At 66.9% G+C, this 113156-nt stretch carries 101 protein-coding genes (1 of these 101 only partly in view); 52 read left to right on the top strand and 49 right to left on the bottom strand.

Going from position 1 to position 113156, the window contains the following annotated elements:
• The first annotated feature begins 76 nt into the window (after positions 1 to 76).
• Both ACVWZ7_RS01245 and ACVWZ7_RS01240 read left to right on the top strand, forming a co-directional pair.
• Positions 77 to 1315, top strand: a complete 1239-nt coding sequence (locus ACVWZ7_RS01245) for a saccharopine dehydrogenase family protein (RefSeq protein WP_456506659.1) — start codon at positions 77 to 79, stop codon at positions 1313 to 1315.
• Complete coding sequence (locus ACVWZ7_RS01240; RefSeq protein ID WP_344367906.1) at positions 1308 to 3242, top strand: primary-amine oxidase; 1935 nt, start codon at positions 1308 to 1310, stop codon at positions 3240 to 3242. Before ACVWZ7_RS01245 ends, ACVWZ7_RS01240 begins: the two co-directional genes overlap by 8 nt.
• Positions 3243 to 3246: 4 nt before the next feature.
• Here the strand turns inward: ACVWZ7_RS01240 and ACVWZ7_RS01235 are convergent, their stop codons facing one another.
• The 3 genes from ACVWZ7_RS01235 to ACVWZ7_RS01225 all read right to left on the bottom strand — a co-directional run bounded on the left by ACVWZ7_RS01235 (position 3247) and on the right by ACVWZ7_RS01225 (position 4024).
• Positions 3247 to 3453 (bottom strand): hypothetical protein, encoded by a 207-nt coding sequence (locus tag ACVWZ7_RS01235; RefSeq protein ID WP_456506658.1) that lies wholly within the window; start codon positions 3451 to 3453, stop codon positions 3247 to 3249.
• A gap of 131 nt (positions 3454 to 3584) precedes the next feature.
• A complete protein-coding gene (locus tag ACVWZ7_RS01230; protein WP_456506657.1) occupies positions 3585 to 3785 on the bottom strand; it encodes a TetR-like C-terminal domain-containing protein in 201 nt (66 codons plus the stop codon).
• 5 nt (positions 3786 to 3790) lie between these two features.
• Positions 3791 to 4024 (bottom strand): helix-turn-helix domain-containing protein, encoded by a 234-nt coding sequence (locus tag ACVWZ7_RS01225; RefSeq protein WP_456509046.1) that lies wholly within the window; start codon positions 4022 to 4024, stop codon positions 3791 to 3793.
• Positions 4025 to 4050: 26 nt separating this feature from the next.
• Between ACVWZ7_RS01225 and ACVWZ7_RS01220 the strand changes: the two genes are divergently transcribed.
• Complete coding sequence (locus ACVWZ7_RS01220; protein ID WP_456509045.1) at positions 4051 to 5325, top strand: MFS transporter; 1275 nt, start codon at positions 4051 to 4053, stop codon at positions 5323 to 5325.
• Between the two features lie 157 nt (positions 5326 to 5482).
• Here the strand turns inward: ACVWZ7_RS01220 and ACVWZ7_RS01215 are convergent, their stop codons facing one another.
• From ACVWZ7_RS01215 to ACVWZ7_RS01180, 8 genes are all read right to left on the bottom strand, one after another.
• The gene (locus tag ACVWZ7_RS01215) at positions 5483 to 5740 is read right to left on the bottom strand and encodes a hypothetical protein (RefSeq protein WP_456506656.1); all 258 of its coding nucleotides are present in this window, start codon (positions 5738 to 5740) and stop codon (positions 5483 to 5485) included.
• A gap of 50 nt (positions 5741 to 5790) precedes the next feature.
• Entirely contained in the window at positions 5791 to 6303 is a 513-nt protein-coding gene (locus ACVWZ7_RS01210) for a hypothetical protein (protein WP_456506655.1), read from the bottom strand.
• A complete protein-coding gene (locus ACVWZ7_RS01205) occupies positions 6287 to 6730 on the bottom strand; it encodes an alpha/beta fold hydrolase (RefSeq protein ID WP_456506654.1) in 444 nt (147 codons plus the stop codon). The genes ACVWZ7_RS01210 and ACVWZ7_RS01205 overlap by 17 nt, the downstream gene beginning before the upstream one ends.
• 84 nt (positions 6731 to 6814) lie before the next feature.
• Entirely contained in the window at positions 6815 to 8404 is a 1590-nt protein-coding gene (locus tag ACVWZ7_RS01200; protein ID WP_456506653.1) for a long-chain-fatty-acid--CoA ligase, read from the bottom strand.
• Positions 8401 to 9597, bottom strand: coding sequence for an acetyl-CoA C-acetyltransferase (locus ACVWZ7_RS01195; RefSeq protein ID WP_344367901.1), 1197 nt, complete (start codon positions 9595 to 9597; stop codon positions 8401 to 8403). Before ACVWZ7_RS01195 ends, ACVWZ7_RS01200 begins: the two co-directional genes overlap by 4 nt.
• A gap of 75 nt (positions 9598 to 9672) precedes the next feature.
• On the bottom strand, positions 9673 to 10929 hold the full coding sequence (locus ACVWZ7_RS01190) for an acyl-CoA dehydrogenase family protein (RefSeq protein ID WP_344367900.1): 1257 nt from the start codon (positions 10927 to 10929) through the stop codon (positions 9673 to 9675).
• A 141-nt stretch (positions 10930 to 11070) separates the two neighbouring features.
• Positions 11071 to 11799: a TetR/AcrR family transcriptional regulator gene (locus tag ACVWZ7_RS01185; protein WP_456506652.1), complete on the bottom strand. Its 729-nt coding sequence runs from the start codon at positions 11797 to 11799 to the stop codon at positions 11071 to 11073.
• Entirely contained in the window at positions 11796 to 13556 is a 1761-nt protein-coding gene (locus tag ACVWZ7_RS01180; RefSeq protein ID WP_456506651.1) for an MFS transporter, read from the bottom strand. Before ACVWZ7_RS01180 ends, ACVWZ7_RS01185 begins: the two co-directional genes overlap by 4 nt.
• A gap of 265 nt (positions 13557 to 13821) precedes the next feature.
• Here ACVWZ7_RS01180 and ACVWZ7_RS01175 point away from each other — a divergent pair, with 265 nt between their 5' ends.
• Positions 13822 to 14409 carry a TetR/AcrR family transcriptional regulator gene (locus ACVWZ7_RS01175; protein WP_116765877.1) on the top strand — a complete coding sequence of 196 codons (588 nt, stop codon included), beginning with the start codon at positions 13822 to 13824 and terminating at the stop codon, positions 14407 to 14409.
• A gap of 27 nt (positions 14410 to 14436) precedes the next feature.
• Here the strand turns inward: ACVWZ7_RS01175 and ACVWZ7_RS01170 are convergent, their stop codons facing one another.
• The 6 genes from ACVWZ7_RS01170 to ACVWZ7_RS01145 all read right to left on the bottom strand — a co-directional run bounded on the left by ACVWZ7_RS01170 (position 14437) and on the right by ACVWZ7_RS01145 (position 21294).
• Positions 14437 to 16176 carry a CocE/NonD family hydrolase gene (locus ACVWZ7_RS01170; protein ID WP_456506650.1) on the bottom strand — a complete coding sequence of 580 codons (1740 nt, stop codon included), beginning with the start codon at positions 16174 to 16176 and terminating at the stop codon, positions 14437 to 14439.
• On the bottom strand, positions 16169 to 17137 hold the full coding sequence (locus ACVWZ7_RS01165; protein WP_456506649.1) for an MBL fold metallo-hydrolase: 969 nt from the start codon (positions 17135 to 17137) through the stop codon (positions 16169 to 16171). Before ACVWZ7_RS01165 ends, ACVWZ7_RS01170 begins: the two co-directional genes overlap by 8 nt.
• Positions 17134 to 18066: an alpha/beta hydrolase gene (locus ACVWZ7_RS01160; protein ID WP_456506648.1), complete on the bottom strand. Its 933-nt coding sequence runs from the start codon at positions 18064 to 18066 to the stop codon at positions 17134 to 17136. The genes ACVWZ7_RS01165 and ACVWZ7_RS01160 overlap by 4 nt, the downstream gene beginning before the upstream one ends.
• Before the next feature lie 4 nt (positions 18067 to 18070).
• Positions 18071 to 19198, bottom strand: coding sequence for an FAD-dependent oxidoreductase (locus ACVWZ7_RS01155; RefSeq protein WP_456506647.1), 1128 nt, complete (start codon positions 19196 to 19198; stop codon positions 18071 to 18073).
• Positions 19199 to 19277: 79 nt separating this feature from the next.
• Complete coding sequence (locus tag ACVWZ7_RS01150; RefSeq protein WP_456506646.1) at positions 19278 to 20231, bottom strand: phosphotriesterase family protein; 954 nt, start codon at positions 20229 to 20231, stop codon at positions 19278 to 19280.
• Between the two features lie 49 nt (positions 20232 to 20280).
• Positions 20281 to 21294 (bottom strand): phosphotriesterase family protein, encoded by a 1014-nt coding sequence (locus tag ACVWZ7_RS01145; RefSeq protein ID WP_456506645.1) that lies wholly within the window; start codon positions 21292 to 21294, stop codon positions 20281 to 20283.
• A gap of 338 nt (positions 21295 to 21632) precedes the next feature.
• Here ACVWZ7_RS01145 and ACVWZ7_RS01140 point away from each other — a divergent pair, with 338 nt between their 5' ends.
• From ACVWZ7_RS01140 to ACVWZ7_RS01125, 4 genes are all read left to right on the top strand, one after another.
• Positions 21633 to 22805 carry a cytochrome P450 gene (locus ACVWZ7_RS01140; protein ID WP_456506644.1) on the top strand — a complete coding sequence of 391 codons (1173 nt, stop codon included), beginning with the start codon at positions 21633 to 21635 and terminating at the stop codon, positions 22803 to 22805.
• On the top strand, positions 22802 to 22996 hold the full coding sequence (locus ACVWZ7_RS01135; protein WP_116765869.1) for a ferredoxin: 195 nt from the start codon (positions 22802 to 22804) through the stop codon (positions 22994 to 22996). The genes ACVWZ7_RS01140 and ACVWZ7_RS01135 overlap by 4 nt, the downstream gene beginning before the upstream one ends.
• Before the next feature lie 163 nt (positions 22997 to 23159).
• Positions 23160 to 23774 carry a TetR/AcrR family transcriptional regulator gene (locus tag ACVWZ7_RS01130; RefSeq protein ID WP_456506643.1) on the top strand — a complete coding sequence of 205 codons (615 nt, stop codon included), beginning with the start codon at positions 23160 to 23162 and terminating at the stop codon, positions 23772 to 23774.
• Between the two features lie 214 nt (positions 23775 to 23988).
• Positions 23989 to 24120, top strand: coding sequence for a hypothetical protein (locus ACVWZ7_RS01125; protein WP_456506642.1), 132 nt, complete (start codon positions 23989 to 23991; stop codon positions 24118 to 24120).
• Between the two features lie 348 nt (positions 24121 to 24468).
• Here ACVWZ7_RS01125 and ACVWZ7_RS01120 read toward each other — a convergent pair whose 3' ends face one another.
• The 4 genes from ACVWZ7_RS01120 to ACVWZ7_RS01105 form a co-directional block, all read right to left on the bottom strand.
• Positions 24469 to 25227, bottom strand: a complete 759-nt coding sequence (locus tag ACVWZ7_RS01120) for a maleylpyruvate isomerase family mycothiol-dependent enzyme (protein ID WP_456506641.1) — start codon at positions 25225 to 25227, stop codon at positions 24469 to 24471.
• The gene (locus ACVWZ7_RS01115; RefSeq protein ID WP_456506640.1) at positions 25227 to 26051 is read right to left on the bottom strand and encodes a fumarylacetoacetate hydrolase family protein; all 825 of its coding nucleotides are present in this window, start codon (positions 26049 to 26051) and stop codon (positions 25227 to 25229) included. Before ACVWZ7_RS01115 ends, ACVWZ7_RS01120 begins: the two co-directional genes overlap by 1 nt.
• Positions 26051 to 27205 (bottom strand): cupin domain-containing protein, encoded by a 1155-nt coding sequence (locus ACVWZ7_RS01110; protein WP_456506639.1) that lies wholly within the window; start codon positions 27203 to 27205, stop codon positions 26051 to 26053. The genes ACVWZ7_RS01115 and ACVWZ7_RS01110 overlap by 1 nt, the downstream gene beginning before the upstream one ends.
• A 164-nt stretch (positions 27206 to 27369) precedes the next feature.
• Entirely contained in the window at positions 27370 to 28191 is an 822-nt protein-coding gene (locus ACVWZ7_RS01105; RefSeq protein ID WP_456506638.1) for an IclR family transcriptional regulator, read from the bottom strand.
• Between the two features lie 48 nt (positions 28192 to 28239).
• Here ACVWZ7_RS01105 and ACVWZ7_RS01100 point away from each other — a divergent pair, with 48 nt between their 5' ends.
• Together ACVWZ7_RS01100 and ACVWZ7_RS01095 are read left to right on the top strand one after the other, a co-directional pair.
• Positions 28240 to 29592 carry an MFS transporter gene (locus ACVWZ7_RS01100; protein ID WP_456506637.1) on the top strand — a complete coding sequence of 451 codons (1353 nt, stop codon included), beginning with the start codon at positions 28240 to 28242 and terminating at the stop codon, positions 29590 to 29592.
• On the top strand, positions 29585 to 30841 hold the full coding sequence (locus ACVWZ7_RS01095) for an FAD-dependent oxidoreductase (protein WP_456506636.1): 1257 nt from the start codon (positions 29585 to 29587) through the stop codon (positions 30839 to 30841). Before ACVWZ7_RS01100 ends, ACVWZ7_RS01095 begins: the two co-directional genes overlap by 8 nt.
• An 87-nt stretch (positions 30842 to 30928) precedes the next feature.
• On the opposite strand, the gene ACVWZ7_RS01090 is transcribed toward ACVWZ7_RS01095, so the two are convergent.
• The 4 genes from ACVWZ7_RS01090 to speB all read right to left on the bottom strand — a co-directional run bounded on the left by ACVWZ7_RS01090 (position 30929) and on the right by speB (position 36497).
• Positions 30929 to 32224, bottom strand: a complete 1296-nt coding sequence (locus ACVWZ7_RS01090; protein ID WP_456506635.1) for a D-arabinono-1,4-lactone oxidase — start codon at positions 32222 to 32224, stop codon at positions 30929 to 30931.
• Between the two features lie 28 nt (positions 32225 to 32252).
• Positions 32253 to 33755, bottom strand: a complete 1503-nt coding sequence (locus tag ACVWZ7_RS01085; protein ID WP_202615775.1) for an aldehyde dehydrogenase family protein — start codon at positions 33753 to 33755, stop codon at positions 32253 to 32255.
• 81 nt (positions 33756 to 33836) lie between these two features.
• Complete coding sequence (locus tag ACVWZ7_RS01080; RefSeq protein ID WP_456506634.1) at positions 33837 to 35312, bottom strand: purine-cytosine permease family protein; 1476 nt, start codon at positions 35310 to 35312, stop codon at positions 33837 to 33839.
• A gap of 180 nt (positions 35313 to 35492) precedes the next feature.
• Positions 35493 to 36497: an agmatinase gene (gene speB, locus ACVWZ7_RS01075; protein WP_116765861.1), complete on the bottom strand. Its 1005-nt coding sequence runs from the start codon at positions 36495 to 36497 to the stop codon at positions 35493 to 35495.
• 206 nt (positions 36498 to 36703) lie between these two features.
• Between speB and ACVWZ7_RS01070 the strand changes: the two genes are divergently transcribed.
• Complete coding sequence (locus ACVWZ7_RS01070; protein ID WP_456506633.1) at positions 36704 to 38233, top strand: PucR family transcriptional regulator; 1530 nt, start codon at positions 36704 to 36706, stop codon at positions 38231 to 38233.
• A gap of 90 nt (positions 38234 to 38323) precedes the next feature.
• Here ACVWZ7_RS01070 and ACVWZ7_RS01065 read toward each other — a convergent pair whose 3' ends face one another.
• On the bottom strand, positions 38324 to 39094 hold the full coding sequence (locus ACVWZ7_RS01065; RefSeq protein ID WP_456506632.1) for a potassium channel family protein: 771 nt from the start codon (positions 39092 to 39094) through the stop codon (positions 38324 to 38326).
• Positions 39095 to 39418: 324 nt separating this feature from the next.
• Here ACVWZ7_RS01065 and ACVWZ7_RS01060 point away from each other — a divergent pair, with 324 nt between their 5' ends.
• From ACVWZ7_RS01060 to ACVWZ7_RS01040, 5 genes are all read left to right on the top strand, one after another.
• Positions 39419 to 40285: an MIP/aquaporin family protein gene (locus ACVWZ7_RS01060; RefSeq protein WP_456506631.1), complete on the top strand. Its 867-nt coding sequence runs from the start codon at positions 39419 to 39421 to the stop codon at positions 40283 to 40285.
• 123 nt (positions 40286 to 40408) lie between these two features.
• Entirely contained in the window at positions 40409 to 41611 is a 1203-nt protein-coding gene (locus ACVWZ7_RS01055) for an alanine racemase (protein WP_456506630.1), read from the top strand.
• A 145-nt stretch (positions 41612 to 41756) separates the two neighbouring features.
• Positions 41757 to 43559 carry an SLC13 family permease gene (locus ACVWZ7_RS01050; RefSeq protein ID WP_456506629.1) on the top strand — a complete coding sequence of 601 codons (1803 nt, stop codon included), beginning with the start codon at positions 41757 to 41759 and terminating at the stop codon, positions 43557 to 43559.
• Positions 43560 to 43635: 76 nt separating this feature from the next.
• Positions 43636 to 44685: a leucyl aminopeptidase family protein gene (locus ACVWZ7_RS01045; RefSeq protein WP_456506628.1), complete on the top strand. Its 1050-nt coding sequence runs from the start codon at positions 43636 to 43638 to the stop codon at positions 44683 to 44685.
• 49 nt (positions 44686 to 44734) lie between these two features.
• A complete protein-coding gene (locus tag ACVWZ7_RS01040; RefSeq protein ID WP_456506627.1) occupies positions 44735 to 45400 on the top strand; it encodes a GAP family protein in 666 nt (221 codons plus the stop codon).
• Between the two features lie 28 nt (positions 45401 to 45428).
• Here ACVWZ7_RS01040 and ACVWZ7_RS01035 read toward each other — a convergent pair whose 3' ends face one another.
• Positions 45429 to 45713, bottom strand: coding sequence for a hypothetical protein (locus tag ACVWZ7_RS01035; protein WP_456506626.1), 285 nt, complete (start codon positions 45711 to 45713; stop codon positions 45429 to 45431).
• Positions 45714 to 46285: 572 nt separating this feature from the next.
• On the opposite strand from ACVWZ7_RS01035, the gene ACVWZ7_RS01030 reads away from it, so the two are divergent.
• A complete protein-coding gene (locus ACVWZ7_RS01030) occupies positions 46286 to 46657 on the top strand; it encodes a VOC family protein (RefSeq protein ID WP_133247480.1) in 372 nt (123 codons plus the stop codon).
• Positions 46658 to 46696: 39 nt separating this feature from the next.
• Here the strand turns inward: ACVWZ7_RS01030 and ACVWZ7_RS01025 are convergent, their stop codons facing one another.
• Positions 46697 to 47362 carry an FMN-binding negative transcriptional regulator gene (locus tag ACVWZ7_RS01025; protein ID WP_456506625.1) on the bottom strand — a complete coding sequence of 222 codons (666 nt, stop codon included), beginning with the start codon at positions 47360 to 47362 and terminating at the stop codon, positions 46697 to 46699.
• Positions 47363 to 47431: 69 nt separating this feature from the next.
• Positions 47432 to 48472: a DMT family transporter gene (locus ACVWZ7_RS01020; protein ID WP_456506624.1), complete on the bottom strand. Its 1041-nt coding sequence runs from the start codon at positions 48470 to 48472 to the stop codon at positions 47432 to 47434.
• Here ACVWZ7_RS01020 and ACVWZ7_RS01015 point away from each other — a divergent pair.
• A complete protein-coding gene (locus tag ACVWZ7_RS01015; protein ID WP_456506623.1) occupies positions 48471 to 49886 on the top strand; it encodes an aminotransferase-like domain-containing protein in 1416 nt (471 codons plus the stop codon). The two genes, ACVWZ7_RS01020 and ACVWZ7_RS01015, sit on opposite strands and share 2 nt — an antisense overlap.
• 30 nt (positions 49887 to 49916) lie before the next feature.
• On the opposite strand, the gene ACVWZ7_RS01010 is transcribed toward ACVWZ7_RS01015, so the two are convergent.
• Positions 49917 to 50255 carry a YnfA family protein gene (locus ACVWZ7_RS01010; protein ID WP_456506622.1) on the bottom strand — a complete coding sequence of 113 codons (339 nt, stop codon included), beginning with the start codon at positions 50253 to 50255 and terminating at the stop codon, positions 49917 to 49919.
• Between the two features lie 229 nt (positions 50256 to 50484).
• On the opposite strand from ACVWZ7_RS01010, the gene ribA reads away from it, so the two are divergent.
• The 6 genes from ribA (at position 50485) to ACVWZ7_RS00980 (ending at position 57814) form a co-directional block, all read left to right on the top strand.
• Positions 50485 to 52392 carry a GTP cyclohydrolase II RibA gene (gene ribA / locus ACVWZ7_RS01005; RefSeq protein WP_456506621.1) on the top strand — a complete coding sequence of 636 codons (1908 nt, stop codon included), beginning with the start codon at positions 50485 to 50487 and terminating at the stop codon, positions 52390 to 52392.
• Between the two features lie 86 nt (positions 52393 to 52478).
• Positions 52479 to 53276: a dioxygenase family protein gene (locus ACVWZ7_RS01000; RefSeq protein ID WP_456506620.1), complete on the top strand. Its 798-nt coding sequence runs from the start codon at positions 52479 to 52481 to the stop codon at positions 53274 to 53276.
• Between the two features lie 192 nt (positions 53277 to 53468).
• Positions 53469 to 54326 (top strand): SDR family oxidoreductase, encoded by an 858-nt coding sequence (locus tag ACVWZ7_RS00995; protein ID WP_456506619.1) that lies wholly within the window; start codon positions 53469 to 53471, stop codon positions 54324 to 54326.
• 234 nt (positions 54327 to 54560) lie between these two features.
• The gene (locus ACVWZ7_RS00990; RefSeq protein WP_456506618.1) at positions 54561 to 55703 is read left to right on the top strand and encodes a hypothetical protein; all 1143 of its coding nucleotides are present in this window, start codon (positions 54561 to 54563) and stop codon (positions 55701 to 55703) included.
• Positions 55704 to 55839: 136 nt separating this feature from the next.
• Positions 55840 to 57039 carry an SLC13 family permease gene (locus ACVWZ7_RS00985; protein ID WP_456506617.1) on the top strand — a complete coding sequence of 400 codons (1200 nt, stop codon included), beginning with the start codon at positions 55840 to 55842 and terminating at the stop codon, positions 57037 to 57039.
• A 133-nt stretch (positions 57040 to 57172) separates the two neighbouring features.
• A complete protein-coding gene (locus ACVWZ7_RS00980; RefSeq protein WP_456506616.1) occupies positions 57173 to 57814 on the top strand; it encodes a PRC-barrel domain-containing protein in 642 nt (213 codons plus the stop codon).
• A gap of 24 nt (positions 57815 to 57838) precedes the next feature.
• Here ACVWZ7_RS00980 and ACVWZ7_RS00975 read toward each other — a convergent pair whose 3' ends face one another.
• Positions 57839 to 59707, bottom strand: a complete 1869-nt coding sequence (locus tag ACVWZ7_RS00975; protein WP_456506615.1) for an alkyl/aryl-sulfatase — start codon at positions 59705 to 59707, stop codon at positions 57839 to 57841.
• Positions 59708 to 59893: 186 nt separating this feature from the next.
• Entirely contained in the window at positions 59894 to 60547 is a 654-nt protein-coding gene (locus tag ACVWZ7_RS00970) for a LysE family translocator (protein ID WP_456506614.1), read from the bottom strand.
• A 417-nt stretch (positions 60548 to 60964) separates the two neighbouring features.
• Between ACVWZ7_RS00970 and ACVWZ7_RS00965 the strand changes: the two genes are divergently transcribed.
• Positions 60965 to 62560: an MFS transporter gene (locus ACVWZ7_RS00965; RefSeq protein ID WP_456506613.1), complete on the top strand. Its 1596-nt coding sequence runs from the start codon at positions 60965 to 60967 to the stop codon at positions 62558 to 62560.
• A 21-nt stretch (positions 62561 to 62581) separates the two neighbouring features.
• Here ACVWZ7_RS00965 and ACVWZ7_RS00960 read toward each other — a convergent pair whose 3' ends face one another.
• The 4 genes from ACVWZ7_RS00960 to ACVWZ7_RS00945 all read right to left on the bottom strand — a co-directional run bounded on the left by ACVWZ7_RS00960 (position 62582) and on the right by ACVWZ7_RS00945 (position 65460).
• A complete protein-coding gene (locus ACVWZ7_RS00960) occupies positions 62582 to 63247 on the bottom strand; it encodes a GAP family protein (RefSeq protein WP_456506612.1) in 666 nt (221 codons plus the stop codon).
• 39 nt (positions 63248 to 63286) lie between these two features.
• Positions 63287 to 64441 carry an AI-2E family transporter gene (locus tag ACVWZ7_RS00955; protein WP_116765837.1) on the bottom strand — a complete coding sequence of 385 codons (1155 nt, stop codon included), beginning with the start codon at positions 64439 to 64441 and terminating at the stop codon, positions 63287 to 63289.
• A gap of 105 nt (positions 64442 to 64546) precedes the next feature.
• Positions 64547 to 64933 carry an SHOCT domain-containing protein gene (locus ACVWZ7_RS00950; protein ID WP_116765836.1) on the bottom strand — a complete coding sequence of 129 codons (387 nt, stop codon included), beginning with the start codon at positions 64931 to 64933 and terminating at the stop codon, positions 64547 to 64549.
• 95 nt (positions 64934 to 65028) lie between these two features.
• Entirely contained in the window at positions 65029 to 65460 is a 432-nt protein-coding gene (locus tag ACVWZ7_RS00945; protein ID WP_456506611.1) for a hypothetical protein, read from the bottom strand.
• Between the two features lie 295 nt (positions 65461 to 65755).
• On the opposite strand from ACVWZ7_RS00945, the gene ACVWZ7_RS00940 reads away from it, so the two are divergent.
• Positions 65756 to 66586 (top strand): class II glutamine amidotransferase, encoded by an 831-nt coding sequence (locus ACVWZ7_RS00940; protein ID WP_344367847.1) that lies wholly within the window; start codon positions 65756 to 65758, stop codon positions 66584 to 66586.
• Between the two features lie 110 nt (positions 66587 to 66696).
• Here the strand turns inward: ACVWZ7_RS00940 and ACVWZ7_RS00935 are convergent, their stop codons facing one another.
• Positions 66697 to 68250, bottom strand: coding sequence for a hypothetical protein (locus tag ACVWZ7_RS00935; RefSeq protein ID WP_116765833.1), 1554 nt, complete (start codon positions 68248 to 68250; stop codon positions 66697 to 66699).
• A 327-nt stretch (positions 68251 to 68577) separates the two neighbouring features.
• A complete protein-coding gene (locus ACVWZ7_RS00930; protein WP_116765832.1) occupies positions 68578 to 69138 on the bottom strand; it encodes a potassium channel family protein in 561 nt (186 codons plus the stop codon).
• Positions 69139 to 69360: 222 nt separating this feature from the next.
• Between ACVWZ7_RS00930 and ACVWZ7_RS00925 the strand changes: the two genes are divergently transcribed.
• Together ACVWZ7_RS00925 and ACVWZ7_RS00920 are read left to right on the top strand one after the other, a co-directional pair.
• Positions 69361 to 71928, top strand: coding sequence for a LuxR C-terminal-related transcriptional regulator (locus ACVWZ7_RS00925; protein WP_456506610.1), 2568 nt, complete (start codon positions 69361 to 69363; stop codon positions 71926 to 71928).
• A 252-nt stretch (positions 71929 to 72180) separates the two neighbouring features.
• The gene (locus ACVWZ7_RS00920; protein WP_116765830.1) at positions 72181 to 72645 is read left to right on the top strand and encodes a universal stress protein; all 465 of its coding nucleotides are present in this window, start codon (positions 72181 to 72183) and stop codon (positions 72643 to 72645) included.
• A gap of 44 nt (positions 72646 to 72689) precedes the next feature.
• Here the strand turns inward: ACVWZ7_RS00920 and ACVWZ7_RS00915 are convergent, their stop codons facing one another.
• The 3 genes from ACVWZ7_RS00915 to ACVWZ7_RS00905 all read right to left on the bottom strand — a co-directional run bounded on the left by ACVWZ7_RS00915 (position 72690) and on the right by ACVWZ7_RS00905 (position 75571).
• Positions 72690 to 72986 (bottom strand): hypothetical protein, encoded by a 297-nt coding sequence (locus ACVWZ7_RS00915; protein WP_116765829.1) that lies wholly within the window; start codon positions 72984 to 72986, stop codon positions 72690 to 72692.
• Between the two features lie 76 nt (positions 72987 to 73062).
• Entirely contained in the window at positions 73063 to 74631 is a 1569-nt protein-coding gene (locus tag ACVWZ7_RS00910) for a family 43 glycosylhydrolase (protein ID WP_456506609.1), read from the bottom strand.
• A gap of 94 nt (positions 74632 to 74725) precedes the next feature.
• Entirely contained in the window at positions 74726 to 75571 is an 846-nt protein-coding gene (locus tag ACVWZ7_RS00905) for an IclR family transcriptional regulator (RefSeq protein ID WP_456506608.1), read from the bottom strand.
• A 250-nt stretch (positions 75572 to 75821) separates the two neighbouring features.
• On the opposite strand from ACVWZ7_RS00905, the gene ACVWZ7_RS00900 reads away from it, so the two are divergent.
• The 13 genes from ACVWZ7_RS00900 (at position 75822) to ACVWZ7_RS00840 (ending at position 95405) form a co-directional block, all read left to right on the top strand.
• On the top strand, positions 75822 to 77375 hold the full coding sequence (locus tag ACVWZ7_RS00900; RefSeq protein WP_456506607.1) for an ABC transporter substrate-binding protein: 1554 nt from the start codon (positions 75822 to 75824) through the stop codon (positions 77373 to 77375).
• A gap of 62 nt (positions 77376 to 77437) precedes the next feature.
• On the top strand, positions 77438 to 78391 hold the full coding sequence (locus tag ACVWZ7_RS00895) for an ABC transporter permease (RefSeq protein WP_456506606.1): 954 nt from the start codon (positions 77438 to 77440) through the stop codon (positions 78389 to 78391).
• Positions 78388 to 80520, top strand: a complete 2133-nt coding sequence (locus tag ACVWZ7_RS00890; RefSeq protein WP_456506605.1) for a dipeptide/oligopeptide/nickel ABC transporter permease/ATP-binding protein — start codon at positions 78388 to 78390, stop codon at positions 80518 to 80520. The genes ACVWZ7_RS00895 and ACVWZ7_RS00890 overlap by 4 nt, the downstream gene beginning before the upstream one ends.
• Positions 80517 to 81524, top strand: coding sequence for an oligopeptide/dipeptide ABC transporter ATP-binding protein (locus tag ACVWZ7_RS00885; RefSeq protein ID WP_456506604.1), 1008 nt, complete (start codon positions 80517 to 80519; stop codon positions 81522 to 81524). The genes ACVWZ7_RS00890 and ACVWZ7_RS00885 overlap by 4 nt, the downstream gene beginning before the upstream one ends.
• An 85-nt stretch (positions 81525 to 81609) precedes the next feature.
• Complete coding sequence (locus ACVWZ7_RS00880) at positions 81610 to 83907, top strand: family 78 glycoside hydrolase catalytic domain (protein WP_456506603.1); 2298 nt, start codon at positions 81610 to 81612, stop codon at positions 83905 to 83907.
• Between the two features lie 94 nt (positions 83908 to 84001).
• A complete protein-coding gene (locus ACVWZ7_RS00875) occupies positions 84002 to 86554 on the top strand; it encodes a beta-glucosidase (protein ID WP_456506602.1) in 2553 nt (850 codons plus the stop codon).
• Positions 86555 to 86605: 51 nt separating this feature from the next.
• Positions 86606 to 87637 carry an alpha/beta hydrolase fold domain-containing protein gene (locus tag ACVWZ7_RS00870; RefSeq protein ID WP_456506601.1) on the top strand — a complete coding sequence of 344 codons (1032 nt, stop codon included), beginning with the start codon at positions 86606 to 86608 and terminating at the stop codon, positions 87635 to 87637.
• A complete protein-coding gene (locus ACVWZ7_RS00865) occupies positions 87634 to 89466 on the top strand; it encodes a glycoside hydrolase family 3 N-terminal domain-containing protein (protein ID WP_456506600.1) in 1833 nt (610 codons plus the stop codon). The genes ACVWZ7_RS00870 and ACVWZ7_RS00865 overlap by 4 nt, the downstream gene beginning before the upstream one ends.
• Positions 89463 to 90440 carry an alpha/beta hydrolase fold domain-containing protein gene (locus tag ACVWZ7_RS00860; protein WP_456506599.1) on the top strand — a complete coding sequence of 326 codons (978 nt, stop codon included), beginning with the start codon at positions 89463 to 89465 and terminating at the stop codon, positions 90438 to 90440. The genes ACVWZ7_RS00865 and ACVWZ7_RS00860 overlap by 4 nt, the downstream gene beginning before the upstream one ends.
• Before the next feature lie 97 nt (positions 90441 to 90537).
• Positions 90538 to 91404, top strand: coding sequence for an alpha/beta hydrolase fold domain-containing protein (locus ACVWZ7_RS00855; protein WP_456506598.1), 867 nt, complete (start codon positions 90538 to 90540; stop codon positions 91402 to 91404).
• 131 nt (positions 91405 to 91535) lie between these two features.
• Positions 91536 to 92402, top strand: coding sequence for a fumarylacetoacetate hydrolase family protein (locus ACVWZ7_RS00850; RefSeq protein ID WP_456506597.1), 867 nt, complete (start codon positions 91536 to 91538; stop codon positions 92400 to 92402).
• Complete coding sequence (locus tag ACVWZ7_RS00845; protein WP_456506596.1) at positions 92402 to 94150, top strand: FAD-dependent monooxygenase; 1749 nt, start codon at positions 92402 to 92404, stop codon at positions 94148 to 94150. The genes ACVWZ7_RS00850 and ACVWZ7_RS00845 overlap by 1 nt, the downstream gene beginning before the upstream one ends.
• Positions 94128 to 95405, top strand: a complete 1278-nt coding sequence (locus tag ACVWZ7_RS00840; RefSeq protein ID WP_456506595.1) for a DUF3500 domain-containing protein — start codon at positions 94128 to 94130, stop codon at positions 95403 to 95405. Before ACVWZ7_RS00845 ends, ACVWZ7_RS00840 begins: the two co-directional genes overlap by 23 nt.
• Before the next feature lie 170 nt (positions 95406 to 95575).
• On the opposite strand, the gene ACVWZ7_RS00835 is transcribed toward ACVWZ7_RS00840, so the two are convergent.
• Positions 95576 to 96643, bottom strand: coding sequence for a quercetin 2,3-dioxygenase (locus ACVWZ7_RS00835; RefSeq protein ID WP_116765814.1), 1068 nt, complete (start codon positions 96641 to 96643; stop codon positions 95576 to 95578).
• Positions 96644 to 97390: 747 nt separating this feature from the next.
• Between ACVWZ7_RS00835 and ACVWZ7_RS00830 the strand changes: the two genes are divergently transcribed.
• Positions 97391 to 97723 carry a YegP family protein gene (locus ACVWZ7_RS00830; RefSeq protein WP_456506594.1) on the top strand — a complete coding sequence of 111 codons (333 nt, stop codon included), beginning with the start codon at positions 97391 to 97393 and terminating at the stop codon, positions 97721 to 97723.
• A 59-nt stretch (positions 97724 to 97782) separates the two neighbouring features.
• Here ACVWZ7_RS00830 and ACVWZ7_RS00825 read toward each other — a convergent pair whose 3' ends face one another.
• Together ACVWZ7_RS00825 and ACVWZ7_RS00820 are read right to left on the bottom strand one after the other, a co-directional pair.
• Complete coding sequence (locus tag ACVWZ7_RS00825; protein WP_456506593.1) at positions 97783 to 98049, bottom strand: hypothetical protein; 267 nt, start codon at positions 98047 to 98049, stop codon at positions 97783 to 97785.
• A gap of 129 nt (positions 98050 to 98178) precedes the next feature.
• Positions 98179 to 98616 (bottom strand): hypothetical protein, encoded by a 438-nt coding sequence (locus ACVWZ7_RS00820; protein WP_456506592.1) that lies wholly within the window; start codon positions 98614 to 98616, stop codon positions 98179 to 98181.
• A gap of 760 nt (positions 98617 to 99376) precedes the next feature.
• Here ACVWZ7_RS00820 and ACVWZ7_RS00815 point away from each other — a divergent pair.
• From ACVWZ7_RS00815 to ACVWZ7_RS00800, 4 genes are all read left to right on the top strand, one after another.
• Positions 99377 to 99883, top strand: coding sequence for a sigma-70 family RNA polymerase sigma factor (locus tag ACVWZ7_RS00815; RefSeq protein WP_456506591.1), 507 nt, complete (start codon positions 99377 to 99379; stop codon positions 99881 to 99883).
• Positions 99880 to 100605 carry an anti-sigma factor family protein gene (locus ACVWZ7_RS00810; RefSeq protein ID WP_456506590.1) on the top strand — a complete coding sequence of 242 codons (726 nt, stop codon included), beginning with the start codon at positions 99880 to 99882 and terminating at the stop codon, positions 100603 to 100605. Before ACVWZ7_RS00815 ends, ACVWZ7_RS00810 begins: the two co-directional genes overlap by 4 nt.
• Before the next feature lie 108 nt (positions 100606 to 100713).
• Positions 100714 to 103365: an ATP-dependent helicase HrpB gene (hrpB, locus tag ACVWZ7_RS00805; RefSeq protein ID WP_456506589.1), complete on the top strand. Its 2652-nt coding sequence runs from the start codon at positions 100714 to 100716 to the stop codon at positions 103363 to 103365.
• A 200-nt stretch (positions 103366 to 103565) separates the two neighbouring features.
• The gene (locus ACVWZ7_RS00800; protein ID WP_456506588.1) at positions 103566 to 104789 is read left to right on the top strand and encodes a macrolide family glycosyltransferase; all 1224 of its coding nucleotides are present in this window, start codon (positions 103566 to 103568) and stop codon (positions 104787 to 104789) included.
• On the opposite strand, the gene ACVWZ7_RS00795 is transcribed toward ACVWZ7_RS00800, so the two are convergent.
• On the bottom strand, positions 104786 to 105487 hold the full coding sequence (locus tag ACVWZ7_RS00795; protein ID WP_456506587.1) for an alpha/beta hydrolase family protein: 702 nt from the start codon (positions 105485 to 105487) through the stop codon (positions 104786 to 104788). The two genes, ACVWZ7_RS00800 and ACVWZ7_RS00795, sit on opposite strands and share 4 nt — an antisense overlap.
• A 59-nt stretch (positions 105488 to 105546) precedes the next feature.
• Between ACVWZ7_RS00795 and ligD the strand changes: the two genes are divergently transcribed.
• The gene (gene ligD / locus ACVWZ7_RS00790; protein WP_456506586.1) at positions 105547 to 106569 is read left to right on the top strand and encodes a non-homologous end-joining DNA ligase; all 1023 of its coding nucleotides are present in this window, start codon (positions 105547 to 105549) and stop codon (positions 106567 to 106569) included.
• A 113-nt stretch (positions 106570 to 106682) separates the two neighbouring features.
• A complete protein-coding gene (locus ACVWZ7_RS00785) occupies positions 106683 to 106820 on the top strand; it encodes a hypothetical protein (RefSeq protein ID WP_202615773.1) in 138 nt (45 codons plus the stop codon).
• On the opposite strand, the gene ACVWZ7_RS00780 is transcribed toward ACVWZ7_RS00785, so the two are convergent.
• On the bottom strand, positions 106810 to 107175 hold the full coding sequence (locus tag ACVWZ7_RS00780; protein WP_456506585.1) for a hypothetical protein: 366 nt from the start codon (positions 107173 to 107175) through the stop codon (positions 106810 to 106812). The genes ACVWZ7_RS00785 and ACVWZ7_RS00780 overlap by 11 nt on opposite strands.
• 146 nt (positions 107176 to 107321) lie before the next feature.
• Positions 107322 to 107669: a hypothetical protein gene (locus ACVWZ7_RS00775; protein WP_116765804.1), complete on the bottom strand. Its 348-nt coding sequence runs from the start codon at positions 107667 to 107669 to the stop codon at positions 107322 to 107324.
• Between the two features lie 192 nt (positions 107670 to 107861).
• Between ACVWZ7_RS00775 and ACVWZ7_RS00770 the strand changes: the two genes are divergently transcribed.
• From ACVWZ7_RS00770 to ACVWZ7_RS00760, 3 genes are all read left to right on the top strand, one after another.
• On the top strand, positions 107862 to 109145 hold the full coding sequence (locus ACVWZ7_RS00770; RefSeq protein ID WP_344367812.1) for a cyclopropane-fatty-acyl-phospholipid synthase family protein: 1284 nt from the start codon (positions 107862 to 107864) through the stop codon (positions 109143 to 109145).
• A gap of 124 nt (positions 109146 to 109269) precedes the next feature.
• Positions 109270 to 110295, top strand: a complete 1026-nt coding sequence (locus ACVWZ7_RS00765) for a pirin family protein (protein ID WP_456506584.1) — start codon at positions 109270 to 109272, stop codon at positions 110293 to 110295.
• 50 nt (positions 110296 to 110345) lie between these two features.
• The gene (locus ACVWZ7_RS00760) at positions 110346 to 110693 is read left to right on the top strand and encodes a GNAT family N-acetyltransferase (protein WP_116765801.1); all 348 of its coding nucleotides are present in this window, start codon (positions 110346 to 110348) and stop codon (positions 110691 to 110693) included.
• Between the two features lie 43 nt (positions 110694 to 110736).
• Here the strand turns inward: ACVWZ7_RS00760 and ACVWZ7_RS00755 are convergent, their stop codons facing one another.
• Positions 110737 to 111315 carry a TMEM175 family protein gene (locus ACVWZ7_RS00755; RefSeq protein WP_456506583.1) on the bottom strand — a complete coding sequence of 193 codons (579 nt, stop codon included), beginning with the start codon at positions 111313 to 111315 and terminating at the stop codon, positions 110737 to 110739.
• A 189-nt stretch (positions 111316 to 111504) separates the two neighbouring features.
• Complete coding sequence (locus tag ACVWZ7_RS00750) at positions 111505 to 111846, bottom strand: carboxymuconolactone decarboxylase family protein (RefSeq protein WP_091248033.1); 342 nt, start codon at positions 111844 to 111846, stop codon at positions 111505 to 111507.
• 323 nt (positions 111847 to 112169) lie between these two features.
• Between ACVWZ7_RS00750 and ACVWZ7_RS00745 the strand changes: the two genes are divergently transcribed.
• Positions 112170 to 113156: the 5' portion of a DUF2252 domain-containing protein gene (locus ACVWZ7_RS00745; protein WP_344367808.1), read on the top strand. Its footprint extends 444 nt past the window's final position; only the first 987 of its 1431 coding nucleotides appear in the window; it begins with the start codon at positions 112170 to 112172; the stop codon falls past the right edge of the window.

Here is a 113156-nt window from a genome sequence, read left to right as displayed (position 1 = left end):
ATTCGCACCTGGCGATCCCGTCTGCGGTAACGCCGAAGATTCGGAAGTCCGGAGCCCAACAACCGGAAGGACATCAATGAGGATTCTATGCATAGGCGCCGGCGGTGTGGGCGGAGCCGCGGCCGGCATCGTGGCGCGCCGGAGCTTTTTCGAAGTATTTGTTGTCGCGGACTACGATCTTGCGCGGGCGGAGTCCGCAGTAAAGTCCGTTCCTCCTGAACTACGGCAACGCTTTGAGGCGGTTGCCTTGGATGCGTCCAACAAAGGGGCCGTTGCTGATGCCATCCGCCGGCACCGCATCACGCACGTCCTCAATGCCGTTGATCCCCGCTTTGTGATGCCGATCTTTGAAGGCACCGCGGAGGCCGGTGCCACATACCTCGATATGGCTATGTCGCTGTCTGCTCCCCACCCCGAGATGCCATATCAGCTCCCCGGCGTGAAACTCGGTGATCTCCAATTTGAACGGTCTGGCGAATGGGAAGCCGCTGGCCGTCTCGCTTTGGTCGGCATGGGTGTCGAACCTGGACTATCGGATGTTTTCGCCGCCTACGCCCAAGAATTCCTGTTCTCCCGGATTGATGAATTGGCAGTCCGGGACGGGGCCAACCTGGTGGTTGAAGGCTATGACTTTGCCCCGTCATTCTCGATTTGGACTACGATTGAGGAGTGCCTTAATCCGCCGGTTGTCTACTCATCCGAGCATGGCTGGACTACCACGGAACCCTTTAGCGATCCCGAATTGTTCGACTTTCCTGAGGGCATTGGGCAAGTCGAATGCGTCAATGTGGAGCACGAAGAAGTCGTTCTCATGCCACGATGGATCGAAGCCAAAGCCGTGAATTTCAAATATGGCCTCGGAAACGAGTTTATCGACGTTCTCCGGGTTCTTCACAGACTGGGTCTCGACTCCACCGAACCGGTGAACGTTAAAGGTTCGTTGGTCAGCCCTAGGGACGTTGTCGCCGCGTGCCTGCCCGACCCGGCCACTCTTGGACCCAAAATCAAGGGCAAGACCTGTGCCGGAGTCCTCGTGCGAGGCAACGATAAGGAGGGCCGCCCACGCAGTACCTACCTTTACCACGTGGTTGACAATGCGTGGACGATGGAAAACTACGGCAGCCAATGCGTTGTTTGGCAAACGGCCATAAATCCGATCATTGCACTCGAGCTACTTGCGGGCGGGACCTGGACCGGGGCAGGCGTACTTGGACCCGAAGCTTTCCCCTCCAAACCATTCCTGGATTTGATGGCCGCCCCCGAACCGGAAGGATACGGTTCGCCGTGGCACATCCGGGAGGAAGATCGTGCCTGAACAACAACTGCCGAAGGAGATCGTCGTGACGACTGCAGCCCCGTTTCATCCACTGGATCCGCTCAGCGCGGAGGAGTTCCGTGCTGCGGCAGAGTTGCTCGCCAGCACACAGGGTGTCACATTCCCGGCCTGGCGGCTGGCAGCCATAGAGCTGATCGAACCGGACAAGACCGCCATCGACGCCTTCGAAGCCGATGCCGCCGGGGCCACTCCCGATCGGATCGTCGGCGTGAACTGCTTCGAACGGTCGTCAAACATGACCTATCAGGCGCGCCTCTCGCTAACTCGCGGGGACGTGATCTCCTTCACCCATATTCCCGGCGTACAGGCGAACATGACCGTCGACGAGTGGGAAGAAGCTGACGAGGCACTCCGCCGCCACCCGCGGGTGATCGCTGCGCTTGCCAAACGCGGCATCACCGATCTGTCGCTGGTCTTCATGGACGTATGGACCTACGGCCAAACAATGATCCCGGAAAAGTACCAAGGACGCCGGATTGGCTGGTCCGACACCTGGGTCCGGGCGCGTCCCGGAGCCAACCCGTACGCAGGACCTGTCAACGGCTTCCACTGCGTCATTGACTTGGCCTCGATGGAGCTTCTCGACATCGAGGACACTTTCGTGGTCGACCCGCCGGAGATCATGGGTGAATATGTCCCCGCGCTGATCCCGGAGCGGCTCCGCAACGCAAGCACCCGCGAACCGCTGAAACCGCTGGAAATCATGCAGCCCGAGGGCGCCTCTTTCAGTCTCGACGGCAACAGGATCAGGTGGCAGAACTGGTCCATGCGAATCGGCTTCAACTATCGCGAAGGCCTAACCATTCATCGTGTCAGCTACCGCGACTATGGCCGCGAGCGGCCGATCGCGAACCGCCTGTCCTTCGCCGAAATGGCGGTTCCCTACCGCGACCCCGGTGAGGACCATTACCGTCGGACGGCGTTCGACGTCGGCGAATGGGGTTTGGGGTTTATGACGACATCGCTGGAACTGGGCTGCGACTGCCTCGGGGAAATCCGGTATTTGGATGCGGTCATGCACAATTCGGCTGGGGAGCCCTACACCATCAAGAACGCGATTTGCATCCACGAAGAGGACGCGGCGGTGTTGTGGAAGCACATCGACCACGATGGCGGCATGGAGGTGCGCCGCATGCGTCGACTCGTGGTTTCTTTCCATGTCACCGTGGCCAACTACGAGTATCTGGTCTACTGGCGCTTCTATCAGGACGGGAACATCGAGTGCGAGGTGAGAGCCACTGGAATCATGGTGGTCTCCTATTTCAGCGAGGGCGAAGACCGTCCGTGCGGAACGCTCGTGGACAACCGGACCTACGCCCCGTTCCACCAGCACTTCCTGGTGGCCCGGCTCGACCTCGACATCGACGGTAGGGCCAATACTGTTTACCGCTCGGAAACCGAGATGATCCCCATGGGTCCGGATAATCCATACGGGCTCGCCCTGCATCAGAAAAAAACTCCCATCACGACCGAGGGACACGACGACTATTGCTGGGAGACCCAGCGCTCCTGGACGGTCACGAACGACAATTCGCTTAACGGCCTCGGGACTCCGGTGTCCTACAAGCTCGTGCCCGGCGCAGCGTTCCCCTCATTCTTCGATCCGGCATCCCCGGTCTTCCAGCGCGCGGAGGTCGTGGGGCACACGGTATGGGTGACACCGAACGATGCCAAGGAACGGTGGCCGGCCGGCGAGTTCGTGAACCAAGGAGGAGCCGGGCTGGGGATGCCCGAATGGGTGCGACAGGGCCGCTCGGTGGAAGACACGGACGTCGTCCTGTGGTACGTCTTCGGCATCCACCACATCACCCGACCCGAAGAATGGCCAGTAATGCCCGTCGACACTGTGGCGTTCTGGCTCAAGCCGGTGGGCTTCTTCGACCGGAACCCGTCGCTGGACGTTTAGGGCGCTATCCTGCGCCGGCAGCGTGTTGGGCGAGCAGTTCGCAGGTGCGCATGATGGCCGCGCGCCTGCGTTCCTCGTACGGTGTTCCGGTGGTCACGAGGGCCACGTTGGGGCTCGAGACCCAGGCGTGGCATAGCGTGACGATTGTCAGCAGCAGGTCTTCCGCCGCCGCCTCGCTCAATGCCGGGAGGGCATCCCGGATCTCGGTCACCTTGTTCGCTGAGCGGAGGGCCGCTGGCCGCACTGGGGATGAGCGTGTTGGCCGGCGTGGCGCCGGCGTGGCCTCCGTTTCTGCGCGCTTTTACGCTCACGTGCCAAACGCGCGACGCGCGGGCGCTGAGGCTACTCGCGGTGACTTCCCTGTTGGGCCGCGAAAGCGGGAAGCAGAGTGGTGACGAGCCGCTTTCCGAAACCCTTGTCTATGGGGGAGCCGCTGACGAAGAACCGGTAGCAGATGCCGAGCAGTAGGTCGGCGACTATTTCGGGGTCGAGATCGGCCCTTAGTTCTCCTCGGGCGATCCTGCGTTCCACAAGGGCGCTCACGTCCGTCAGCCGGTGGCTGACCACACGTTTCTCGCGTCACCCACCATGTCCAGCAGGACCGCCAGGGCAAGATCGGTCTTGGACCGGTAACGGCGGTAGATCGTTGTCTTCGCTACTCCCGTCCGGGCCGCCACGTCTTCGACCGTCAGGTTGCCGAATCCGACCTCCCGGTACCCCTGGCGTGACGGGCCATCTGGCGCGCACCGGCGCGGGGGACGAGAATGGCCTCGTGCTTCCAGTTCGCCCTGGCGCGGGCGGCGACGGGATGACCGCTGCCGCCCGAAAGATCCAGCGCATCTTTCTCACGTTGACGCTGGGTAATACCCTTGCGGCCTCGTTCATTTGGGGGATCAACACCCTCTTCCTGTTGGATGCCGGGCTCAGCAATTTCGAGGCGTTTGCCGCGAACGCCTTCTTCACCGCCGGCATGGTGCTGTTCGAGGTGCCCACCGGGGTGGTTGCCGACGGTTGGGGGCGCCGCGTGTCGTTTCTGCTGGGCACCGTGACCCTCGCCGGATCCACGTACCTTTACTACCTGCTATGGCAGTTGTCCGCCCCGTTCTGGTCGTGGGCCGTGGTGTCGGTCCTGCTCGGCCTGGGCTTCACCTTCTTCTCCGGTGCGGTCGAAGCCTGGCTCGTCGACGCCTTGCGATTCTCCGGATATGAAGGCGGGATGGAGTCGGTGCTCGGGCGGGGGCAGATGGTCTCCGGCGTCGCGATGCTCGTCGGCTCGGTGGCCGGCGGCGTGATCGCACAGGCCACCAATCTGGGAGTACCGTTTCTGCTGCGCGTCGGCGTGCTGTTGGCCATGTTCGTCGTCGCCTTTGGGCTCATGCGCGACGTCGGATTCACCCCCGAACGCTCCACCCATCCGGTTAAGGCGACCCGTGCCGTACTGTCGGCCTCGATCGAGAACGGCCTGAAAAATCCGCCCGTACGCTACGTGATGCTGGCCGCACCCTTCAGCGCCGGCGTCGGAATCTACGTGTTTTACGCCCTGCAGCCGTACCTGCTTGAGCTGTTCGGGGACCCTCACGCGTATTCGGTGGCGGGCCTTGCGGCAGCAATCGTGGCCGGAGCACAGGTGCTCGGCGGCTGGATGGCGCCCCGCGTCCGGCGTCTCGTGGGAAAGCGCACGACGGTGTTGATTCTGAGCAGCATCCTGGACGCAATGATCCTGGCCGCGCTCGGGTTCACCCGCGTATTCTGGGTGGCTTTGGTGCTTTTGGCGATTTGGGCCCTGATTTCCTCGGCGGGCATCCCGGTGCGGCAGGCGTACCTTAACGACATGATCGCCTCAAGGCAACGGGCAACAGTGCTCAGCTTCGACTCGCTCATGGGCTCCAGCGGTGGCGTGGTGGTGCAGCCGCTGCTCGGCCGTGCGGCTGATGTGTACGGCTACCCGGCCTCGCTCGCGATCGGCGGCGCGATCGAGTTGATCGCGGTGCCCTTCCTGCTGGCGAGCCGCCGGCAGCGCCACCACGCCGATGCGGCCAACGCCCCGACCGGCACGTCGAACGCCGGACCGCAGCCGGCGTAGATGCTCATCGTCTCCACAGGGGGTTCACGCTGCATGCCGCTGTCCGCGCCGCTCGGCCGGCCCGGCAATCCTAGGTGTCACCAGGATGTGGCCTCCATTTTCGTCTTCCAGCTCAGCGAGGTATTCCAGTCGTCGCGGATGTCGTGGTCATCGAACATCATGGCGCTGGGAAAGGGTGGACAAGAGCCACCGAGTCGCGGGGTCCGACCAGGCCAGAAAGTACAGGTGAGCGTATTCCTCGTAGTCCATGATCTCCTCGCCCGGGGTGCCTTGATGTCGCGTCGGCCGCGGATGAACTCCTGCATCTGGTCGCGATCCTCGAGGGCGGGAACCCGGATGAGGGGTCGGGCCAGACCCTCGTTCCGTTGATGTCGAGGGCGTAGGACGCGACCGTTCCGGGCTCGAGTGCGTCCACCTCCGCCAAGGCGTAGTGGTGACCGTGCACTGCGTCGTCAACGCGGCGGGTTAGTCAACTGGCGTGTACCGGCCTGCCGTGCCGGTCCGGCCGGCGTCCAGGGCCTCCTTGACCGCGGCGGCCACCCGGGCCGCGCCTGAGCTTCCCATAACGATTGTGTAGTGGTTGACCTCGGGTACCACTTCGGTCCGCAGTGACCGGTGGCTGCTAGCCCAGGCGTCAACGGATTCGTGGGTGTAAAGGCCGGGGGATTCGTTGAGGAGCCCGCGAGGCGCCCACAGCAGGACGGCGGGGTGGTTCAGATCCTGAAGGGCATGCCGGACTGAGTCGCCGGCCAGGAGATCCCTCGAGTCCTCGGTCATTGCATCGACGGTGGTCGAGGGACGAAAGTACGGAGCCTCGCCGAGCAGGTCGTACCGCGCGTAGGCTTCGACGGCGTCGTTCCAGTCGTCGGCAAAGGCTGGGTGACGGCGCCAGAATTCCAGGTACGTTTCGTGGTCCGGGAAGCTCATCGACAGACGGGCCGCCGCAGGTCCGAGAATCGCATCAATCGCCTGGTCCACACTGACTCCGGGCGGCAGCGGAAGCGGAAAGTCCGCCGTCCACCAGCACGAGCGAGCTCACCCATTGCGGATAGGCGTGGGCAAAGACTTGCGCGGCGAAGGCGCCCATGGAGTGCCCGAGGACCACGATGGGGCCGGCGGAGATGGCATCCAGGAGAGCCGCCAGATCCTGGGCGTGGGCGGCCATGCCGAAGGGTCCGGGCAGCGCGTTGCTGCGCCCTCGGCCCCGCAGGTCCGGCGCGATGATCCGGACGCCGGGGAGGGCATCCGCCAGGGCCGTCCACTGCATGTGCGAGGATGTCACTCCGTGCACGGCGAGGATGGTCGGCGCCGCGGGATTCTCTTCTCCCCAGACGGCGGCGTGGAGCAGGCCGCCGCGAACGGGAACGTCGATGGTGCTGTAGTCCTTGCGGCTGGTCTCAGTCATGAGTCGGGTCCTTATCTGAGGAGCGGAATGTCGGTGGAGTCGGCGGAAATCCTGGGCATGGCCGCCGCCGACGGGGGATGGCCTTTAGGGCCCGACGGACTCGGCCGCCAGGTTGCGCTTGAGGATCTTTCCGCTGGGCCCGAGGGGGAGCTCCTCGAGCAGCCTGACGACGCGGGGATATTTGTACGCGGCGAGTTGGGCGCTCGCGAATTCCATCAGGTCTGCCTCGGTGGCCGTGGCTCCGGCGTCGAGCACGATCGCGGCGGCAATTTCCTGGCCGTGGACGTCGTGCGGAATGCCGTAGACGGCGGCACTGACGACTTCCGGGTGGGTGAGGAGGATTTCCTCTACCTCGCGGGGGTACACGTTGTAGCCATTGCGGATGATCATGTCCTTCTTGCGGTCAACGATTCTCAGGTAGCCGTCGTCGTCCTTCGTGCCAAGGTCCCCGGTGCGGAACCAGCCGTCGACGATCGCCTCGGCGGTGGCCTCCGGCCGGTTGAGGTAGCCCTTCATCAGGAGGTGTCCGCGGATGACGAGCTCGCCAAGTTCGCCGCAGGGCAGCAGTTCGATGCTTTCGACCGTTTCGGCGCGGGCAATTTCGATGTCGACGCCCCAAATCGGGACGCCGATGGTGCCGGGCCGGGGCGCTGTGCCGACGTGGTTGAATGCGGCGACGGGGGACGTCTCGGTCAGTCCGTAGCCTTCGTGGATCTCCACGCCGAAGACGTCGCGGAACTTGTCCATGACTGCCAGCGGGAGGGATGCACCGCCGGAGATGCCGTAGCGCAGGGCGGCCGGACGGACGTCGACCGTCTTGGCCGCTTCAAGGAGCGCTACATACATGGTCGGCACACCGACGAAAATGTTCACCTTGTGCCGTGCCATCAGGTTTAGGGCGCCATCGCCGCTGAAGCGGGGCATCATGACCACAGTGGCGCCCGCGCGCAGTCCCGTGTTGAGAACGACGGTCTGGCCGAACGTGTGGAACAGCGGCAGTCCGCCGAAGAGGACGTCGCCGGGCTTGAAGTCCATGACACTGGTCAGCAGGACACTGGTCTGTTCCACCAGGGCGAAATGCGTGCCGAGGGCGCCCTTTGGCTTGCCGGTGGTGCCGGAGGTGTAGAGGATCGTGGCGGTGTCGGAGGGCCGGCACGGGACGTAGCTGTCGATTGGCCGGGACGCGGCGGCCTCGTCCTCGAGCCGCGGCAGGCCGTCGTCGTCGGGCGCCATCACGGTCAGGAGGTCGGTTCCGGTGGTGGCGGCGCCCGCAGCGCCTTCCGTCAGCAGGGATGCGGCGCAGATCAACATTCTGGCGCCGCTGTCCTGGAGCACGTATTCGATTTCGCGTGCTTTGAGCAGCGCGTGCACCGGAACGACGACGGCGCCGAGGGCCAGGATTGCGTAATACACCCGGGCGAAGTCCGGGACGTTGGGGATCAAGACGGCGACGGCGTCTCCGGGGCCGATGCCCCGGGCGCGCAGCGCCCCGGCGTAGGCGCGGGTCTCACGCCAGAGGCTGGCGTAGCTGGTCTCGTCCTCGCCGACGATCAGGGCGATGCTGTCCGGCGTCCTGCGTGCGGATTCGGCCAGGATGGCTGCGACGGAGATGGTTCCAAAGCCGTCGTCGTGGTTGGTGGTTTTCATGGCCTGCTTCTTCGTTGTGATGGTCATGCCTTGAGGATCAGGGCGTCGCCCTGGCCGCCGCCGCCGCAGAGGGCGACGACGCCGATGCCTCCGCCGCGGCGCTTCAGGGCTAGCGCCTGATGCAGGACCAGGCGCGCGCCCGAGGCCCCCACCGGGTGCCCGAGAGCGATGGCGCCTCCCTCGGCGTTGACAGCGTCCGGCTCGATGCCGAGGTCCTTGGCGGATTGGAGGAGCACGGACGCGAAGGCCTCGTTGATCTCGACCAGATCAAGTTCCTGTGCCGTCAGGCCCTCGCTCTTGAGGGCGCGTTCTATTGCGCGGGCGGGCTGGGAGTGCAGGGATCCGTCCGGTCCCGCTGTCTGGCCGTGGGCACCGATTTCGGCGATCCACTCGAGCCCTGCAGCTTCGGCTGCCGCCTTGCTCGCGATCACCAGGGCCGCGGCGCCGTCGGAGAGCGGCGACGAGGATCCTGCGGTGATGGTTGCCGTTGCGGCTTTCGAAAAGGCCGGACGGAGTTGCGCCAGGGATTCGGCGGTGGTCTCGGGGCGGATACCCTCATCGTGCCGGAGCGTCAGTGCTGGCCCTTTGCGCTGGGGGACGTCGATCGGGGCGATCTCGTCGGCGTATAGGCCGGCGGCGCGCGCCGCTTCGGCCCGCTGATGGGACCGGGCTGCGACAGCGTCCTGCTCGGCCCGGGTGATGCCGCGCTCGGCGTTTCCCGCGTCGGTGGCCTCGCCCATCAGCAAGCCGCTCACCGGATCCTGCAGCCCGTCGCGGTTTAGCGAGTCGAGCATAGGAGCGTCCCCGATGACGACGCCGGCCCGGAGACCGGGCACCAGGTGGGGTGCGTTCGTCATGGATTCCTGACCGGCAGCAACGATGAAGTCTGCCTCACCGGCGCGGATCATTCGAGCCGCGTCGATCACGGCTGTCAGCCCGGAGAGGCACAGCTTGTTCACCGTCACGGTGGGCACATCCCAGCCGATCCCTGCGGCCAGGCTGGCCTGGCGTGCGGGGCCTTGGCCTGCTCCGGCCTGGATCACCTGGCCGACGATGACGGCGTCGATCTGCTCGGGGGCGACGCCGGTGCGGTCCAGCGCGGCGCGGATGGCGTGGGCGCCCAGCTCGCTTGAGGAGAAAGCCGTGAGGCCGCCGCGGAAGCGGCCGAAGGGGGTCCGGGCGCCGCCGAGGATGACAGGGATGTGGGCGTTTTGGTTCAAGAAGAGTCCTTTCGGGGTGGCAGGCACAGTGTGGGCCAGGCAAGTGGCTAAGGCAGGCGGCTCAAGGCCGGTGGGTCAGGCGAAGGCGGAGATGCCGGTGATCCCGCGCGCGATGATGAGGGCCTGCATCGTTTCGGTGCCTTCGTAGGTGTGGATGGCCTCGATGTCGGCGAGGTGCCGGGCGACGCGGTTTGCCAGCAGGATGCCGTTGCCGCCGAGGAGATCCCGGGCATTGGAGGCTATGGACCGGGCGGTGCGCGTGCACGTGTATTTGGCAAGTGATGCCTGTTCGGGGGTGAGTGCCCCTTCTTCGTCGAGGCGGCTCATCTGAACCACCATCAGCTGCATCGTGGCCAGTTCGCTGAGCATCCGGGCCAGCCGTTCCTGCACGATCTGCGAGGCGGCCAGTGGCCGGCCGAATTGCTGACGCTGCTTGGCATATTGGACCGCGGTTTCGTAGCATGCGGTGGCATGCCCGACGGCGGACCACGCGACGCCCAGCCGTGTGGCCAGCAGGACCCGTGCCGTGTCTTTGAAGGACCGTGCCCCCGGCAGCACGTTCTCGTGGGGGACAAAGACGTTTTCCAGCCGGATGTGGGCCTGCCAGATGGCCCGCAAGGCGAGCTTGCCTTCGATTGTTGTGGCGGTGTATCCGGGGGAATCCTGCGGGACCAGATAGCCGTGAACCTGGCCGTCGTCGCCGCGGGCCCAAACGACGCTCACTCCGCCGACGGAGCCGTTCCCGATCCATTTCTTCTCGCCGTTGAGAAGGAACCCGCCCGCCGTCCTGGTGGCCGTGGATTCCAGGCCCACGGCGTCCGAGCCGTGGGTGGGTTCCGTCAGCGCGAACGCGGCGAATTCCCTGCCGCCGGCGATCCCCGGAAGCCATCGCTTCTTCTGCTCGGCCGACCCGCACTCCGCGATGGACCGCAGGGCAAGACCGCCCTGCACCGCGATCATGGTTGCCACGGAGCCGTCGCCGCGGCTGATTTCCATGGTCACCAGCCCGGCCGCCATCCGGCTCATCGGCGCGAAACCGTCCACCTGAACTCCGTCGCGCAGCAGGTCCAGTTCGCCGAGGCGGCTGACCAGGTGCATCGGGTAATCGGCACGCTCCCAGTAGCCGTCAATGGCGGGAAGGACCTCGTCCTGGACGAAGTGGCGGGCGCGTTCCCAGTAGCCGCGATCGGCGCCGCTGATATCGGCAAATACGGCCGCTGGGTCGGTGCCCAGTGCCTGGGTCAGGACATAGTCCGGTTCTATGGTGCCGACGGGAAATTGGCCCGCCGGCTCTGCGGCGGTGAACCCGGTAGCGGGTGACGTCGTCGTCATCTGTTCGTCCTCTGTCTCGCGTCGGGGCCTGGGCGCCCACGTGCCGTGGTTCACACCACGTCGACTAAGGATGCATTGAAACGCAGTTCCACGTCAAGGAACTCAGTTTCAGACGATGCGTGTCAACGTCAGGACAGTGCGTCAGGACAGGGCGTCGCGGACCGCCTGCACGATCGCGTCCTTGTCTGCGCCCGCCGTCAGCACGGTGACTACAACGGCGGGGGACGCCTGGGACGCCAGTGACGCCGGAACCGGCGCGGGCGGGCCGTACAACGCCGGCCGGAAGATCCCGGAGAGAGCCCGGAGCTCGTCCGCAAGCGCAGTTGATCTCTCCCGGTCTGCCGCTGCAGTTTCCGGGGCAGTTGTTGTTGTGCGGAGCCATCGCCGGAGGAAGGCGTTGTGCACGGCGACCGCGGCTGCGGCGAAGGCAACAGCTTTGTATTCACGGTGCTCGCCGTCGGGGATCTTATCCAGCAGGTGCAGCAGGAACGCCCTCTCGTACCGGTGGGAGGTGACCAGCTCCCGGTCCCGGAGGGCCGGCACGGTCTGCATCAGCTCATACCGGGCGCGTGACGTTTCCGGGTTCCGTACGTGGTGGTTGAAGACCAGCAGCGCCGCGTCCTCGATCGCTGCGAGCGGTTCCTGCATCGATTCCGCCAGTCGTTCGGTCACCTGCCCCAGGATCCGCTCGTGGTCCGCAAAAACAACGTCCTCCTTTGATCCGAACTTCCGGAAGAAGGTGCTGCGGCTCATGCCCGCGGCGTCCGCAAGTTCGTCAACGGACGTTGCGTCATAGCCTTTCGACGCCAACAGCCCGATGGCGGCGGCTGTAGGTCCGTCGGTATCGTGGCTTGGCGGGTGCGAGATCATGCGCCGAAATTTAGCACAACTACGGGGCCCGTCCCGACGGGCGACGTCAGCGCGGCCACCCGACCGGTGCAAAGGCTCAAACGGTTCAGGGCTGGGTGGATTCCACCAGGGGGTCCACGAAGGCCTCGGCGGCGGGGTGGGTGTCGCGGACGCCGTGCAGGCCGATGAGGGTGAGCAGGGCCGCGGCGGCCGCCGCGACGGCGCAGACGATGAAGGCATCGGAGAAGCCGTTGCCCAGGGACTGCAGGGCGAGCTCGTGGGCTGCGGAGCCGGGTGCTCCCGGCGGCAGGCTGTTGAGCGCGATCGGGCCCCCGGCCTGGAAGATCGCGTTGGCCGGACCGGCCTGGTCGGCGGGGAGCGTGGAGGTCTGCAGCGAGGCGCCCAGGCTGGCGCCGGCGGTGCTCAGGGCCACGGCGCCGGCCAGCACCGGGCCGAGGGCGAAGCCGAGGTCGCGGAGCAGGTTGGTGGTGGCGCTGGCCATGCCGGCCCAGGTGCAGGGGGACAGTGTTCAGGGCGATCGCGGTCATCGGGCTTAGGGTCAGGGCGAAGCCGACGCCGAGCAGCAGGGCCGGGGCGATGAACGGGGTCATGGACATGTTCGTGACGTCCAGGCCGGAGGCCATCAGCGCGCCGGCGGCCATCAGGAGGAAGCCCGCGGTGAGCATCCAGCGGCCCGCGACGCGGGTGAGCAGGCGGGAGATCAGCGGAACCAGCACGAACGTCGGGCCCTGCAGCAGGATGAACAGCAGGCCGATGTTCATGGGGTTCTGGTGCTGGACCGGGCCGAGCCACATACTCAGCGAGAAGAGGCTTCCGAGGAACGCGAACATCCCGACGACGGCGACGATCGAGGAAATGGTGAAGCCGCGGTTGCGGAACAGCCGCAGATCCAGCAGCGGCGATTCGACGCGCGTCTCAATGAGGACGAACGCGAGCAGCAGAGCGATGCCGGCGACGAACGAGAAGATGACGTGAGGGGCGCCCCAGCCGTCTTCGGGGCCCTTGACGAGGCCGAAGAGGACAAGGATCAGGCCGAGGGCAAAGGTGATCTGGCCCCACCAGTCCGGCTTGCGGCCTTGGGCCGCCTTGTGCTCTGCCGCGACCAGCAGCGCCAGGATCACGGTCAGTACGCTAAGGACGGCAACCGTGCCGTAGGCGCCCCGCCAGGAGCCGAAGCTGGCCAAGGTGCCGCCGAGCAGCGGCGACAGCGCCGCACCGACGGACAGGAATCCCGCCCACATGGCAATTCCCCTGGCTCGCGCCCGCGCATCGTGAGTGACGGCGGCAACGAGGGCGAGGGAGGCGGGGAAGATGGCTCCCGCGCCGAGGCCGTTCAGGGCCGAACCGATCCACATCGCCTCAACGGTCGGAGCCAGGGTGCAGACCAGTGAGCCGATCGCCATGAGCAGGGAGCCGCCCATGACAAGCTTCTTGTGGCCGAGCTTGTCGCCCAACAGGCCAAAGGTCAGCTCGAACACGACGACGGGAATCATGAACGCTGCCGCGATCAGGGTCAACTGGGACCCAACGGCGTTGAAGGTCGTCTGGAACTCGCCGTTGAGCGAGCCGGGAAGCGCGTTGGCGATTTGCGCGACCATCACGGCGACGGCGGCCGTTGCCAGCGTGCCTTTTACCCGCAGCCGCGGAAGCGCCAACCGGGCGGCATCGGTGGCAGCTTCGGCAGGGGACTGCGCCGCAGGCGGTGCCTGCTGCGGCGGGTAGGTCTGGGGTGGAACGGTTCTGGGATCAGTGCTCATGGAAAACTCCTTTGTCTGATACGAGCAATCGGGTGGAGCGGGGTGAAGAACGAGGCGTCCGACGGCGGTCAGTGGTCGGGGAGGCGGCGCCGGGTCACGATGGCGGGGGCGGTGCCGCCGGAATCAAGGTCCTGAAGCACGGCACGTTGTCCTCTCTTCGCGTGGTCGCGATGGCACCCGAATGTGATGTCGGTAACAACATAGCCATTGACTATACAAAGTGTCAAGTCAAATTACATGGTGAACCTTGCATTAGTCTGGGGGAGTGGCAAGCATTCGAGAAGCTCAGAAGCAGATGACCCGCCGGCTCTTGCTCGAGAAGGGGCTGGAGCTTTTTGAGGAGAAGGGGTACGCCGCCACCACGGTGGATGACATCGCCGCTGCCGTAGGCACCACCAGGGCCACCTTTTACTCGCATTTTCCGTCCAAGGGCCAGCTCATGCGGTCGCTGGTCGAGCGCTCCAATCAGATGCTGACCGAGGCGGATGTCCCGCCGCTGCATTCAGTGGTGGAATCCGGGGACCGTGAGCTGATCCGGACCTGGCTTGCGCGCAAATTCGACCAGTGGGCGGAGATCCGCCCTTACGTGGTGGCGGCGCATCAGGCGGCGGCCAGCGAACCCGATATCCAAACGGCTCTTGATCAGTGGTTCGACTCGGCGATCGATGACATGCAGGCGGGCCTTGACCGGGCCGGGCGGTTTGACCCGATCAGCCGCCGGGTGCGGTGCGCGCTGGCCTTCGGGGAACTGGAGTTCTTTTCCCGGCGCTGGATGCGGCTCGGCTGGACGGTGGACCGCGATACTTCGCTGGAGCTGATGGTCCAGAACTGGTGCTTCCTGCTGGCTGAGTGAGCAGGAAGCACCAGATGACCGTTAGAGTCAGTTCGCCCGGTGCCCCGCCGCCTTGCCCGTGGTGAACGGCAGCACCAGCCTGGACTGGTGGGCGGCGTCGCGGTAGATCTTATGGGTCACGGGCCGGCCCACCGGCAGGTGGAAGGCATCCGGCGGCAGCAGCGAATTGTGCTCGTCGGCCAGGGGCTCGCCGTTCGAGAGTTCCACCGTCAGCTTGTGGCCGGGTTTGAACGTGTTCGCGAATGGGTAGAGGCGCAGCACATACTCCTCGACCGTTCCCGGTTCCACGGGAACGGAGCGGGTGTGCGGGTGGTACGGGTTGCCCTCGGTGGTCCGACCGTCGAGCTCGCGGTGCGAGGCCTTGAGGTAACCGCTGGTGATCAGCTGGCGTTTGCCGTTGGGGGCGTAGTCCCACAGGCGCAGGATGAAGTTGGTGTCCGGCTGGTCGATCTCCGCGAAGATGTGCGCGGCGCCGGTGCCGATCAGCTCCGTGTCCGCCTCGAACGGCTCCGTGCTCCAGCTCAGGATCTCCACCTTGTCCGTCACCGTCAGCGGCGCCTGGTAGAAACCGTCCGGGGCCGCGTACTCCGTCCCCATCGGCTCCGGCTCCCTGGACAGCTTGTGGCGCGGGCGCAAATACAGGGACGTGTATTCGATGTCCTTCGGCGGCCACTGGTCCGCGGTCACCACCTCGCGGGAGCCCTCCACGAAGACACTCACGGCGGGCTCGTCCATGACGCGGTTGTCGATGCCCTTGATCCAGTAGTCGTACCACCGGAACATCTTGTCGTGTTCCTCGATGAACGGGCGCGACTGCATCGGCGGGTAGGGACCGATGTCGAGCTTCTTCGGGCCCTTCAACTCGTTGAAAAGCTCGATGGTGCCGTCCAGGGTCCAGCCGCGGCCCTGGTCCAGCTGCAGCCACACCGGGATGTCGATGTTCGGGGCCAGCGTGATCGGGTTGCGCTCCTCATACCAGTCCCCGTCCAGCTCGTTCATGACGATGTCGAACCAGGCTTCGTGGTTCTTCGGGTAGTTCAGGACGTGGACCAGGTTCGGCCAGGCGGCGACGTCCGGGTCCTGCAGGCGCTTCTGGACGAGCTTCTTCAGCTCCTCGGGGGAGTGCTTCTCGATCATGCGGGACTTGACGTTGTCGGTGAACGCCCAGCCGGAATCGCCGCCGCGGCCCTCGCGGGCGGCGCGGGGCATGAACCACATGATGCCACCGTGGTAGGTGGTCTCGTAGAAGTCGTAGTGGCCGCCGGAGACGAAGATCGCCTTGAGGTGCGGCGGGCGCTCGGCGGCAGCGAGCACCTGCATGGAGCCGAAGTAGGAGATGCCCACCATGCCGACGTTGCCGTCGCACCACGGCTGCTCCGCGACCCACTCGATGAAGTCGTAGGCGTCCTGGCCGAGCGAGACGCCGCCGGCGTTGTAGTTGCCGATGTGCTCACCGCCGGAGTGGCCGGAGCCGCGCAGGTCACCGATGACGTGGACGTAGTCCTCCTTGACGATGCGGGCAATGTCGCCGGCCTCGATGCAGCCGTCCCACATCGGGCTGGGGCGCCGCTGTGGCGGCGTAGTGAGGGCCAACGCCTGCAGTTCCTTGCCGTACGGGCTCAGTGCCACCAGCGCCGGACGAGGCTTGTCGTCGGTGCCCTGGTAGGCGTCCGCGGCGAGCTCGACGCCGTCGCGCATCGGGACCCGGAGGTCTTTGCGAACGGCAATCTTCCCCCCGCCGGCGTTCAGTAACTGGAAGTCATCCATGAGTGCTTGTCTCCTCATCTTCGGTCAAATGGTCCGACGCCGTGCGGTAGCCGTGGAGCGTCGTGAAGAACGGGGACGGCTCCAGGGTGGGGTCCCCGGCGTAACCAAGGTCCTCGGCTACGCGGGCGAAGGGTGAGTACGGCGAGTCCGTATCCTGCAGTCCGGCAGCCAGGCAGCCGCAGGCCGCATTATTGACGCGGGCCTCGATCTCCAGGCTCCCTTGAAGCGCCTCCCGGGCCCGCCCGGCGTCGAGCTCCACGCCGTAGGGTGTGCCGTCCGCGCGGCGATACGGGTGCCCCAGGTAGAGGTGGCGCGGACGGATCTCATCGCTGAGGTACTGCAGGCTTGAGCGGTAGCCGGCCGGGTCCACGAATCCGGGGAATCCGTTGGCCGCACCGTGGACCTGTACGGAGTCGCCGACGAACACGTCGTTTTGTCCGTCGATGACATAGGCCACCGACCCGGGAGTGTGGCCCGGAATCGAGTGGACCGAGACGCTGACGTCACCGCCAAGGGAGATGGTCTCACCGCCGCGCACCACCATCGTCGGCTCCATCTCGCCGGAGATGACCGCGTTCGTGGCCTCGGTAAGTTTCGCCTCGCCGTCGGGGTCGTTCAGATACTGCCCCCGTCCGGACAGGTATTCGTCCACGTGGGCCCGGCGCGAGCGCAACAACGGTGCGTCGGCCTCGTGAATCACCACCTGCGCGCGCCGGCCGGTGAGCTCCCACAGGGCGTACGCGCCGCCGATGTGGTCGATGTGTCCGTGGGTCAGCAGAATCCAGCGGACGTCCTCGATCCGGCGGCCGATCGCCTCCAAGGCCGGCACCATGCCCTCGGCGGGCGAGGACGCGATCCCCGTGTCGATGATGGCGGGCTCCGGGGCGTCGATGTAGAAGCTGTAGAGACCGAACCGGCCCCATGGGGAGACCATGGGATGAACAGCGACTGACTTCGTCATCGCCCGGCCCTCGCGTTCAGGAATTCACCTGTCTCCTCGAATGCCCGGTAGAACTCCGGGATCCAGGAGAAGTTCTGGACGAAACCGTGGTTGGCCCCCGCGTAGCGGCTGACTGTTGCGCCGACGCCGGCCTCTTTCAGGCGCCGCCCGTAGAGTTCGCCCTCGTCCCGCAGGGGATCGTGCTCTGCCGTGATGACGAGGGCAGCAGGCAGGCCGGCGAGGTCCTCGCGTTTGATGGGGGAGACGAGGGGGTCCGCCGGATCCGCCCCGTTCCCGAGGTAGAACGAGTTGAACGGCAGCAGGCCCGCCGTCTCCAGTCCGTACCCCTCCGCATTCTCCCGCAGCGACGCATAGCGGTCGACGTCGAAGTCCAGGTCCAGGGAGGGGTAGAACAGCACCTGGTGCGTGATCGCGGAGAACCCGTCGTCGTGGGCCTGCGCGGCGACGGCGGCCACGAAGTTGCCGCCCGAGCTGTCGCCCGCGATGGCGAGGTTCATCCCGTCCCAGCCCAGGCTGTGGCCCCGCGCGGCGGCCCAGCGGACCACGCCGTAGCAGTCGTCGAGGCCGGCCGGGAAAGATGCTTCGGGGGCCAGCCGGTAGCCGACCGAGATGACCTTGTGGCCGGTTTCCTTGGCGAGTGCCCGCGCCACGTGGTCATGGGTGTCCAGGCTGCCCAGGAAGAACGCTCCGCCGTGGAAGTACACCAGCAGTCCGTAGGCGTCAGCCTCCACCGGTGTGTAGATCCGCACCGGCACGTCGCCCGAGGGCGCCACTGCCGTGGCGTCCTCGACGCAGTACAGCCGAAGGCGGTCCTCGAGTGCGGGAACCTGCGCGGCCTCGCCGGCCCGCATGGCCTGCGGATTCAGCGGCGAACCATCGGGCGCCGGCAGGGTGCTGAGGATCTTGGCAATTTTGGGATGAATCGTCATGGCATCAGACCTGTGCCTGAGCCGCGGGCTTCTGGGACGCGGGCTTCTGACCAGGGAAGACGTCGTTGACTTCTTCCTCGGACCACCCCTGACGCGAGATGCGCTGCAGCTCGTCCGTCACCGGCTTGCGGGTCGCCTGGAACAGGGCCAGCGCCTCCTTGACGGAGTCGGCCTGCGCGAGGGCGTCGGCCAGTGCTCCGGCATCCTCGATCGCCGAGTTCGCACCCTGGCCCTGGTGGTGCAGCATGGAGTGCGCCGCATCGCCCATGAGGACGACGGAGTCGGTGTGCCAGGAGTCGACTGGGTCGATGTCGTAGACGGCGCGGATGTTGACGGTGTCCATGTCGAGGTCGCGGGCGATGCCCACGATCCGCTCGTCGAAACCTTCCACAGTTTTCAGGAGTTCTTCCTTCGTGATCGTGGGTGCCCAGGTGCCGTCCGGATTCAGGGCGGTGATGTCGAAGGACATCTGGTTGCGGTGGCGCAGCGGCAGGAGGTAAACCTTGGTGCCCCTGCCCATGTACATCCGCAGGTTGTCGTCGACGGCCATCCCGTGGGCGTTGTCGGCGGAGATGACCACGCGGTAGGCGTGTTCGCCGGAGAACACGGGGCCCTTGTCGCTGAAGAGCTGCTCGCGCACCGCGGACTTGATGCCGTCGGCACCCACCACCAGGTCGGCCTCCACGGTCTCCCCGTTGGCAAAGGTCAGGACAGAGCGGTCGCCCTTGTCCTCGATGGTCTCCAGCCGGTGGCCGAGCTGCACCATGCCCTCGGGAAGCACGCCGAGAAGGGCCTCGATGAAGTCGCGGCGGTGGATGAGGTACGTCTGCTTCTCATCGCCGAACTCGGGCCAGGTGTCCTTCATGATCGGCTCACCGGTGGCCGTGAGGATCTCAAAGTAGTCGCTCGCCGAGCTCACCTTGGCGATCGCGTCAAAGATTCCCCACTGGCGGAACCGGGCCATGGTGGCCGGACGCAGGCCAATGCCGGCGCCGACCTCTCCCATCTGGGGAGCCTGCTCGTAGACCTTGACGTCTGCACCGAGCAGGCTCAGGGCCTTGGCCACCGCAGCGCCGCCGTAGCCCGCGCCGACGATGGCGATCTTGAGGTTCTTGATGTCTTCAGCCTTCATGGTTTCATCTCTTTCTTGGCTCTTTCTTGGCCCGGGCCGTGTCTGGTGGAACGGGTAAGTTGTGGTGGTCTGTCCGGGGTCAGGCGTGCAGCGACAGGAAGTCGGCCGGGTTGTCCTCGAGCAGGAGTTTGAGCGTGGCGTCGTCGATGCCGGCCGCCCGCATGTCCGGGATCATGTCCTCGAAGATGTAGTTGATGGTGTGGCCCTTCACGCCAGGCCAGCCCAGGGGGCTGCAGTTGGCGTCTGCCGAGACGAGGAGCTTGTCCGCATAGCCCTTGTTGACGAGCTTGACGAAGTGCTCCATGCGTTCGTCGCGCTTGCGGCCCCAAAACGGCGGATCCGGCAGCTCGAGGTCGTACCCGAACGTATCGAAGCCGATCCGGCCGCCCTGCTCGTAGATCCAGTCGTGCGGGGTGATCGGAGCGTTCAGGCCGTCGTCGGCGTGGCCGAAGAGCACGCGGTCGAGGGACAGGCCCTCTTCGTTGAAGATGGTCACCGCCGGCTCGGGGTCGATGGCCAGATGGGTCAGGATCGGCGCGCCGGTCACGACGGCGGCACGGGCCGCGGCCCGGTAGATGCGCTTGTCGAGGTCCGTCATTCGTCCGCCGCGGCTCACACCGACCTTGATGACGCCGGCCTTGGCGCCCGTGTTGCCGATGCCGACGGTGATCTCGTGGATGAACACTTTCGCCAGGTAGTCCACGGTGGCGCGGGAGAAGTGAGGCAGGGCGGTGTCGCCGCCGACGAAGCCGGTGCAGGCCACGATATGCACGCCCGTCTTCCGGGACAGGGATTTGTAGTAGTCGACGTCGCGCCCGTTGCAGATACCGGTGGCGTCGACAAAGGTACCGCCGCCGTATTCGCGGAATTTCCGCAGTTTCGGCACGGTTTCCTCGTAGGCCTGCTCGGGCGACTTCCACCACATGGTGTCCAGCTCGGACCCGGGCATGCCGTAGCCGATGTGTTCGTGGACCGCCACGATTTCCAGTTCTTCGGCCGGGATGGTTCCCAGCACGGTGTTGACCTTGGTCATTCGTTCACCTCAGGGGTCGAAAGCTTGTTGTGGGAGGGCCGACGCGTGCTTAGCGCACGGTCAGCAGGTTGCGCGGGTTGTCCACGAGGATGCGCCGGGCGTCTTCGTCGCTCAGGCCGTGGGTCTTGAGGTAGGGCACGAACGTGGACAGGACGTGGCTGTAAGGCAGGTTGTACTCCGGCAGCCCCTTGGCCACGCCGATCGAGTTGCCCGAAAGGATGATCTTGTCGGCATGGCCGGCCTTGACGAGCTCGAACACCAGCTCGGCGCGATCGTGGTCGGTTAGGTAGTCCGCGTGGTCGTTCAGGCCCACGTGGTCGATGCCGACGAAGGCTCCGCGGCCGGCCACCTTGATGGCGGAGCCGGCGGCCTCCTTGCGGTCCAGGTCGCCGACGAGCACCCGGTCGGCCCCGATCTGCTCGTCCAGCACGATGTCCAGATCGTGCAGGGCATCGGCGCCGAACCGAATCGAGACCGGGATGCCGGTGTTCCTGGCGGCGCGGGCGGAGCCGCGGAACAGGCTCTCCTCGGTCGGGGTCATGCCGGCGCGGTCGGCGATGGTGGCCACAATGCCGGCGGCGGCGCGGCGCTCGACCCGGGGTACCACCATCCCCTCAGTGACCTCCCTGCCGAAGAGGTCGCCGAACTTTTCGGCCGGCCAGGGGGTGGGCGGGTTGGTCTGCGGGGTCAGGAAGTATCCGCCGAGTTCTTCCTCCGGGCCCAGGCCCGTGGAGGCGACGATGTGGACGCCGGTGGAGCGGGACAGGGCCTCGTAAAGCCTCAGGTCGCGGCCGTGGAACATGCCGGTGCTGTCGACGATCGTCTGCCCGCCGTGCTCGCGGAAGTCCTTGAGCTTCGCGGCCAGTGCCTCGAAGATCTCCGCCCGGTCCATCGTGATGTCCGGGGCGTACTGCGCACCCGGGAGCACCGACAGCAGGGCCTCGTGGACCGCGACCACACCCAGTTCATGAGCGGGGACGGGGCCAAGGACCGTATGGACGGTGGCTCGATCGACGGTGCCGGCGAACGCGTCGCCGGTGTCGACGGAGGTGGGGTGAATCACTTGCTTCTCCCTTGAAGTTCGGGTGCTGAATGCAGGGGTGCCGCCGGGCCTGGCCAGACCATCGCTCCGATGCGGTGTATCTAGCGTCACATCTTTCTTTACAGTATGTCAAGTAAATAAACGCAACGTATACCCGGAGCTTCGGGGCGTTCGTGAAACCGACGACTCGTAAACTGTATTGACATCATGTAAACCTTGGCGTAAAGATGTGTGGAGCGCCACATCCGCCTCCGGCCTTGGCAGGAGCCCGGTAGAGCACCGGGGAATGCGCCGCAGCTATCGTCCAGGCTGACGGGCCTCACACCCTCGGCCCACCCCCCATCCGCAAGGAGAATACTGTGACTGCACCCGCAGAATCCGGCATCGATATCTGGGACGACGACGTCCTGGTCGACCCCTACCCCACGTACGCCGCGCTGCGCGAGCAGGCCGGCGTCGTCCACCTGCCCAAGAACGACCTTTACGCTCTGACGCGCTACGACATCATCCGCGACGTACTCGGCGATCCGGCGACGTTCTCGTCCACCACCCTTGGCTTCAACCCGATGGTCAACGAGGCGCTGCAAGGCACCTCGCTTGCCTCAGACCCGCCCTTGCACACCCAGCTGCGCGCGACGCTCTCTGAGAACCTCACGCCCCGCGCACTGCGCGGCCTGAAGATCATCATCGACGAGAAGGCGGACAAGCTCGTCGCCGACCTCGTCGCCGGCGGAAGCTTTGAAGCCATCGACTCCCTTGCGCGAGCTTTCCCGCTTGAGATCGTCGCCGACCTCATCGGCTTCAGCGGACACGTCAAGGACAACATGATGCGCTGGGGGCAGGCCGCGATGCAGGTCATCGGGCCGATGAACCAGCGCACCCAGGAGAGCTTCCCGATCGCCGGCGAACTTTACGGCTGGTGCTCGTCAGTTACCGCCGGCGACCTCGCCCCCGGCTCGATCGGCCGCGGGATCTTCGACGCTGAAACGCGTGGCGACATCCCCGAAGGCTCCGCCGGGCACATCATCCACCAGTACCTCGGGGCAGGCGTCGATACAACGATCGCCTCGATCGGAAACATCATCGCCCTGTTCGGCCGCCACCCGGAACAGCTTGAGCTTGTCCGCGAGAACCTGGACCTGGTGCCTGCAGCCTTCGCGGAAGTGCTGCGCTATTGGGCCCCCGTGCACATCTGGGGCCGCACAACCACCCGCGAGGTTGAGATCGACGGAGCCACCGTTCCTGCGGGCGCTCAACTGGGCATCCTCTTCGGCGCCGGCAACCGGGACCCGCGGCACTACGAAAACCCCGACACCTTCGACATCAGGCGCAACCCGGTGGACCACCTCTCCTTCGGCTACGGACCGCACGGCTGTGCCGGCCAAGGCCTGGCCAAGCTCGAGGCCCACGCGATCATTGACGCTCTTGCCCGTCAGGTGAAGTCACTGTCCATCGCGGACGGGATCCGGGTGCCGAGCAACATCACGCGGAGTTTCGAGAAGCTTCAGGTCGTCAAGGTGGTGGCATCGTGAGGATCGAACTCGACCGGCCACGATGCGAGGGGCACGGCCTCTGCGAGGAAGCCGCGCCCCGGCTGATGCACCTCGACGATGACGGCCAGCTGGTCATCGATGCCCCGGAGGTTGACGGGGCCGACCTCGACGCCGCGAAGGCGGCCGTGAGGGTCTGCCCGGTCGCCGCGCTCCGGCTGGAGGCTGCATAACGGGGCGCGGGCCCGGCGTCGTCGGCAACGGCATCGCCGGGCTCACGGCGGCGAGTCACTGCGCTCTGCCGGCTTCGACGGCGGGCTGACGCCGGTCCTGCCGCCCCGGGACCGGCGTCGCCCGCCCGGGCCTGACGCCGCACAACAAAGTTAGGATTGATCCATGTCGACGTTGCGAGAAGCCCAGAAAAAGCTCACCCGCGACGTGATCGTGGAGCGGGCTCTCGAGCTTTTCACCGACAAGGGGTACGCCGCGACCACTATCGATGAGATCGCCGCGGCGGCCGGCACCACCCGGGTGACTTTCTACACGCACTACCCTTCACGCAGCGATCTGATGAGGGACTTCATGGTGCGCGTCAACGCGGTGCTCGACCGTGCGGACGGCCCGGGGAGCGGCTCTACCGCGGCCGACCTCGTCGACGTGGTGCGGGTAGGCGAGCTGCCGGGCATCCTGGCATGGCTGGAGTCGCGGGCAGCGCTCTGGCCGGTCTTCCGCCCATACCTCGATGTGCTCGAGGAGGCCGCCGCCGTCGATCGCGACGTGCGCGCCTTGGTCGAGGGATGGCATGAGGAGGTCATCTCCGACCTCGTCCGCGGAATGAAGCTCGCAGGGCGCTTCTCGGAGGAGACGCACCACATTCGCGGCACTCTGGCCTTCACCTCACTCGACTACGTCGCCACGCTCTGGACCCGACGCAAGTTTGAACCAAACCGCGAACACGCGCTCGAGGTGCTTGCCGATAACTGGTACCACCTGCTCTGCGACGAAGGCTGAACCTGGGCGCTGGTGTTCCTGGCTCGCGCGCAGTACATGGTGGTTCTCGATGGCACGATCGTGAACCTGGCAGTGCCGCGGCTCCAGATCGGGATGGGCATCAGCGACTCGACGCGTTCCTGGGTGGTCACGGCCTGCGCCCTGCCCCCTTGGTGCCTTCCTGCTTCTTGGCGGACGAATCGCGGTCTTCTGGGGCCGCAAGCGGACGTTCATCGTGGCGGCCGTCGGCTTTGCCGGGGCGTCCCTGATCGGCGGCATCGCGCAGCAGGCGCGGGAACTCATCGGCGCCCGTGCCCTGCAGGGGTATTCGCTGCGCTGCCGGCCCCTGCGGCCCTTGCCCTCCTGACCGTCGACTTTCCGGGCCGAAAGGACCGCGGCACGGCGTTCGCGATCTTCGGCTCCAACACCGGGGTCGGTGCCGCCGCCGGCCTCCTGCTTCCGGTGCTGTTCTTCGCCGTCGAACGTAAAGTCCGGCACCCGCTGCTGCCGCTGCGGGTCGATCGTCCACCTGGGCTAACCCGGGCCGGCGTCGCTGCCGCGGCGGTCCGGGGGCACTTTGGCGCGGACACGCCGTCAACCAGGGCGCCGGCGTCGAACATTGCCCTGAAAGTGCCCCCGGACGGAGGCAAGCGCGCACGAAAGCGGGAGGCCCCTCGCCGAGGGGCCTCCCGCTTTAGGATTGTTTAGCCGGCTCTCAGATCCACTTCGGGGCGGGGGGAACCGTCCCGGTGGTGGCTGCAGCGCCCGGCCCGGCGGCGGTGACGCCGCTGTTGCCGCGGCCGGCGGCCCATTCGACGACGGCGGCGAGCGGTCCGGAGACCACCGTGGGGGAGTCCGACGTCGCGTCCCCGAAGGTGAGGTCGCGGTCCGTGACCTTGACGACGAGGTCTTTGTCGGTGCCGCGGGTCGTCCAGGCGCCGGTGATGTCCTTCAGGAGCCGTTCCAGGACGGGCGCCGGGATGTCGTGGAAGGCGGCGCCGTTGTCCAGGTCCACGGCGTGCATCCAGACTTCGCGGCTGCGCATCCAGACCGTTTCCGTGGCGGGCACTTCGCGGCCCTGGATGGTCCGAACTTTGTGGTGCCACGCGTCCTCGGGCAGGTCCCGCCATTCGACGTTCAGGTGCACGGCCGAGTGGTCGAACAGGTGCCGCAGCGCGATCGGACTCAGCGTGGAGCCGAAGTCGATCTCGTGGTCCCGGACGTCCGTGGAGGCATACATCGGGGTCTCGACGCCGGTGGCCGCCCACTCGATGAGCCGGGCGATGGCCCGGGCGTTGTAGCCGATGTGCGCGGTGATGTGGCGGCGGGTCCAGCCCGGCAGCAGGGAATCGCCGTCGAGCTCCGTATCGGAGAGCTCGTTGAGCTTGCGGGCGAAGAACGCCGTGCCGCGGCGTGCCTGCAGCAGGGCCGCGAGCAGCTCCGGGTCCGTCGTCTGGTCGTGGCGGGCAACCATCAGGCTTCCTTGATGACGCGGTTCTTCAGCTGTCCCAGTCCCTCGATGGTGGTGACCAGGAGCTGGCCTTCCTGCAGGTAGCGCTTGGGGTCCTGGGCGTGGCCGACGCCGCCGGGGGTGCCGGTGGCGATGACGTCGCCCGGGTTCAGCGTGATGATCGTGGAGATGTAGGACACCAGGTATTCGGGGGTGAAGACGAGGTCGCCCGTCGGGGTCTGCTGCTGGATGTCGCCGTCGACCGCGGAGGTCATCAGCGGGCCGGCGGTGAACTCGTCCTTGGTGACCAGGGCCGGTCCGAACGGGGTGGACTTTTCCCAGGTCTTGCCCTGCAGCCACTGGATGGTGCGGAACTGGTAGTCGCGCATGGACACGTCGTTCAGGACGGCGTAGCCGGCGATGTGGGCCGGGGCGTCGGCTTCGCTGATCCGGCGCCCCTTTTTGCCGATCACGACGGCGAGTTCGGCTTCCCAGTCGACGGCGTCGGATTCCTGAGGGAGGGCCAGGTCATCGTTGGGCCCGATCAGGGATTCCTGGTACTTGGCGAACAGGGTGGGGAATTCGGGGACTTCCCGGCCCATTTCCTTGATGTGGTTGCGGTAGTTGTGGCCCACGCAGATGATCTTGCCGGGGGAGGGGACGACGGCGTCGAGGTCCGCTCCCTCGAGCGGGTGCGTGGCGCCGGCCGCTGCCTTCGCGGTGGCTTCCCAGTCCGGGGTGCGGAGGAGTTCTCCGACGTCGGTGAAGCCGTCGATCTCGGTCAGGGTGTCGCCGTCCTGGCGTACAGCCTTGGTACCGTTTTCAGTGCGGAGGGTGAGGAGTCTCATTACTTGGTGCGTCCTTCGATGTAGGTGCGGTTGAAGTTCAGCCGTTCGAAAATGGGGGCGTCGCTGAAACGGAACAGGTCAAACTCCGTTTGAGAGTCAGTTTCGGCTTGCAGGTCCGCCCGAAGGGACCATTGTGCCCAGGACGGGACGACGAAGAGGTCGCCCTTGGCCAGGGTCCTGGTTTCGCCGTTGAGGACCACGGAGCCGGTCCCTTCGAAGACCTGCCAGACGCTGGAGCCGACCTCGCGGACGGTTTCGGTGGTGGCGCCGGCGCGGAGCCGGTGGAATTCGGCCCGGATGGTCGGCATGACGTCCCCGCCGGTGGTGGGGTTGGTGTAGCGGACGGCGGCGTGGCCCTGGGACACGGTGGCCGGGTGGCCCTCGTCCTCGAGGAGGAGCTGCTCGGTCAGGGCCCGGTCCGTGTATTCCCAGCGGTACGCCGCGATGGGGGAGCTCGTGGTGTCATCCAGTCCGGAGAGCGGGCGCAGGCCAGGGTGGGCCCAGAGGCGTTCGGAGCGGGAGATGTCCGGCGTGGCCTCGTCGGTGACACGCTCGGTGCCGAACTCGAAGAACCCGGCATCGGCGTAGTGCACGAATGGGATGTCCAGGCCGTCGATCCAGGCCATCGGCTCATCGGTGTCGTTGTGGTGGCCGTGGAAGTTCCAGCCCGGGGTCAACAGGAAGTCCCCGCGGGACATCCGCACCGGGTCCCCGTTCACGACCGTCCACACGCCCTCGCCCTCGACGACGAAGCGGAACGCGTTCTGTGAGTGGCGGTGTTCGGGGGCGGTCTCGCGGGCACCGAGGTACTGGATGGCCGCCCACAGCGTGGGGGTCGCGTACGGCGTACCGGCCAGACCGGGGTTCGCCAGGGCGATCGCCCGGCGTTCCCCGCCGCGGCCCACCGGGACCAGATCGCCGGCGCGGGCGGCCAGCGGGTACAGATCGCTCCACCGCCAGACGTGGGCCACCGCCTTGGGGGTCGGCACCATCGGCATCAGGTCCGCGATCTCGGTCCACAGCGGGATCAGGTTCTCCCGGTCAAAATCCCGGTAGAGCTCCTTGAGCTGGGCGGCTTCTTCGGGCGTCGGCTCCGGAGCAGTATGCCCCGCGGCCACTGATTCATGAGTCGTGTTCTCGGCGCTGATGGACACGTGGGCCTCCTCGGTAGGTCAGAACAGTTCTTTGGCGTAGTTCGACTCTACGGATGTGGAGGTGTGACCCCCAACATATTCTGCCAGTCAGAATTTATGGATTGTTGCCCCGGGTGCCCGGCGGGGTACCCCGCTGTGTGCCCTGCCGCGCACTCGGCGCGCACTCAGTCCGGCTCGGCCGGATTAGCCGCGATGTCGATTTCCAGCTGCCGGCAGGTTTCCCGCAGCGCGGGGACGAGTCCGGCGTCGAAGACCCGGCGGAAGCGGGTCGAGGGAGTGGCGACGCTGAGTGCGCCGACGACGTGCCCGTGCCGGTTGTGCAGGGCAATGCCGAGGGCGCTCACCCCCTCCTCCGTCCCCTCGAAATTGGCCGCGAAGCCGTTGCTGCGGATGGACTCAAGCTCGCGCAGGAACGCCGGGTACTCCGCGGCGGGAATGGTGTCCCCGCCAATCTCGGCATTGTTGCTGCGAAAGAGTTGGTCGATCATGTGGGGTTCCAGTTCGGCGAGCATGGCCTTGCCGCCCGACGTCTTGTTGGCGGGCATGACCGTCCCCTGCCGGTCACCAACCCGCAACACGTTGTTCCCTTCCACCGTGGCCAGGAAGCGCACTTTGGTGCCCACCCGCACCATAAGGTTGACGGTCTCGTTCAGTTGCGCAGAGAGCAGCTCCATGTGCGGCTGGGCGAGCGAGCGCAGCAGCCTGGTCCAGCTCAGGCCCGCCGGACCGACCCCCATCGCCGCCCCGGGAACATAGCGGCGGTTTTCATCCTGCACGGCAAAGCCCCGGTAGACCAGCATCGCCAGGAGCCGGTGCGCGGTGGAGGGGGCTACGCCGAGCTCGGCGGCGGCGTCCTTGAGCCGCAGCGCGCCGCCGTCGCGGAGCAGCTGCAGGAGTTGCAGCGCATTGTCCACCGCCTCGATGGAATAGGTCGGCCGCTTTTGGACGGGCTTGCGGGTGGACTTGGCTGGCGGGTTGTTCTGCACATCAGAATTGTATTGTTGTTCGCCTGCAATCTCTATGACAGTAGTGGGATGAATCACACACCTTCCGCTGCAGCGCCGGAGCGGCCGACACCGGGTCTTCCCGGCCCCGTTACCGCTGATGGGCCTGCATCACGGTTCTCCAAAGGCTCGGCAGCGGCCGTCCTCGTCTGCTGGCTCCTGGTGGTCTTCGACGGCTACGACCTCATCGTCTACGGCACCGTCCAGTCCTCACTGATTTCTGAGACCGGCTGGGGCCTGAATAAGGCCACCGCCGGAACGATCGGCTCCATGGCCTTCGTCGGCATGATGATCGGGGCGATCTTCGCCGGACGCATGGCCGACTCGTGGGGCCGCCGCCGGACCATCCTGGGCTGTGCCATCGTTTTTTCGATCTTCACGATCCTCTGCGCGTTCGCGCCTAGTGCCCCGGTCTTCGGCGTCCTACGGCTCCTCGCCGGCATCGGACTCGGCGGGCTGGTGCCCTCGGCCAATGCGCTCGTGGCCGAACTCGTCACGCCCAAATGGCGCTCCACCGTCGCCACCCTGATGATGTCCGGTGTCCCGATTGGCGGATCCATCGCCGCCCTCGTCGGCATCCAGCTGATCCCCGCGTTCGGCTGGGAGTCCATGTTCCTGGTCGCCGTGGTCGCCCTGATGGTTGTGGTGCCGCTCGGAGTGAAATACCTTCCGGAGACCCTGACACCGGCCGGCGCCGCAGGCAGGGCCGTCCGCAAGGCAGCCGGGAAGGGGCATGCGGTCAACGAGCCGTCCGGCTTCTCCTCCCTGCTCCGCGCCCCGTACCTGGGGGTGAGTGTGCTGTTCGCCCTGGCAACGATCGCCACCCTGTTCGCCTGGTACGGCCTCGGCACCTGGCTGCCCAACCTCATGCAGCTGGCCGGCTACAACCTGGGCTCCGCCCTGACCTTCGCACTCGCCCTCAACCTGGGTGCCGTGGCCGGCTCGGTCATCACGGCCTGGGCGGGCACCCGCTTCGGTCCGATCCCGACGGCGATCGCCGCGGCCGCCGTCGCTGCCGGAGCCCTCGTGGTTCTTGTGAGCGGGCCGCCCGTCGGCGTCGTCTACTTCATGCTGGTCCTCGCCGGCGTCGGCACCCACGGCACGCAGTGCCTCATCATCGCCGCCGTCGCGAGCCACTATCCCGGACACCTGCGCGGAACCGCGCTGGGCTGGGCGCTGGGGACGGGCCGTATCGGCGCCGTCGCCGCACCCCAGATCGGTGGCCTCCTGCTGGCCGCCGGGCTGGGCGTCAATTCCAATTTCCTCGCCTTCGCCGGTGCAGCCGCCATCGCCGCGGTACTGCTGGCCGCCGTCGGCCTCAAACTCAAGTCCAAACTCTCAACCTCACCCTCACTCACATCAACAGGAGCAAGCAATGTCTGAGCACGCCACGTCCACCGATGTCCTCGTCATCGGAGGGGGAATGGCCGGACTGGCCGGAGCCCTCGCGCTGCGTGAAAACGGCGCCAACGTCACTCTCGTGGAGCGGGCCCCTGAGTTTGGCGAGGTCGGCGCAGGGCTGCAGATGGCCCCGAACGCCTCCCGCGTCCTGCGCCGCTGGGGCCTGCTGGAAAAGGCGCTTGAAATCGGCGTCCAGCCCAAACACCTGGTCTTCCGCGACGCCGTCACCGGCGAGGAGCTCACCCGCCAGACCCTCGGCGGGGAATTCGAGGAACGCTACGGCGCGCCGTACGTCGTGATCCACCGCAGCGACCTGCACCGGGTCCTGCTCGAAGGCTGCGAGGCGGCGGGCGTCAAGCTCGTCAACGACGTCATGGTCGAGAGCGTTGAAACCGTCAACGGCCGCGGCGTGGCCCACACCGCAGCGGGCGTGGACTACGAGGCCGACGTCGTGATCGGCGCCGACGGACTCAAGTCCACCCTGCGTCCGCTCGTGGCCAACGATGAGCCCGTCCCCTCGGCCTACGTCGCGTACCGCGGCACCGTCCCGATCACCGAAAACACGCCCAAGGCCGACCTCGAAGACGTCATCGTCTACCTCGGACCCGACTGCCACCTTGTGCAGTACCCGCTGCGCAAGGGCGAGCTGCTGAACACCGTGGCCGTTTTCAAGTCCGCCTCGTTTGAACGAGGCGAAGAGCAGTACGGCGGTGTGGACGAGCTGGAGGCCGCGTACAAGGATTGTGTCCCGGCCGTTCAGGAAGCGCTCAAGAACCTGGCCACCGGCATCCGCTGGCCCATGTACGACCGCGATCCGATCGAAAACTGGGTCGCCGGCCGAATGGTGCTGATGGGCGACGCCGCGCACCCGATGCTCCAGTACCTCGCCCAGGGCGCCTGCCAGGCGCTCGAAGACGCCGCCGTGCTGCAGGATGCCACCAACGGCACCGTCTTCACCGCGGAAGGCGTCAACCCGGACGCCTGGGACGGCGCGATCAAGGAGTTCAATGACATCCGCGCCGGCCGCACGGCCCGGGTCCAGCGCACCGCCCGCGTCTGGGGCGAATCCTGGCACGTGTCCGGACTGGCCCGGACACTGCGCAACCTGCTCTTCAAGAGCCGGAAGGACAACGACTTCCAGTACAACGACTGGCTGTACGGCCAGGACGGCGACGGCGTCCCGGCCGTCCGTGAGGCCAGCTCCAGCCTGACGGAGCGGATTTCCGCCTGACGTTTAAGCCAGGTCAAGAGCACGAGGTGCGGACCTTGTCCGCACCTCGTGCTTTTGGCTGTGCGCGCGCGTGAACTGCTTGTGGATTTAGCCTACGAGGGCGCGGGTGTGGTCGTTGAGGAACATTCCGCGGGGGTCAAACTCCCGGCGTATCTGGATGAAGGTGTCGAGCTCCGGGTAGAGACGCTCCAAGCGGCTCCTCGTCATGAAATGGATCTTGCCCCAGTGTGCACGCGGCTCGAATTCCTGCAGCAGCGCATCTGCATCCCGGAAGAAAGGCCAGTAGTCAGTTCCAGGTTGAGTGGTCAGGGTAATGACAGTGGTGTCGCGTCCTTGGAACTGGGACATGTACCCTTCGTCGGCCTTCACCCAGCGGACCTCTACGGGGTACTTCTGGTCCGGATGCTTGGTGCGGATCAGGTCCTGGACAGCCTCGACGGCCTCCAGGCCGTGCCGGCTGGGAACGAAGTACTCGAGTTCATGGAACTGTGTGGTGAACCCGCCCGGGTAGATGCGGTAGGACCGGTCCAGCCGGGCACCCTCCGTGCGGGAAACTTCACGGTCGTCCTGGATCCGCGCGATGTTGTACCGCTTCGTGTAGCTGCGGTTCGCCATGTTCTGGTCAGGCGAACCGGGGAGGTCCAGGAGCTCACATGAATCGTTGTCCGGGCACCAGAGGAACGAGTAGTGCCTGTTCGCGTCGATGTCGGCCTGCCAGGTTGCCGCGGTCTCCGCCCACGTGGGATACGTAATCTCCTCCTGCAGGTAATAGCGGTCCTCGACCGCCAGTTCGACCTCCAGGAAGATTCCGAGGGTGCCCAAAGCGACCTGGGCGGCCCTGAGTTCGCGGAGTTGCCCTTCACCGATTTCGACGATTTCGCCGTAGCCGTTGATCAGCCTGACCCAGCGCAAGGCGGAGGAGAAACTGCCCAGGTTCTTTCCGGAGCCGTGGGTGCTGGTCGCGAGTGCGCCGGCGATCTGCTGCTTGTCGATGTCGCCCTGGTTGCCCAGTGCCAGCCCCTGTTCCCACAGCGGATCGCCGAAGGCGTTGATGGTGGTGCCGGCCAGGGCCCTGGCGCGGCGCCGCCCGTGGTCGGTTCCGGTGATGGCCGAGAGTGCGGACATGTCCATCAGGACGCCGCCGGTCTGAACCAGAGGAGAGGAGGAATGTCCTGAGCCGACCGCGCGGACGGGCAGGCCCTCGCGGATGGCGAACCGGACGGCGTCGAGCGCTTCTTGTTCATTCCGGGGCCGGACCGTGAAGGCCGGTGTGGCGCTCTGGTTTCCGCCCCAGTTGGTCCACGTGACGTCCGTCCCGAAGGGAGCGGACGGGGTCGCCGCACGTGCCGACGACACGGCCTGGGAATGATTCGTGGTGGTCATTGCTGAGCTCCGATGCTGGTATCAACGCTCACGCGCTGTGGTTGATCATGACGTGCTTGGTCCGGGAGTAATCGTCCAGGGCATAGAGTGAGAGGTCGCGGCCATAGCCGGATCCTTTGAATCCGCCCCACGGAACCTCGCAGGCCAACACCAGGTGTGAATTGACCCAGACGGTGCCGAAATCGAGTTGCTTCGGAATGCTCAGCGACAGGCTCGAATCCCGCGTCCACACCGAGGCAGAAAGGCCGTAGGGGCTCTCGTTGGCCCGGGTAATGGCCTCGTCAGTGGTGCTGAAGGACTCGATGGTGACGACGGGACCAAAGATTTCGTGGGTAGCGATATGGGCCCCGGCCGGCACGTTGCTGATCACTGTGGGTTCAATGAAGTAGCCGGTACCTTCCAGTGCCGAGCCGCCGATGGCCACCTGAAGACCCGCATCCTTTGCCTCGGCAAGTGATTCCTTCACGCGTTCGAAGTGCGGGCGCGAAATCATGGGACCGATTTCCACGTCGTCCCCGGCGCCCGGGGCGCCGACGACGAGCGTGCCGACTTCGCGCACCAGGTGCTCGGTAAACTCCTCAGCCACGGATTCGTGGACCAGCACGCGGCAGGCGGCGCCGCAGTCCTGGCCGGCATTCCAGAAGCCGGCGTTTCGCACGCCGGCGGCGGCGGCGCGGAGGTCGGCGTCGGGGAAGACCACAACAGGGGCCTTGCCGCCGAGTTCGAGGTGGACGCGCTTAACGGACTTGCCCGCGGTCTCCGCCACCGCCTGTCCGCTGACGACGCTCCCCGTCAGCGCAATGAGGGCGATATCAGGGTGTTCGGCAAGTCGCTGCCCAACGGTTCGGCCTTGACCCGTCACGACGTTGAGGATTCCATCGGGGATGCGTCCAGCCACAAGTTCCGCCAGCTTCAGTGTCGAGAGGGGAGTCTGTTCGGAGGGCTTGAGGACGATGCTGTTTCCGGCGGCCAGGATGGGCGCGATCTTCCACGCGGCCATCAGCAGCGGGTAGTTCCAAGGGGTAATGACGCCGACGACGCCGACGGGTTCCCTGAGGATGACCGAGGTGTGTCCGGTGGCGTAATCGCCGCCCGCCATAGACGTCAGCGTGCGGGAAGCTCCGGCCATGAATCGGAAGGTGTCGATGGCGCTGGAGACATCGTCCTCCGCGACGGTTCGCGGTTTTCCGGTGTTGGCGGACTCGATGAGTTCGAATGCTTCACGGTTGTCTTCAATGATGTTGGCGATCAGCGTGAGCACCTCGGACCGTTCCTTCGGCGTCGTGGCGCCCCAGGACTTCTGGGCCGCCACGGCCGCCTCGACCGCAACGTCCACATCCGCAGCCGTGCCGGCCTGTACTGACGTGATGACCTGCTCCGTGGTGGGGTCTACGACGTCGATGAGCTGAGTCGAGGAACCGGGGACAAACGTTCCACCGATGAAGTGCCCCGCGGGCGGCAAAATGCCGGCGCAGCTTTGCTCGGAGGAAGAGCGTCGGACTGTGAACTGCTTGATGTCTGTGAGTGTCATGATAATTGGCCTTTGTTTTCTGCGCCGATGTCGGCGCCGGGAGTTTGTGTGAGTGCGGGCCGCAGATGCCCGGGGTGGACGTTACGTCTGCGGCGCCTCAACCAGGTCAGTTGCGAATGCGGGCGACTGAAAGGGGACGGCAACGCCATCCGGCGTCTTCCGGAACACGCGTGCCGCAACGTAGTAGAGGGGTGCAACCACCACCAGGCCAACAATCCAGGAGAGGTCCACGCCGTTCATCGCTGCGGCGACAGGGCCCGTGAACATCGCGGTTGCCGAGAACGGAACCTGGATCAACGCGCCGGCCACATAGGCTCCGATCGCAATCCAGTTGAACCTTCCGTACACTCCGCCGTCGCGCTTGAAGAAGTCTTCAACCCTGTAGTCGCCGTGACGCAGCAGGTAGTAGTCCACCAGGTTGATGGCCGTCCACGGAACCAGGACGTACATCAGGAAGGAGAGGAAGTTCGTGTAGAAGAAGATGAAATTGTCGCGTGCGAACAGGGAGATCAGGAGGGCGAGCGTGAAGAGGAGGATCGCCGTAATGGTCCGGGTCTTGGCGCGGGGCAGCCAGGCCGGCTTGAACGTCTGCCCGATGGTGAGGCTGCACAGCACCCCGCAGTAGAGATTCATGGCGTTCGACGCCGCAACGCCGAGGCAGAAAATGCCGATGACCACCATGGTCCATGGCCCAAGGAGGGCACTGAGGCTCCCGACTATTTCGACGGCGCTGCCATCGGTGATCAGTGTCATGGCGAGCGTTCCCACCAGGGCGCCCAGGACCATCGGGAAGAGTGTTCCCAGGACGCAGCCGGAGTAGGACGCCCAGAACGCCGGGGCCGAGCCGGTGCCCTGGGGCATGTAGCGGGAGTAGTCCGAGACGTAGGGGGCGTAGGCGAGTTGCCAGAGGGCGGAGACGGAGATGGTGGCCATGAAGCCCACCCAGTTGAAGTTCCCCTGGGTCAGGAAGCTGGCCGGCAATCCGTGGACGGCCAGGATCCAGACGAAAGCCAGCACCAGCGCCAGGCCGGCCACGATGCTCAGGAAGCGCGCATAGGCGTGGATGAGCCGGTACCCGAAGATGGTGGCAACCACACTCACGACGCCAATGACAATGATGCCTCCGTCAACACTGATGCCCGGGCTGACCGCGGCCAGCGCTTCGCCTCCAAAGACGAGGTTCGCTGCAAAGAATCCGACGTACATGATCACCACGATGGCAACGATCAGCAGCGCCCCGTACGAACCGAACTGCCCGCGGGTCTGAATCATCTGCGCCACGCCCAATTGCGGGCCCTGTGCCGAATGCAGGGCCATGAAGATGCCGCCGACGAGGTTTCCAATGATGATTCCGACGATGGCGGGTACAAAGCTGAGGCCGAACACCGTGGTCGCGAGTCCACCGGTCACGATCGTCATGATCATGATGTTGGAACCGAACCAGATGGTGAAAAGGTCGCGGGCCTTGCCGTGGCGCTCGTCGGCAGGGATGGGTTGAATGGTCTTGTCTTCGAGCCGGGGCACGTCAGCCGTGGCGCGAGTGGGTCGAGCGCTCATGATGCATTCCAGGAGTACATGGGAACCTCTTTGTTCTGTCCCGGCACTTCGTCGAGCACGGGATCTGTTGTATCAATCATTCGTGACTTTTGTCACAGTGAGAATCCGGCGATTGAACAGTTGCCGTAAACCTCTTCATACATATGTACAAATCAGCCGCGACTGCCCGGCAATTGCGGCTCAAACGGTGGCCGATTCCAGCTGTTGGGCGACGTTGGCGGTGGCCTTGCTGCGGTTCACCATCAACGCCAGGAGGTCGAAGACGAGGGTCGCCGCGGCGACTGTGGTGATGTCTGCGTGGTCATAGGCCGGAGCGACCTCGACGACGTCGGCGCCCACGATGTTGATGCCGTTCAATCCGCGGAGCAGCGCCAGCAGCTCGCGGGAGTGGAGCCCGCCCATTTCCGGGGTGCCGGTGCCCGGGGCGTAGGCCGGGTCCAGAACATCGATGTCGATGGAGACGTAGACCGGGGTGTCGCCCAGCCGCTCCTTGACGCGCTGGATCGCGGCCGGAACCCCGATGACGTCCAGGTCAGAGCAGCGGATGATCTGGAAGCCGAACTCGTGGTCGCGAAGGAAATCGTTGCGGTCGTAAACCGGGCCGCGGATGCCCACATGCATCGACCTGTCCTCGACGAGCAGGCCTTCTTCGAAGGCCCGGCGGAAGATGGTTCCGTGCGTGACCGGCTGGTCGAAATAGGTGTCCCACGTGTCCAGGTGTGCATCGAAGTGGAGCAGGGCCACCGGGCCGTGGACCTTGTTCAGGGCCCGCAGCATCGGGAGCGCGATAGTGTGGTCGCCGCCGATGGAGATGAGCCTCTTGCCGGAGCCGGCGTCGCCGAGGAGCGGGAGGGCCTGCTCCTCGATCTCACGGACTGCGCGGGCGATGTCATACGGGGTGCAGGCGATGTCGCCGGCGTCGACAACCTGGGCTTCGTACACTGGCTCGACGTCGAGCTCCGGGTGGTAGCCGGGGCGCAGGAGCCGCGACGCTTCACGGACGGCTGCCGGACCGAAGCGGGCACCCGGGCGGTAGGAGGTGCCGCCGTCGAACGGGACACCGACAATCGCAATGTCGTAGTCAGGGACGCGGTCGATCTGAGGAAGCCGGGCGAAGGTGCCCAGGCCCGCGTATCGGGGGACTTTCGTTGCGTCGACGGGGCCGATTGGCTTGTGTGCGGTCATGACAGGGATCCTCCGGTTGCTTTGGTTTCCGGCAGCCCCGCAGATTTCTTCTCCGTGCCGGGCATCTGCGCGGTTGCTGCTACCTCCACTATTAGTGATCTGCGTCACGGCGTATATGCGCAGATTGACTACAAATAACCGAGGGGTTTATACATGTGTATAAGCGGCTTGGGGGCGGCCTCCGCACTCATGAACAGGAACCGCGCATGGCGATCACCGTGGCCGAACTGCTGGCCGAACCCCAGTTGGGCCTGAGCCTTCTGGCGGGGTCCGCCGGTCTGGGCAACAGGGTCACGTGGGCCCACACATCCGACCTCCCGCGGCTGTGGGAATGGGTCACCGGCGGCGAGCTCATGATGACCAACGGGCTCTCCATCCCGGCGGATCCCACGGGGCAGGTTGAGCTTGCCGAGGCACTGGTCAACGCCGGCGCGAGTGCCCTGGCGATCGGCGAGCAGATGCATGCCCCTAAACTGCTTCCCGAGTTCTTCGAAGTCTGCGACCACCTGCCGTTGCCGGTCATCAGCATCCCCTACCCGCTTCCGTTCATCGCCATCGCACGTTCGGTCGCTGAGGCTTCGTTGCTTGAGGAGTCCCGAAAACTGCGTCAGACGGCTCGTATCTATGACCTCCTTCGGCTGGCGGGGCCCTCTGACGACAACTGGTTGAGCTTGATCGCCGGTATCGAAGCCGAACTCGACGCGAGCCTCTTCGTGGTTGATCGACGGTGCCTGCATGCCTGGCATCCCGGAGGCCGGTCGTTGCCGCCGGAGCTCAGGCGTGACCTTGAACCGCTGACGAGCAAGTCACCGGTGGCCAGCAAGAAGTTCCAGTGGCACCGCGTGGGGGACCGTCACCTTCTGATGATGGATATTCCGACGCACGCCAATGCGCTTCTGGTGGTGCTGCCGAAATCCGAGCCGCTCCCGGATGCGGTGGTGCTGCTTCATGCCGCCACAGTCCTTGGGCTGGAGCTATCGCGGACGGTTCTGTCGCTCGAGAACCAGCGCCGGCTGGGTGCCGAGTTCCTTGTGCAGGCCTTTGATGGACGCCTGGGCATAGCCGAGATTGAAAGCCGGCTGCCTGAATTCGGGATTACTTCACGGGAATTCCTCATCATGTCCATATCCAGCGACGACGGTGAGGCGCTGACGGGGATTCACGTCGATTTATGGCGACACGGCTATCCGACGGCGTGCCAGCGCAGGTTCAATACTTTGCATCTGGCTGTCGCCTCAGACTGCACCGACGATCTCCTGCGGCACGTCGTTCCCTTGAATGTGAAGATCGGGATCAGCCGGCCTTCCGCGGCCGCCGGTGCGCAGAGGGCCCTTCAGGAATCGATGTGGGCGCTTGGGACCGCATCAAGCACCGGCGAGCGGCTGGTCCGCTATGCCGAGGGACCCTCCTGGCTAGGACTCACCAGCTTTGAGGAAGGCAACGCACTGGTACAGCGGCTCCTCGGACCCATTTTCCAGTATGAACAGGGAGAAAATGGGGACCTCATCGTCACGCTGAAGACCTTTCTTGACACGCAACGGTCCTGGCAGAAAACCGCGGCTGCCCTGTTCGCGCATCGCCAGACCATCATTTATCGCATCCGGAAGATCAGTGAGCTGACAGGCCTTGATATGACCGAAACCTCCACGCTGGCGCAATTGTGGTTTGCCCTGCAGATCCACGAAGCCATGGATCTCCAAGGCAATCCGCGGCAGAAGAGGCCGGCCGGCTTCTGAAACGCAACGGCACCGACCGGATGCCGCGCCAGGAGACGGCAGGGAGACGGTCGTGATGTGGACGGCCGGTGGGGCGTTGGCTCGCGGCCATTAACCTGGTTCCCTGCGTGGTTTGCCGTCGCCCTGGTCACTGTTGGTTTCATTCAGGCTCCGGGCCAGCTGGTCATTGAGCCTATTGACCTGGGCAGTGAGGCGGGCAAGCTCGTCGTTGCCGGAGACTTGGTCGGCTTTCGTCCGTGAAGCGGTTGCGGCGGTCACACTTTCAACCAGCCAGGAGGACACGGCTGCCGTGACCATGCTCAGGACTGCAAACCCGCCGACCATCAGTGCGGCCGCAGCCCACCGGCCAGGAACGGTGACGGGGTAATAGTCGCCATAACCGATCGTTGTGATGGTGACCACCGCCCACCACAGGGAGTCGCCCATCGTGGTGATATTCGCGTTCGGAGCGCCCTTTTCGAAACTGAGGACGCTCAGGGCAACGGTGTAGATCAGAAGGACGGCCGAGGCAATGACATAGGCCATGACGCGCGTTCGGATGGCGGTGCCCGGGGCCCGGTCCATGACTTTACGTAAGGTGAAGGGCCGCAACAGCCGCAATGGCCGCGCTACCGGAAGCACCACCATGAGCAGGTCCATAGGGTGGCGGATGAACCATCGGCCCCGGTGGGGCGCCAGCACCAATTTCACAATGTAATCGACGCCGAAGGCAGCCCACGTTGACCAGATGACCAGTGTCAGAAGGGTGGCGTAGGGGGGCGGCGGTTCGACAATGACCAGGATGGAGTAGGCCGCCAGGAAAAGAAAGGCCGCACCGACGAGGGGCCACTCGGAATACTTCTGCCACGTCTGAAGCGTCATGGCTGAATCGTAGGACTTTGTTCAACGGATGTCCTTACGAAATTGCCGCCCCTGTTCTTTCGGCTGTTCGCGCCTTTCGGGTGGTGGCGGGCGCCAGCCCCGTCCTTTCCCCGAACCGACTGCACCCTTACCGGCCGTGGCCCGTGACGGATGAATCTCGCTTCATTGGCCGGCCGACAACTCCTGGAGGGCCATCTGCGCAACGCTGACAACCGGCTCCGGCAGCGGTACATTGGGCTTCTCAGGTGCCGCTCCGCTCTGTGCCAACAGATTGGCAATCAGATTGGCACGGCACGATTCCATAACCGGCGGAGGCGACACGCCATGGCGGAAAATCAGGGCAAAGACGGAATCGGACGCGCGGGCGCGCGTCAAGACGAGGCGCACAATCACAACCTTGCCAGCGAGCTGGGAGTTGTCGAGCAGAACATCCTGCTGCGAATCCAGGATTTTAATGATCCGCGCCAGGAATGGCGGCGGCTGTTCTCGGAGTTTTACGGCACATTTCTCCTCGTCATTGTCGCGGCCGGGGGTGGAATGATGAGCCAGGCCTTCCCCGGTGTCATCAGCCGCACGGCGGCCGTGGTGGCCCCCGGCCTGATGGTGATGGGGATCATCCTGTTCATGGGCAAAATCTCCGGCGCGCATCTGAACCCTGCGGTCAGCTTCGCGTTCGCGCTCCGCGGTGACTTCCCGTGGCGCCGGGTGCCGGGCTACATCGTCGTTCAGCTCATCGGCGCGACGCTTGCCTGCCTGCTGCTGCAGGCCGTGATCGGTGTCTCCGCCACGTACGGTTCGAACTATCCGGCGGCGGAGTCTTCGGCGGGCGCCGCGTTCTGGATGGAGACACTGCTCACGTTGGTGCTGGTCAGCGTCATTCTGGGAACCGCCTCCGGGGCTCAGAACATCGGATTGCTCGGGGCGTTTGCAGTGGGCGCGTACATCGCGGTGGCCGGACTGTGGGGCAGTCCCATTTCCGGCACATCGATGAATCCGGCACGAACGTTCGGGCCCGATCTCGCAAGCGGCAATTTCGCCGACTACTGGGTGTACGTCGCCGGGCCACTGGCCGGCGCAGCGGCCGCCGTCGGTATCGCCTTCATTTTGCGTGGCGCGGGCGGCGGGAAGTCGGGTTCCGGGGCCGCGCAGGGAGCCCTCTTCACCGAGACCGCCAAAGAGGAGAAACCTTAACGGTCGGTGGGGGCATTTTCCCTCCGCTCCCGGTTTTGCCCTGCCATGACGCACTGCCCGTGATGCTCCAGTAGATTGTCGGAGGGAAAAGCCGCTTTTTGGAGCGAACGACAGGGGAGCAGCGTGAGCAAGTCGATCAAGAGTCCGGCCGGAGCCGATGGAGACTTCTCGGCCAAACGAGCCGCCGCCCCGGCGTATCCGCAGCTGCGGCTCAACAGCGAGGCCCTCGACAGCAATATCCGGGTCATGGCCGAGTGGTGTCGCGAGAGGGGTGTGGAGCTGGCACCGCATGTCAAGACAACGATGTCGGCACCGATCATCGAACGGCAGGTGGCTGCCGGCGCGGTCGGCGTAACTGTCGCCACCGTGGACCAGGTCGCTTCGGCACTGGAGTGGGGACATGTCCGCGTTCTCGTCGCCAACGAGATCGTCGACACCTTCGGACTACTGCGTGTCCGAACGTGGCTGGAGGAGGATCCGGCCCGGGAAATCCGTTGTTTCGTCGACTCGGCGGCTGGGGTCAAAGCAGCGGCGGCGGCGTTCGACGGCGCGACGGTCGCCCTTGAGGTGCTGATCGACGTGGGAACTCCCGGCGGACGCACCGGAGTCCGCGGCGTGGGCGAGGCCCTGCGCCTGGCCGGGCTGGTCCGTGCCACCCCGGGCCTGAAGCTGGTCGGCGTCGCCGGCTACGAAGGCGTCGTGCCCAACAGCAGGGCCGAGGATACGGTCACGGCGGTTGACCGGCACTGCCAACTGGTACGGGACACCTATCTGGAAGCCGCGACGTACTTTGAGACCGCCACGCCCATCTACTCCATGGGCGGTTCCGCGTTCCCGGACCGCGTCATCGCGTTCCTTCCTGACCTCGGCGAGGTGCCCGGAACCAGGACTATTCTCCGATCGGGGTGCTATGTGACCCACGATCACGGCACGTACGCCGCCGTCAGCCCCGTGCCGGGTCTCATTCCCGCGCTTTCGGTTCGCGCCGTCGTCCTGTCCACCCCGGAAGAGGGGATCGCGGTCGTCGGTGCGGGCAAACGGGATCTTCCGTACGACGCCGGACTGCCGAGCTTTTTGTCGGCCCGAACGGCTGACGGTGCGACGAAGACCGGCGCAACCGCAGCGGTGCGAAATCTCTTCGACCACCACGCAGTCCTTACCGGCGTGACCGGTCTGGAGGTCACGGATACCGTGGATTTCGGGATATCCCATCCCTGCTCCGCGTTTGATCGCTGGCCCGAATACGTCGTCACGGACGGGGACGGGCAGGGCCTCGACGTGTGGAGCACCGACTTCCGCCGATCCTCGCTGGCGCCGCACTCCTGACTGCGGCGGTCCTGGCTGCGGCGCTCACGCACGGAAGCGCCCTCGATACGGGAGGGCGTTGATCCGTTGCGGAACCCCTGTGCCCGAGGTGAGCCGCGAGGCGGGGGTATATCTGGAATAGGGGTTTTGGTTTAGCGTGTCCCTCATGACGGACATTGCGATCACCGTTCTTGTCCTTGTCGTCGCTGTAGCGGCGTTCGTCTGGAACCGGTTGCCGGTCGAGATTGTTGCCCTCGGTGTGGCCCTGGCCCTGCTGGGAACCGGTGTGATCAGCATGGAGGAAGCATTCTCCGGCTTCGGCAGCGCAACGGTTGTGCTGATCGCTGCGCTGTTCGTGGTGGCTGAAGCCATTGACGCCGCGGGGATCACCACATGGCTCGGGGGTCTGCTCGTCCGGTTCGCAGGCACGAGCCGGGTTCGGCTCGTCCTGCTCATGATGGGCATCACCGCCGTGTTGACGGCGTTCATTAGCGTCAACGGGGCGGTCGCCGCGCTGCTGCCGATGGTAGTGGTCCTTGCCGTCCGGCTGGGCCGCCGCCCGGCGCAGCTACTGATGCCGATGGCCTTCGCCGCCCATGCCGGGTCCTTGCTGGTGCTCACCGGTTCGCCGGTCAACATCCTGATCCTCAATGCCGCCATGGAATCAACCGGACACGGCATCGGGTTCTTTGAGTTCGGGCTCGTGGGCTTTCCCCTGCTCGTGGGTACCATGGGGCTGGCCGTCTGGCTCGGGCCCAAACTGCTGCCGGATCGCAGCCCTGATGCGCTGCCTAAGGACCTGAGTTCCCACGGGGACACGCTCCTGCAGCACTATCTGGGCGATGACCAGCTGACCAGGCTCCGGATCCCGCCGGATTCGGCCCTCATCGGCCTCCCCACGGCTGACCCCCTCGCGGAGCACCCCGCAGGGCTGCACCTGATCAGCGTGCAACGCCCCAGCGGCAAACCGGTGCGCGCGGACGAACTTTCGGCCGGGGACCAAATCATCGTGCGCGGTGATCAGCAGCTCATCAACGAATTTGCCACCGCGCATGCGTTGGAACAAACCGACGGCGCCACGTGCGGGCTGATCAGCCGATCTTACGGCGTGGCCGAAGTGGTGGTCGCGCCCCGGTCAAATCTGGTTGGCACCGTCGTGTACCCCGGTATGATCACTGCCAGCGGTGCATTGGTGGTCCTTGCTCATCAGCGTCCGGGGGACCAGCTGTCCCGGGAACGCGCCACTGTCGCTGCAGGTGACATGATGCTGCTCCAGGGAGCCTGGTCCGCGCTGGACAAACATACGGTGGACCACGATGTGATGCTGGTGGATTCTCCTGATGCGATCCGGCGACAGACTGTCCCTTTGGGGCCGGGGGCCGTTCCCGCCCTGATCGTCCTGGCCGCGATGGTCATCATGCTGTCCACCAGCATTGTTCCGGCCCCCGTTGCCGCGCTGTTGGCCGCCATGGCCATGGTGGTGCTCAAAGTGGTCACACCCGCTCAGGCGCACCGTTCGATGGCGTGGCAGACCCTGATCCTTGTGGGGGCCATGATTCCGTTGTCTTCAGCCATCACCAAGACAGGTGCCGCGAGCATGATCGCCGACGGCATGGTCGCCGTCATCGGAGGTTCCGGCCCCCTGTTGCTTCTGGCGGGCATTTTCGTGGTCACGGCGGTCCTCGGGCAGCTGATCAGCAATACCGCCACGGCGTTGATCATCATTCCGATTTCGTTGTCAGTTGCGGCCGAGGCTGCGATCAACCCCATCACGGTCCTCATGTGCGTCGCGGTCGCCTCGTCGGCCGCACTCTTGACCCCCGTATCCACACCGGCCAACATGATGATCATGCAGCCCGCCGGATACCGGTTCGGCGACTACTGGAAGTTTGGTTTGGCGGTCATGGCGCTCTATGCAGCAGTCGCGATTCTGTTGGTCCCCGTGTTCTGGCCCGCCCATGTTCTCTAACACACGGCAACATCCCCCACGACGTGGCAGGAACCGGAGGGGTCCCGGAACTGCGGGCCCGGCCCCCGGGATCTCCATGGCCGCGGCCGCCGGGGGTCTGGCGGCAGGGCGCGTCACCGCGCGGGCCGCCAACATCGCCCGCGATCTGTGCAACGCCCCGCCCAGCCACCTCACGGCGGCGGATCTCGGCGCGATTGCCAAGGACCTGGGGTCACGGTTCGGGTTCGCAGTGGAGGAGTTCGACAAACAGCAGCTGATCGACCTCAGCTGCGGCGGACTGCTTGGTGTCAATGCCGGCAGCGCCCAGGAGCCGCGCATGCTCAAGCTCACCTTCATGCCCGACGTCGAATCCACCGGGCACCTGGGAATGGTCGGCAAGGGCATCATGTATGACTCCGGCGGGGTAAGCCTGAAGCCCAGCGACCCCATGCACCTGCTTATGAAGATGGACATGGGCGGTGCCGCCGCCGTGCTCGCGACATTCACCGCGCTGCGCGAGCTCGGGGCCTCCGCCAAGGTCACCGGCTTCCTGATGTGCACCGACAACATGCCGTCCGGCTCGGCCTACAAACTCGGCGATGTCCTCACCGCCCGCAACGGCACCACCATAGAGGTCAAGAACACCGACGCGGAGGGCAGACTGGTCATGTGCGACGCGCTGACATTGGCCGTGGAGGAGGGCGCGGACGCCATCGTCGACATCGCCACGCTCACCGGAGCCTCCTTGATGGCGCTCGGGCAATTGACTGCCGCGCTCTTCGGCAATGATCAACTGCTGGTGGACAGGCTGCGGGATGCTGCCGCCCGCACCGATGAGCAGGTCTGGCAACTGCCGCTGGAGCCCCAGTACCGCAAGCAGCTTGATTCGGACATCGCGGACATTTCCAACCTCGGCGGAAAGTACGCAGGGGCCACCACCGCCGCGCTCTTCCTCGCCGAGTTCGCGGGAGACACACCCTGGGCCCACTTGGACATCGCGGGCACTATGCAGTCGGATACCGACGACGTGTGGCGTTCGAAAGGCGCCACCGGCTTCGGCACCCGCACCCTGATCGAGCTCGCCCGCAGCTTTACTCCGGTTCGGGCCGCGTCTGCTGCGGCTTCAGCTCAACCTTCAGCCGAGTAGCGGGAGACGGTTACCGTGTTCCGCGCCCGCCATGGCCCGACGGAGAAGTGTGCTTGAGCTGGTCGCGGAGCTGATGCCGCAAGCCATCGGCCTTGCGGCCAGTCCGCTCCCGCTGATCGCGGTGCTCCTGATGGTCCTGTCCCCGAACGGTCGGGGCAGGAGCATCGGCTTTGCCGTGGGCCGGGTGCTCGGGGTCCTCGCGACGGTGATTGCAGTGGCCGCCCTGTCCGAACTCGTCACACAAGGATCCGGCGGGTCACGAATCGGCGCCGTCATCCGCCTCGTGTTCGGGGTGGCGCTGGTCTTCCTGGCCCTGACCAAGGTCCGCTCACGGCCCCGGGGGTCCGCCGAACCGAAGACCCCCGGGTGGATGCAAGCCTTGGACGACATGCCGCCCGCGAAGGCTCTGAGGACCGGCTTCCTGGTGACCGTGATCAATCCGAAGGAACTGATCTTCGGCCTCGCGGCCGGTGTCGTGATCGGAAGCTCCACGCTCCCGCCCGGCGTGCTTGCCGCAGCCGTGCTCATCTACACGGCGATCGCCACGATCACCGTCGTGGTCCCGGTGGTGGCGTATCTTTTCCTCGGTGCCCGCGTGCGCGGAGTGCTGGAACCGGTCCGGACATGGCTGGTTCGCTACTACAACATCATCATCGCGGCTGTGCTCGCCATTATTGGCGTCGTGATGATCGGCAAAGGCCTCGCGGGCTTTTAGGCGGTCCCGCAGCTGCCCGCACCGCCGGTCAATCCTTGAGGTGCCGTGTGAGCACGTCAAATTCCTCGACGCCAAGGATCTGCATGTGTTGCTCGGCGCTGGTCTCCGAACGGATTCTAGCCGCAGCTTCCGCGCTGCCGGCGAGGGCTTCCTCGTCCGCCCAGAGCGTGATAGACAGCGACTTGTTGTCCTTCCCCAACAGGTAATAGATGCCAAGGCACCCCGGCAATGCCAGCACCCGGTTGACGGTGTCCTCTGTGGGTGCCCCCGAGCTGTCAGGGCCTGGCTGATAGGTGCTGACGCGAGCGAACATGTCCATCCTCCTAGATACGTGAGAGTCGGAGTGCCTGCCGCTCACGCCCTTTAACAGGGAGACGCACCTTCATGATTGGCGGTCCTGGTGAGCGCTGGCCTGTTCCCCTCCCACCAGTAAGGACCAGGCGGCCTGGATGCACAAGGGAGAAATACTTGCCGGGCGCCCGGCAGGCAGGATCCGGGGAGGGCGCCGGCAGGCGACACGGAAGGCGTGAGCTGTGTAGACAGGGCCGCTCACGCGCCGTCGCTGGCGGATCCGCTACGGAAACGGACACATGACGACGAAAAGGTCCGTCGCTACGCGGATCCGGGCAGCGCCGGACATGTTGCATGGCGGCCGTCCGAAAACATGGCGAAAACGGTGCGTGGAAGACACGGGGCCGGTTTCGCAGGGTAGGCAGACGCATCCACGACGGCGCCGCCCGGGTGCAGCGGGTACGAAGGCCCTGTCCCGTCGCCCGTGAACGGTGGGACGATCCGTAGATAAGCACCAGGACCCATTCGCCGCTTCAGGCGCGCGGCGTGACAGAACGGTCGCGCCGATTGGACGGGTCCGACGAGGAGGTTCTGATGATCACTGCCACGATGGTTGTAGCCACGATTCCGGTCACGGACCTGGAGAGGGCCAAGTCGTTCTACGGCGATATCCTCGGCCTGACATTCTTGTGGGAGACCCCTGCCGGAGTCCGGTTCCGTTGCGGAGCCGCCAGCGAGATCTCGATCTTCAAGCGCCCGCCCGTCACGACGGAGCACACCCTGGCCCATTTCGAGGTGCAAGATATCGAGGCCTTGGTCCAGGACCTGAGCGCGAAGGGCGTGGAATTCCTGGACTACACCGAAGGCCCCCTGGTGACGACGGGCCACATCGCCCAGCTCGGCCCCGCGAGGGCTGCGTGGTTCCATGATCCTGACGGCAACACCCTCGGGCTTCGCCAGGGGTAGAACCAGGGCGGCAGGCAGCACCTCCCGCCCGGTCCCGGATCAGGCCGGGGATCCATCCGAATGCGGGCACCGGGCCTGATCGCGGGCCTCGCGGGCCGCTGCGACGTCCGCGGCGCTTTGCATGTCACCGCGTGCCCGCAGCCCCGCGATGACGCCGTCAATATCGGCGTCGGGCCGGTTCTGGCTGAGCTTGTGCTTCGCCTGGATCCGGGTGATGAGCAGCTCGACGCCGACGATCGCGCGCAGCTGCCCGGCAATATAGCGCTCGGGCGCGTCATCCACGGTCCAGGGCCGCTCTGAGCGGGCTTCGTTGTGGTCGCTCAGCCGCCTGACGTGGCGGGCAAGCCAGGCCGGATCATCGTGGATGACCAGGGTGCCGTAGACGTGGGCCGTGGAGTAGTTCCACGTGGGAACGACGCGCCCGTGCTCTGCCTTGGACGCGTACCACGACGGTGAGATGTAGGCGTCCGCCCCCTGGATGATGACGAGCGATTCGCCGAGGGCGGGTTCGGACCATTGGGTGTTGTTCCGGGCGAGGTGTCCGTGCAGCGCACCATGCTCACCGGCCGCCGGGTCATAGACAAAGGGCAAAAGCGTGGCGAGCATGCCGTTCGCCGTGGAAGTGATCAGGTTGGCCGCGGCCGCCCGGGTGAGCAGGTGCTGGACTGAATCGGAGCTGGCGGCAAAATGTGCGGGGATGTACACGGGGGTTTCCCTTCGGATCGGGGGCCTGGGGTCGGGGATCGGACGCGGGGCGGGGCATGCGGGGTGCGCTCAAGGGGCCGGGGGAGACGGCTGCCGGTCAGGGGCCTGTCTTCGTGCCGCCGTCGCGGTTGCTGTTGCCGAAGCCGGCGCACCTGTTGTCGCATGCATACTGGTACTCCCTTTCACCCTCGGGGTACCGGGCCGGGAACGGACTGCCAAGCCGGCGCAAAGTATCACCGCGGCGCCGCCGATGATGGTGGTCCAGCTCAGGTTCTCGCCCAGTATGATCCCGGCCCAGCAAATGCTCAACACCGGCTGGACCAATTGGATCTGGCTGACCTGCGCCATGGGGCCGATGGCCAGGCCGTGGTACCAGGCGAAGAAGCCAAGGAACATGCTCACGATCCCAAGGTAGGCGAAGGCCGCCCACTGCGCGGGGGTGCCGGCGGGTGGTTGCCCGGCGATGGAGAGCGCCGCCAGGCACACCATGAGCGGAGAGGCGAGCACGAGCGCCCAGGACACTGTCTGCCAGGCCCCGAGTTCGCGGGCCAGCTTGCCGCCTTCGGCGTAGCCGATTGCCGCGCACGCCACGGCGCCAAAAAGAAGCAGGTCCGCCAGATGCAGCTGCCCGATGCCGCCGGATTGAGCGGAGGCGAAGACGATGGCCGCAACCGCCCCGACGCCGGTGATGACCCAGAAGATGACGGGCGGGCGTTCGTGGCCGCGAAGCACTGCCATCGTTGCGGTCGCCGCGGGGAGTAGCGCGATAACGACCGCGCCGTGGCTGGCGGGAACCGAGGTGAGGGCGAAGGAGGTCAGCAGCGGGAAGCCCGCAACCACGCCGCCGGCGACCACGGCAACGCGCGCCCACTGGAAACCGCGGGGCGCCCGCTGGCGGGTCAACGCGAGGGCGCACCCGGCGAGAACGGCCGCGACGACGGCCCGCCCCGATCCGATGAACAACGGCGACAGCCCCGCTACGGCCACGCGGGTGAACGGAACTGTGAAGGAGAAGGCGGCGACGCCGAGCAATCCCCACCACAGTCCTGTGGCCGGCCGGGACGATAACGGTTGTTCAAATAGTGCAGTAGCGCTACTCTTATCTCTCATGTCCAACGATAGCACCTCAAGAATCACGGCACGCCTCCGGGAGTGGATTGCCGGTGCCGCGCCCGGCGCCAGGCTGCCCTCGACGCGGTCCCTGGTCGCCGAGTACCAGGCCAGCCCGGTCACCGTGCAGAAGGTGCTCCGCACGCTTGCCGCACAGGGGCTGATAGAGAGCCGCCCGGGCGTCGGAACCTTCGTGCGGGCCGTCCGGACGGCCCGGCCTGCGGACTACGGCTGGCAGACAGCCGCACTGGGCTCACCCCAGGCTCCGCTCCGCCCCGTCTCCACAGCGATGCGCAGCGCGCCGAACGATGTCATCGCCTTCCACTCCGGCGACCCGGACCGTGAACTCCTGCCCGAGCGACTGGTGCGGGCGGCCCTGACCCGGGCAGCCCGGGGAGACGCCGCCTTGTCCCGCCCGCCCGCCGCGGGCCTGCCCGAACTGCAGTCCTGGTTCGCACACGAACTCCGGGCCTCAACGCCGGCCGGTGTCACGCCGCCAACGGCCAGCGATGTGATCGTGCTCCCCGGCAGCCAGAGCGGGCTCAGTTCCGTGTTCCGGGCGCTGGTCGGCAGGGGACAGCCGCTGCTGGTGGAATCCCCGACGTACTGGGGAGCCATCCTGGCCGCAACGCAGGCCGGCGTCCGGGTTGTTCCCGTGCCGAGCGGTCCCGACGGCCCCGACCCGGAGGAGTTGGCCCGCGCCTTTGCCGAGACCGGTGCACGGCTGTTCTATGCGCAGCCGAACTATGCCAATCCCACCGGTGCGCAATGGGCCACGCGCGTGGGTGAGCAGGTGCTGGAGGCAGTGCGCGCCCACGGCGCGTTCCTCGTCGAGGACGACTGGGCACATGATTTCGGCATCACCACCGATGCCTCACCCCTGGCCGCCCGGGACGATTCCGGCCATGTCGTCTACCTGCGCTCGCTGACCAAGAGCGTGTCCCCGGGCATCCGCGTCGCTGCGGTGATCGCCCGCGGACCCGCGCGCGACCGCATTCTGGCCGACCGGGGTGCCGAATCGATGTACGTCAGCGGCGTGCTCCAGGCGGCCGCCCTCGACGTCGTGACGCACCCGGCGTGGCAGACCCACCTGCGCGGCCTACGCCACCAGCTCCAGGACCGCCGGGATCTGCTGCTCGGCAGCCTGCGGGAGCATGCCCCGCTGGCCCACGTTGAGCACGTGCCCAAGGGCGGGCTGAACCTGTGGGCCCGCCTGCCCGACGGGACCGACGTCGATCAGCTCGTCCGTGACTGCGAGGCCGCCGGGGTCATCATCGCCGCCGGGACCGAGTGGTTCCCGGCCGAACCGGCCGGACCGTTCATCCGGCTCAACTACGCCGGCCCCAATCCGGGCGCCTTCCGGGAAGGCACGCGCATCCTCGGCCAGGTACTCGAGCACACAACCGGCCGGTAGGGCGGGCCGGCGGAGGAGCGGCGGTCCGCGTTAGCCCGCGTCGCGGGGCGCGAACATGATGACGGCGACCCCGAGCAGGCAGACCGCCGAACCCAGGATGTCCCACCGGTCCGGCCGGAACCCGTCGACGATCATGCCCCAGGCCAGGGAGCCTGCCACGAACACGCCGCCGTACGCCGCGAGGATGCGCCCGAAGTGCGCGTCGGGCTGCAGCGTGGCCACGAAGCCGTAGATGCCCAGCGCCACGACACCCAGACCGGCCCACCACCAGTCCCGGCCTTCGCGGACGGACTGCCAGACGAGCCACGCCCCGCCGATTTCGGCTGCCGCGGCCAGGATGAAGAGCACGATGGTTCTTGCGATAGTCACGCCATCATGATGGCACCCGCCGCCGCGTCATCCGTGCGGGCACGCGCCGAGGCTTCCGCCGGACCCGTCACACGGGGTCATGGCTTGCATCGCCGGCCGCGCCTCCCTATAACTTTAAGTTTCAAGTAAAGTTCTGCCGGGAATGCCGCGGACCGCAATGTCGTATGGCCGGTCGGTCCCGCTCCGGCGCAACGTCTGCACCTTCCTGCCGAATGCCTGAGGACCTGAGATGACCCTTGTGTCAGAGACCATCGAACACGCTGCACCCGCTCCAGCGGCCGCCGTGCGCAGCCGGGTTTCCGTGCCGCTGCGGTTCGCGGACGGGTTCACCGCCGACGCCGAGGTGCTGACCTTCAGCGGACTCACCGACGGAAAGGAGCACCTGCTCCTCGCCCTGGGCGACTGGGAGCAGGCGCTGCTGGAAGCGGCGCGCGGGGGCTCGGGACCCCTGGTGCGGCTGCACAGTGAATGCCTCACCGGGGATGTGTTCGGGAGCCAGCGGTGTGACTGCGGTCCGCAGTTGCGGGAGGCTGTGGAGCGGATCGCAGCCGCCGGCGGGTTCCTGCTCTACCTCCGTCAGGAAGGCCGCGGCATCGGCCTGTATTCCAAGCTCGATGCCTATGCCCTGCAGGACGGCGGCCTGGACACCTACGAGGCCAACCTCGCCCTAGGGCACGGCGAGGACGAGCGGGACTACACGGCTGCGGCGCAGATGCTCGGCGCCCTGGGCGCCGGGACGGTGCGCCTGCTCAGCAACAACCCGGACAAGGCGGCCCAGCTGGGCGCCCTCGGCGTCGACGTTTCCGCGCAGATCGCCACGGGCGTCCACGTGTCCCCGGCCAACCTCCGGTACCTGACCGCCAAGCGCGACCACACCTCCCACACGCTCCGGCTCCCGCCCGGCCCCGGCCGTGATGAGCCGCGCAGCGGCATCCTCGCCGGGACTGCCGCCCGGCCCGCTGCCGCGGTGCCCGTCGTCGTCCCCACCCACGATGAGATGCTGGCCCGCGCTCAGGGACTCATTCCCGGCCTGCGCGAGCGGGCCGCCGAAACAGAGCAGCTTCGCCGTGTACCCGACTCCACCATGGCGGAACTCGGGTCAGCTGAAATCTTCCACGTGCTGTCCCCCAAGGCTGCCGGGGGATTCGGCATGGGACTGGAGACCTACGTCGAGGTCGTGCGCCGGCTTGCGAGGGGGTGCGCCTCCACGGCATGGAGCGTGGGCCACCTGGTCGAGCATGTCTGGATGCTCGCACGCTGGCCCCGGGAAGCGCAGGACGAAGTCTTCGCGAACGGTCCGGTACCGTTGGCAGCCGCCACCGGCGCACCGGCCGGGGTGGCGGAGAAGGTACCGGGAGGCTACTCCATCTCGGGCCGGTGGACCTTCGCCTCCGGGGTGATGCACTCCGCGTGGGCGCTCCTCGCGGCGCAGCACGGCGGGGTGCGCCTGCAATGCCTGGTGCCCCTGGCCGACGTCGAGGTTCTCGATGTGTGGCACACGGCCGGCCTGAGGGGAACCGGGAGCAACGACATCCTGGCCCGGGACCTGTTCGTCCCGGAGCATCGGGCGCTGGACTGGGAACTCCTGGCAGCCGAGGCCAATCCGGGCAGCGAACTCCATCAGGATCCGCTGGTCCACACACCCATGGGCGCGCTGCTGAATATGGTGGCCCCTGCCGCCGCCTTGGGGTCAGCCGAGTACGCGGTCGAACTGTTCCGGGAGCTGTTGATGGTGCGCAAGGTCAAGCACACCGTGGAGACGCGGCAGGCCGACTCGCCGCTCGCGCAGGTCCGCTATGCGCAGGCTTACGGCCTGGTTGCCGCGGCACGGCTGCATTGGCAGGAAGCTGTCCGGGTGGTCTCGGCCTCCCATGCGCGCAGGCCCTCAACAATGACTGACCGGGAGCGCGCTGACTACCGGCTGTCCCTCGCGCTGAGCGGTGAGGCCTCGGCCGAAGCGGTCCGCCTGGTCATGACGGGGTCCGGCGGGAGTGTTCACCGGCTATCGCACCCGCTCCAGCGGATCCAGCGCGACGTCAACGTCCTGCTGAACCACGCGGCGCTCACCAGGGATCCGGTGCTCGAGCAGGCCGGCCGCGGCCTCCTGGGCCTCGGGTTCACCGTGCCCACGTTCTGACCGGAACCCGCCGGGAGCCCGCAGGGCGCCGGCCCGGGGGCCGCAAGAAGCTTGAAGCTTCAATAAAAACAGGGTACGATGATGCCATGACTCAGACCACTGACCGCCCTCCGGTTCTCTTCCTCAGCCACGGTGCGCCACCTCTGGCCGACGACTCCACATGGACCCGCCAACTCAACGACTGGCCCGGCACCTTCGGCAAGCCCAAGGACATTCTCATGGTCTCTGCGCACTGGGAGAATGCGCCGGTGACGCTCAGCGCCACCGGGCGCGATCCTGGCCTGGTCTACGACTTCTGGGGCTTCCCCCAGAAGTACTACGATGTGGCGTATGACGCCCCGCAGGCACCTGAGCTGGCAGCCGAAGTGGAGAAGCTCGTGGCCGCCCACGGCCACCACGTGGAGCGCGATGAAAGCCGCGGCCTGGACCACGGCGCCTACGTTCCGCTGAAGGAGATGTACCCCGCAGCAGACGTGCCGGTGGTGCAGATGTCCATGCCGACGCTGGATCCGCAGGGACTGTTCGAACTCGGCATGTCGCTTGGGCCTCTGCGTGACCGGGGCACGCTGATCGTCGGATCCGGTTTCACCACGCACAACCTGCGCTGGTTCAATCCCGCCGGCGGGCCGGACACCGCCCCGCCGGCAGCATCCAGCGAATTCGACCACTGGGCCGAGGAAGCCATGGCCCGCGGCGACGTCGACTCCATCCTCGATTTCCTGAACAAGGCGCCGGCCGCCCGCGAGGCGCACCCCCGGAGCGAGCACTGGGCTCCGCTCTACGTTGCCCTCGGGGCCGCATACGGCTCGGGAGAAATCCAGGCGAAGACGGCGATCGACGGGTTCTGGTTTGGGCTGTCCAAGCGGTCGTGGACCCTGACATAGGCGTCTGGTACAACACGGTACGAGACGCGGGCCGGCGCCTGCGCCGGCGCGCGGACAGCCGAACGATGGAGGGCGTCGCACAACGTAACACCGGAATGCCCGGCGCCGGGCACCGGTTGTGATCCTCGGTGCCGGTTCGCCGGCACGGCAACGACTTGACATGAACTTCACCTCAGATTCCAGGAGCGCAACATGACGATTGCAGTAACGGGTGCCACAGGACAGCTGGGCCGATTGGTCCTCGAGGACCTGCTCAGCACCCAGGAGCCGGGTTCCCTCGTTGCGGTGGTCCGCGACGCCGCGAAAGCTGGTGATCTGGGGTCCCGGGGCGTCCAGGTGCGCGTGGCGGACTATTCCGATCCTGCCGCGCTCGAGGCCGCTCTCGCCGGCGTTGAGAAGCTCCTGCTGGTCTCCGGCAGCGAGGTAGGCTCACGGGTGGCACAGCACGCCAACGTGGTCAGCGCGGCCAAAGCGGCAGGTGTCCGTTTCATCGCCTATACGTCCGTCCTGGCCGCGGACACCACAGAGCTGATCCTGGCGCCCGAGCACAAGGCAACCGAGGAACTCATCCGCGCGTCGGGACTCGGGTTCACGCTCCTGCGCAACGGCTGGTATTCCGAAAACTACGCCCAGACCGTGGCCACGGCCCGGCAGACGGGCGCCGTCGTCGCCGCTGCCGGTGACGGCAGGGTGGCCAGCGCCGCACGGGCGGACTATGCGGCCGCCGCCGCGGCGGTGCTCACCTCTGCCGGGCACGAGGGCCGCACCTACGAGCTCTCCGGCGATTACGCGTGGGACTTCAAGGAACTGGCGACGGCGATCGCCGGGATCGCCGGACGGGACGTCGTGTACCAGCCCGTGTCCGCTCCCGAGCTGATCCAGGTCCTGACTGCTGCCGGGCTCGACCAAGGGACCGCAGGATTCCTCGCCGCCCTGGACACGGACACCAAAGCTGGTCTTCTGGCCACCGTCACGGGCGAGCTCTCCGGGCTGATCGGACGGCCCACGACGCCGCTGCTGGAGGCGCTGACGTCCGCCACCGCAAGCTAGGGGCTGCGGTCACGCCGGGCGCCATCATCGACGGTTTCATCCGTTCCGGGTGACGGCCCGCGGCCGGGCCGGACATAGCGTTGGGTTATCGCCGGCGGAGGACCGCCCGGGACCCAAAGTTCCGGAAACGGATTCGGATTTGGGACTTGGCCCAAGGCCTTTTCCTGGAGCGGAACGGGCGGCCTGTGCCGGCGGGCCAGTACCAGCCGCAACGCCAGCGAATCGAAGTGAGCGATGTTAGTCCGGAACAAGCATGCCGCCGTCACGTCCGAGGCACGCGCGCTCTTCGTCGGCAGCGTGGGCTTCGTAGTCCTCGGCGGCGTCGCACTTCTGCTCGTCGGGCGGGAACCTGTGGCGTTGTCCGGACGAGGATCGGCCGGTGACATTGCGGCGATCGGCACGGCGGTTCTTGGTGCCGCGGCGGTGGTGGCCGGTTGTCTGCAACGCCCGACGCCGGTGTCACCGCAGTTCCGCGGTGGCCGGACGCGTAGTGCGATCGACGTCGGCGCCCTCGCGCTGGCCCACGCGTGTATGTTCCTGCTCGGCTGGCTGGCGCTCTTTTGGATCTTCCAGCAAGCGTTTATCGGCGCGGTCCTCTACCCGGTGGCGGCCGCCGTCCTGGTCGGGGGTGCGGGGGCCATCAGCGCCTACGTCGCGTACCTGTCCGCGCTCGGCATGACCGCCTACCGGCTCGCCGCACTCCTCGCCGGTTTCCTCGTCACAGGTGTCCTCACGAGCATGCTGACGGCAGCGGACCCCCTCTGGTGGCAGAAGCACCTCAGCGCCCTCGGCATGAGCTCGGACGTCTCCGGGGCGACGTTCAACTTCACCTTGATCGTCGGCGGTGTCGTGGTCACCACCCTGGCGGGATATTCGACGGCGACGCTCGCTGCGAGCGCCAACACCCCGGCCGCACTTCACCGGGTAAGACTGCTCGAAGGCGGCATCGTCCTGATCGGCGTGTTCCTCGCCGGCGTGGGAGTGTTCCCGGTCGATGAGCGCTTCGGGATCCACACCCTGGTTGCCTCCGGCATGGTGGTGGTGTTCGCGTCGCTCATTGTCCGCATCCGGGCCCTCATTCCCTCCATCTCGCCCGCCTTCGCGGCGCTCGGGTGGGTGTTCCTGGCAGCCATCATTGTCGCCGCGGTGCTGTGGTTCCCGGTCGGCTATTACAACCTGACCGCGGTGGAGCTCATCGCCGGATTGTTGATCTTCTCGTGGCTCATCGTCCTGATCCGCAACCTTGCCGCCGTTGACGCCGACCGGCTCGGCGCGGACCTGTTCGAGGCCGACCGGCCGGCCGGGCCGCAGATACAACGCTCCGGATCAGGCCAGCCTGTTTCAAACGCAACGGACGGGACGGCGGCCGAACCGTGAGTGCGGCCGGGCGGTCCTGCGGCCGGCCCTTGTTCACGCGGCAACCGCCAGAAGATGCCGCGGCCATCCCATCCGTCGCAGACGGCGGGGGAGAGACTCCCTGAAGGCCGGCGGTCAGGGGGATTAGACTCCGTTCATGCGCCTGGCGATCGTTGGAGCCGTATTGCTTGTGGCCGGTGCCGTGGCGATTGTCGCCGGGGCGCTGCCTTTGGCCGACGTGGCCGCCCTCATCGACCGGGTGGCTCCAGTCCTGCTTTTCGTCGTCGCCATGACTATCGTGACGGAGCTGGCCAGCGAGGCCGGCGTCTTCCTCTGGACCGCCCGCAGGCTCCGGCACTGGGGCCGCGGGCGCAGCATTATCCTGTGGCTGTTCCTGGCCGCATTCGCGACGCTGAGCACCATCTTCCTGTCCCTGGACACAACAGCGGTGCTTCTGACGCCGGTGGTAGTCAGCGTGACCCGGCAGGCAGGCCTGCCGGCGCTGCCTTTCGCGCTGACGACTGTGTGGCTGGCCAACACGGCCAGCCTGCTGTTGCCTATTTCAAATCTGACGAACCTTTTAGCCCAGCACAGCCTGGGCGGGACCAGTCCCGCCGCCTTCGCTGCCCTGATGTGGGCCCCATCCGTTGCCGCCATCGTCGTGCCGCTGGTATTCGTCGGCATCGTCTTCCGCCGCGACCTACGCAAGCGCTATTCGAGGATACGGGTCGGGCGGATCAGGACTGATCAGCCCGCCGGCGGAGGATCCGGGGCCGCAGCGACCGACCGGGTTCTGCTCGGCGCCAGCGCACTCGTGCTGGCACTGCTCCTGCCAGCACTCGTGTCAGGAGTCCCGGTCTGGATCCCGGCGCTGGCTGCCGCCGTCGTACTGGCAGTCGTGTTCGCGCTCCGGCGGCCGCGGGTGCTCAAAGTCTCTTTGGTTCCCTGGTCTCTGCTCCTGTTCGCCTCCGGCCTCTTCCTGGTGATGGAAACCATCCGGCATCTGGGCGCTCCCGCGTTGCTGAGTCAACTGGCCGGGCAAGGCCAAGGGACACCGGACTTGCTTCGGCTGGCCGCGACGGGTGCGGTCGGTTCCAATCTGCTGAACAATTTGCCTGCCTACCTGCTGGCCGAGCCACTGGCGGAGACGCCGCAGCGCATGGCGGCGTTGCTGATCGGAGTCAATGCCGGCCCGCTCATCACCCCGTGGGCGTCGCTGGCCACCCTGCTCTGGCACGAGCGGCTGGTGCGGATGAATGTCCTCATCACGTGGAAGGGCTACGCCATCTTCGGTCTGATCGTCGCACCCCTGACAGTAGTCGCCGCAGCCTTGGCACTGGCCGCAGTCCAGCCGTGAACCGGCCGGTGCTTGGACCAGGCACCGGCCAGGTACCGGATCTGCACTTACCGGATCGGAGCAAACCGGCAAGAATGAAGTGCGGCCGCCCACGGTATCCGGGGCCTGCGCTAACGACAACGGAGGTGCCTCCATGCTCAGCCTGCAGGACATTGACAATATCGTCCTCAACGGAGGCATCGTGGTGGACGCCAACGGGGAGAAAATCGGCTCCGTGGAACAGATCTTCACCAGCGGCGATTCCGGTGATCCGGCGTTCGTCACCGTGCGGACCGGTTTGTTCGGCATGTCCGAGTCCTTCGCCCCGCTTTCCGGGGCCAGTCTCGAGGAATCCGTGATCAGGGTTGCCTTCGCCAAGGACACGATCAAGAACGGCCCGCGCATCGACAGCGACCGCGGCGTCATCACGGAGACCCAGGAACAGGAGCTCTACCGCTACTACGGGCTGGTGGGCGACACCGCTGGCGAGGGATCCGCCGTCGGAACAAGCCCGGGCGTTTCCCCGCCGTCAACCGGGGAGACCGCGGCGGCACAATCGACGGCCGACTCCGCGGCCGACGAAGGAGTGACCGATGCCGCCGGGGCGAGGCACGCGGGTCAGCTTCCCCCGCAGCCTTTGCCGCAAGGCGCCCCGCCACCGCCTCATGGTGGGCTGGCGCACCAGCCACCACCGCCTCATCTGCGAAAGCATGTGCCTCCGCACCCCATGCCGCGTCACGGGCCACCGCCACCGCCCGGCCCCCCGCCCCCGCAGGAACAGGCTCCGGTGCGATAAGCGCGGTTGTGCGGAGCTGCCCAGCTATGGGGTAACGATGTTGAACGCCGGGTCTCCGGAGTCCAGTGCCCCCAGCAGTGCCGGCAGGACGGCGCTGCTGCCACTCAGGCTGATGCCCTCCGAAGTGGTGTCCCCGCCGAGCAGGGCCAGCAGCCTGTTCTTCGTGAGCCGGATCTCGACGTCGGCAGATTCGCCGGCCAGCCGGTCGCTGATCAGTACGCCGTTGCGGAGGGTGACATGGTACGCGGCGTCGAGTTCAGTGAACGTGACATTGAGCGAGAGGTCCAGGTCCCAGGCTTTGGGGCCGTTCACCGAGATGGCGAGGGAACCGAAGAGCTGCTCGGGGGTGAGCTGGGCAACGATCGCCGGTGTCGCCGTCGCGGTGGGTGTCCCGAAGTTGCCGTCCCGGAGCTCCGTTGCGCCGGAGAGGAAGAAGTTCCGCCACGTTCCGTTCTCGGCGCCGTAACCGAGCTGTTCCAGCGTGTCCGCATACAGTTCCCGCGCCGCGGCGTGGCCGGCGTCGACGAAAATCGCGTGGTCGAGCAACGTGGCTGCCCAACGGAAGTCACCGGACTCAAAGGCAGCCCGCGCGGTGCTCACGACGTGATCCAGGCCGCCCATCGCGTCCACATAGCGGGCGGCGAGCTCCGCGGGAGGGTGCGGCCAGAGCCTGGCCGGGTTTCCGTCGAACCACCCCATGTAGCGCTGGTAGATGGCTTTCACATTGTGACTGACCGAACCGTAGTAGCCCCGGGCATGGCACGCGTTCGCTAGGGCCGGCGGCAATTCGATGATCTCGGCGATTTCGGCCCCGGTGTACCCCTGGTTGATGTATCGGACCGTCTGATCGTGGAGATAGGCATAAAGGTCGCGCTGGACTGAGAGGTAGGAAAGGATCCGGTCCGTTTCCCACGTCGGCCAGTGATGGGAGGCGAAGACGACGTCGGTCCGGATGCCAAACATCCTGATCGCCTGCGTCAGGTATGTGGACCAAACGTGAGGGTCGCGGACCAGCGCCCCGCGGAGGGTGAGCAGGTTGTGCAGCGTGTGCGTCGCATTTTCGGCCATGCACAGGGCGCGGTACCGGGGGAAGTAGAAGTGCATTTCCGCCGGGGCCTCCGTCCCGGGGGCCATCTGGAATTCGATCTCGACACCGTCCACAGTATGGCGCTCGCCGGTCTCGCTGATCTCAAGCGTCGGCACGATCAGCCCGATTTCGCCCGTCGAGGTTGTTTGGCCGAGGCCGGCTCCGACCTGGCCCTGCGGGCCGCACGCGAGTGCGGCGCCGTACATGTAGCCGGCCCGGCGTCCCATGGCCGTGCCGGCGTAAACGTTCTCCGAGACAGCGTGCTCCACAAAGCCCTCCGGGGCGATCACCGCGATGCCCCCGGCGTCGGCATCTTTCTGGGTGGCAACGCCGAAGACGCCGCCGAAGTGGTCGACGTGGCTGTGCGTGTAGATGACGGCGACAACAGCCCTCTCACCCCGGTTCGACCGGTAGAGCTTGAGCGCCGCCGCCGCTGTCTCGGTTGAGATAAGTGGATCGATCACAATGACCCCGGTGTCACCTTCCACAAAGGTGATATTCGAGAGGTCGAGGCCGCGGACCTGGTAGATTCCCTCCACCACCTCAAAGAGGCCCTGCTTCGCAACCAGCCCCGACTGCCGCCAGAGGCTCGGATTCACGGTGGTGGGGGCCGCCCCGCTAAGGAACGAATATTTGTCGTTGTCCCACACCACCCTCCCGTCGGCAGCGTGGACCACTGCGGGACTCAGGGCCGCGATGAAACCGCGTGCCGAGTCCTCGGTATCGGATGCGTCGGCGAACGGCAGCGTCTCGGAAAGCTTCTGGTGAGCGGCCACGATGGCCCGCTCGGCTGGTTTGTGGGTCAAAGGATTTCGCCATCCCCTCCGAAGGACCATGGGCGTTCATCGTGGCATACCACCGAAGCGCCGGCCATCACCCGTTTCGGGTGACCCGGTGACCGTGACCTGTGCCTGTGCCTGGGTCCGTGCCTGTGCCCGTGCCCGTGCCCGTGCGGGGGCGCGTAGACGCGCCCGTGCATGTGGGCGGTAGGGCTAAGCGGAGGCCAGCGTCTTTGTCAGGATTGTGCCGCCAACCCCCACAAGGACCGCGCCCGAACCCGCGACGATGATCCGCTTGGTCCGGGGCCGGGCCAGGAATGCAGTCACTTTCTTCAGCCCGCTGAGGAGAAGTACGTACCAGGCCAGGGCGATCAGCAGGAAAATATCCGCCATCACGGTGTGCTGGGCAAGGGACGGCAGCGGGGCGAAATTGAATTGCGGGAACAGCGACAAGTAGAAGACGGCGACTTTCGGGTTGAGCAGGTTGCTGACCATGCCCTGTACGAACGGCGAACTCCCGCGAAACCGGCGGCTGGCCCGCGGTGCCGCCGGCCGGCCGGCCCGGATGGGTGGGCTCATGTTGCTGGCAAACGCCTCCGCGAGCGCGCGGGCTCCCAGATAGAGCAGGTACGCGGCCCCGGCGATCTTGATCCCGGTCCCAAGAATCTCTGAGGCTCCCAGGAGCGCCGTGATACCGAAAACTGCCAGCAAGGCAAGAATTGTGTTGCCAACCATGATTCCGCCGGCGGCCGCTGTTGCCGAGCGAGGGCCGCAGGCCGCATTCCGGAGCACCAGCGCAAAGTCGGGACCGGGGACCAGTACGACGACGAGACAGGTCAAGACAAAGGCCGTTAACTGCTCGACCATCGCGGGTTGCCTCCTGGCGTCGGGTGGTTCAGTATTCGAGTGGATCAGTATTCGAGTGGATCAGTATTCGGGTGGTTCAGTAATCGGACTGTTCAGTGCTCGGGTAGTTCAATGGGGCGGGAAGATCTGTCCGGCAACAAAGCCCGGGCAGTCTTACACCTTAGGCCATCCCGGTGTGACTGACGTGCTTCCCTGACGAGCCCGGACCGCGAAGCCGACACCTCACCCCCAAGGCATGATTCCGTCACGCAGGCGAAAAGCTAGGTTGGCATAGACATCCCACTACGATGGCCGCTGGCAGGACACGTTCCGGCAGGACCATGACGACGGGTGCGCCAGCACCGTCATCGTTAAAGGAGGCAACATGTCCGGTTGTGAAACGACCCCAGACGCGGCGAGCCGGGGGTGTGGCCCGCGATGAGTTCTCCCCACGACGCCGTGGCCAAGCCGGTGCAGTTCAACCAGCGGCTCGCCTTGTTGCTGGCGATGGCCATGTTCGTGCTGGTCGTCGACACGTCGATCATGAACGTCTCGATCTCCGCAGTGGTCAAGGACATCAACAGCACGGTCAGCGACCTGCAAGCGGCCATCGCCCTGGAAGCGCTGGTGTCCGCAGCCTTCATCCTGATCGGCGGCAAAGTGGGCGACCTCATCGGACGCAAGCGAGCCTACGTCTTGGGTCTGTGCGGTTACGCGGTTGGCGCGGTGGCGATGACGCTGGCCCAGAGCATCACCGCGATCATCATTTTCTGGGCGGTGGTCGGCGGCCTTGGCGCTTCGCTCCTGCTCCCCGCCATGCAGTCGCTCATCCACGGCAACTTCGACGGCGAGGCCCGGAAGCGGGTCTACGCTCTTGTGGGCGCCTCGGCGGCGATCGCCGCCGCCGTCGGACCATTGCTCGGCGGGTTTATCACGACATTTCTCTCCTGGCGTGTCGCCTTCCTCTTGGAAGCGGTGATCATTGCCGTCGTCTTGTCCGGAATTAGGCTCGTTAGAGATGTCCCGTATACGGGACCCCGGGAGGTCGACGTCGTTGGATCGATCCTTTCCGTCGTCGGTATGGGTGGCGTTGTCCTTGGCATCCTGGTCTGGCAGGAGGGCGGCGAAGCTGTTGGCGCGCTCCTGATCGTCGGTGCGGCCGGACTGGTCGGGCTGTTCTATTGGCTCCTGCGGCGCGAACGGCGCAACAAACCGATGCTGCTGGACCCGGGACTCTTCCGGTCGAAAGCCTTCCGGCTCGGCGCCACGCAGCAAATGCTCCAGCAGATCGCCCTCGGTGGCACCATGATCGTGCTGCCGATCTACCTGCAGATGGTGCTCGAATACAACGCGATGCAGGCCGGTTTGTCCATTGCACCGCTCTCGCTCAGCATGTTCGGCATAGCAATGCTCGCCGGAAAGCGGTCAGGGAAGCGGCGCCCGGCAGGCATTATCCGGTGGGGCTTCATTCTCCTCCTGGCTGGGCTGCTCGCAATCCTGCCAGTCGTGCCGCGTGCGGACTCCGGCTGGTGGCTCCTGGTTCCCCTCATCATTGCCGGTTGCGGACTTGGCCTTTTGGTGTCGCAGCTGAACAATTACACCCTGTCTCCAATCTCGGACGAGCGCGTCAGCGAGGCCGCGGGCGTGAATTCAGCGGCCGGATCGTTTGGGCTGTCGTTCGGACTCGCGTTTGCCGGCGCCATCATGCTGGCATCGCTCGCGTCCGTCTTCACGGGCCTGGCGACCTCGAGCACGGTACTGCCGCCCGCGGAGCAGCAACAGGTTGCGCAGGCGCTGGAAGAGGACGCTCAGGTCCTCAGCAACACCCAGCTCGCGGGGCTCCTCGTCGGCCAGCCGGCGGAGATCCAGGCCGAAATCATCCGCATCAACACGGAGGCAAGGCCCATCGCCCTGCAGATCGGGCTGCTCATTCCGATCTTCGCCAGTGTCGCGGGCTTCGTTATTTCCTTCCGCATGATGCGGCTTCCCGATCCCAAGCCCTCCGGCACCGGCGAAGGCGCGATCCTGGATTGAGGGTCTGGGCGGCAGCAGAAGTCAGAGCAGCGAAAGGCTGTAGCCGACGATGAGCAGCCCAATCACTAGCGTTGCGATGGCTGCAATCTTGCGGCCGTTGCGCTGCAGCCAGTCGTAGAGGGCGGTGAGAGGTACTTGCGCACGCTCCGGGGACTGCAGCCAAACCACGACTGGAACGACGACGGCTGACTGGGTCACAACGGCGTAGGCGAGGACGAGCACGCTTTCCTGCAGGGTAGGCAGCTCCCGCACGCCGATCAGGGCACCGGCCGTGACGGCGAGCAGGAGTGCCTTGGGCCGCAGGTTCATGCCCAGGCCCAGGACGACGAATTCCCAGGGCCGGGCGGAGTGGAACCTCGACTTCATTTTGCCCAGCATGGCGTTGTCCCGGTTGCTCTTGCTCGCGAAGAGGTACACGGAGTAGCCAAGCAGGACGGCGCCGATCACAAAGCCAACCTGAGCCAGCCATTCGTCCTGATTTAGGCGGGGCCTGCCGGGCCATAGTTGCAGCCCGACAGCTGAAAGTCCCACCACCACGATTGATCCTGAGAGGCTGCCGATCAGGAACGGCAGGGCTCCTCGGCGGGGATCCGGGGATAGCAGAATCATGATCGTGACGCTTATGGGCACAGTGCTCATCGCTCCCGCGATGGCGAAGAGCACCAGGCTGGTGAGGGTGCTCAACATGTGGCTGTCACCTGCCCCGGGAGACACCCTGACGGCACGTCATGCCTTCGGTGCGTTGCCGGCGTCAGGGCGGCCTGGCCGCGGCCGTCCACGGCGGGCACGGATCGCCTCGTCTTCCTGTTTAAGCAGCAGTGCCACGTCTTTCTTGTCGCCCGTCAATGGCCGCCACCATGAGATGGACGGGTCCGAATCGAGCAGGATGGCGCGGGCAAAGAGGGTCAGAGGGACGGCGAGGATGGCGCCGACAGGGCCCAGGACCACGGCCCAGAAAAGGACTGAAACAAAGGTCAGGGTCTCGCTCAGCGACACTGCGTTGCCCACGTACTTCGGCTGAATGATGGACTGGATCACACTGTTGATCCCGCCATAGATGATGATGATGGCCACAACGGTCGGCCAGCCACCGGTGAGGAACCCAAAGAACAGCGGCGGGACGATCGCGATGAAGTAGCCAATGTTGGGGATGAAGCTGCAGATGAAAGACAGCAGACCCCAGAGCAGGGCTCCGGGGACCTGCAGGATGACCAGGACCAGCCAGTTGAACAGGCCCTGGGCGATCCCGAGGACCGTAGTGGCGACCATATAGCGGCGCACGCCGGTTCCGAAACCGATGAAGGCGGAGACCACTGCCGGCCGGTGGTAGGTCAAATGGGTCAGGATGGCGGGTACGCGCGAGCCGTCGACCGCCATGAGAATGAGCATCGTCAGGATGATCACGAGGCTGCCCACCAGGCTCGCTATGTTCCCCAGTAGGCCGCCGAGGAACCCGATAATGCGGCCCGGAGTGAACCCGTTGAGGACTTCCTGGACTTGCTCCGGTCCGAAACCTACAGACTCCAGCGTCGCGGCGAGGGAAGCGCCGAGCTGGGCCACCTGGGGAGCGTATTGCGGCAGCAGCGCTGAGAACTGGGCGAGGGAGGCAATGAGGATTGCGGCGAAAGCGATCAGCAACCCGAAGACGGCGGCAATCGTGGTTCCCGTGGCTATGCCCCGGGAAATTCCCCGAGCCTGCATCCAGCGGCGAATGGGATGAACACACAAAGTGAGCACGAACGCAAAAAATACCGGGGTGACGATTCCCCTCATCGCGCCAAGGCCGAACGCCACCACAGCCGCGCCAGCCAGGGCGAGCAATATGGTGACGGTGCGGGGGAGGGCTGGACGTGGGTCGGATTCCGATGATGCCGGCTCCATTGAGCCCTCCTTGGTTCAGCCTGGGCCTAGTTTAGGCGAGGGGGCGTGATGAGTAGTGAGATCATTGCGGCTTGCTCCCCGTCAGAAAGGGATCCCCCCTCTGCGTCAGGCGACTACTTTGCTCTTGATCCGCTCGAACTCGGCCGCACTGATGGTTCCCGCGTCCATGAGCGCCTTGGCTTTGGCGATCTCCTCACTCGGGCTCGCTGCGGCGACCTGGCGTATGTACGCATCAGTTGCCTCCTGGCTCTTGCGGGCCTGTGCCATTGACCGCTCCGTCATTCCCTTGCCGCGCGCAATCATGTACACCAGCAGGGACAGGAACGGTACGAAGGCAAGGAAGACGATCCATACGGCCTTCCACCAGCCACTGAGCTCGTGGTCACGGAAGAGGTCGCCGATCACCATGAACAGCGCCCACAGGAAAGCGAAAATCGCATAGACGCAGAACAACCACCAGAAAATACTCCAAAAGTTCTCGAAGAAGTTCATTTGGCTTCCTTGCTTTCAATTGGTGCGGCGTTGGCGGGAACGCGGCCGTGGGTGGGGGATATAGACGTGAGCGCAGATAACCCTGCCGGCCGGGCCTAGCATTTGACCTCATTCGTGAGGTCGCTGACGGCCGCCTGCACGTTGGCAGCTTCATCCCGGAGCGAGTTCACGGCCTGATTCAGGGTGGCGCTATCGGGAACGGCCTTCACTGCGGAAGTAAATTTGTCTTCAGCAGCTTTGACGGCATCCACCCGGTCCTTGGCGACGTCCCCGGCGGCCGTGACCAGATCGTCGAAAGTCTTTACGACCTCGTCCCGCGCCGACCGGATCTGCTCCAGCGTGGAGCCTCTCTTGAGCGTGTCCTTGAAGTTCGTCAGGGCTGTGGAGTAGGCCGCGGAGGCGGCGCACACCGGTGAAACGGTTGGCGTCGGGGTAGTGCTGGGGCTGGTGGTGCTGCAGCCGGCGAGCAAGCCGAGGGCTGCCGCGAGCGCGATGATTCGCGTGGCGACTGATGGTGGTCTCGACATTGGAGGCCCCTCTCTCCGTAGGTTCCACTCTCCATAGACTCGCGCCTGGCAGCGCAAGCACTGGCAGGTATCACCAGTGTTGGCTTCGGGCAGCGTAGACGCCTCACCCGCCGGGGGTGATCCTGAGGCCGCCTGCGTCGTCGGAACTTCCCTACGTTCGGAGGTCCCGGCTGGCGTGTTACGCAGGGCCCTCCGCTTGGGGCGGCGAAGCCTGCGACGCCGAATCACCCCAGGGTGATGATGTGCCGGCCGTGGTCCCGTGATGGACTGCTGTCCACACCAGAGGGAGGATGCCATGTGCCGTTGGCTAGCGTATTCGGGTTCACCAGTGAGGCTTGAGGAGCTTCTGTACAAACCCGCCAACTCGCTCGTGATGCAGAGCAAACACGCACGCATGGGAGTCGAAACCACCAACGGGGACGGCTTCGGCGTCGGCTGGTACGGCTCAGAGCCGTATCCCGGGTTGTTTCACAGTACAGAGCCGGCCTGGCACGACCGCAACCTTCGCGAACTGTCCGCCCAGGCATCAGCAGGCCGGGTCTTCGCGCACATCCGGGCCTCCACCGGCTCGGCGGTCCAGCAGACGAACTGCCATCCGTTCCGCCACGGCCGCTGGCTGTGGATGCACAACGGGCTCCTCAAGGACTTTCCGGCCGTGAAACGAGACCTCGCCATTGCCGTCGAGCCCTCGCTCTTTCCGCAGATCGAGGGAGCCACGGACTCGGAGCTGTTCTTCTTCCTGGCGCTCACCTTCGGCCTGGAGAAGGACCCGCCTTCGGCCGTCGCTGCCGCGGTGGGGCTCATTGAAGACGTCGGCCGGCGCCACGGCATTGAGCACCCGATTCAGATGACGGTGGCTACCACCGACGGCGACACCACGTGGGCCTTCCGCTACTCGAGCGAAGGCCGATCACGGTCGCTGTTCCACAGCACCGACGTCTCGACGCTCCGCACCCAGTACCCGGACAACCCGATGCTCCACGCACTCGCCGACGACGCGCGCCTGGTGGTCTCCGAGCCGCTGGGGGATTTGGTCGGAGCATGGCGGGAAGTCCCGGAGTCAACGTGCGTCGTGGTCCACGGCGGCGGGGAAGACCTGCTCCCGTTCTCGCCCGCAGCCGCCTGAGTCGGCCCCCTGCCTGCCCCCTGCCTGCCCCCTGCCAGGATCAGCAAGTGGCTGGCCCGCCGGGCCACGCAGGGCCGCGCACCCGTCACGCGTACGTTCCTCACCAGACGTCAGTCCTCGGGTGAGTCAGTCTTCCTGGGGATCGGAAGGGTGGGATTCAACTTTTCAGGGGGACCACCCGCAGTCACCGATCCACTGGCGGGGCCGGGTGCTGGCTCGGCACCGGAGCTAGTGGTTTCGGCACCTGATCCACTGACGGGCTGAGGGGCGGGCGCGGCTCCGGCACCGAAGCCGACGGATGCGGCGCCCGTTCCGACGACCGCTTCGGCGCCCGGAGCAACTGCGGGGCGGCACAGCAGCTCAACCAACAGAACGGCCAGGACGGCAAATACCGCCGTCCAGATGGCGACAGCCGCCGTCGGGTCCTGCCAGAAGATCAGCACCAGCACCGCTGTTCCGATGATGACCGAGTCCAGGATCCGCCGGTAACGAGCCAGCCAGAGCTGCCAAGGCCTGACCTGGTCGGCGCCGACTTTCCCGTTGATGTAGTCTCCCGCGGTCGCCAGACCGTGCCGGACAAACTCCGCGGGCCGCGAGTGGCCGGTCAGGAAGGCTGCCAATGCAATCAGGAGCCCCACGGCGAAGACCAAACGAACACTGGTCCGCAGAGGCACCAGGAGTGTTTCGACCAGGCTTTGAGCCGCCGCCGGGGAGACGGTGTCCGGCGGAATTGAGTTCAGCAGGATGCTCCGCCCGATAACAAGTCCCAGCGCCAGCAACGCCATGGCCACGGCGACGGCCAAACCGACGCCGCTGGTAGTGCTGCGCCTCCGGCCGCGCGGGGCCACCGCGATTGCACCCACGGCGCTGATGACCGTCAGCCACGCCAGTATGGGGGCCGTCTGATCCAGCGTCCTGATCGCCGTGGTGGCCCGGACCAGTTCAGGCGACTGGAACAGTGCGATCTGCGCGTCAACCTCCGGTATCCGCTCGGCGATGCCGACCCCCTGCTGGACCAGGAGGGTCTTGACCCGGGCAATGATCTCCTTGGTGGAAATCGTCACCGTCCCGTTCTGGTCAATGCTGACGGTGCCGCCTGTGTTCCCCGTGGCCAGGTTCACCAGACTCTGATGCGCCACCCGGTTCACCTGAATCCAAAGATCCTGAAACTGCGGAGTGGCCACGAACTTGGAGACGGCGGTATGGATGAGGTTCTTGGTCTGCTCCGCAATCACCGGAGCCAGCCCGGTGACCACCGCGGCCACACGCGGCGCCGTCTTGCTGAGTTCGTTCAGGGCATCCCGGGTGATGGCCTGGATGTCCACCGCGTCGGTGATCTGTTGGGTTACCTTGTCGGCGATCTCTGCCTGGATCGCGGGGTCCGAGGCTAACGGTGCCACGGTGGCCACATAGTGATCGGTATCGAGGACTTCGCTGCGCAGGTAAAGGGCCGGTACCGCGCCGATGGCGAACACGGCAGTAAGGACCACCAGTACTATGGCCACGATCCGTCGGGCCAGCCCAGGATGCGTTCGGGAAGGCTTGGGGGGAGCCGTCCTGGCGTCGTCCCGCTCGCGCTGCAACCGGGCGACCTCCGCCCGGAGCCGCAGTATTTCTTCCTGTTCCGGGCTGCTGGGGCTCGGGGACTGATCGTGGAGGGACATGACGGGCTCCGCCTCTATAGCAACTCGTCGCGCCGGCCCGTTGTCACAGCCGGTCACGGTTGGGCACTCGTGACAATTTTGATTGTCCGCTCCGCGCGCTGGCCCATCCCCACCCACACAGGGTGATCTGTCACTCCGTACGGAGGTTGGCCGCCTTTAGTTGCCGGGCGGCCGGTGGATCGTCATGGTGACCGGCGAGCCGGACCAGGCGTAGCCACAACGGCAGGGCGCCGGCTGCTGCATCAGATCCCGCGCGTATGTCCTGCAGAATGTCAGCCCAACGTCCCGGCATCATCCCTTCAGGGTGATGACGCCGGCGAAAATAAGTCAGCGGCCCAAGCGTCGGCCGGCCGCGAAGAAGGCGACTTTCGCGATTAATAGCAGAGCGCCCAGATCAGCAATCATTTGCACCGATACCACCGCCCGCGCCAGTTCAGTCGTCGGAGTAATGTCGCCGAACCCGACGGTGGCAAACGTGGAAGTGGTGAAGTACAGGGCGTCAGTTCTATTTAGGGGTTCGCTAAAGGACAAAGGGTCAGTTGTCGACATGGACGTGTAGAGCAACGCGAAGAGGCACAGGAACATCAGAACGGATTCGACAACGGCCACGGCCGCCCGGACCTGGGGGATATGTGCGGTGAGGATCATCCGCAATTGGAGGATCAGCGTCGCCAAAAAGACCACCACGATTGCAGCAAGCCGAATCCACGCGGCCGCGGGATTATCGTCGTTGAAGCCGCTGACAGGAAAAACAAAGTAGAGCGTGAGGACCACTACCGTAAATGCGACCAGACGCGCTACCGCGGAAATAATCACCTTCCTCCGACTGGCCTTATCGAGGTCGTGGAGGAAAACCGGGTCCGTCTGGCCGCCGTGCTTCGACGCCATGACTGATGATACCCCCGCCCGCACAATACGTGCCGGGCCGCACTTGGGCGGTGCTGATCGGCCTAAAGCCGCGCCCCCGGGGAAACCCACAAGGGGTCTTTGCGCCCTGTTGGGGCCCATTTGGGCCCGCCTAGCATGTGAAACGTGGGAGACATGCAAAATGCGGGATGGGTGCCTGGCCCGCAGTTCAAAATCCGACCGCCTCTGCGCGGTCTCGGAGCCTTGGAGCGTCCACGTCTGGAAAACGCGTTGTCCGCGGCCGCCGATTCTCACCGCCTGACTCTCGTCGCAGCCCCAGCCGGCTATGGCAAATCGACGTTCCTGGGCGACTGGGTCCGCAACTGCGATCTGCCGTGCGCCTGGCTGTCGCTCGACCGGTTCGATACCGAGCCCGCACGGCTGTTTCACGGCGTCGTCGGAGCGATCCAATCGGCGGCCAGCAAGATGCCATTGCCTGGCAACGACGCCCTGCTGGCTCTTGACCTGGGCCAGGCCCATGACCGGACCGCCTCCTACGATCTTCTCCTCGGAGCCCTCGAGCACCTCACTGAGCCGATCGTCCTGGTGATCGACGACGTCCACTTGGCCGGGTCGGGCCTGGCGAACGGAATTGTCGGGGTTCTTGCCGCGTCGGCACCCCCCTCATTGCGGCTGGTCCTCTCGGGGCGGGGCCATACCGCCATCCAGCTGGAAAGATTCCGATATGGAGAGGGCCTCGGTGAACTGCGCGCCGCCGAACTTGCCTTCACGCGGGAGGAAGTTGCCCAGTTTGCGCGTTCCCTAGGACAAGATGCGCCGTTTGACGCCGGATCGCTCTGGAAAGCGACTGCCGGCTGGCCGGTCGCCGTCCACGCCAGCCTTGTCTCTTTGGCGCAGTCCCGCAACGTGGCGCTCAGCCCGCCGGCCGCCACGCCCACGCACATACCCCTCGCCGATTATGTCGCGGAAGAGATCCTCGACCAGCTTGAAGCGCCCGTGGCCGAATTCATCCTGAGGGCCACCACGTGCGACTGGTTGGACCGACGCCTCGCCGTCGAACTCTACGGCCGTCCCCACGGCGGCGTTCTGCTTGAAGAATGCCTCCGCAACGGTCTCTTCATCGAGGAGCATGATTACCCCGGCGGCGAATCGGCGTACCGCTGGCACGCCCTCTTCGCGGCGCAGTGCCGCCGACTACTGGAGCGGCGGGACCCCCTCCTTGCCGAGCGCCTGCACCGCGTGGCGGCGCGGCACTACCAGGACGCCGACGTCGTCGAGTGCGTGGCCCAGGCGCTGCAAGGGCGCGCTCCCCGGCAGGCGGTCATGTCGCTAGGCGCGCACTGGCTCGAGTTCGTGCTGGGAAATGACGCCCAAACCCTCGAACGGCTATGCCGTGAACTCCCGACTCCGTGGAGCGAGGATCCCGAAATCCTGATGATCAGATCGGTCTGCCGTGCCCTCTCCGGCGACGCCACCGCCGCATCTGAACTCGCCCAACGGGCCCTGTCCAGGACCTACGTCCTGGATGCAATTCGACGGCGGCGGCTGGACAGTTGCCGTGCCCTTTTTGAGCCGTTGCCCGACGGCGGACGACCGGATCTGCGCGCCACCCTGGCGGATGGTGGCCGGCCGGCCAAAGACATTCCGGGCGGTGGACGTTCGGCCGCCGGCCCGACGGGACTCTTCTTACTGGCCCAGGCCGAGTTCCGGCTGCACCGCAGCGGCGAATTCGCTATCGCCTTGCTCCAAACGGCCGGAGGTGCCAGCAGCGCGGAGCAGCTCGACGCGATAGAAATCGGGGCCCAGGCGGACCTCGCGTTGGCGTTCGCAGCAGCCGGTGACCTGATGAGCGCCGAGAAACTGGCAACAACGGCGCTAGGGCGGGCAGACGCGCTGGGCTGGAGTTCGCACGAACGGATAGCGCCGGCGTGGCTGGCACGCGGCATCGCGTGCTATTGGAATGACGAGCTGAAAGCTGCGCGGACGTGTCTTGTGAAAGCCCAGCGATTGGGCAGCGAGCTCCACCCGTCCGGACGGCTCAGTGCCATCTATCGGGTTCTGGTTGAGTGTGCCACCGGCGATCTGACGCGACTTGCCGACTCCAGCGCGGCGCTGGAGTCCTTTCACGGACGTGGACTGTACGCGGTGTCGTGGAATGCCCTGTACTCCGTCGCCGTGGCGAAGGCTGCCGAAGCCCAGGGCGACCTGGCCGGTGCATTGGAGATGGTTCAACCCCTGGGCGCCGGAGGGCACGGGGCATTGGCTGACACCTTGCTGGCGGAATTGCTGCGTCGCGGAACGGAGTTCACCGCAGCCCAGAACTGTGCAGAGTCATTGGCTGATCGTCGAGGGAACTCATACATCGACACGCGCCTAAGCCTGACCGAGGCGCTCCTGGCCCACAGGACGGGTGATACCGCGGCCGCCCACGAGCGGCTTGAACATGCAGTCCGCCGGGCAGAGCCCGAATCAGTCCTGCGGCCATTCGCCGAGCGGCGGGAGGAACTCGCCGATCTGCTCGTGCAACACGCTGTCTGGGGTACGGCCCATGAGTCCTTCATTGCAGCGCTGATGGCACGCGACGCACAGGGTGAGACGCGCCTTCGGACACAGTCTTACTGGAACCTGACCGAGCGCGAACGCGAAGTTCTTGCCTATATGCGTTCCATCATGACCGCCGCGGAAATTGCCGATGCGCTGTACATTTCGGTCAACACGGTCAAGACCCACGAACGGTCAATCTACCGCAAACTCGGTGCCGGAAGCCGGCGCGATGCGCTGAAGACGGCCGCCAAGCGCGGCATCGTCTGAACCCCAGGGCCGGCGGTCCGGTCGTCAGGAATTTCACCCGGGCTGGATGAGGCTGCGAGTGGGTGAGGGTTTGACACTTGTTGTAGCTGTCAGAGAATGTCAGGCCGACGCTGCAGCGCAGTTCGCGTTTCGGGCCTACGTCACTGAATAGTCCGCCGTCACTGGGCGAGCAGATCAAAAGGAAAGCAGTTCTCTGACGAGACGGGCCAGAGGGCTCTAGGCGCCGTTAACCGGCGGTGAAAGTCTGGAATCATGACAAATGTAGACCGCTTTGTGATTGTGGTCGGGTTTGACGGCTCGAAACAATCACACGCCGCCCTGGAATGGGCCATTGAAGAGTGCCGGTTCCGTGATGCGGAACTGCGCATAGTGACAGTCTGGGATAAAGCACCGATGTCGTGGTATCCGGCACTGCTGGAAACAGCGGCAGGGGAAATCGTGGCCGAGGAATCTCCGCAGCAGCAGGCTGAGGCGATCAGCGCGGCGGCCGCGCAGGCCGCGGACGCCGTAAACGTGGTGACGCGGACCGTCCAGAACGACTCCGCCGCGTCGGCGATACTGGCGGCGGCGCAGGAAGCCGATCTCGTGGTGATTGGCGCCCGCGGCCACGGTGGTTTCGCGGGCCTGCACATCGGTTCGGTCTCCTCCCAGGTGGCGAACCACTGCCCGTGCCCGGTCCTGGTGGTTCGCCCGAAAGCCGCTGCACAGGCCCGTTGACCGGAGAGGAAAGGCCGCGCCTGGGGAGCCCGCGCTGCTTGGTGCTAGGGCAAGACCTTGTAGAGATCGATGACAGTCTCTTCGGGCGGCGAGGCGAAGCCGCCCTCGATGCCCGCCTGCATCCGGGGCATGAGGATCGTGTCCCGGAATTTCTCCCAGCTCTCCTTCGATTCATGGACTGCCATGATCGTCCAGCCGCCCGCGGACGAACCGCCGGCGTGGAAGATCTGGCCTTCCGGCAGGAGCCCCGCCCCGGGATGGACGGCGGCAATCGACGCCTCGTACTGCTCCTTGGTGCCTCCCGGGAAAAAGTGCACGACTCCGTAGGGCGCGGTTTCCATAGCTACTCCTAGTCTGGTGGGTGGGACTCGATAAGGCCAGTCGTAGACTTCGCCACCAGCCATGTCAAGGCATCTTTCAAAGCATCGGACGTCTCGCCGTGTAGTCGAACTGTTCGATGACGGCGCTGCCTCCAGTGACCGACAGTCCGATGACACGCCCGGTGAAACCTCCGGCGACCTCGCTGGACAAGTACCGGCCGTCCAGCCGGGCAACGGTGCTCGAGCGTCCACCCTGCCGGAAACCGAGGGAGACTTCATCGGGGCCGGTGTTCTTACCCGGCTGCCCGGCACACGGCGCGTCGTTGCAGGAAATCTCCAGCTGCAGGGGACCCGCGGACGGATCCCACTCCGCGATTCCCATCTCCTGATGCAGTGGCCCGATCCGCGCCACCGCCCGCACCCGGCGCCGGCCGGCCTCGACGGCAAACCAGTGGGAATCGTCCACCCTGAGCACGAGCCTCACCACCGCCCCCGGAGAGGGATGCACCGTGGCCCGCCCGCTCCACTCAAAGTCGCGCACCCTGGTTGCCATGAGGGGCGCCGTCGCTGTGACGGTGCCGCCGCCTGTGATGTGCACGCCGGCGGCACGTTTGGCGGTGAACGAGGCGAGGTCTGTTCCGGGTGCAATCCAGCGCATGTGGGGAAGGTCGCCGGAGAAGTCATCGGAGAACGAGGTGTCGCCGGCGGGAACCTGATAGCGGTCCTCGTCGAAACGCGGCCAGCCTTGTTCCCACACGATGCCGGACACGAACGTTTCGCGGCCCAGGACGTGGTATCCCGGAACGCTGCCGCGCGGGCGCACGCCCAGATAGACTGCCGCCCAGGCGCCGTCGACTGTCTCGACGAGGTCGGCGTGGCCCACGTTCTGGACCGTGGCTGCAGTACTGCGGTGGCTGAAGACCGGATTGTCCGGATAAGGTTCGAAGGGGCCGCCCGGTGCCTTGCTCCGGCTGACGGAGACGGCATGGCCGCGTTCCGTCCCGCCTTCGGCCAGGATCAGGTACCACCAGCCGCCCGCCTGATACAGGTGGGGACCTTCCGGATAGGCAAGGCCGGTTCCCTGCCAGAGCTTTCTGGGGCGTTCCAGGAGCCGGCCGGTTTGGGGATCCAGCAGGGCCTGGACAATGCCGGACTCGTTCTCGCCGGGACCGAAGCCGACCCAGGTGAGGTAGCAGTTGTCGGCGCTGTCCCACGCGATGTCAGGGTCGATGCCCAACGTCCCCGTGATCTGCACGGGGTCGCTCCACGGGCCGGCGGCACTTTCGGCGTGCATCAACAGATGGCCGCCGCCGAAATCGCTCATGTTGGTGGTCACGAACCAGAATTTGTTGTTGTGATGCCGGAGGGTGGATCCGAAAATTCCACCGGAAGCGCGCCCGTCGCCGGCGGCGAACTGGCTCCGACGTGTGAGGATATTGCCGATCTGGTCCCACGTGACGAGGTCCCGGCTGTGGAAGATGGGTGCCCCTGGAAAATATTCGAAGCTTGAGGTAGCCAGGAAGTAGTCCCCACCCACGCGGCAGATCGTCGGATCCGGAAAGAATCCGGGAATGACGGGGGCGGCGGCACCCGAGGAGGTCCTCGGCTGGCCCGTCCCGACTTCACTGCCAACCACCGCTGCTCCGTCCGTCGCTGAATATCTCATGCCCGGATTCCTATCGCCGGGAGTCCCTACGCTAGGGACCGCCTGGCGTGCGCCGCACCGGCACTTCCAATGGTTGGAAGGCCGGGATGTCGGTTCAGCCCTCGGACAAGGTGCGGACGTCGTCGGCCAGGGCCGTCCGGAATCCAAGGTTTCGAGATACCGCCCGGGCGGTGGCCATCACGGCCGGAGCCAGGACATTTGGCGGGGTGGTCCCGTCCGGAACCACGATGGACAGGGCGGCCACCACGGCGCCCTGGGCATCAAAGACGGGGGCGGCCACGGAAACGGTCAGCGACGGCGCGGAGCGGCGGATCATGGCAATGCCGCTCCGGTGGACGTCGGAGAGGGTGCGGCGCAGCTGGCCTTCCGGCATGGCGGCGACGCCCGGTTCGGTCTCTGCCGGCTCCTTCAGGATCTTTTCCTGGAATGCGGCGTCCGCGCCGGCCATCAACACCAGACCGACGGCGGTGGAGCGGAGGGGGAGCCGGCCGCCCACCCGGTAGGCCACTTCCGTGGCCTGCTTGGAGGAGAGCCGCTCGATCAGGACGGCCTCGTTCCTGTCCCGCACGGCCAGCAGCACATGATGCCGGGTCACGGAAAAGAGGTCCTCCAGGTAGGGCAGCGCGATTTCGCGGATGCCATGGCCCCTGGGGGAGAGGGACGCTATTTCCCACAGCCGGACGCCCACGACGTAGCGGCCGTCATCGAGCCGTTCCAAAGCGCCCCAGGCGACCAGGCGGGCGATGAGGCGCAGCGCCGTGGGGGCGGGCATGTCGGCGTAGCGCGCCAGCTCGGACAAGGTCAGCGCCCGACGGCGGTCCGTGAAGACAGCGAGCAGGCTGAGGGCCCGGTCGATCACCGGCTCGCCCTGCTTGGGGCGCTTGCCGCGCGCAGCGGCGGGTTTTTCAGCGGTCGTTAACCTGTCCGCGGGTGCCGTCATTCGTCATCGTTCCTTCTTCGTCGCCAGTGACGCTCACCACAATAGTGTTTCAACCAATGAAATTCACATGTGACGGCCTTGCTTCTGCCGACGACTCTTGATGGAGCCGGTCCACCCGAGCACATCTGACGGAACGGCCCGGAGGCACAGCCGCCGGACCGCCAACGTTGGGCGGGTCCGCACTACGCCGGGCCCCCACACCAGATGTCGACTATCCCGTTGTTTTAGAGAGAATGCGAAGGCGCACTACATGAAACTTCTGAACCCCACCGCCCGACGGAGCGCGGCCGTTCTGGCCGGTGTCCTGCTGCTCAGCTCCGTGACTGCCTGCGGCGGCACCGGCCAGGCGGCCTCCGCCGTGGACAAGAGCACCCTGACGATCGGCGTCGAGAGTGACAGCGCGTCCTTCGGTTTCGACCCGTTGCGGGTCTCCGACGCCCAGCGGCAGTTCTTTGAAGGCCTCTACGACAACCTCATGACCCTCCAAGCGGACGGCTCTGTTGGTCCGGGGCTGGCAACCGGCTTCAGCTACAGCGCCGACAACACCGTACTGACCCTGACGCTCAAGCAGGGCGTGACGTTTACGGACGGGTCCACACTGGACGCCGCGCTGGTGAAGGCCAACTTCGACCGCCGCACGGATCCCGCGCTCTCGGCGTACTCGGCCATCGCCAAGGGCGGCGCCCAGGAAGTCACGTCCGTGGACGTCGTCAGCCCCACCCAGGTGTCCCTGACGTTCGCCAAGGCGCAGCCGGGCTTCGAGAAGAACCTGGCCTCCACCCTGGGCATGATCGTCGGCAAGTCCGGGGCCGCTGACACGGCAAGCCTCGCCGCCAAGCCGGACGGCTCCGGCCCGTACACCCTGGACGCCTCCACCGTGAAGGGCAACAAATACGTCCTGCAGAAGAACGACAAGAGCGCCGACGCCGCGAAATACCCCTACAGCAAGATCGTTTTCAGCGTCATCCAGGATCCGCAGGCCCGCGCCAATGCCCTGGTCTCCGGCCAGGTGGATGTCGCCCAGCTGACCTCACCGACTGTTGACTTCGCCAAGTCCAAGGGCGTGGGTGTCTCCCAGATCGGCGGCACGGTGAACACCATGATCTCCTTCGATAAGACCGGCAAGACGTCGCCGGCCTTCGCGAGCGAAAAGGTCCGCCAGGCATTCCAATACGCCATCAACCGGCAGGCCCTCGTCGATGCCCTGCACAAGGGCGACATCGCGGCGTGGAACGCGCTGCCCAAGGATTCGGCCGGCTTCACGGCGGCGCTGAACACGCAGTTCGCGTACGACCCCGCCAAGGCCAAGAGCCTGCTGGCCGAGGCGGGCTACGCCAACGGCTTCGAATTCACCATCGTTGCGAGCGCCACCACGCAGACCGACCTCCAGGCCGTCCAGAAGGATCTTGCCGCCGTCGGCATCACCATGCAGGTCAAGATGGCGACGTCCACCGACGAGGCGTTTGCCGCCGTCGCCACCACTCCGCTGGGCTACGCGCCGCTGAGCTGGGACAACCCGGTGGGCCTGATGTACGGCGCGATCCTGAGCGGTTTCACCAACGTCCAGAAGGCCACGGACGACCAGCTCAGCGCCGCCACCGGTGAGGCTGCCGCTGCGAAGGACGACGCCGCGCAAAAGGCTGCGCTGACCAAGCTGAACACCAGGCTCGTGGAATCCGGCTGGATGATCCCGCTCTATGAGGCCCTCACCAACCAGGGCTACAACACCAAGAAGATCAAGCAGGTCGAGTTCGCCGGCACGAACGCCTACCCGCTGCTCTCGTCTTACGCACCGACCAACTGATCACCCGCCCTGCCGGACGGCCTTCACCTTGCAGGCGAAGGCCGTCCGGCGGGCCCCGACCGATGGAGGTCATGATGGCGATTTACGTCGCAAAGCGCCTGCTGATGGCGCTGGCCACCGTGCTGCTGGTTGCGGTCCTGGCGTTCCTGCTGGTGCATGCAATGCCGGGCAGCCCGGGAGCCGTGTCCCTCGGCGCCGGCGCGTCCCAGGAGGCCATTAGTCAGGTCAACGAGAAGCTCGGCTGGTCCGATCCGCTTCCGGCCCAGTTCTTTCGGTGGCTTGGCAGCGCAGCCCAGGGAGACTTCGGAGTGTCCCTGATCGACGGCCGGTCCGTGAGCGCCGACCTCGCCAACAGGCTGCCGGTGACGGCGGTCCTGGCCGCCGGAGCCACGCTCCTGAGCGCTGTGCTCGGAATCGCCCTCGGCGTGACGGCCGCCGTGCGCGGCGGGATGGTCGACCGGATCGTCGGCGCCGTCTGCGGCCTGGCCGTGGCGCTGCCGGCCTTCTGGATCGGCATCATCTTTGTGTACCTCTTCGCCGTTCAGTCCTCGGTCTTTCCGGCCACCGGTTACGTCCCCTTCGAGGTTTCACCCCAGGACTGGGCCCTGTCCCTGGCCCTTCCGGTGATCACGCTCGCCGTGGGCGGTGCGGCCTTCATCGCCCGCCAGACCAGGGCATCCATGCTGGAGGCCCTGCAGCAGGAACACATCCGGACCCTCCGGGCAACGGCCACTCCCACGTGGAAAATCCTCTACGTCCACGCCCTGCGCTACGCCAGCCTGCCGATTGTCGCCGGTATCGCCCTGCAGTTCATCGGACTGTTCGGCGGTTCCGTGATCGCCGAGCAGTTGTTCGCCATGCCGGGCCTCGGCCAGGCAGTCCAGACCTCCGTCAGCACCCACGATGCCCCGTCAGTTCAGGGTGTGGTGGTGGTCGCCACTGTTGTGGTGGTGGCCGTGAACCTGGTGCTGGAACTCGCCACCAAGTTTCTCGATCCGAAGTTGCGTGCCTCATGATCCCCTCGGTTGCCCCCGCTCCCGCCCCCGTCGCCGCAGACGCGGAAGATACAGCTACAGGCGCAGTCACCGACACCACCGCCGGAGCTCGGCCCGGGCGCCGTCCCAGGACCGCGTTCGCCGGCCTGTTTTCACGCCGCTTGTCCGCCCGCCGGTTGGTTGCCTCGCCCGGTGCCGTGGCAGGCATCACCTGGCTGGTCGCCCTCGTGGTTGCCTCCCTCACCGCCCCGTGGTGGCTGCCGTACAAGTCTGAAGACCAGGATTTCACCGCCGTCCTGTCCGGTCCCACGGCCGCCCACTGGCTGGGCACCGACGAACTCGGACGTGACCTGCTCAGCCGCATTTTCGCCGCGGCCGCCGGCACCCTGGGGACATCGCTCATCACGGTGATTGTCGGTGTCGGGCTCGGGACCATCCTGGCGATGGTGGCCGCCGCGGGAGTGCGGACGGAGGGAGTGATCAGCCGTGCCACCGAAATCATGATGTCCCTGCCCGGAACGGTCATCATCCTTGCGGTCATCGGAGCTGTGGGTACGAACATTCCTGTCATCATGGCGATCCTGGGCGTCCTCATCTCGGCAGGCATCTACCGCGTGATGCTGGGACAGGCCACCGCCCTGCAGTCCCAGCTCTATGTCGACGCCGCCAAAGTGGACGGTGTCAGCGCCCTCGGCATCAGTATGCGCCACGTGCTGCCGGGCCTGAGCAACACGATCGTGGTCCAGTCCGCCCTCATCTTCGCGGTGGGCATGCTCATCCAGGCCGGCCTGGCCTTCATCGGGTTTGGTCCGCCCATCCCGCAGCCCAGCTGGGGCGGCATGATCCAGGGCGCATCCCAGCACGTCTACGACGCCCCGTGGCTCATGGTCCCCACCGGCGCGGTCCTGGCCCTGACGGTCCTCGCGGCCAACGCGATCGGCAACGCCCTGGGCAAATCGCCGAATGCATCCGCCTCGCACCTGCCGTCGGCCGCGGAGCGCCGACGCCGGGCCGCTGAGTCCGCCGTCGCTTCACCGGAAGCCCCGGCTGTTCCGTCTCCTTCAGGCCGCCTGAGCGTCCGCGGACTCTCGGTAGGGGTCGACGGCGGCACGCCGCTGGTCACTGACGTCTCCTTCGACGTCGGGCAGGGGACCGTGCTGGGACTCGTGGGCGAATCGGGCTGCGGCAAGACGATGACGGCGTTGTCCCTGCTCGGCCTGCTGCCCTCCGGCGTAGCCGTCACCGGCGGCCAGATCCTGTGGGACGGCCGGAATCTTGCCGGCGCCCCGGAAGGCGTGATGGAGGGTGTCCGGGGGCGGGACATCGCGCTGATCTCCCAGGAGCCCATGCGGGCACTGGACCCCATGTTCACAGTGGGCTACCAGCTCGTCTCCACCGTCCGGCGCCTGCGCGGCATCGGGAAAGCCGAAGCCCGGGCCGAAGCCCTGGGCCTGCTCGAAAAGGTGGGCATCGTGGACGCCGCACGCATCCTCACGACCTACCCGCACCAGATCTCCGGGGGCATGGCGCAGCGCGTGGCCATCGCCCTGGCCCTGGCCGGGCGGCCCAGGCTGCTCGTGGCGGACGAACCCACCACCGCCCTTGACGTGACCGTGCAGGCGGAGATCCTCTCGCTGCTGCGGACCCTGGTCAAAGACACCGGCATGTCCGTGGTGATGGTGACCCACGACCTCGGCGTGGTCGCGGACATCTGTGACACCGTTGCGGTCATGTACGCAGGCCAGGTGGTGGAAAGCGGCCGGACCGCCGACATCCTCGACAACCCGCGCCACCCGTACACCCTGGCGCTGCTGGCCGCCGACCCGCACGCCAACACCGCCGCGGACATGCCCGAACGCCTCGCCACCATCAACGGCCAGGTCCCGCAGCCCAAGGACTGGCCGGGCGGCTGCCGGTTCATGGCGCGGTGCCAGTTTGCCGGATCAGCCTGCGTGGCGCCGGTTCCGCTGGTGCCCTCCGGCTCCGACGACGGCGTGGTGCGCTGCGTCAAGGCCGATGAACTGGCCGTCGAGGGCCTGGAATGGGTGGCCACCGATGTACCCGGCCACCGCGTACTGGACGTTCGTTCGCGGGACATTCCGTCGGGGGACATGCGTTCGAGGGACAATGTTGAGAGGGATAAGGCATGAGCGTCGAAACGGCAGCACGGCAGGACGAAACGGTACCGGCTCCCGGTCAGCCGCTCCTGGACGTGGAAGACCTGGTGGTCCGTTACGGCCGGGGCCGGAAGGCGGCCGCCGCGCCGGCGGCGGTGGACGGCGTGAGCTTCAGCATCCGGCCCGGGGAAACCGTGGGCCTGGTGGGGGAGTCAGGCTCCGGCAAGTCCACGATCGGCAAGGCCATTCTGGGGCTGGAGAAGTGCAGCGGGGGTTCGATCCGGTACAACGGAACAGACGTCACCCACGCCAGCGCCGCACGGCGCCGCGAACTTGGCGGGGAGCTGAGGGCCGTGTTCCAGGACCCGAACTCCTCGCTCAACCCCCGGCAGACCATCGGCGCGTCGCTTGCCGAGCCGCTGCGGATCCGTGGCGTGGCAGCCGGGGAAGCGCGGCAGCGCGCCGAGGACATGCTGGTGCGGGTGGGACTTCCCCGCGAGGCCGTGGACCGCTATCCCGGTCAGTTTTCCGGCGGCCAGCGGCAGCGGATCGCCGTCGCCCGGGCACTGATCTGCGAACCGAGGCTCGTAGTGTGCGACGAAGCGGTCAGCGCGCTAGACCTCTCAACCCAGGCCCAAGTGCTGAACCTCCTTGCCGACCTCCGGGACGAACGGGGACTGAGCTACCTCTTCATCGCGCACGATATCTCCGTGGTCCAGTTCCTCGCCCAGCGCGTCGTGGTTCTCTACCGCGGCCAGGTCATGGAAAGCGGGCCCGCTGCCGCCGTCACGGAGTCCCCCCACCACCCCTTCACCCAGGCGCTGGTGGCGGCCTCGCCCGTGCCCCGCCCGGCAGAACAGGCCGAACGACGGCAAAAACGGGAAGCGCTCGGTGTCCGGACCGCGGCAGCCGCGGCCGCCGCGTCCGGCGGCTGCCCCTTCAGCCAGCGGTGCCCGCTGGCAACGGACCTGTGCCGCACCGAACGCCCCGTCCTGCGGACGGTGGGCGCGTCCGCCGTCGCCTGCCACTACGCCTGAGCCGCCCCCGAATCCTGAGGCCGCGCCACCCGCGTCACCCCTCAGCCCCTCCCACGAAAACCAGCACAAGAACGGAAGACACCACATGACCCCGGCACCCTGGTCCGCCACGATGATCGCCGCCGATCAAGACTTCGACGGCGCACCCCTCCTGCGCAAGGAATTCCGGCTCGACGAGGGCCACGGCCCCGTGGTGAACGCGCAGCTGCGGGCAACGGCCTTCGGAATCTACGAGGCACAGATCAATGGCGTCCCGGTCGGCGATGACGTTCTCAGCCCCGGCTGGAGCTCCTATGAATGGCGCCTGCGCTACCGCAGCTACGACGTCACCGCGCTCGTGGAACCCGACACGGTGATCGGCGTTGCGCTTGGCAATGGCTGGTACCGCGGCCGCCTGGCCTGGCACGGCAAATCGGGTCTGTACGGCGATGAGCTTGGGTTCTTCGGTCAGTTGGACATCGAATTCGCCGACGGCCACGTCCAGACGATTGCCTCGGACCCGTCCTGGCAGTCGGGGCCGTCCGGGACCACGGCCAACGACCTCTACGACGGACAGGCCATTGACGCTCGGCGGCAACCGGAGGGCTGGGCCCGGCCGGGGTTCGACACCGGCGCCGCTGCGCCGGCCAGCGCGCGGGCAGGCACCTGGGTCGGGGTCCACGAGCTGGAGTTCGACGCCGACCGCCTGGCAGACCCCGTCGGGCCGCCGGTGGTGCGCAACGAGGTCCTCAAACCGGTGGAGATCTTCACCTCACCGGGCGGCAAGACACTGGTGGACTTTGGCCAGAACCTGGTGGGCTGGCTGCGCTTCACCGTCCAGGGCGAGGCCGGCACCACCATCACAGTGCGTCACGCCGAAGTACTGGAAGACGGCGAGCTGGGGACCCGGCCGTTGCGCTCGGCCGCGGCCACCGACACCTTCATCCTCTCCGGCGGCCAGGACTTCTTCGAACCGAGCAGGACCTTCCACGGGTTCCGCTACGCGGAGGTCACCGGCTGGCCCGGCGATCTGACCGCGGCATCCCTTGAGGCCGTGGCGGTGCACTCCGCGCTTGAACGCACCGGCCGTTTCGAGTGCTCCAACCCGCTGGTGAACCAGCTGCACCACAACATCGTCTGGGGCCTGAAGGGAAACTTCCTGGACCTTCCCACCGACTGCCCGCAGCGCGACGAACGGCTCGGCTGGACCGGGGATATCGCCGTATTCGCCCCGACGGCCGCCTTCCTCTACGACGTCAAGGGATTCCTGCAGGACTGGCTGCTGGACCTGGCCGCAGAACAAAAAGCCGCCGGCGGGCTCGTTCCCATCACAGTGCCGGACGCGCTGAAGTACTGCCCCCAGCCACCGGAATTCCCGGCACCGGAATCCTCGGCCATCTGGAGCGATGCGTCCGTGTGGGTGCCCTGGGCGCTGTGGGAGGCCTATGGCGACGACACCGTGCTCAAGGACCAGTATGGCTCGATGGCTTCTCACACACGCCGGGTGGAAGGCCTGCTATCGCCCGCCGGACTCTGGGATGAAGGCTTCCAGTTCGGCGACTGGCTGGACCCGGACGCCGCGCCGGACCAGCCGTGGGCCGCGAAGGCGGACACCGGCGTCGTCGCCACCGCATGCCTTTACCGCACGGCGTCCATCACGGCGGCTACGGCTGCGCTCTTGGGGCACGACGCCGACGCCGCCGCGTTCGGCCGCCTCGCCGAACGGGTCAAAGCGGCCTTCAACACCCACTACGTTGCCGCCGACGGCACCATCCGTAGCGACTGCACCACCGTCTATGCCCTGGCCATCGCCTTCGACGTACTGCAGACCAGCCAGCAGCGGGACTTTGCCGGCACCCGCCTCGCCGAACTGGTGCGGAACAACCAGTACCGCGTCTCGACTGGCTTCGCCGGAACCCCGTTTATCACCGGCGCCCTGGCCGATACCGGACACATCGAGGAGGCCTACGGGCTCCTGCTGGAACAGGAGTGCCCGTCGTGGCTGTACCCGGTGACCATGGGAGCCACCACCGTCTGGGAGCGGTGGGATTCCATGCTGCCGGACGGCACCATCAACCCCGGCGAGATGACGAGCTTCAACCACTACGCACTCGGTGCCATCGCCGATTGGCTGCACAAGTACGTGGGCGGTATCCGGCCCCTGGCCCCCGGCTACTCCAAGGTGCTGATCGCGCCCGTGCCGGGAGGCGGCATCGACTGGGCCAAGACCAGCCTACGCAGCCCGCACGGCACCATCGCTGTCGAGTGGCGGACGTCGGCGGACGGCGCGCTGGAACTCGACGCGATGATCCCTGACGGAGTGGAGGCGGAGATCCGGCTGCCGGGACAGGACTCCCGCACCGTGGGTGCCGGCGCGCACCGACTGACGTCCGCCGCGGTGTAGGCAGCGGCCGTCGTTTCGTAAGTCCGCTATCCACCCCGCCGGCGGGAAAACAGGCTGGCAATTGAAGACACCCCACGATCAGGAGCACTAAAGAATGACCTCCACGAGCTTTGACGCCGACGTCGACGACGCGATCCGCACCCTTCCGGTGGCTGAGAAGATCCGGCTCCTGAGCGGCTCCGGCCTGTGGTTCACCCAGGCCGAGCCGCGCCTCGGCCTACCGAAGATCACCGTGTCCGACGGACCCGTGGGGGTCCGGGGCCACCGCGACAACGAGGCCGCCGGCTCGGTGAACCTGCCGTCCGCCACATGCCTGGCGTCTTCCTGGGACCGGCGGCTGATGGCCCGGGTGGGCAGGCTGCTGGCCGCCGAGGCACGGCGGCAGGAGGTGGACGTGGTGCTCGGACCCACCATGAACCTGCACCGATCCCCTTTGGCCGGCCGTAACTTCGAATGCCTGTCCGAGGACCCGCTCCTCACCGGTGAACTGGCAGCCGCGTATGTCGACGGAATCCAGGGCCAGGGCATTGGTGCGTGCCCCAAGCACTTCGTCGCCAACGAGGCGGAGACCGAACGGATGACCGTCAACAACCTGATCGACGAACGGACCCTGCATGAGGTGTACCTCGCACCGTTTGAACGGGTGGTCAAACAGGCCCGCCCGTGGATGATCATGGCGGCCTACAACGGCGTCAACGGCAAGCCCATGACCGAAAATCCCCTCACAGAGAACCCGCTCAAGACCGAGTGGGGATTCGACGGCGCTGTGGTGTCCGACTGGCATGCGGTGTACTCCACCGTGGACTCGGCCCTGTCCGCCACGGACCTCGCCATGCCCGGTCCGGAAGAACTGTGGGGCGACCCGCTGGTGAAAGCTAACGCGTCCGGGCTGGTCCCCGAGGCCGTGATCGACGGGAAAGTGCGCCGGCTGCTCACGTTGGGCCGGCGCGTGGAGGAGGGCCGCCGGCAGGAACCGGCGGAACCCGAAGCCGGACCTGAAGCCGGAGCCGCCGTCGCACGCGAGGCCGCGGCGGCAGGATTCGTGCTCCTGGAAAACCACGACCGCATCCTCCCGCTCGCACCCCGGGACATCACGTCCCTCGCCGTAATCGGCCCGGCGGCCATGGACCCCCGGACCCAGGGCGGCGGCAGCGCATCGGTGTTCCCGTCCTACACGGTAGCGCCCGCCGCCGGCCTGCGTGCCCGGCTCGGCGACGGCGCTCAGCTCACCACGGTCCAGGGTGCCTGGCTCTCCGACGGCCTTCGCGAACCCCGCGACGCCGAATGTCACGCACCGGGCCGGGCGCCGGGCTCGGGGCAACGGCGCGTCCGGCTAACCTGGCGGGGAGCCGCCGGCACCCTCGCGGAGGAATACGGTCCCCGCACCACCCTCACCCGGGGCGCCGGGGCCATCCCTGACGGCGCCACCGCCGTCGACATCGAAACAATTTTCACCCCGCAGGTTTCCGGCCTTTGGAAGCTGGGTTTCAAAGCTATTGGGCACGCCACCCTGGAGGTCAACGGGGAGAGCGTGGCGGCCGCGGATTCGCGCCACCGCTATGCGGACATCGAGGCCGTGCTGATCGGCGCGCCGGAGGAAGCCGCCGACGTCGAACTGGCGGCGGGGGAACCGGTGCGGCTCACGCTGCGTTACACCTGGCATCCGGATGCCACCCTGTTCCGCGTGGGGCTGGCCGTCGACGAACCCCGCGGGCCGGCCGACCTCGAGATTGCCAAGGCCGCTGCCGCAGCAGGTGCCGCGGACGTCGCCGTCGTCATGGTGGGGACTTCCGGCGGCGTCGAAAGCGAGGGCTTCGACCGGACATCCCTTGCGCTGCCGGGCCGGCAGGATGACCTGGTCCGCGCCGTCATCGCGGCCAACCCGCGCACGGTGGTGGTGGTCAACGCCGGTGCCCCCGTCGAAATGCCCTGGCGCAACGACGCCGCCGCCGTTCTGCTGGTCTGGTTCCCGGGCATGGAATTCGGCAACGCCCTGGCCGACGTGCTGTTCGGCGACACCGAACCCGGCGGCCACCTGCCGACCACCTGGCCTGCCGCGCTGGCTGACGCTCCGGTCCGGGACACCCGCCCGCGGCACGGTCGGCTCGAGTATATGGAGGGGCTCCATGTCGGATACCGCGGCTGGGCCCGACAAGCCACGCACGCCAGTCAAACCGGGCAACCTGCCGCCCCGGCGTACTGGCTGGGCCACGGCCTCGGCTACACGACGTTCGCGGTGGACGGGTTCAGGCTGCTCGGGGCACCGGCGCCCGGGGACGACCTCCAGGCCGTGCTGACCGTCCGCAACACCGGGTCCCGGGCCGGAAAATATCTGGCCCAGATCTACGCCGACGCCCCGGAATCGGCCGTGGAACGCCCTGACTTCTGGCTGGCCGGCTTCGCGACGGCCCTCATCCCGGCCGGGGAACGCCGGGAGATCACGGTGACGCTGCCCGGGCGGTCCTTCCAGCACTGGAACGCCGGACGCGGCTGGTGCGACGAGGCGACCACTTTCAGGATCGCTCCGGCCGAGCACGCCGGGGCCGCGCCTGCCGCGCTGTCCGGACCCTTCGCCGTGTCCGTCACCCTCGCAGCATCCACTAGCCCGGCAGCGCCCGTTCCCGCCAGTGACCGTCCCCGCCCATAACTGAACACGGTTTGCAGCCGTGAACCACCCCGACCTCATCAGGAGCGCAGCATGACCACTACTGAAACCGCAGCAACCGAAATGGCAGGAAGCCCCGACGCTCCGGCACCCCCGGCCGGAGCGGCACCGCGGGCCGGAGCCGCGGGTCCCGCCTTCCCTGCCTTCGATGGCCCGGGCACGGCCGTCCAAGTGTCCGCGATCTCCGGCGTGCACCGGGAAGTCAGCTACGTCAGGACTATCGGGTTCCGTCCGCTGACCATGGACATCTGGCTTCCGCGGACCGGCCGGCACGGGGGCAAGGGTAAGAGTCCGGTGCCGCTGGTGCTCTGGGTTCACGGGGGCGCCTTCCAACTGGGCGACCGGCGTGAGCTGCCGCCCACGTTCCCCGTGAATTCGGTCTTCTCCCGGCTCAACGCGGCAGGGATCGCCTGTGCGACCGTCGACTACCGGTTGGCCCTCGAAGCAGCCTTCCCGGCCCAGTTGCATGACCTGAAAGCGGCGGTGCGCTACCTCCGCGCACATGCCCGGGAGTTGGGGATCGATCCGGACCGGATTGGCGCCTGGGGCGAATCGGCGGGCGGCCACCTGGCGGCGCTGCTGGGCCTGACCGGCGGCCGGGAAGACCTCGAAGGCGGGATCGGGGCGCAGGGGCCCTCCAGCGCGGTCTCCGCCGTCGTGGACTTCTATGGGGTATCTTCGCTGCCCCTCATGCCCCCGATACAGCTCCCGGACGGCCTCCTTGCCGGCCCCATGGTTGCCGCCGTACCGGCCGGGATGAGCCTGGAACCGGGGCCCATGCTCGTTGGCGGCTCCGGCGAACCGGAGCTGCTGGAGGCCGCCAGCCCGCTGGGCCACGTCAGCGCAGACGCGCCGCCGTTCCTGCTGATCCACGGCGACAGCGACGCTCTCGTGCCCTTGTCCCAGAGCGTGATCCTCTCGCAGGCGCTTGACGCCGCGGGCGTCCGCAACGAGGTCGTCGTCGTCGACGGCGCAGACCACTGCTTCTTCGGCGCGGAAGACCGGATCGACAGCATCCTGGACGCCGCCGTCACTTTCCTCTCCAACGAATTGAGCCAGCCATGACCCCCGCCACCACCCGCTACCCCTACCAGGACGCCGCCCTGCCCGTCGGGCAACGCGTCCAGGACCTCCTGTCCCGGCTCTCGCTCGAGGACAAGGCGGGCCTGATGTTTCACGGCGCGCTCCCGTTCGCACTCGGCACAGGCCCGGCCGAGGAGTTGATCCGCGAGCGCCGGATCAACCACTTCAACATCATTGGCGCCGCTACCCAGGCCCGGGAACTCGCCGAATGGCACAACAGCATCCAACGGATCGCCGCGGAAACCGGCTGGGGCATCCCGGTCACACTCTCCACCGACCCGCGCCACGCCTACACGGACAACCCGGGCACCGGGGCCCTGGCCGGCCCGTTCTCCCAGTGGCCCGAGGCGCTCGGCTTCGCTGCCGTCGGGGACCCCGACGCCGTGGAGGAGTTTGCCGATGTCGCCCGGCAGGAGTACCGCGCGGTCGGCATCCGGGCCGCGCTGCACCCCCAGGTTGACGTCTTCACCGAACCGCGCTGGTCCCGCGGTGCCGCCACGTTCGGCGAGAGCGCCGAGCTCGCCGCGGACCTGGTGGGCGCCTACGTCCGCGGCTTCCAAGGCGAGACGTTCGGGACGGAGTCCGTGTCCACCATGACCAAGCACTTCCCCGGGGGCGGCCCCCAGCTCAACGGGGAGGACCCGCACTTCAGCTACGGCCGCGAACAGGTCTATCCCGGCGGCAACTTGGACTACCACCTGCTGCCCTTCCGGGCAGCCGTCGACGCCGGCACGCGCCAGGTCATGCCCTACTACGGCATGCCGGTCGGGACCGAATACGAGGAAGTGGGCTTCGCCTTCAACAAGCGCATCCTCACGGAACTCCTGCGGGAAGAGCTCGGCTTCGGCGGCATCGTGTGCTCGGACTGGGGCATCCTCACCGACGGGGACATTTTCGGCAGGGTCTTCCCGGCCCGGGCATGGGGCGTGGAACATTTGACCCCCGAGGAGCGGCTGCTTAAGGCGCTGGACGCCGGTGTGGACCAGATCGGCGGCGAAAGCTGCGTTGAACTCATGACCGGCGCTGTCCGGGCAGGGAAGCTCAGCGAGGACCGGCTGGACGTCTCCGTCCGCAAGCTGCTGGAGGAGAAATTCCTCCTGGGGCTGTTCGAGAATCCCCTGGTGGACGCGGCCGCCGCCGACACCTCGGTGGGAACCCCGCAATTCCGGGCGGCCGGGCGGGCCATGCAGCGCCGCTCGTACACACTCCTCACCAACAAGGACGTCGACGGCGTCCCGACCCTGCCGCTGACCGAAGGGGCGAGGGTGTACCTCGAAGGCCTCACGGCCGGGGACCTGGGGCCGGGCTTCATCGCCGTCCCGACGCCGGAGGCCGCGGACCTCGCGATTCTCCGGCTGCGCACCCCGTTCGAAGTGCGTGGCGAGGGCTTCGAATCCTTCTTCCACTGCGGCAACCTGGCCTTCGCACCGGAGGAGATCGAGCGTGTCACCGCCATCTGCCAGGCCGTCCCCACGGTGATCGACATCAACCTCGAACGGCCCGCCGTCCTGCCCGAACTCGCCGAACACGCCGCGGCCCTGCTGGCCAACTACGGATCCGACGCCGACGCACTCGCGGACATCATCACCGGGCGTGCCGTGCCGGAGGGCCGGCTGCCCTTTGACCTCCCGCGGTCCATGGCTGCCGTGGAGGCCTCGCGGGAGGACATGCCCTTCGATACCGAAGACCCCGTCTTCCGCTACGGCCACGGACTGTCCCTGCCGGCCGCGGGAGACGCCGCCTTCGGAGACGCCGACGGCGCGCGGGTTCCGCTGCCCGGCGCTGGGCCTATGGCGGGGCGCCGGCCATGACCCTGGATCCGGACCTCGCCGGCGCGCTCCATCACCTGGCCGGCGCGGGGTCGTTCACCGAGGTCCTGGCCCAACCCGGCGGCCCGGACCGGCTCGAGGCTTTCAGCGCCGGCAGCCTGCCCTATGAGGCGCCCGACGTCCGCGTCCGGGAAGTTGAGGCCCGCGGACCAAACGGGCCCGTCCCGCTCAGGATCTACGGGGGCGCCGCGGTCCGTGCCGACGCTCCAGCACTCGTCTGGATGCACGGCGGCGGATTTGCCGGCGGCGGGCTCGACATGCGTGAAGCCGACCAGCTGGCCAGGGAAGTCGCCGCCCGGAGCGGCGGCGCGGTGATCTCGGTGGATTACCGGCTTGCCCGCGACGGCGTGCACTTCCCCGTACCGCACGAGGACGTCCTCACCGCCTGGCTCTGGACCGTGGAGCACGCCGTAAAGCTCGGCGCGGACGCCGGCCGGGTGTGCCTGGGCGGCGCCAGTGCCGGCGGCAACCTCGCCGTGGGCGCCGCGCTCTACCTCAAAGACGCCGGACTGCCGATGCCGGCCCGGCTGCTCCTCGCGTACCCGTTCCTGCACGCCGAACTGCCCGCGCCCGGTGGCATGGCCGGAGCCGACGGCACTGCGGACGTGCTCGAGGGGCTCCCGCGGCTCCTGCGGTTCACGCCGGATGACTGCCGCGCGTTGGTGGAGAACTACATCGGCGGACCCGTCGCTATGGCGTCGTCCTATGCCATGCCCGGGAACGCGGACCCCTCCGGGTTGCCGCCCGCGGCGATCATCGCCTGCGAATACGACGACCTGCGCTACTCGGCCGAAGGGTTCGCGGCCGGTCTCCGGCAGGCCGGAACCGACGTCGATTTCCGCCTCGAGGCAGGAGCCATCCATGGGTACCTGAACCACTCCGCGGGGCTCCGGATCGTGCAGGACGGCCTCGCGTTCCTGGCGACGGCACTCATACAGGCAAAGCCGTTCCAATGATTGAAATGCCTGGTGCCGGGGCAGACGGGCATCAGACACCCTTGATGAAGACGCCGGAACATCGAGAGACGCCGGCAAGCAGCAGAAGGAGCCGAAGATGACAGTAGAACAGGTCCTGAAGGGGATCGAGTTCGCCTGCCCCGAAGGTTCCGAACCTTTGCTGCTGGACGCCTACCTGCCCTCCGCAGAACAGACCGGGAAAGGCTTCCCGGCCATCGTGCACTTCCACGGCGGCGGCTGGCGGGTGGGGGAGCGGTCCTCGCTCGGCCCGGTGCTGGACGGCTTCGGCTTCAGCCCGTTCCGGCGGCTCACCGATGCGGGGTTTGTGGTGGTCTCGGCCGACTACCGGCTCAGCACGACCGCACAGTTCCCGGCGCAGCTGGAAGACGCAAAGGCCGCCGTGCACTGGCTCCGGGACCATGCGCAGGACTACAGCGTGGATCCGGGCCGGATCTACGCATGGGGCGACTCCGCTGGCGGACATCTGGCCAGCCTCGTGGGGCTCGCCCCCGGAGACGCCCCAGCAGGCGCCGACGGCGACACTCCCGGCGAGGTCGCAGCCGTGGCCGCCTGGTACGCTCCCGCGGACCTGCCCCGGATGGGCGAACAAAGCCTGCCCAACGCTGTCGCCAGCGCTGACGACCCCGGGTCCCGCGAGGAACTGCTCGTCGGTGCGGTCCTGGCCGAGGCTCCCGGCAAAGCCGCGGCCGCCAGCCCCGTGAGCTACGTGTCACCGGCGGCGCCGCCGTTCCTCCTGGTCCACGGGACCGCGGACCGCTTCGTGCCCGCGGCCCAGTCCACATCCCTCGCGGCGGCGCTGGAAGCCGCCGGCGCCGACGTCGAACTCCTCCTGATCGAGGACGCGGACCACATGTGGATCCTGCCCGATCACAGCCAGGCGGCCGCGGAGAAAGCCATGGACGCCACGGTGGACTTCTTCCTCCGCCAGTCGCACGTTCCCTGACACCACCGTTCCCGCGTCGCCGCGCTGTGCAGGCTTCGGCCCGCACCCCGCGCAGCTTTGCCGTGCCGATTTTTACAGATCACCATTTCCATCACCGCGCCCGTCCGGGCGGAACCCGAAAGGCCCTCCACATGCAGTACATAGGCATAACCCACGACGGCGCGGCATGGGTCGCTGCCCTGGCGGATTCGCGGGTCTTTCCGCTGGCTACCGTTCAGGACTTCTGGGCGGATGCCGCCGGCTGGCAGGAAAAAGCGCTCTCCTTAGCTGCTGGCGCGCTGGGGTCCGGCAGCTCGCTTGAGCGCGGCAGCGTCACCGAGGTCCCGCTGGTGCCGGCCTCAGCCAGGGTGATCTGTGTCGGCCTGAACTACAAGGCCCACGCCGCGGAAGGCAGCTACAAAGACCAGGAACTTCCTCCCTACCCCACGCTGTTCGGGCGCTGGACGGCGTCTCTTTCGGTTGGAAACGTACCGGTCCTCGTCCCCTCGGGCGAAGCCGGACTGGACTGGGAAGGCGAAGTTGCCGCCTACATCGGCCAGCGCGTGGAATCCGCCGACGAGGCCACCGCCGCGGAGGCCGTCTTCGGCTACTCCACCTTCAACGACCTCACCGCGCGCCGGGCCCAGAAGCTCACTTCGCAGTGGACTCTGGGCAAGAACGGCGACTTCAGCGGGCCCCTCGGCCCGCTGGTCAGCCGTGACGAGGCCGGAGACCTCCGCGAGGGCCTCCAGGTCCGGACCCGGGTGAACGGCGCAGAAGTCCAAAACGGCAACACCCGGGACATGATCTTTTCCGTGGCGGCCATCATCGCGCTGATCAGCCAGACGTTCACCCTGCATCCTGGAGACGTCATCGCCACCGGGACCCCGGAGGGCGTGGGCTACGTACGCACCCCGCCGTGGCTCCTGCAGCCCGGCGACACCGTTGAGGTTGAGATCGACACGCTGGGAACGCTGACTACGCCCGTGGGCGGCCCCTCACTGCGGGCACGGGCCTGATGACCGCCGTCGACAACGCGGCCCTGGCTGACCTGCCGGAGCAGACGCCTGTGCTGATCGCCGGCGGGGGACCCAGCGGGCTGTTCCTCGCCTTGGACCTGGCGCACCGTGGCATCGCGAGTGTCGTGATCGAGCCGCGGATCGGCATCGACCCCGACAGGCCGCGGGCCAAGACCACCAACGCACGGACCATGACCCACCTGCGCCGGCTCGGGCTGGCGGACAAACTCCGCAACGCCGCCCCGCTGCCCGTCGGATACGCCCAGGACGTCATCTTCTGCTCGGCCCTCACCGGTCACGAAATTACCCGGTTCCGCCAGGCGTTCCAGCTGGCCCCCGGCCGCTACGGCCCCCAGCCGGAATGCGGCCAGCAGGTCCCGCAGCCCGTGATGGAAGCCGTGCTCCGGGAAGCGGTCGCCGAATCCCCGCTCATCACGCTGCTGACCGGCCTGAGCGTTGAGGACCTCGACATCAACCAGGGCAACGGAACCCGGAATTTCGGCCCGCGGCGCTTCGGCTCGCGCGTGGCGGTGTCAGACGCGACGGGGCGGCGCAGGGCCATCGACTGCAGCTTCGTCGCCGCGGCAGACGGCGGTTCCTCCACCGTGCGCCGGCGCCTGAACATCCGCCTGGACGGCGGATCCGCCGAGCTCTCCAACATCAGTGTCCTGTTCCGCTCCGAGAACCTCGCCGCCGCGATCGCGCTCGATCCGGCGGTCCAGTACTGGGTCCTGGGCCCGGACGTGTCGGGCATGGTGGGACGATTGGACCTCGGGAGCACCTGGTGGGCGATCATCCAGGGCGTTGACGGCAGCGCATCCCCCGACGCCGGAAGCCTGGTCCGCTCCCTCGTGGGGACCGACGTCGACGTCGAGATCATCGCCACCGATCCGTGGACCGCGCGCATGCTGCTCGCCCCGGGGTACGGGCACGACGGCGTGTTCCTGGTCGGCGATGCGGCGCACCTGAACCCGCCGTGGGGCGGCCACGGCTTCAACACGTGCATCGGCGACGCCGCCAACCTGGCCTGGAAGATCGCCGCCGTCCTCGACGGTTGGGCCGGCCCCGCCCTCCCGGGCAGCTACGAGCTGGAGCGGCGTCCCGTGGCGGCCCGGACCATCCGGGACGCCGCGGCCAACGGGCAGGCGCTCGCGTACCACTTCGCGGACCCGGCCCTGGGCCTGGACGGTGCGGAGGGCGCAGCGGCCCGGCACGCGGCCAGGGACGCGCTGGCCGTCAAGCAAAGTGAGTTCGACTCACTCGGACTCGTGCTCGGCTACGGCTACGGCTCCTCGCCGTTGGTGGTTCCGGACGGCCTGCCGGTTCCCGCTGAGGACCCCGTCGCCTACGTCCCCTCCGCGAGTCCGGGAGCGCTGCTCCCGCATGCCTGGCTCGATGCGACGACATCGCTGTATGACCTGCTGGATCCGGGCTTCACCCTCCTCGTGGACCGCGAAAGCCTGGGCGGCCGCACGGCCGGGCAGGCCTACGCAGCAGTCCCGGCTGCCGCCGCGGTGCGCGGCATTCCGCTGGCCGTCGTCGCCGTCGGCCCCGACCAGCTCGGGACCGCCATGTCCACGCACTGGCAGGCCGACGCGGTGCTGGTCCGGCCGGACCAGCACATCGCCTGGCGGGGGACCGACCCGGCAGGGGCCGCCGCAGCCATTGGCGTGGCCGCGGGCTGGCCGCTGGCAACACCTTCCCACGACCCAGACAGGAGTTCGCGTGTCCGAGCCGTCCTTCCGTAACTACCTCTACCCGCCCGACCACCCGCGGGTGGCGCAGATCCGGGGCCTTGATGCCCGCGGCTATGCCGAGGCGGCGAAGACCGACTCCTTCGCCGGGCCCATGATCCGGGGCTGGGAGATCCTCTATCCGCAGCCGTTTACGGGGGTGACCAGCGACGGCGCCGTCCGTCCCGGGCTGTACCCGCTCAAGCCTGCGGCGGCGGGGGAGGAAGCGCCCGTGGCCGCGATGGTGGCGGCGGCGAGGAAGCTGCTGGAGACCCTCACGCCGGACCAGACCGGTCAGCTTTGTTATGACGTGGACGCCCACGAATGGCAAAGCTGGGCCAACCCGGAATTCATGCAGCACGACACGGGACTGCGGCTGGACGAGCTGGACCTGGACGTGCGCGAGCTGATCCTGGCGGTCCTGCAGGCGAGCCTCAGCCCGGCAGGGCTCGAGCTCGTGCGGAACCTCATGCGGATCAACGGGTTCCTCGGCGAGCTCGTGGAGCTGCCGGCGCTCATGAACGAGTACAGCTACAACTTCGCCCTGTACGGGGAACCGTCGGAGACGGCGCCGTGGGGCTGGCAGCTCTTCGGCCACCACGTGGCGCTCAACGTTCTTGTGGCAGGGACCCAGCTGGTGGTCTCGCCGGTGTTCCTTGGCGCGGAACCGGACAGCATCGACGCCGGCCCGCACCGGGGCGTGAAGGTCTTCAAGGAGCGGATCGCCCTGGCGCGGCGGCTCATGGCGTCCCTGCCCGGGCCCCTGCGGCACAAAGCCACAGTCTTCGCGGACATGCAGGACCCGGCCATGCCCGAGGGCCGCCTGCACCCCGGGGACGAACGGCACCTGGCCGGATGCTTCCAGGACAACCGCGTGATCCCCTACGAGGGCATCCCGGTCAGCGCGATGCCGGCCACGGCCCGCACGATCCTGGACGAGCTCGTGGAAGACTTCATCGCGCTCCTCCCGGATGGGCCGCGGATGGCCCGCCGACGGGAGATCGCGGCCCACTGGGACGAGACATGGTTCTGCTGGATCGGCGGCTGGGAGGCGGAGGACGCCTTCTACTTCCGACTGCAAAGCCCCGTGCTGATCATGGAACTGGACCACCACACAGGAGTCTTCCTCAGCAACGACACCCCGGCTCCGTTCCACATGCACACCGTCATGCGGACGCCGAACGGCAACGACTACGGACGCGCATTGGTCCGCCAGGCGCTGCGGGTCGCGGACCGGGCGGCTGTGCCGGAAACATCGCGCGCCCGCTGACGGAAATGTACGTTCCGGTACGGTCGTCGGCTGGCTGACGGCCAGGCTCGTGCGGCCAGCCCGCCAGATACAGCATGGCCCGGACTTCCTCAGGAAGTCCGGGCCATGCTGTATCCGGTCCGCAGCGTGAACCGCAGGCCGCCGCCGTCGTACGTTGTGATCTCCGGCGGTCAGATATCCAGCGCTGCGCGGCGCTGGGGCGGGGGACCCACCACGGTCAGGTCCATCTCGGCCTGGGCCCGTCCGAAGCCCTCCATGTCCATGTAGGGTTCGCCGCCCTCGGTGTACATGTAGTCCTCGGTGGGCTTGTTGAAGTACTCGAAGAAGCCGTTGAAGACCGACGGGGTGAGGAACCCGACCATCTGGGTGTTGTGGGAATCGAACGCGAAGGAGTGGATGGTTCCCGCCGGAGCGTGGAGGAAATCGCCCTTGGTGAGCAGGACCTCGCGACCGTTGGCGTAGATCCACATCCGGCCCTCGGTGCAGAGGAAGTTTTCCGTGTGCTGTTCGTGGAAATGCAGCGGAATATACGGAGACTTGGCGCCCTTGGTGTGGACGGCAAAATAGTTCGATCCTGTATTCGCCGGCCGGGACAGGTACGTGAACATGGTCTGGTAACTCACCATGCGCTCGCCTTCTCCGGCGCTGAGGAAGTAGGGGCTCTGGGCGGCCGGGAGTCCGGCGTCCTGCCGGAAGGACGGTGCCACCCGCTCGACGTCGGGAAACGTGATGCCGAATTCGGCGCCCACCTCGGCACACTCGCGCAGGCTGAGCCTGCGGCCGGCCGTGACCGGCGGGACGTGCGAATCAATGGGCGTGCCGACGCGTTCGTAGTATGCCTCTGCACCGCCGGGGGTCATCCAGTTCAGGAACCGGGTGTAGTGGCTGGCCATCCGGTACGCGTGCGGCGTTCCCGGCGGGATCACCACGGAGTCCCCGGGCGTCAGGATGCGGCTTTCGCCGGGCAGCCAGACGTGCAGGATTCCGTCAAAGACATACAGCGTCTTGTGCTCCACCGCGTGGCTCACAAAGGGCGATTCGGCGCCCATGCCACCGGAAATGTAGGCGGCGCTGAAGATCCCGCCGGTGTCCGCCGCGCGGGCGATGACTGTGACGAGCTGGCCGTTGATCTCATAGCGCGCGCCCTCGCCCGAGGCCATGTAATACGGCACGGCTTCCCCTGGCAGCACATTGGCCGCCGGGAGTTGCTTGTTCATTTCCTCAACGCTGAGGGACATCGCTTCCTTCTTTCCTGTCAGTGGACCGCGGTCTGTCCACAACACTGCCTCGGATTCCCTGATGGAACGACATCCAATTCCAATGGATGAAACACTTCCAGTGTCGTCGGCCGCACGGCCGGACCTCCGGGGAGGGACTTGGGATGATTCGACGCCGGATTTGAGGCGGTTTTGTGTCCGGCTGAAGCTGTCCGGTCCTGTGGCCTAGGCGTCGATTGCGTTCCCCGATACGGTCATAAGTCCCTGTTTCGGCGTCTGTCCCCGCCGATAGGGTGACGTGAGGCGCATGGCGGTCCGTAATGCGAGCCGGTGCGCCTCCAGCCAAGAAACCGGGGGGTACGTTGTCCAACGATCTAGCCATGGCCGGGTTTTCCGGCGACGCGAGCCGCGCAGCGGCAACGGAGCCGTCAGGAGGGAATGACGACGTCGTCCCGTCCTGGGACCGGGTGATCCCGCCAGCGTCGGCGGTGGCCACCCGTGTGGCCTACTGCCGTGACCATTGGCCGCCACTCTAGAGGCATTCCGCCGGCCCTGCGCCGGAGGCCGCGCGGCGCGGTTGACTCCTATTTACCTAGGATTTACGTACCCGACCTTGTGAGCGTTCCAAGGCTGCAGCGAGACTTTTAAAACGGGCTGACGTTACCTGTTCAGCCAGAAGGACCAAACCAGCGGGCAGCAGCGAAGCTTTCCCATCCGCTCTGTGGCAACGATGTCCGGAAGGGGAGCCCGCCAATCGGGAGGATCATCATGGCAGGCACATTTGAACTATTTGTTGACGTCGATGCCTGCTTCAGGTTCCGGCTCAGAGGCCCGGACGGCGCAGTGCTTGCGGTCTCCACGGCCTTTGTGGACAAACCCGCCGCCGTCGCCGGCATCACCGCAGTGCGGGAGTACGCCGGCATGGGGCTGATCAGTGACTTGTGCCCGTCCGGCGCGCCCGACGTTCCGGCAGCACCGCGGCCCAAGCCGGCCTCCACCACGGTGCCGGGTGTGGACCGGCGGGTGCACGATAACGACCTCCGTATCCGCGCCAGAGCCCTTCGACGGCCGGCGCACGGGGGCGCGATCGGCGTCGTCTGACGCGGGCGGCCGGAGCAGTCGGGGCCCCCGGGGGACTGCCCGCACGCGGGAGTCTGCCGCTACGGGGCCATTCCGGCATGGACCGGAACAAACTCGATCTTGTTCGCGGGGTGCACCGTCTTTTTCGGTGCGCGGGAGTATCCCTTGGCGTCCAGGTGGTTCTGTGCGCGGTAGACGGCCAGGGCTTCGTCATAGATGCCGTTGAGCCGGCGCCCGGAGTACACCTGCTCTGAGCCGTTATTGAACGTGATGCTGATGAGCGCCGTTTCGGGGAAATGCCGGTTCATGCGGATGAAGCCCTCAGCGTCCTGCTTGAGATTGATCATGTGGTGCCCACTTTCGCGTTCGAGATGTTCCAGTCTCGCGTGTTCGTGCTGCCTAATCCAACCAAGTGCCCCCATCGTCCGTTGAGGGGGCCATCCGGTGAGAGGGGCCGCACCCAGGCGGACGCGTGCCTACTCGGAGACATAGGCGTTCACAGCCTGCTCCAGCACGGGGCGGTAGAGGTCCCAGGAAGCAGCAGGTGCGGCAGCCACCACAACACTGCTGCCCCGGGATCCTGCAACAAGGCAGGCTATTTCCCGGTACCTATGCGCACCAACGCGTGTGACGTACGTGTCCTCGACGCATGACCCGAGGCCGCCCCGGAACGGCATTCCGGAACGGTACGATACCCGGTCTGCGGATGCGGCGTTCTCGCCTGTGAGATGGGCGAGGCGAAAATCGGGCCAGTTGGACTGTGACTCGTCGCCCTGTTGCGGCGTGGCGTTGAGATAGATCCTGAGCTCACCATTAGGCCCGGTGACCGTTGCCGATACGCTGCCGGGGTCGCCCGGCGTCGGTGTTGCAAAGGGCGGGATGGACAGGACTGCGGTTGCGTCCGGGAGTTCCATGGACTGCCACCCTTCCGGTGCCGGTCCGGCGCGGAACCAGGCGAACGGCGTTGGGCCGGACGGAGATGCAGCAGGCATCCCGTTGCCAGGCGCGGAACTGCAACCGCTGGCGACCATCACCGCCGTCGCCCCCAGCAGCCGGGCAAGGAACCGCGTCCTTGGGCGCGGGCGAAGCGGATCATTGGTGCTACCTGTTGCCGTCACCGTCGTCCGGTCCTCCGTTGTTATCAGCATCATGGTCGTTCCCGCCGGGTGTCCGGGCGGGCGGCTGAACCATGGGCCGCGGGGCCGGGGCAGCTGGCGGAACGACGCGTCGCGGCGCGGGTGCGGGCGGCCGGACCGCCGGGGCCGGGGGAGGGAGTACTGGAGCCGGCGGCGGGACGGCCGGGGCCGGGGCGGCCGGTGCAACGGCCGGAGGTGGAGCGGGATCAAGGCTTGCAGGGTCCCTGGGCAGTGGTGATGCGCTCCCGGTCGCAGGCACTGGTGCGACCGTGGCGGGGGCGGGGGCGGGTGCCGGCGATGCCGTGTGTCCGGCGAAGCAGGCGCCGAGCAACAGGGTCATGCCCAGCGCGGCGGCGGCATACGCCGGGCGGGAAAACTTCATGGTGCACTCCTGGGGGAAGGCCGGCCGTGTTCAGCCGGGCTGTCCCTAGAACGGGCCCGGCAGCCCGGGGGTTCAACGCGGCCCGGATTTTCAGGCAAAATCGGGGCCGGTGAACCGTTAGCGCGCCGGCGTCGTAGTACATGCCAGGAGGCCGAAATGTCCGATCAGGAGGCCGAGTTGCTGCGTACGCTGCACGAGGCGTACGGCCCGGCGCTGTGGCGATTCGTCATGCGAATGACCAGCGACAGCACGCTGGCCGACGACGTCGTGCAGGAGACGCTGATACGCGCCTGGCAACACCCGGCGATCCTGCAACGCCCGGAGGCGGCGGTGCGGGCGTGGCTCTACACGGTCGCCCGAAATCTTGTCATCGATGACCGGCGCAGCGCCCGCAGACGCCACGAAGCCCGAACCGACCAGCTTCCGGACATTCCAGAAGCGGACAAGGTCGACAGGATCCTGGATGGGTGGCTCGTGGCGGATGCCCTGGCCGGACTGTCCCCCGAGCACCGGGCCGTCATCATCCACTCCTACTATCGACGCGAGACAACAGCCGAAATCGCGCAAAGCCTCCAACTGGCGGAGGGAACCGTGAAGTCGCGGTTGCATTACGCATTAAAGGCGTTGCGGCTGGCGCTGCAGGAGGGAGGCGTGACTCGATGAACCACAGTGGCATTGATGAGTACCGCAGCTGGGATGCCGCGTATGTGCTGGGATCCTTGGTGCCCTCGGAGCGTCATGAGTTCGAGGAACACCTGTCCGGTTGCGCGGGATGCCGGGCCGCCGTGGCCGAACTCGCCGGACTGCCGTCGCTTCTGGCTGCTCTGTCACCCGAAGAGGCACAAGCCCTCGGACAGACCGACGGCGAAAAGCCGGCTCAGGGATTCCTCCCCGCGCTGGCGAAAAGGACGCAGCAAGGGCGCCGTCGCGCGCGACTTGCCGTTGCCGGACTAGTGCTGGGCGCCGCTGCCGCGTCGGGGGCGGTCACAGTTGCGGTTACCGCCCCGGCGCCGCCGGCAGTGCAGACGCAGGCGGCATCGGCAACAGCCCTCAACTTCACCCCCGTAGCCGAGAGCACGCTGGTTGCGAAGGGAACCCTCACCGGACAGCCGTGGGGAACGCGGATCGACTGGGAGTGCACGTACACGCCTTCCCCGGCGGACGTCGCCTCGCAGGCGGGACCCGGCGGTCCCCGCGCCCGGGAGGAGTACGGATTGGTGGTTGTCGACGCCAGGGGTGTTATCACGCAGGTGGCCACCTGGACGGCAACGCCAGGGACACCGGCCACGCCGACGGCTACCACCGCTGTCCGGGTCGCCGACATCCGCCGCGTCGAAATCCGCGCCGTCTCCAGCGGGCTGACACTCCTCAGCGCGAGCTTGTGACTTCGGGGCAGGCCCGGCCGGGTGACGGAAAGGACTCCCGCATGCGGATGCAGGCGGCGGGAGGATCAACCGGCGCGGGCGGGGCTGAATAGCGGTGAGAATGGAGGAGTGACTTCCGCGACCCCGCCACTGGACCCGGCCCGCTCCACCGGCCTCTTTGACCTCGGCTTCATCGGGGCGGGACTGACCTTTGCCGAATCGCTGGGGGATCTCGCTTCGGCGCTCCAAGGCGGGGGTGCCGGGGCCTCCGCCGTTGTGCAGGCCCCTCCAGGCACGGGCAAGACGACGCTGGTCCCGCCGCTGCTCGCCAACATCGCGGCCGACGGGAAAAGAGGCCGGGGCGGGCGTCCGAGGATTGTCGTCACCCAGCCGCGCCGCGTCGCCGTCCGTTCGGCCGCACGGCGCCTGGCCTCCCTCGACGGCACCCGGCTCGGTGACCGTGTGGGTTACACCGTCCGCGGCGAACGCCAGACCGGTCCCGGCACGGTCATCGAGTTCGTCACCCCGGGCATTCTGCTGCGCCGGCTCCTCGCTGACGCCGGACTTGAGGGCATCGATGCCGTGATCCTCGACGAGGTCCACGAACGCGGGCTCGAGACCGACCTCCTCGTCGGCATGCTCGCTGAAGTCCGCCAGCTGCGCGGCGACCTCACGCTCGTCGCCATGTCGGCGACCCTTGACGCGCCCCGTTTCGCGGAACTGATCGGTGACGCCGCGACGGGAAACGACGACGGCGGTCCGGCGCCCGTGGTGGACTGCCCCTCCGCGTTGTTCCCCCTCGACGTCCAATGGGCCCCGGCGGCGGCGCCGCGGCTGGACGAGCGGGGCGTGACCCGGGCTTTCCTGGACCATGTGGCCGACACGGCAGCGGCGGGGCACGCCGCGGCGCTGGATGCCGGAAGGGACATTGATGCCTTGGTGTTCGTCCCGGGAGCGTGGGAGGTCTCCTACATTGCTGCCCGGCTGAGGGGCCGGAGCCGCGCGGAGGTCCTGGAACTCCACGGCCAGGCCGCCCCGGCAGAGCAGGACCGGGCCGTCTCCGGCCGCGAGCCCGGCGGGACCGCCCGGATCATCGTTTCCACGGCACTCGCCGAGTCCTCCCTCACGGTCCCGGGTGTCCGGCTGGTCGTCGACTCCGGGCTGTCGCGCGAGCCCCGGCGTGATTCCAGCCGCGGGATGTCCGGCCTCGTGACGGTGTCCTGCTCCCGGGCGTCCGCGGAACAGCGCGCCGGCCGTGCCGCACGCCAGGGCCCGGGCACCGTGATCCGTTGTTACGACCAGAAAGCCTTTGGCGCCGCACCGGCCCACCAGACTCCGGAGATTGCGGCAGCAGACCTGACCGGTGCCGCACTGCTCCTGGCATGTTGGGGAGCCCCAGGCGGCCTTGGACTGGCCCTGCCTGACGCGCCGCCCCGGGCCGCGATGGACGAGGCCGTTGAAGTGCTGCGCGAACTCGGCGCCGTGACGCCGGACGGTCACGCAACCGAGCTGGGCAAGCTCCTGGCCCGGGTCCCCACGGACCCCCGGCTGGCCCGTGCGCTGCTGGACGGCGCCCCGACGGTGGGCCACCGCACCGCGGCCGAGGCCGTGGCCCTGGTCTCGGGGGACCAGCGCGCCCCGGGCGCAGACCTCACGCGCCTTGTGGCCGCGCTGCGGTCCGGACGGGACCCCGGCTCCCGGCGCTGGGCGGAGGACGTCCGGCGGATGGAGGGGATCGCGCACCAGGAGTCATCCGGCGTCGTGCCTGCCGTGACGGTGGGCGCCGCGGAGGCGATCGGCTTCGTCGTCGCGCTGGCTTTCCCGGACCGTGTGGCGCGCCGCGTTCCGGGCGACGGGCCGGAGCGCTACCTGCTCACGTCCGGAACCCGGGCCGGGTTGCCGGCCGGCAGCCCGCTGTCCGGGCATGAGTGGCTCGGTGTGGCCGAAGTATCGCGCGCACAAGGGCGGGATGCCGCCGGCACCGGCGCCGTCATCCGCTCTGCTGCGCCGCTGACGGCGGACACCGCGGAGGCCGCCGCCCGCCACCTCCTGAGCGAAACGGTGGAGGCGACCTTTAGCCAGGGCAGGGTCTCGGCCCGCCGGGAACGCCGCCTGGGCGCGATCGTGCTTGCATCCACCCCGGTCCGGGCTTCTGCGGCGGAAGGCCGCGCGGCCGTGGCCCGTGCCCTGGCGAGCGAGGGGCTGGCGACCATCGGATGGTCGACGGCGGCAGAGGGGCTGCGCCGCCGTCTTGCCCTCCTTCACCGGGAGTTGGGCGGGCCCTGGCCGGACGTTTCCGAACCGGTGCTGCTGGCCCGGCTTGACGAGTGGCTGGCCCCGGAACTCGAGGCTTTGGCCGGCGGGGCGTCCACCGGCGGCATCGACCTCGCCGGACCGCTGAGCAGGCTGCTGCCGTGGCCCGAGGCGGCCCGGCTGGGTGAATTGGTGCCGGAGTCCCTGGCGGTCCCCAGCGGATCCCGGATCCGGATCGACTACCCGGACGAGGACGACACCACGGGCCGGCCTGTCGTCGCCGTCAAGCTGCAGGAGTGCTTTGGCTGGGCCGAGACGCCACGGTTGGCAGACGGGCGCGTGCCGGTGCTGTTCCATTTGCTCTCCCCGGCCCGGCGACCCTTGGCCGTGACGGACGACCTCGCATCGTTCTGGTCCGGACCCTACGCCCAGGTCCGGGCGGAAATGCGCGGCCGCTATCCCAAACATCCCTGGCCCGAAGACCCGTGGACGGCGCCCGCGACAGCCCGGACCAAGCCCCGAAGCTGACGCCTGGGCTGACACAGGAGCCGGGACCTGTTTCGGGGCCGCGGCCCTCGCCCCGCGGCCACTGGCGCCGCCCGGCACTCGCGCGGCAGGGGCAACAGGGGCATGATGAAGGAGGACGACGCCGGCGGACTGCCAGCCACGCGGGACGCCGCTCAAGTGGTCAATAAAGTGATCCCGGCAAGCGATGAAGAGTGATGGCCATGCATTTTGCGTTCGTCTCCATTCCCGCCCACGGACACGTGAACCCGACCCTGCCGCTGGTGGCGGAGCTTGTCCGCCGCGGGCACCGGGTCACGTACTTCACGTCGCCCGACTTCGAACAGCGAATCCGCAACGCCGGCGCGGACTTCCACGCTTCCGGCGGCAGCTGGCTGGCATCCTTTCCTGCACTGGGGCCCGGGCAGCGCGCGCAGGCACACCTGATGCTGCCCATCATGAACCGTGTGTTCGAGGACCTCCGGTCCAGCTTCCCCGCCCTGGTGGACCGCCTCAGGCAGGACCCGCCCGACGCCGTCTGCTTCGACGCGATGACGCTCAGCGGCAGCATGGCGGCAGAAAAGATCGGGGCCCCGGCCATTGCCCTGATGCCCACCTACGCCACGAACGAGCACTTCTCGCTGCGATCGCTGATGCCGGCGCCGCCTCCGGGAGGCGCCGATGAGATGGCGAAAGTGGGGATGGCCATGGGCCGGCTGGTGGCGGAGTTCGCGGCCGAACAGGGCGTGCGGACGCCGCGGATGTTCGACGGTCCGCCGGCGCCGTTCAACATCGTGTTCCTACCCCGCGAGTTCCAGCCCATGGGCGAGACCTTCGATGACCGGTTCCGGTTTGTCGGACCGAGCATCGGCGGCCGGGACAATGACGGCGACTGGGTCCGCGGGGGAACCGGCCCGCTGCTGTTCATTTCGCTGGGGACCACCCCGCTGAACCGCCGGCCCGACTTCTTCCGGATGTGCGTGGACGCCTTCGCCGGCACAGACTGGGACGTCGCCATGGCCATCGGGGAACAGACCAGCCCGACCGAGCTCGGGACCGTTCCGCCCAACGTCCGGTTCCGGCCGTTCTTCCCGCAAGTGCAGGTGCTCCGCGAGGCTGAGGTCTTCATCACCCACGCCGGCATGAATTCGACCATGGAGGCGCTGTACTTTGCCGTCCCCATGCTGGCCGTACCGCAGCAACCGGAACAGGCAGCCACCGCCCGCCGGCTTGAAGAACTGGGTCTGGGCCGGCGACTGGCGGCGGAGGACGTCACGCCGGAGGCGCTCCGCGACGGGGTCGACGCGCTCCGTGCCGATGCGCAGATCCGGCGGAATGTGGCCGCCATGAGCGAAATCGTCCGCAGCGCGGGAGGTGCCGCGGCCGCCGCCGACGCCATCGAAGCGCACGTGCGGCATGGAGCGGGCCGGTTCGGGACCGTCGGTTAGGGGAGCGGGAGCACGGGAATACCGGCGTGCACCGTGCCGTGCGTCTTGAGGAACCCAGCCACCGCGGACGCCAGCGACGCCCCCGCCTCGTCGGCGCTGCGCTTCGCCCCGGCGACGGCAAACGAGTGATCGCCACCCTCGTACCACTCCACGGTGGCGGACGGGCCGATCCTCGCTGCCACGGCCTCCAGCAGTTCCGGGGTGGCGAACGTGTCGCGGGTGCCCTGCAGGAAAAGCATGGGCAGCGTCAGCCCGTAGAGGTGTTCGTCGCGGATTTTCTCCGGCTTCCCGGGCGGGTGCAGCGGATAGCCCAGGTACACCAGACCCGCCGCGGGCATGCCTTCCGCCACCGCCATGGAGGCCATCCGGCCGCCGAACGACTTTCCGGCGGCCCACAGCGGCCTGCCGCCGGAGCGGGACGCGGCGGCGTCCATGGCCGCCCGCCAGGCCGCGATTGCCGTCGGCGGCCGGTCCGGGAACTTCTTGCCGGCCTCGCGGTAGGGGAAGTTGAACCGCAGGGTGGCGACGCCCAGTGCGTTCAGGGCACGGGTGAAGCCCACCAGGAAAGGGTGGTCCATTCCCGCCCCGGCACCGTGGGCAACAACGAGGGTTGCGAAAGCGCCGTCGGGGTCCGCGAAGACGCCCGAGACGGCGGCATCGCCGACGTCGATGGTAATCGGGGACTCCGGGGTGCTCATGCGTCCATCATGCCGGGTTCGCTCTTCAATTGCCCACGTCACGTTGGTACGTTGTCCCCATGGCCAGGGAAGAAGCCCACCTTACTGTCAGCGGTCCGCACGGCGACCGGGAGATGAGGGTGTCGAGCCCGGGCAGGGTCCTCTGGCCCGGGCCGGGACTCACCAAACTGGACCTGGCCCGCTACCTGGTCGACGTCGGGGACGCCTTCCTGGCGGCTAACGGCGGCCGGCCGGTGACGCTCCAACGGTTCAAGGACACGGTGGACGGCGAACAGTTCTTCTCCAAGAACCCGCCCAAGGGCGCCCCGGAATTTGTCCGTTCGGTCGACGTCGTCTATCCCAGCGGGCGTTCGCATCCCCAACTGGTCATCGACGAAATCGCCGCCGCTGTATGGGCGGTGCAGATGAATACGGTCGTGTTCCACCCCTGGGCCTCCCGGGCCGACAATCCGGACAATCCGGACGAGCTCCGGATCGATCTCGACCCGCAGCCCGGTACCGGGTTCGCCGAGGCTGTGCCGGTCGCACGGGAGCTGCGGCGTGTGCTGGCCGCGGCCGGGCTTGAGGCGTTTATCAAGACCTCGGGAAGCCGGGGGATCCACGTCTTTGCCCCGATCGAACCCACCCGGGAGTTCCTGGACGTGCGCCATGCAGTTATCGCGGCAGCGCGCGAACTTGAGCGGCGCATGCCGGAGCAGGTCACCACCGCGTGGTGGAAGGAAGAACGCGGCGCCCGCATCTTCGTGGACTTCAACCAGGCCAACCGCGACCGCACCATGGCTGGAGCTTATAGCCCGCGGGCCCTCCCGCAGGCGACGGTGTCATGTCCGATCCGCTGGGAAGAACTCGACGACGCTGATCCGAAAACCCTCACCATCGTTACCGTGCCGGAACGGCTCAAGATTGCCGGTGATCCGTGGGCCGACATGCATTCGAGCGCCGGCGCCGTCGACCTCCTCCTGGAGTGGTGGGAGCGTGACCTCGCGGCAGGGCTGGGCGAACTGCCGTTCCCGCCGGACTTTCCGAAGATGCCCGGGGAGCCGCAACGGGTGCAGCCCAGCCGGGCGCGCACCAAGGGCTGACCCAGCGGCAGTTCGATGGATTGGTTTCTCTCAGCGCGACCGCGTTGACTCCGGAATCGGGGCCGCCTCCGTTGCCATCCCATCCGGTCCGGCCGCCGTAGCGAATTACCGGCATGAGCAAGTCGGAGAAAAAGAACCTGCGGTATTGCGACTATTACTGCTTCATGTCGCTGAAGGATTTCGCGGCATGGGTCGAGTCCGACGACGACCAGGACCCCGCCATGTCCTACTCCACGCCGCCTACCACGTGAGTTCCTGCGCCTTGATCTCGTAGTGACCGTCACGCTCGGTAAACGTGGCCCGGTACCCGCGCTTGACCCCGTTGACCACCATCTGGCAGTCCGTATGCGTGTTCACTTTGATGTCCGGAAAGTTCTTGCATTCCACCGCGGAGATCGTCACCGCAGGATCCTTGGGCTTGGCGCGGGCCGTGATCCTCTCCGCCAGGATCTTGCCGCTGGTCTGCGGATCGAAGATCACCACCGTCGGCGGGGGAGTAGCCGTGACTGTGGTCGTTGGTCCCGGTGCGGCCGCGGGGGCGGCGCAGCCTGCCAGAAGAAGCACCCCGCCCATGGATGCCGCACACGCAGTTCTGAGATGCTTCATCGCCGACCATTTCCATCCGACGCACGTACAGAGGCACGTTCATTGAGCTACCCGGGACTCGGGCCGCCACAAAGCACACGATGCCGTGCCCTGCTTGGGGAATCCTTGGGCCGGCCGCCGGGAGAAGCACTCGTCAGGCCGCGGCGCTAACCGCGGGGGCGGACAGTCCGAAGAATGCCACGGATCGTAACGCCGACGGCGCACACGAGCGGAGCCAGCGCTACAAGCGCCACCACGGTGTTGGGCCGGAACATCACGCGGCCGGAGGGACCCTTGGCATAAACGCCCAGCGGGAGCACAAAACCCCCACCGCCGCCGCCACTTCCGCCGCTCCCGGGCTGGCCGTCTTCCGGGGCGCTGCCGCCGCCGAAGCCGAACGACACCAGTGCTACGGGGATGAGCTCTTCCCCGGCGACAGTCGCGGCGGGGCCGTACGCCCTGGACACTCCCACATTCTTGAACGCGTCCACGAGGGACGAAAAGGACTCAGACATAGGACACACGATAGGCAACGGCCGCGTGGAGCGCCATAGCCGCCCGGCCCCGCCACCTGCGGCGGGACGCAATGCGGCGGGAAGTAATCGGGCCCTAGCTCTGGTTCCGGGCGGTGGCTTGCCCTTAGATTGGAGCAGGCGGGGGCACTGCCCAACCGTGGACATCGAGGCACCGGAATCGAGGCACTGGACATGAAAAAATCCACCACTGCGGCATCACGGCTCGCCGACGCATTGGCAATCGTCCTTGGCACCGACGGGATTCCCCTAAGGCTGCGGGCCTGGGACGGCACGGAAGCGGGCCCGGAGGACGCTCCGGTTGTTGTCTTCCGCTCCCGGCGGGCACTGCGCCGGATGCTCTGGTCACCCGGGCAGCTAGGACTCAGCCGCGCCTACGTGGCCGGCGAAATCGACGCACCCGGTGATATCTTCGCGGCCTTCGCGGCCCTCAGCTCGGCCGGGAAATTTGCCGAGCCAGGACCGTTCCGGCCGCCGACTCCCGCCGAAGTCTACGCGCTGATCAGGACTGCCGTCCGGCTCGGCGCACTCGGACCGAACCCGGCGCCGCCCCCGGAGGAAGCCCGCGTGGGCCGGTACGGCCGGCGTCATTCCAAGGGCCGTGACGCCGCGGCCATCTCCCACCATTACGACGTCGGGAACGACTTCTACGCGCTCGTCCTGGGACCGTCCATGGCCTACTCCTGTGCGGTCTGGGAATCGAAGGAGACCGGGCTTGACGCAGCCCAGGCCGCTAAACTCGACCTGGTCTGCCGCAAGTTGGGTCTCAAGCCCGGCATGCGCGTGCTGGATGTGGGGTGCGGCTGGGGCAGCTTCGCGCTGCACGCGGCGCAACATTATGGGGTCGACGTCGTCGGGGTGACGCTTTCGGTCGAACAGGCAGCCCTGGCCCGCAAACGGGCGGCGGACGCCGGCCTGACGGACCGGGTGGACATTCGTGTCCAGGACTACCGCGACGTCGACGACGGTCCGTACGACGCGATCAGCTCCATCGGCATGTCGGAGCACGTGGGACGCGAGCAGATCGGGCATTACGCTTCCCGGCTGCAGGATCTGCTCCGTCCCGGAGGCCGATTGCTTAACCACGCGATCTCTTGGAACGCCGGAGCGACCGCGCCGGACCCCGACTCCTTCATTCCCCGCTACGTCTTCCCGGACGGCGAGATGCTCAGCCTCACCGACATGGTCGCGGCACTTGAAACCGCGGGCCTGGAGGTGCTTGACGTCGAGGCCCTGCGGCGGCACTACGCCCTGACGCTCCGGGCCTGGGTGCGGAACCTTGAGGAGCACTGGGACGAGGCAGTCCGACTCGCAGGCGTGGGACGTGCGCGGGTGTGGCGGCTCTACATGGCAGCGAGTGCCCTCGGCTTCGAGGCGGGCATCACGGGCGTGAACCAGGTCCTGGTCCAGCGCCCGGGCGGCGAGGAACCGCCGTTGCGCCGCACGGCATGGATCTGATGCCACGTCGCGGCGAACTCACGAGGCGGCGCAGCGAGGAGGCCCGGCCACAGTCCGGCCACGGCCGGGACGCGGCGGCGTCCCGGTGGCTGACCCGCAGCCCGCGCGAGGCTAGGCTGACATCATGAGCAATACCGAAGTGGCGCCTCAGGAAATTGTCTGCGAAACGGACGCGAACTGCGCCGGCGTCGAACTGCTGGTTCCGCGGCAGGTCCCGCTGGGCGGCCCGCGTGCCATGGACGTCCGGCGCACTCTCCCGCAGCGCCAGCGGAGCCTCATCGGTGCCTGGTGCTTCCTGGACCACTACGGTCCGGACCGGGTAGGTGACTCCGGCGGCATGAAGGTCCCGCGCCACCCGCACACCGGGCTGCAGACCGTCAGCTGGCTTTTCACCGGGGAGATTGAACACCGGGACTCTGCCGGCTTCCACGCAGCCGTGCGGCCGGGTGAAGTGAACCTCATGACCGCCGGCCGCGGCATCAGCCACTCTGAATTTTCCACCCCGGACACAACCGTCCTGCACGGCGCGCAGCTGTGGGTGGCGCTGCCGGACTCGGCCCGCCACATGGCCCCCACGTTCGAGCACTATCGCCCGGAACCCGTTAGCGGAACTGGCTGGACACTTCGTGTCTTCTTGGGTTCGCTCGGCGGGTCCGTCTCGCCTGTCACTACTCACACGCCCCTCCTCGGTGCGGAGCTGGTGCTCGAAGCGGGCGCGGAACTGACCCTCGACACGGATGCTTCCTTTGAACACGGCCTTCTACTGGACACGGGCAGCTTCAGCCTGGACGGGCACCCCGTCCCGAAAGACAACCTCGCATACCTGCCGGTCGGTCACGGGACCCTGACGCTGACAGCGGGCAGCGACGGAGCCCGCGTCCTCCTGATCGGCGGAGCACCGCTGGGCGAAAAGATTGTCATGTGGTGGAACTTCGTCGGGCGCAGCCACGAAGAGATTGTCGCCTACAGGACCCAGTGGCAGGCCGAGATCGGTGCCGGGTCCGCTGCGGAGGACGGCGCCCATACCGACACCGGAGACGGGTCCGGCGGGGGAGACACGGAGTTGCGGTTCGGTTCATTCCCGCCGGGAGAGCCGGCGCCGCTCCCGGCCCCGGCCCTGCCGAATGCCCGCATCCGGCCGCGCGGCTGACTCGTGCTCGCCGGCAAGACCAACCGCTGCCCCCAACGAAGGAGACCATATTGGCCGCGATCACCATGAGGAACAACGCCGAGCGCAGCCGCTTCGAAATACTCGACGCCGGCGCCGTGATCGGCCAAGCGGCCTATGTGGACGACGTCGGGGCGGATCAGCGCATTTTCTATCACACGGTGATCAGCGAAGAATACGGTGGCCAGGGGCTGGCCGGGACGCTGGCCGCGCAGGCACTCGACGAGACCATCGCCGCGGGCCTCGTGATCGTTCCGGTGTGTCCGTTCATCAAGAAGTACCTTGGAAAGCACCCCGGCTATTCGGCCAACGTGGTGGCCCCCACTCCGGCACATCTGGAATTCCTGAGCGCCGCGCTGGCCCAACGCGTCCGGCAGTGACCCCGGCGAACGCCACAGTGCCTGCCGCTAAAGCGCCTGGCGCTCACGCATGCGCGAGGAACCGCTCCACTCGCCGGTCCGGGATGAGCCAGAGTGCGGCGACCGCCGCGTAGGTGGCGATCCCCAGGATCGGGGTCACAAAGGTCAGGGCCATCCCCGCGATGTACAGGGCCGGAGAACCCTTGCCCTTCCAGTCCCGCCCCATGGCCTCCTCCAGCGCGCCGCCCCGGCCCTGCTGACGGATCAGGGCCAGCTTCAGGATGTAGTACGCAATCGCCGCGAGCAGCAGGTTCAGCCCGTAAACCAGGACGGGCACCTGGGCCAGGCCCGCGTCATTTATCCAGCGAGTGGTGAAAGGGAAGAGGGACAGCCAGAACAGCAGGTGCAGGTTGGCCCAGAGAACGCCACCGTTGATCCTGCCGGCCAGATGCAGCATGTGGTGGTGGTTGTTCCAATAGATTCCGACATACACGAAGCTCAGCACGTAGCTGAGAAACGTAGGAAGCTCGTGGAGCAGGGCCGGCCACGTGGGTTCAGCCGGGACGTGCAGCTCCAGGACCATGATGGTGATCACGATGGCAAGCACGCCGTCGCTGAAGGCCTCCAGTCGGTTCTTGTTCACGGGGCCGCCTTCGATCGGGGCATCGTGGCCGATGCAGCGAGGGACTGCCGACGTCGTGACCCCTGCTTCGCAGGCACCGGGACCGCGCGTCCGCATTTCTGCGAGGAGTCTACCGGGAACCGGCCAGCGCCGGCCACGCTCCGCGAGCAGCCGCCCGGCGCTGAGCCCTACGGCGCCTGCGACGTGACCCTAGCCCTCGGGTTCTTCCGCGAGTTCTGCTTCGAGTTCGGCCTCGGCCATTTCGAGGGCGAAGCCCAGTGCACTGGCGAGGTTTCCGGAGGCCGCCACAATGCGGGGCGTCCCGACGATGGGGGCGACGGCAATCAGGACGCCTTGGACGTCCTCCAGGGTGATGCCGACTTCCATAGCGGTACCGGCATTGAGCAGATACGAAGCAGCCGGAGCGTCGACTGCCGCTAGGGCCGCGATCCGGGCCAGCATCAACTCCCGCGGATCGAGTGTGGAGCGTTCGAGCGATACGGCGGTGATATCGGCGAGGGTGCTGAGGACGGGGGTTTCTTCTTCGGCCATGGTGATGCCTCCATCTGGTTGCAATGGTTGAGTGCCGATTGGCGCGGCCAGTGCGGGCCGCTGCGACTCGATATCAACCTAACGCGCGACATCGGGGGAGGACATCACCCGAAGGGCATGAGGCGACCGTCCGCCACCCGGTCCGGAGGAGACGGCGCTTTGTGGATGCGCTGCCGGAACCTTCGGCAGCGCGTTGACGAGGGGCCGTTTCGGGGCCAGAATCGCATTAACCTGAGCCGAGGCGCGTTTGTGCGCTCAGGAGGAACTTGCCCCGGCAACCAGTGCCGGTGGCGGTTCCTGACGTCAAAGGGAGGTCGCCGACCATGGCCAAAGTCAAGCACCGGAGCGTCGAGGAACGTGCTGCGAACGGCAAGGGGTACCGAAAGGACACGCCCGTCTCCAGCCACACGGGCTGGACACCTGCTCCGGACCGACCGGACCCGGTCGCGCTCCTGGAGGAACAGAACCTCACCCGCGAACAGGACCTCGTGCCGGTGCGGCACGGCCGGATGCTCGTCTCGCCGTTCACGTTCTACCGCGGTGCGGCCAAGATCATGGCCGCCGACCTGAAGGACACCCCGCGCGCGGGCCTGGTTTCCCAGCTGTGCGGGGACGCCCACCTGTCCAACTTTGGCGTGTTCGCCTCCCCGGAGCGGACACTGCTGTTTGACCTGAATGACTTTGATGAGACGCTGCCCGGGCCGTTTGAGTACGACGTCAAGCGCATGGCCGCGAGTTTCACCATCGCGGCGCGGAACAACGCCTTCACCAAGGAGGAGACGCACGACGTGACCCTCACCGCCGTTCGGGCCTACCGGGAAGCGATGGCCCAATTCGCGCAGATGGGCACCCTGGATATCTGGTACGCACGCCTGTCCGAGGAACAACTGTTGGAAACCATTGACATGGCCGTGGCCACTCAGAAGGGGAAGGCCCTCAAGAAGGCGGCCCAAGGCATGGAGAAAACGGCGCGGGCGAATGTCGCGAAGGCGCGCACCCGCGACAGCCTGCAGGCACTGTCCAAGCTCGGCGAACTCGTGGACGGGCAGTATCGCATCGTCAGCCAGCCGCCGATCGTCATCCCCGCACGGGAGCTCGGTGAATCGCTCGGCGTGTCGGCCGATGAACTTCAGCACGTGATCCGTGAGCAGCTGCGGTCCTACCGGGCCTCGCTGCAGGACGACCGGCGGCACCTGCTGGAACGCTTTGAAGTCATCGACGTCGCCCGCAAGGTCGTGGGCGTCGGCAGCGTCGGCACCCGGGCGTTCATCGCCCTGCTCCAGGGCCGCGATCAGCAGGATCCGCTGTTC

The sequence above is a fragment of the Arthrobacter sp. TE12232 genome (assembly GCF_054062615.1).
This window is presented reverse-complemented; position numbering and strand designations above follow the sequence as displayed.

What these genes read in the sequence shown, in the direction of transcription:
- ACVWZ7_RS01245 (WP_456506659.1), top strand. Translation starts at nt 77, where the DNA reads ATGAGGATTCTATGCATAGGCGCCGGCGGTGTGGGCGGAGCCGCGGCC.
- ACVWZ7_RS01220 (WP_456509045.1), top strand. Translation starts at nt 4,051, where the DNA reads ATGACCGCTGCCGCCCGAAAGATCCAGCGCATCTTTCTCACGTTGACG.
- ACVWZ7_RS01205 (WP_456506654.1), bottom strand. Translation starts at nt 6,730, where the DNA reads ATGACTGAGACCAGCCGCAAGGACTACAGCACCATCGACGTTCCCGTT.
- ACVWZ7_RS01200 (WP_456506653.1), bottom strand. Translation starts at nt 8,404, where the DNA reads ATGACCATCACAACGAAGAAGCAGGCCATGAAAACCACCAACCACGAC.
- ACVWZ7_RS01190 (WP_344367900.1), bottom strand. Translation starts at nt 10,929, where the DNA reads ATGACGACGACGTCACCCGCTACCGGGTTCACCGCCGCAGAGCCGGCG.
- ACVWZ7_RS01185 (WP_456506652.1), bottom strand. Translation starts at nt 11,799, where the DNA reads ATGATCTCGCACCCGCCAAGCCACGATACCGACGGACCTACAGCCGCC.
- ACVWZ7_RS01180 (WP_456506651.1), bottom strand. Translation starts at nt 13,556, where the DNA reads ATGAGCACTGATCCCAGAACCGTTCCACCCCAGACCTACCCGCCGCAG.
- ACVWZ7_RS01170 (WP_456506650.1), bottom strand. Translation starts at nt 16,176, where the DNA reads ATGGATGACTTCCAGTTACTGAACGCCGGCGGGGGGAAGATTGCCGTT.
- ACVWZ7_RS01165 (WP_456506649.1), bottom strand. Translation starts at nt 17,137, where the DNA reads ATGACGAAGTCAGTCGCTGTTCATCCCATGGTCTCCCCATGGGGCCGG.
- ACVWZ7_RS01160 (WP_456506648.1), bottom strand. Translation starts at nt 18,066, where the DNA reads ATGACGATTCATCCCAAAATTGCCAAGATCCTCAGCACCCTGCCGGCG.
- ACVWZ7_RS01155 (WP_456506647.1), bottom strand. Translation starts at nt 19,198, where the DNA reads ATGAAGGCTGAAGACATCAAGAACCTCAAGATCGCCATCGTCGGCGCG.
- ACVWZ7_RS01150 (WP_456506646.1), bottom strand. Translation starts at nt 20,231, where the DNA reads ATGACCAAGGTCAACACCGTGCTGGGAACCATCCCGGCCGAAGAACTG.
- ACVWZ7_RS01130 (WP_456506643.1), top strand. Translation starts at nt 23,160, where the DNA reads ATGTCGACGTTGCGAGAAGCCCAGAAAAAGCTCACCCGCGACGTGATC.
- ACVWZ7_RS01120 (WP_456506641.1), bottom strand. Translation starts at nt 25,227, where the DNA reads ATGGTTGCCCGCCACGACCAGACGACGGACCCGGAGCTGCTCGCGGCC.
- ACVWZ7_RS01115 (WP_456506640.1), bottom strand. Translation starts at nt 26,051, where the DNA reads ATGAGACTCCTCACCCTCCGCACTGAAAACGGTACCAAGGCTGTACGC.
- ACVWZ7_RS01100 (WP_456506637.1), top strand. Translation starts at nt 28,240, where the DNA reads ATGAATCACACACCTTCCGCTGCAGCGCCGGAGCGGCCGACACCGGGT.
- ACVWZ7_RS01095 (WP_456506636.1), top strand. Translation starts at nt 29,585, where the DNA reads ATGTCTGAGCACGCCACGTCCACCGATGTCCTCGTCATCGGAGGGGGA.
- ACVWZ7_RS01090 (WP_456506635.1), bottom strand. Translation starts at nt 32,224, where the DNA reads ATGACCACCACGAATCATTCCCAGGCCGTGTCGTCGGCACGTGCGGCG.
- ACVWZ7_RS01085 (WP_202615775.1), bottom strand. Translation starts at nt 33,755, where the DNA reads ATGACACTCACAGACATCAAGCAGTTCACAGTCCGACGCTCTTCCTCC.
- ACVWZ7_RS01080 (WP_456506634.1), bottom strand. Translation starts at nt 35,312, where the DNA reads ATGAGCGCTCGACCCACTCGCGCCACGGCTGACGTGCCCCGGCTCGAA.
- speB (WP_116765861.1), bottom strand. Translation starts at nt 36,497, where the DNA reads ATGACCGCACACAAGCCAATCGGCCCCGTCGACGCAACGAAAGTCCCC.
- ACVWZ7_RS01070 (WP_456506633.1), top strand. Translation starts at nt 36,704, where the DNA reads ATGGCGATCACCGTGGCCGAACTGCTGGCCGAACCCCAGTTGGGCCTG.
- ACVWZ7_RS01065 (WP_456506632.1), bottom strand. Translation starts at nt 39,094, where the DNA reads ATGACGCTTCAGACGTGGCAGAAGTATTCCGAGTGGCCCCTCGTCGGT.
- ACVWZ7_RS01060 (WP_456506631.1), top strand. Translation starts at nt 39,419, where the DNA reads ATGGCGGAAAATCAGGGCAAAGACGGAATCGGACGCGCGGGCGCGCGT.
- ACVWZ7_RS01050 (WP_456506629.1), top strand. Translation starts at nt 41,757, where the DNA reads ATGACGGACATTGCGATCACCGTTCTTGTCCTTGTCGTCGCTGTAGCG.
- ACVWZ7_RS01045 (WP_456506628.1), top strand. Translation starts at nt 43,636, where the DNA reads ATGGCCGCGGCCGCCGGGGGTCTGGCGGCAGGGCGCGTCACCGCGCGG.
- ACVWZ7_RS01035 (WP_456506626.1), bottom strand. Translation starts at nt 45,713, where the DNA reads ATGTTCGCTCGCGTCAGCACCTATCAGCCAGGCCCTGACAGCTCGGGG.
- ACVWZ7_RS01030 (WP_133247480.1), top strand. Translation starts at nt 46,286, where the DNA reads ATGATCACTGCCACGATGGTTGTAGCCACGATTCCGGTCACGGACCTG.
- ACVWZ7_RS01015 (WP_456506623.1), top strand. Translation starts at nt 48,471, where the DNA reads ATGTCCAACGATAGCACCTCAAGAATCACGGCACGCCTCCGGGAGTGG.
- ACVWZ7_RS01020 (WP_456506624.1), bottom strand. Translation starts at nt 48,472, where the DNA reads ATGAGAGATAAGAGTAGCGCTACTGCACTATTTGAACAACCGTTATCG.
- ribA (WP_456506621.1), top strand. Translation starts at nt 50,485, where the DNA reads ATGACCCTTGTGTCAGAGACCATCGAACACGCTGCACCCGCTCCAGCG.
- ACVWZ7_RS01000 (WP_456506620.1), top strand. Translation starts at nt 52,479, where the DNA reads ATGACTCAGACCACTGACCGCCCTCCGGTTCTCTTCCTCAGCCACGGT.
- ACVWZ7_RS00995 (WP_456506619.1), top strand. Translation starts at nt 53,469, where the DNA reads ATGACGATTGCAGTAACGGGTGCCACAGGACAGCTGGGCCGATTGGTC.
- ACVWZ7_RS00990 (WP_456506618.1), top strand. Translation starts at nt 54,561, where the DNA reads ATGTTAGTCCGGAACAAGCATGCCGCCGTCACGTCCGAGGCACGCGCG.
- ACVWZ7_RS00985 (WP_456506617.1), top strand. Translation starts at nt 55,840, where the DNA reads ATGCGCCTGGCGATCGTTGGAGCCGTATTGCTTGTGGCCGGTGCCGTG.
- ACVWZ7_RS00980 (WP_456506616.1), top strand. Translation starts at nt 57,173, where the DNA reads ATGCTCAGCCTGCAGGACATTGACAATATCGTCCTCAACGGAGGCATC.
- ACVWZ7_RS00970 (WP_456506614.1), bottom strand. Translation starts at nt 60,547, where the DNA reads ATGGTCGAGCAGTTAACGGCCTTTGTCTTGACCTGTCTCGTCGTCGTA.
- ACVWZ7_RS00965 (WP_456506613.1), top strand. Translation starts at nt 60,965, where the DNA reads ATGAGTTCTCCCCACGACGCCGTGGCCAAGCCGGTGCAGTTCAACCAG.
- ACVWZ7_RS00960 (WP_456506612.1), bottom strand. Translation starts at nt 63,247, where the DNA reads ATGTTGAGCACCCTCACCAGCCTGGTGCTCTTCGCCATCGCGGGAGCG.
- ACVWZ7_RS00955 (WP_116765837.1), bottom strand. Translation starts at nt 64,441, where the DNA reads ATGGAGCCGGCATCATCGGAATCCGACCCACGTCCAGCCCTCCCCCGC.
- ACVWZ7_RS00950 (WP_116765836.1), bottom strand. Translation starts at nt 64,933, where the DNA reads ATGAACTTCTTCGAGAACTTTTGGAGTATTTTCTGGTGGTTGTTCTGC.
- ACVWZ7_RS00945 (WP_456506611.1), bottom strand. Translation starts at nt 65,460, where the DNA reads ATGTCGAGACCACCATCAGTCGCCACGCGAATCATCGCGCTCGCGGCA.
- ACVWZ7_RS00940 (WP_344367847.1), top strand. Translation starts at nt 65,756, where the DNA reads ATGTGCCGTTGGCTAGCGTATTCGGGTTCACCAGTGAGGCTTGAGGAG.
- ACVWZ7_RS00935 (WP_116765833.1), bottom strand. Translation starts at nt 68,250, where the DNA reads ATGTCCCTCCACGATCAGTCCCCGAGCCCCAGCAGCCCGGAACAGGAA.
- ACVWZ7_RS00930 (WP_116765832.1), bottom strand. Translation starts at nt 69,138, where the DNA reads ATGGCGTCGAAGCACGGCGGCCAGACGGACCCGGTTTTCCTCCACGAC.
- ACVWZ7_RS00920 (WP_116765830.1), top strand. Translation starts at nt 72,181, where the DNA reads ATGACAAATGTAGACCGCTTTGTGATTGTGGTCGGGTTTGACGGCTCG.
- ACVWZ7_RS00915 (WP_116765829.1), bottom strand. Translation starts at nt 72,986, where the DNA reads ATGGAAACCGCGCCCTACGGAGTCGTGCACTTTTTCCCGGGAGGCACC.
- ACVWZ7_RS00910 (WP_456506609.1), bottom strand. Translation starts at nt 74,631, where the DNA reads ATGAGATATTCAGCGACGGACGGAGCAGCGGTGGTTGGCAGTGAAGTC.
- ACVWZ7_RS00905 (WP_456506608.1), bottom strand. Translation starts at nt 75,571, where the DNA reads ATGACGGCACCCGCGGACAGGTTAACGACCGCTGAAAAACCCGCCGCT.
- ACVWZ7_RS00900 (WP_456506607.1), top strand. Translation starts at nt 75,822, where the DNA reads ATGAAACTTCTGAACCCCACCGCCCGACGGAGCGCGGCCGTTCTGGCC.
- ACVWZ7_RS00895 (WP_456506606.1), top strand. Translation starts at nt 77,438, where the DNA reads ATGGAGGTCATGATGGCGATTTACGTCGCAAAGCGCCTGCTGATGGCG.
- ACVWZ7_RS00890 (WP_456506605.1), top strand. Translation starts at nt 78,388, where the DNA reads ATGATCCCCTCGGTTGCCCCCGCTCCCGCCCCCGTCGCCGCAGACGCG.
- ACVWZ7_RS00885 (WP_456506604.1), top strand. Translation starts at nt 80,517, where the DNA reads ATGAGCGTCGAAACGGCAGCACGGCAGGACGAAACGGTACCGGCTCCC.
- ACVWZ7_RS00880 (WP_456506603.1), top strand. Translation starts at nt 81,610, where the DNA reads ATGACCCCGGCACCCTGGTCCGCCACGATGATCGCCGCCGATCAAGAC.
- ACVWZ7_RS00875 (WP_456506602.1), top strand. Translation starts at nt 84,002, where the DNA reads ATGACCTCCACGAGCTTTGACGCCGACGTCGACGACGCGATCCGCACC.
- ACVWZ7_RS00870 (WP_456506601.1), top strand. Translation starts at nt 86,606, where the DNA reads ATGACCACTACTGAAACCGCAGCAACCGAAATGGCAGGAAGCCCCGAC.
- ACVWZ7_RS00865 (WP_456506600.1), top strand. Translation starts at nt 87,634, where the DNA reads ATGACCCCCGCCACCACCCGCTACCCCTACCAGGACGCCGCCCTGCCC.
- ACVWZ7_RS00860 (WP_456506599.1), top strand. Translation starts at nt 89,463, where the DNA reads ATGACCCTGGATCCGGACCTCGCCGGCGCGCTCCATCACCTGGCCGGC.
- ACVWZ7_RS00855 (WP_456506598.1), top strand. Translation starts at nt 90,538, where the DNA reads ATGACAGTAGAACAGGTCCTGAAGGGGATCGAGTTCGCCTGCCCCGAA.
- ACVWZ7_RS00850 (WP_456506597.1), top strand. Translation starts at nt 91,536, where the DNA reads ATGCAGTACATAGGCATAACCCACGACGGCGCGGCATGGGTCGCTGCC.
- ACVWZ7_RS00845 (WP_456506596.1), top strand. Translation starts at nt 92,402, where the DNA reads ATGACCGCCGTCGACAACGCGGCCCTGGCTGACCTGCCGGAGCAGACG.
- ACVWZ7_RS00835 (WP_116765814.1), bottom strand. Translation starts at nt 96,643, where the DNA reads ATGTCCCTCAGCGTTGAGGAAATGAACAAGCAACTCCCGGCGGCCAAT.
- ACVWZ7_RS00830 (WP_456506594.1), top strand. Translation starts at nt 97,391, where the DNA reads ATGGCAGGCACATTTGAACTATTTGTTGACGTCGATGCCTGCTTCAGG.
- ACVWZ7_RS00825 (WP_456506593.1), bottom strand. Translation starts at nt 98,049, where the DNA reads ATGATCAATCTCAAGCAGGACGCTGAGGGCTTCATCCGCATGAACCGG.
- ACVWZ7_RS00820 (WP_456506592.1), bottom strand. Translation starts at nt 98,616, where the DNA reads ATGGAACTCCCGGACGCAACCGCAGTCCTGTCCATCCCGCCCTTTGCA.
- ACVWZ7_RS00815 (WP_456506591.1), top strand. Translation starts at nt 99,377, where the DNA reads ATGTCCGATCAGGAGGCCGAGTTGCTGCGTACGCTGCACGAGGCGTAC.
- ACVWZ7_RS00810 (WP_456506590.1), top strand. Translation starts at nt 99,880, where the DNA reads ATGAACCACAGTGGCATTGATGAGTACCGCAGCTGGGATGCCGCGTAT.
- ACVWZ7_RS00800 (WP_456506588.1), top strand. Translation starts at nt 103,566, where the DNA reads ATGCATTTTGCGTTCGTCTCCATTCCCGCCCACGGACACGTGAACCCG.
- ACVWZ7_RS00795 (WP_456506587.1), bottom strand. Translation starts at nt 105,487, where the DNA reads ATGAGCACCCCGGAGTCCCCGATTACCATCGACGTCGGCGATGCCGCC.
- ligD (WP_456506586.1), top strand. Translation starts at nt 105,547, where the DNA reads ATGGCCAGGGAAGAAGCCCACCTTACTGTCAGCGGTCCGCACGGCGAC.
- ACVWZ7_RS00785 (WP_202615773.1), top strand. Translation starts at nt 106,683, where the DNA reads ATGAGCAAGTCGGAGAAAAAGAACCTGCGGTATTGCGACTATTACTGC.
- ACVWZ7_RS00780 (WP_456506585.1), bottom strand. Translation starts at nt 107,175, where the DNA reads ATGAAGCATCTCAGAACTGCGTGTGCGGCATCCATGGGCGGGGTGCTT.
- ACVWZ7_RS00775 (WP_116765804.1), bottom strand. Translation starts at nt 107,669, where the DNA reads ATGTCTGAGTCCTTTTCGTCCCTCGTGGACGCGTTCAAGAATGTGGGA.
- ACVWZ7_RS00770 (WP_344367812.1), top strand. Translation starts at nt 107,862, where the DNA reads ATGAAAAAATCCACCACTGCGGCATCACGGCTCGCCGACGCATTGGCA.
- ACVWZ7_RS00765 (WP_456506584.1), top strand. Translation starts at nt 109,270, where the DNA reads ATGAGCAATACCGAAGTGGCGCCTCAGGAAATTGTCTGCGAAACGGAC.
- ACVWZ7_RS00750 (WP_091248033.1), bottom strand. Translation starts at nt 111,846, where the DNA reads ATGGCCGAAGAAGAAACCCCCGTCCTCAGCACCCTCGCCGATATCACC.